This is a genomic window from Kitasatospora sp. NPDC056138 (genome assembly GCF_042264695.1).
Classification (GTDB): Bacteria; Actinomycetota; Actinomycetes; order Streptomycetales; family Streptomycetaceae; genus Kitasatospora.
The window spans coordinates 1-92,425 of record NZ_JBHJVK010000031.1 but is presented as its reverse complement, the minus strand read 5'-3'; the positions used below and the strand labels follow the sequence as shown (position 1 = coordinate 92,425).

General features: G+C 72.2%; 78 protein-coding genes and 1 tRNA gene. 53 read left to right on the top strand and 26 right to left on the bottom strand.

Features of this window, described 5'->3' with window-relative positions:
• Positions 1–89 precede the first annotated feature (89 nt).
• The gene (locus tag ACFC1R_RS20065; RefSeq protein ID WP_375940340.1) at positions 90–917 is read left to right on the top strand and encodes an alpha/beta fold hydrolase; all 828 of its coding nucleotides are present in this window, start codon (positions 90–92) and stop codon (positions 915–917) included.
• 236 nt (positions 918–1,153) lie between these two features.
• On the top strand, positions 1,154–2,452 hold the full coding sequence (locus ACFC1R_RS20060; RefSeq protein WP_375940338.1) for a serine hydrolase domain-containing protein: 1,299 nt from the start codon (positions 1,154–1,156) through the stop codon (positions 2,450–2,452).
• A 165-nt stretch (positions 2,453–2,617) separates the two neighbouring features.
• Here the strand turns inward: ACFC1R_RS20060 and ACFC1R_RS20055 are convergent, their stop codons facing one another.
• The 3 genes from ACFC1R_RS20055 to ACFC1R_RS20045 all read right to left on the bottom strand — a co-directional run bounded on the left by ACFC1R_RS20055 (position 2,618) and on the right by ACFC1R_RS20045 (position 5,872).
• Positions 2,618–4,243, bottom strand: a complete 1,626-nt coding sequence (locus ACFC1R_RS20055; protein ID WP_375940336.1) for a phosphodiester glycosidase family protein — start codon at positions 4,241–4,243, stop codon at positions 2,618–2,620.
• 179 nt (positions 4,244–4,422) lie between these two features.
• A complete protein-coding gene (locus ACFC1R_RS20050) occupies positions 4,423–5,064 on the bottom strand; it encodes a beta-glucanase (protein WP_375940357.1) in 642 nt (213 codons plus the stop codon).
• A gap of 397 nt (positions 5,065–5,461) precedes the next feature.
• Positions 5,462–5,872, bottom strand: a complete 411-nt coding sequence (locus tag ACFC1R_RS20045) for a RidA family protein (protein WP_375940334.1) — start codon at positions 5,870–5,872, stop codon at positions 5,462–5,464.
• A 73-nt stretch (positions 5,873–5,945) separates the two neighbouring features.
• Here ACFC1R_RS20045 and ACFC1R_RS20040 point away from each other — a divergent pair, with 73 nt between their 5' ends.
• On the top strand, positions 5,946–6,848 hold the full coding sequence (locus tag ACFC1R_RS20040) for a LysR family transcriptional regulator (protein ID WP_375940332.1): 903 nt from the start codon (positions 5,946–5,948) through the stop codon (positions 6,846–6,848).
• A 151-nt stretch (positions 6,849–6,999) separates the two neighbouring features.
• Here ACFC1R_RS20040 and ACFC1R_RS20035 read toward each other — a convergent pair whose 3' ends face one another.
• The 3 genes from ACFC1R_RS20035 to ACFC1R_RS20025 all read right to left on the bottom strand — a co-directional run bounded on the left by ACFC1R_RS20035 (position 7,000) and on the right by ACFC1R_RS20025 (position 10,463).
• On the bottom strand, positions 7,000–8,319 hold the full coding sequence (locus tag ACFC1R_RS20035; RefSeq protein WP_375940330.1) for an aspartate aminotransferase family protein: 1,320 nt from the start codon (positions 8,317–8,319) through the stop codon (positions 7,000–7,002).
• 161 nt (positions 8,320–8,480) lie between these two features.
• On the bottom strand, positions 8,481–9,023 hold the full coding sequence (locus ACFC1R_RS20030) for a histidine phosphatase family protein (RefSeq protein ID WP_375940328.1): 543 nt from the start codon (positions 9,021–9,023) through the stop codon (positions 8,481–8,483).
• Between the two features lie 180 nt (positions 9,024–9,203).
• On the bottom strand, positions 9,204–10,463 hold the full coding sequence (locus tag ACFC1R_RS20025; RefSeq protein WP_375940355.1) for an SLC13 family permease: 1,260 nt from the start codon (positions 10,461–10,463) through the stop codon (positions 9,204–9,206).
• Positions 10,464–10,614: 151 nt separating this feature from the next.
• Between ACFC1R_RS20025 and ACFC1R_RS20020 the strand changes: the two genes are divergently transcribed.
• The 6 genes from ACFC1R_RS20020 (at position 10,615) to ACFC1R_RS19995 (ending at position 16,184) form a co-directional block, all read left to right on the top strand.
• Positions 10,615–11,016 carry a hypothetical protein gene (locus ACFC1R_RS20020; protein WP_375940326.1) on the top strand — a complete coding sequence of 134 codons (402 nt, stop codon included), beginning with the start codon at positions 10,615–10,617 and terminating at the stop codon, positions 11,014–11,016.
• Between the two features lie 129 nt (positions 11,017–11,145).
• Positions 11,146–12,990: an ABC transporter ATP-binding protein gene (locus ACFC1R_RS20015; protein ID WP_375940324.1), complete on the top strand. Its 1,845-nt coding sequence runs from the start codon at positions 11,146–11,148 to the stop codon at positions 12,988–12,990.
• Between the two features lie 159 nt (positions 12,991–13,149).
• Complete coding sequence (locus ACFC1R_RS20010; RefSeq protein ID WP_375940322.1) at positions 13,150–13,587, top strand: universal stress protein; 438 nt, start codon at positions 13,150–13,152, stop codon at positions 13,585–13,587.
• A gap of 260 nt (positions 13,588–13,847) precedes the next feature.
• Entirely contained in the window at positions 13,848–14,129 is a 282-nt protein-coding gene (locus ACFC1R_RS20005) for an SHOCT domain-containing protein (RefSeq protein WP_375940320.1), read from the top strand.
• 22 nt (positions 14,130–14,151) lie between these two features.
• Positions 14,152–15,138 (top strand): Acg family FMN-binding oxidoreductase, encoded by a 987-nt coding sequence (locus ACFC1R_RS20000; protein ID WP_375940318.1) that lies wholly within the window; start codon positions 14,152–14,154, stop codon positions 15,136–15,138.
• A 371-nt stretch (positions 15,139–15,509) separates the two neighbouring features.
• Positions 15,510–16,184 (top strand): pyridoxamine 5'-phosphate oxidase family protein, encoded by a 675-nt coding sequence (locus tag ACFC1R_RS19995; protein ID WP_375940317.1) that lies wholly within the window; start codon positions 15,510–15,512, stop codon positions 16,182–16,184.
• Positions 16,185–16,341: 157 nt separating this feature from the next.
• On the opposite strand, the gene ACFC1R_RS19990 is transcribed toward ACFC1R_RS19995, so the two are convergent.
• Positions 16,342–17,838: a hypothetical protein gene (locus ACFC1R_RS19990; RefSeq protein WP_375940315.1), complete on the bottom strand. Its 1,497-nt coding sequence runs from the start codon at positions 17,836–17,838 to the stop codon at positions 16,342–16,344.
• A gap of 113 nt (positions 17,839–17,951) precedes the next feature.
• A complete protein-coding gene (locus ACFC1R_RS19985) occupies positions 17,952–20,249 on the bottom strand; it encodes a glycoside hydrolase domain-containing protein (protein WP_375940313.1) in 2,298 nt (765 codons plus the stop codon).
• Positions 20,250–20,541: 292 nt separating this feature from the next.
• Here ACFC1R_RS19985 and ACFC1R_RS19980 point away from each other — a divergent pair, with 292 nt between their 5' ends.
• Entirely contained in the window at positions 20,542–23,043 is a 2,502-nt protein-coding gene (locus tag ACFC1R_RS19980; protein WP_375940311.1) for a helix-turn-helix domain-containing protein, read from the top strand.
• A 243-nt stretch (positions 23,044–23,286) separates the two neighbouring features.
• Positions 23,287–24,027: an alpha/beta hydrolase gene (locus tag ACFC1R_RS19975; RefSeq protein ID WP_375940309.1), complete on the top strand. Its 741-nt coding sequence runs from the start codon at positions 23,287–23,289 to the stop codon at positions 24,025–24,027.
• 258 nt (positions 24,028–24,285) lie between these two features.
• Here ACFC1R_RS19975 and ACFC1R_RS19970 read toward each other — a convergent pair whose 3' ends face one another.
• Positions 24,286–25,026, bottom strand: a complete 741-nt coding sequence (locus tag ACFC1R_RS19970) for a Clp protease N-terminal domain-containing protein (protein ID WP_375940307.1) — start codon at positions 25,024–25,026, stop codon at positions 24,286–24,288.
• A gap of 473 nt (positions 25,027–25,499) precedes the next feature.
• Here ACFC1R_RS19970 and ACFC1R_RS19965 point away from each other — a divergent pair, with 473 nt between their 5' ends.
• From ACFC1R_RS19965 to ACFC1R_RS19945, 5 genes are read left to right on the top strand one after another with little or no spacing between them, the layout of a single operon-like run.
• The gene (locus ACFC1R_RS19965) at positions 25,500–26,225 is read left to right on the top strand and encodes a hypothetical protein (RefSeq protein ID WP_375940305.1); all 726 of its coding nucleotides are present in this window, start codon (positions 25,500–25,502) and stop codon (positions 26,223–26,225) included.
• On the top strand, positions 26,222–27,052 hold the full coding sequence (locus ACFC1R_RS19960) for a nucleic acid/nucleotide deaminase domain-containing protein (RefSeq protein ID WP_375940303.1): 831 nt from the start codon (positions 26,222–26,224) through the stop codon (positions 27,050–27,052). Before ACFC1R_RS19965 ends, ACFC1R_RS19960 begins: the two co-directional genes overlap by 4 nt.
• A gap of 20 nt (positions 27,053–27,072) precedes the next feature.
• Positions 27,073–27,927: an SUKH-4 family immunity protein gene (locus ACFC1R_RS19955; RefSeq protein ID WP_375940301.1), complete on the top strand. Its 855-nt coding sequence runs from the start codon at positions 27,073–27,075 to the stop codon at positions 27,925–27,927.
• Positions 27,924–29,999: a hypothetical protein gene (locus ACFC1R_RS19950; protein ID WP_375940299.1), complete on the top strand. Its 2,076-nt coding sequence runs from the start codon at positions 27,924–27,926 to the stop codon at positions 29,997–29,999. Before ACFC1R_RS19955 ends, ACFC1R_RS19950 begins: the two co-directional genes overlap by 4 nt.
• Before the next feature lie 39 nt (positions 30,000–30,038).
• Entirely contained in the window at positions 30,039–31,703 is a 1,665-nt protein-coding gene (locus ACFC1R_RS19945; protein WP_375940297.1) for an SUKH-4 family immunity protein, read from the top strand.
• A gap of 1,218 nt (positions 31,704–32,921) precedes the next feature.
• On the opposite strand, the gene ACFC1R_RS19940 is transcribed toward ACFC1R_RS19945, so the two are convergent.
• Positions 32,922–33,009: transfer RNA gene (locus ACFC1R_RS19940), tRNA-Leu, on the bottom strand.
• 739 nt (positions 33,010–33,748) lie between these two features.
• Here ACFC1R_RS19940 and ACFC1R_RS19935 point away from each other — a divergent pair.
• Complete coding sequence (locus ACFC1R_RS19935; protein WP_375940353.1) at positions 33,749–34,489, top strand: ATP-binding protein; 741 nt, start codon at positions 33,749–33,751, stop codon at positions 34,487–34,489.
• Positions 34,490–34,705: 216 nt separating this feature from the next.
• Here the strand turns inward: ACFC1R_RS19935 and idi are convergent, their stop codons facing one another.
• Positions 34,706–35,392, bottom strand: coding sequence for an isopentenyl-diphosphate Delta-isomerase (idi, locus tag ACFC1R_RS19930; RefSeq protein ID WP_375940296.1), 687 nt, complete (start codon positions 35,390–35,392; stop codon positions 34,706–34,708).
• Positions 35,393–36,021: 629 nt separating this feature from the next.
• On the opposite strand from idi, the gene ACFC1R_RS19925 reads away from it, so the two are divergent.
• From ACFC1R_RS19925 to ACFC1R_RS19850, 16 genes are all read left to right on the top strand, one after another.
• Positions 36,022–37,986 (top strand): DUF5941 domain-containing protein, encoded by a 1,965-nt coding sequence (locus tag ACFC1R_RS19925; RefSeq protein WP_375940351.1) that lies wholly within the window; start codon positions 36,022–36,024, stop codon positions 37,984–37,986.
• Complete coding sequence (locus tag ACFC1R_RS19920; protein ID WP_375940294.1) at positions 37,983–38,738, top strand: sugar phosphate nucleotidyltransferase; 756 nt, start codon at positions 37,983–37,985, stop codon at positions 38,736–38,738. Before ACFC1R_RS19925 ends, ACFC1R_RS19920 begins: the two co-directional genes overlap by 4 nt.
• Positions 38,726–39,787, top strand: a complete 1,062-nt coding sequence (locus ACFC1R_RS19915; protein ID WP_375940292.1) for an iron-containing alcohol dehydrogenase family protein — start codon at positions 38,726–38,728, stop codon at positions 39,785–39,787. Before ACFC1R_RS19920 ends, ACFC1R_RS19915 begins: the two co-directional genes overlap by 13 nt.
• A complete protein-coding gene (locus ACFC1R_RS19910) occupies positions 39,765–40,595 on the top strand; it encodes a CDP-alcohol phosphatidyltransferase family protein (RefSeq protein WP_375940290.1) in 831 nt (276 codons plus the stop codon). Before ACFC1R_RS19915 ends, ACFC1R_RS19910 begins: the two co-directional genes overlap by 23 nt.
• Complete coding sequence (locus ACFC1R_RS19905; protein ID WP_375940288.1) at positions 40,592–41,497, top strand: glycosyltransferase family 2 protein; 906 nt, start codon at positions 40,592–40,594, stop codon at positions 41,495–41,497. Before ACFC1R_RS19910 ends, ACFC1R_RS19905 begins: the two co-directional genes overlap by 4 nt.
• 138 nt (positions 41,498–41,635) lie before the next feature.
• Positions 41,636–42,604, top strand: a complete 969-nt coding sequence (locus ACFC1R_RS19900) for an ABC transporter permease (RefSeq protein ID WP_375940286.1) — start codon at positions 41,636–41,638, stop codon at positions 42,602–42,604.
• A 7-nt stretch (positions 42,605–42,611) separates the two neighbouring features.
• The gene (locus ACFC1R_RS19895; protein ID WP_375940349.1) at positions 42,612–43,427 is read left to right on the top strand and encodes an ABC transporter ATP-binding protein; all 816 of its coding nucleotides are present in this window, start codon (positions 42,612–42,614) and stop codon (positions 43,425–43,427) included.
• Between the two features lie 88 nt (positions 43,428–43,515).
• On the top strand, positions 43,516–44,475 hold the full coding sequence (gene hpnC, locus ACFC1R_RS19890; protein ID WP_375940284.1) for a squalene synthase HpnC: 960 nt from the start codon (positions 43,516–43,518) through the stop codon (positions 44,473–44,475).
• Positions 44,476–44,516: 41 nt separating this feature from the next.
• Positions 44,517–45,374 carry a presqualene diphosphate synthase HpnD gene (hpnD, locus tag ACFC1R_RS19885; RefSeq protein ID WP_375940347.1) on the top strand — a complete coding sequence of 286 codons (858 nt, stop codon included), beginning with the start codon at positions 44,517–44,519 and terminating at the stop codon, positions 45,372–45,374.
• A gap of 181 nt (positions 45,375–45,555) precedes the next feature.
• Positions 45,556–46,938, top strand: a complete 1,383-nt coding sequence (gene hpnE / locus ACFC1R_RS19880; protein WP_375940345.1) for a hydroxysqualene dehydroxylase HpnE — start codon at positions 45,556–45,558, stop codon at positions 46,936–46,938.
• Entirely contained in the window at positions 46,935–48,107 is a 1,173-nt protein-coding gene (locus ACFC1R_RS19875; protein ID WP_375940282.1) for a polyprenyl synthetase family protein, read from the top strand. The genes hpnE and ACFC1R_RS19875 overlap by 4 nt, the downstream gene beginning before the upstream one ends.
• A gap of 180 nt (positions 48,108–48,287) precedes the next feature.
• Positions 48,288–50,258: a squalene--hopene cyclase gene (shc, locus tag ACFC1R_RS19870; RefSeq protein ID WP_375940343.1), complete on the top strand. Its 1,971-nt coding sequence runs from the start codon at positions 48,288–48,290 to the stop codon at positions 50,256–50,258.
• Positions 50,259–50,450: 192 nt separating this feature from the next.
• On the top strand, positions 50,451–51,110 hold the full coding sequence (locus ACFC1R_RS19865) for a 1-hydroxy-2-methyl-2-butenyl 4-diphosphate reductase (protein ID WP_375940280.1): 660 nt from the start codon (positions 50,451–50,453) through the stop codon (positions 51,108–51,110).
• Positions 51,111–51,112: 2 nt separating this feature from the next.
• Positions 51,113–52,153, top strand: a complete 1,041-nt coding sequence (gene hpnH, locus ACFC1R_RS19860; RefSeq protein WP_375940278.1) for an adenosyl-hopene transferase HpnH — start codon at positions 51,113–51,115, stop codon at positions 52,151–52,153.
• 4 nt (positions 52,154–52,157) lie between these two features.
• Positions 52,158–54,068: a 1-deoxy-D-xylulose-5-phosphate synthase gene (gene dxs, locus ACFC1R_RS19855; protein ID WP_375940276.1), complete on the top strand. Its 1,911-nt coding sequence runs from the start codon at positions 52,158–52,160 to the stop codon at positions 54,066–54,068.
• Positions 54,058–55,446, top strand: coding sequence for an aspartate aminotransferase family protein (locus tag ACFC1R_RS19850; protein WP_375940274.1), 1,389 nt, complete (start codon positions 54,058–54,060; stop codon positions 55,444–55,446). Before dxs ends, ACFC1R_RS19850 begins: the two co-directional genes overlap by 11 nt.
• Positions 55,447–55,525: 79 nt before the next feature.
• Here ACFC1R_RS19850 and ACFC1R_RS19845 read toward each other — a convergent pair whose 3' ends face one another.
• Positions 55,526–56,011, bottom strand: a complete 486-nt coding sequence (locus ACFC1R_RS19845; protein WP_375940272.1) for a hypothetical protein — start codon at positions 56,009–56,011, stop codon at positions 55,526–55,528.
• Between the two features lie 82 nt (positions 56,012–56,093).
• Complete coding sequence (locus ACFC1R_RS19840) at positions 56,094–56,369, bottom strand: DUF6343 family protein (protein WP_375940270.1); 276 nt, start codon at positions 56,367–56,369, stop codon at positions 56,094–56,096.
• 91 nt (positions 56,370–56,460) lie between these two features.
• Between ACFC1R_RS19840 and ACFC1R_RS19835 the strand changes: the two genes are divergently transcribed.
• The gene (locus ACFC1R_RS19835; protein WP_375940268.1) at positions 56,461–56,652 is read left to right on the top strand and encodes an I78 family peptidase inhibitor; all 192 of its coding nucleotides are present in this window, start codon (positions 56,461–56,463) and stop codon (positions 56,650–56,652) included.
• A 57-nt stretch (positions 56,653–56,709) separates the two neighbouring features.
• On the opposite strand, the gene ACFC1R_RS19830 is transcribed toward ACFC1R_RS19835, so the two are convergent.
• The 4 genes from ACFC1R_RS19830 to fabG all read right to left on the bottom strand — a co-directional run bounded on the left by ACFC1R_RS19830 (position 56,710) and on the right by fabG (position 61,645).
• Positions 56,710–57,363, bottom strand: a complete 654-nt coding sequence (locus tag ACFC1R_RS19830; RefSeq protein ID WP_375940266.1) for a phosphatase PAP2 family protein — start codon at positions 57,361–57,363, stop codon at positions 56,710–56,712.
• Between the two features lie 312 nt (positions 57,364–57,675).
• Positions 57,676–60,447: an NPCBM/NEW2 domain-containing protein gene (locus ACFC1R_RS19825; protein ID WP_375940264.1), complete on the bottom strand. Its 2,772-nt coding sequence runs from the start codon at positions 60,445–60,447 to the stop codon at positions 57,676–57,678.
• A gap of 139 nt (positions 60,448–60,586) precedes the next feature.
• Positions 60,587–60,781 (bottom strand): hypothetical protein, encoded by a 195-nt coding sequence (locus tag ACFC1R_RS19820; RefSeq protein WP_375940262.1) that lies wholly within the window; start codon positions 60,779–60,781, stop codon positions 60,587–60,589.
• Between the two features lie 96 nt (positions 60,782–60,877).
• Entirely contained in the window at positions 60,878–61,645 is a 768-nt protein-coding gene (fabG, locus tag ACFC1R_RS19815) for a 3-oxoacyl-ACP reductase FabG (RefSeq protein WP_375940260.1), read from the bottom strand.
• A 409-nt stretch (positions 61,646–62,054) separates the two neighbouring features.
• Here fabG and ACFC1R_RS19810 point away from each other — a divergent pair, with 409 nt between their 5' ends.
• Positions 62,055–62,951, top strand: coding sequence for a MarR family winged helix-turn-helix transcriptional regulator (locus ACFC1R_RS19810; RefSeq protein ID WP_375940258.1), 897 nt, complete (start codon positions 62,055–62,057; stop codon positions 62,949–62,951).
• Positions 62,952–63,138: 187 nt separating this feature from the next.
• Here the strand turns inward: ACFC1R_RS19810 and ACFC1R_RS19805 are convergent, their stop codons facing one another.
• Positions 63,139–63,993 (bottom strand): aldo/keto reductase, encoded by an 855-nt coding sequence (locus ACFC1R_RS19805; protein WP_375940257.1) that lies wholly within the window; start codon positions 63,991–63,993, stop codon positions 63,139–63,141.
• A 340-nt stretch (positions 63,994–64,333) separates the two neighbouring features.
• Here ACFC1R_RS19805 and ACFC1R_RS19800 point away from each other — a divergent pair, with 340 nt between their 5' ends.
• From ACFC1R_RS19800 to ACFC1R_RS19750, 11 genes are all read left to right on the top strand, one after another.
• Positions 64,334–66,172: an ABC transporter transmembrane domain-containing protein gene (locus ACFC1R_RS19800; RefSeq protein WP_375940255.1), complete on the top strand. Its 1,839-nt coding sequence runs from the start codon at positions 64,334–64,336 to the stop codon at positions 66,170–66,172.
• A complete protein-coding gene (locus tag ACFC1R_RS19795; RefSeq protein ID WP_375940253.1) occupies positions 66,169–67,941 on the top strand; it encodes an ABC transporter ATP-binding protein in 1,773 nt (590 codons plus the stop codon). Before ACFC1R_RS19800 ends, ACFC1R_RS19795 begins: the two co-directional genes overlap by 4 nt.
• Positions 67,942–68,097: 156 nt before the next feature.
• Positions 68,098–68,352 (top strand): LapA family protein, encoded by a 255-nt coding sequence (locus tag ACFC1R_RS19790; protein WP_375940251.1) that lies wholly within the window; start codon positions 68,098–68,100, stop codon positions 68,350–68,352.
• 43 nt (positions 68,353–68,395) lie between these two features.
• A complete protein-coding gene (locus ACFC1R_RS19785) occupies positions 68,396–69,148 on the top strand; it encodes an amino acid ABC transporter ATP-binding protein (RefSeq protein WP_375940249.1) in 753 nt (250 codons plus the stop codon).
• Positions 69,149–69,158: 10 nt separating this feature from the next.
• Positions 69,159–70,046 (top strand): glutamate ABC transporter substrate-binding protein, encoded by an 888-nt coding sequence (locus tag ACFC1R_RS19780; protein ID WP_375940247.1) that lies wholly within the window; start codon positions 69,159–69,161, stop codon positions 70,044–70,046.
• Positions 70,047–70,062: 16 nt separating this feature from the next.
• The gene (locus ACFC1R_RS19775) at positions 70,063–70,707 is read left to right on the top strand and encodes an amino acid ABC transporter permease (RefSeq protein WP_375940245.1); all 645 of its coding nucleotides are present in this window, start codon (positions 70,063–70,065) and stop codon (positions 70,705–70,707) included.
• Positions 70,704–71,570, top strand: a complete 867-nt coding sequence (locus ACFC1R_RS19770) for an amino acid ABC transporter permease (protein WP_375940243.1) — start codon at positions 70,704–70,706, stop codon at positions 71,568–71,570. The genes ACFC1R_RS19775 and ACFC1R_RS19770 overlap by 4 nt, the downstream gene beginning before the upstream one ends.
• Positions 71,571–71,646: 76 nt before the next feature.
• Positions 71,647–72,552 (top strand): LysR family transcriptional regulator, encoded by a 906-nt coding sequence (locus ACFC1R_RS19765; RefSeq protein WP_375940241.1) that lies wholly within the window; start codon positions 71,647–71,649, stop codon positions 72,550–72,552.
• A gap of 121 nt (positions 72,553–72,673) precedes the next feature.
• Positions 72,674–73,237: a cysteine dioxygenase gene (locus ACFC1R_RS19760; RefSeq protein WP_375940239.1), complete on the top strand. Its 564-nt coding sequence runs from the start codon at positions 72,674–72,676 to the stop codon at positions 73,235–73,237.
• A gap of 8 nt (positions 73,238–73,245) precedes the next feature.
• Complete coding sequence (locus tag ACFC1R_RS19755; protein WP_375940237.1) at positions 73,246–74,310, top strand: YeiH family protein; 1,065 nt, start codon at positions 73,246–73,248, stop codon at positions 74,308–74,310.
• Between the two features lie 175 nt (positions 74,311–74,485).
• Positions 74,486–75,178: a spermidine synthase gene (locus ACFC1R_RS19750; protein ID WP_375940235.1), complete on the top strand. Its 693-nt coding sequence runs from the start codon at positions 74,486–74,488 to the stop codon at positions 75,176–75,178.
• 331 nt (positions 75,179–75,509) lie between these two features.
• On the opposite strand, the gene ACFC1R_RS19745 is transcribed toward ACFC1R_RS19750, so the two are convergent.
• Positions 75,510–77,510 carry a hypothetical protein gene (locus ACFC1R_RS19745; protein WP_375940233.1) on the bottom strand — a complete coding sequence of 667 codons (2,001 nt, stop codon included), beginning with the start codon at positions 77,508–77,510 and terminating at the stop codon, positions 75,510–75,512.
• Between the two features lie 219 nt (positions 77,511–77,729).
• Positions 77,730–78,536, bottom strand: coding sequence for a TetR/AcrR family transcriptional regulator (locus ACFC1R_RS19740; protein ID WP_375940231.1), 807 nt, complete (start codon positions 78,534–78,536; stop codon positions 77,730–77,732).
• A gap of 77 nt (positions 78,537–78,613) precedes the next feature.
• Here ACFC1R_RS19740 and ACFC1R_RS19735 point away from each other — a divergent pair, with 77 nt between their 5' ends.
• Both ACFC1R_RS19735 and ACFC1R_RS19730 read left to right on the top strand, forming a co-directional pair.
• Positions 78,614–79,357, top strand: a complete 744-nt coding sequence (locus tag ACFC1R_RS19735) for a molybdopterin-dependent oxidoreductase (protein WP_375940341.1) — start codon at positions 78,614–78,616, stop codon at positions 79,355–79,357.
• On the top strand, positions 79,299–79,961 hold the full coding sequence (locus ACFC1R_RS19730; protein ID WP_375940229.1) for a cytochrome b/b6 domain-containing protein: 663 nt from the start codon (positions 79,299–79,301) through the stop codon (positions 79,959–79,961). The genes ACFC1R_RS19735 and ACFC1R_RS19730 overlap by 59 nt, the downstream gene beginning before the upstream one ends.
• A gap of 237 nt (positions 79,962–80,198) precedes the next feature.
• On the opposite strand, the gene ACFC1R_RS19725 is transcribed toward ACFC1R_RS19730, so the two are convergent.
• Entirely contained in the window at positions 80,199–80,717 is a 519-nt protein-coding gene (locus ACFC1R_RS19725; RefSeq protein WP_375940227.1) for an NUDIX hydrolase, read from the bottom strand.
• A gap of 109 nt (positions 80,718–80,826) precedes the next feature.
• Here ACFC1R_RS19725 and ACFC1R_RS19720 point away from each other — a divergent pair, with 109 nt between their 5' ends.
• Entirely contained in the window at positions 80,827–82,044 is a 1,218-nt protein-coding gene (locus ACFC1R_RS19720) for a serine hydrolase domain-containing protein (RefSeq protein WP_375940225.1), read from the top strand.
• A gap of 168 nt (positions 82,045–82,212) precedes the next feature.
• On the opposite strand, the gene ACFC1R_RS19715 is transcribed toward ACFC1R_RS19720, so the two are convergent.
• Together ACFC1R_RS19715 and ACFC1R_RS19710 are read right to left on the bottom strand one after the other, a co-directional pair.
• Complete coding sequence (locus ACFC1R_RS19715) at positions 82,213–83,190, bottom strand: acetylxylan esterase (protein ID WP_375940223.1); 978 nt, start codon at positions 83,188–83,190, stop codon at positions 82,213–82,215.
• A gap of 117 nt (positions 83,191–83,307) precedes the next feature.
• Complete coding sequence (locus ACFC1R_RS19710) at positions 83,308–83,631, bottom strand: nuclear transport factor 2 family protein (RefSeq protein WP_375940221.1); 324 nt, start codon at positions 83,629–83,631, stop codon at positions 83,308–83,310.
• 177 nt (positions 83,632–83,808) lie between these two features.
• Here ACFC1R_RS19710 and ACFC1R_RS19705 point away from each other — a divergent pair, with 177 nt between their 5' ends.
• Both ACFC1R_RS19705 and ACFC1R_RS19700 read left to right on the top strand, forming a co-directional pair.
• On the top strand, positions 83,809–84,240 hold the full coding sequence (locus ACFC1R_RS19705; protein ID WP_375940219.1) for a DUF6325 family protein: 432 nt from the start codon (positions 83,809–83,811) through the stop codon (positions 84,238–84,240).
• Positions 84,241–84,247: 7 nt separating this feature from the next.
• Entirely contained in the window at positions 84,248–84,442 is a 195-nt protein-coding gene (locus ACFC1R_RS19700; protein ID WP_375940217.1) for an SHOCT domain-containing protein, read from the top strand.
• A 56-nt stretch (positions 84,443–84,498) separates the two neighbouring features.
• Here the strand turns inward: ACFC1R_RS19700 and ACFC1R_RS19695 are convergent, their stop codons facing one another.
• The 3 genes from ACFC1R_RS19695 to ACFC1R_RS19685 form a co-directional block, all read right to left on the bottom strand.
• A complete protein-coding gene (locus tag ACFC1R_RS19695; RefSeq protein ID WP_375940216.1) occupies positions 84,499–84,888 on the bottom strand; it encodes a DUF779 domain-containing protein in 390 nt (129 codons plus the stop codon).
• 1 nt (position 84,889) lies between these two features.
• Positions 84,890–86,413 (bottom strand): aldehyde dehydrogenase family protein, encoded by a 1,524-nt coding sequence (locus ACFC1R_RS19690; RefSeq protein WP_375940214.1) that lies wholly within the window; start codon positions 86,411–86,413, stop codon positions 84,890–84,892.
• 352 nt (positions 86,414–86,765) lie between these two features.
• Entirely contained in the window at positions 86,766–87,743 is a 978-nt protein-coding gene (locus tag ACFC1R_RS19685) for a terpene cyclase (protein WP_375940212.1), read from the bottom strand.
• A gap of 253 nt (positions 87,744–87,996) precedes the next feature.
• On the opposite strand from ACFC1R_RS19685, the gene ACFC1R_RS19680 reads away from it, so the two are divergent.
• Together ACFC1R_RS19680 and ACFC1R_RS19675 are read left to right on the top strand one after the other, a co-directional pair.
• Positions 87,997–89,469, top strand: coding sequence for an AAA family ATPase (locus tag ACFC1R_RS19680; RefSeq protein ID WP_375940210.1), 1,473 nt, complete (start codon positions 87,997–87,999; stop codon positions 89,467–89,469).
• Between the two features lie 1,702 nt (positions 89,470–91,171).
• Complete coding sequence (locus tag ACFC1R_RS19675; RefSeq protein WP_375940208.1) at positions 91,172–92,239, top strand: aldose epimerase family protein; 1,068 nt, start codon at positions 91,172–91,174, stop codon at positions 92,237–92,239.
• The last annotated feature ends 186 nt before the right edge of the window (positions 92,240–92,425 follow it).

Below are 92,425 nucleotides of genomic sequence, written 5' to 3'. Positions count from 1 at the left end.
CACAACATCGGCTAACACATGACAGCCACGCCCAGCACCCCTGGGCGTCCCGATCTTACGAATGATCCGAACAACCCATGAAGAAGGGTATGGAACACATGACGAAGGACGGCACGTCCTCGACCGATTCGAACTGGACCGGCATGGTGCCGGTCGACGACACGGCCCTGGCCGTCACCGACACCGGCGGTCCCGGCATCCCCGTGGTCTACCTCAACGGCCAGTTCGCCACCCAGGGGTACTGGCGGCGGGTCGTCGCCGACCTGGGGACGGGGTGGCGGCACATCACCTACGACGAGCGGGCGCGCGGCACGAAGTCGAAGCGTTCGGCCGACTACTCCTTCGAGGCCGCCGTCCGGGACGTCGATGCCGTCCTCGCGGCCAGGGGCGTGGACCGGGCGCTGCTGGTGGGCTGGTCCTACGGAGCGTTCGTCGGGGCGCACTGGGCCCGCCGGAATCCGGACCGTACCCTGGGCGCGGTCCTGGTCGACGGCGCGTACCCGTACGACTGGCTCGACGAGGCCATGGAGCAGCGGATCCGGAAGCTGTTCCGGCGGATGGGCTGGTTCACGCCGCTGCTGCGCCCGACGGGCCTGACCCCGCGGATGACCGCCGAACAGCAGGCGGACAGCAACATCGAGCTCGGCAGACTCTCCCGCGAGCGCGAGCTGGGCCCCGTGCTGGACGGCATCACCGTCCCGGTGCGGTACGTGGTCGCTTCGGGGGCATCCCTCGGAAGCCGCGGCGACGAACAGGAACGGATACGCACCAGCCTCGCCGCGGTGACCGACCGCAACGCGAACATCCGGATCAGCGCGAAGGTCGCCAGCAACCACGGTGCGATCCTGCGCAAGGACTTCCCTGCCATCGCCGATGCCGTACGCGAGGTCGCCGCCCTCGACCTCCGGGGGTGCTGAAGGCGCGACGGGCGGACCGGCGACAACTGCACGTGCCGGCCCGGCGGTGCTTCCCGGCCGACCCTGAGCGGGTTTCGGCCAGTACCCCGGCGGACGTCGGGGGTGGCTCCGTCCTGCGGGGGAGCCGGGGCCCAGGTGCGCCGGGTAGACAGGAGCTGTCCGGGTGGACGGTCCGCCGCAGCTGAAGCGGCCGGGCCACGGCCGGTCGGTGAACCCGGCCGGGAACGGGAGGGATCATGTCTGGGGCACGGTCAGGAAACGGGCTGCGCCGCGCGGGCCTGCGGGTGGCGATCGGGGTGATGGCGGGAGCCACCGCCGTCGGGGCGGTCGTACCGGCGGCGTTCGCGGCGGCCCCCGCCCCCGCACCGCTGCGGGCGGCGGCGCTGCCCGCAGCACCGGCAACGTCGGGCTGGGACAAGGAACTTCAGGACGCGCTCGACGACACGGTCGCCAACCGGGGCAGCTCCGCCGCGCTGGCCTCGGTCCGGGTGGACGGCCGTACGGCATGGAAGGGCTCGGCGGGGGTCTCCGACCTGGCGAGCGGCGCGCCGGTGGACGCCGACGGCGCCTTCCGGATCGGCAGCGTCACCAAGACCTTCGTCTCGACGGTGGTGCTCCAACTGGTCGCCGAACACAAGGTGCGCCTGGACGACCCGATCGAGCACTACCTCCCCGGGGTGGTCCCGAACGGGCAGCACATCACGGTCCGCCAACTCCTCAACCACACCAGCGGGATCTACAACTACACCGAGGACCCGCAGTTCGAGCTGAAGACCGACGCCGACCTCCAGCAGTGGCTGCGGACCGGCCGCTGGAAGACCTATCGGCCGAGGGAACTGGTGGACATCGCCACCGCCCACGCCCCCGGCTTCGCGCCCGGCACCGAGTGGTCGTACTCCAACACCAACTACGTGCTGGCCGGGATGCTCATCCAGCAGGTCACCGGCCGCAGCTGGGCGGACCAGGTCGAACGCCGGATCATCCGTCCCCTCGGCCTGCGGCACACCTTCATGCCCACCGACTCGGCCGCGATCCCCGGGCCGAACGCGCACGGCTACCTGAAGATGCCGTCCGGGCCGGTGGACATCACCCTGTTCAACCCCTCGGTCGCCTCCTCGGCCGGTGCCGGGATCTCCACCACCGCCGATCTCACCCGGTTCAACGCCGCCCTGCTCGGCGGGCGGCTGCTGCGTCCGGCCGAACTCGTGGAGATGAAGACGACCGTCCCCGCCGGCCCCGGCCTCGACTACGGCCTGGGCCTGATGAAGCTCCAGGGCACCTGTGGCGACCTCTGGGGCCACAACGGCAGTACGCCCGGCTTCCTGACGTTCGTCCTCGGCGATGCGGAAGGCCACCGCCAGGTCGCCCTCTCCCGCAACCCGTACGACCCGGCGTACGCGGGGCCGAGCGCGCAGGCCGTCAACCGCCTGCTGAACTCCGGCGGTTGCGGCACCACGGCGTCCGCAGCCGCCGCCGAAGCCGCCGCGTCCGCCGCAGCGGCTGTGGCGGCGCCGGGCGCGTTCCTGCGGTTCTGATCCCGTCCGGACCGCCGTGAGCCCACTGCCCCGGGCGCGGGGCAGTGGCGGCCGGTGGTCGTGCCCCCGCGCACCGCTCGGCCCTCGGTGCCGTCGGTGCCCTCCGCGCCGCCGATGCCCTCCGCGCCGCCGATGCCTTCCGCGCCGCGGACGCCCTCGGTGCCGTCAGCGCCGCGCGGCCGCCGGCAGGACGAGCACCGCGCTGCCGACCGCGCGCTCGCCGCCCGGGTCGGAGGGGCGGCCGACCAGGCCGGTGCGGGCGGTGTACATGGCCGAGGAACCGCCGCCGTCCAGGTTCATCGCGTCGACCGCGCCGAGGGCGCGCAGCACCTTGGCCTCCTCGTCCAGCGACAGGCCCTGGCTGTAGCCGGGGCGGCGGCCGTCGGCCTGGAGCAGGATGATCCGGCCGTTGCGGTCGGTGCCGATCGCGGTGCGCGGGTTGCGGCGGACGCCCCAGCCGTAGAAGTAGGACGGATCGCCGGGGTGGACCAGGCCGTCCGCGACCGGGCGGATGTCCGGGACGCCCCGGGAGAGGAGCTCGGGGCCCCCGCCGACCGCGGAGTCGTCCGGGCCGAACCGAACCCTCTGCCCCCGGCTGTCCGTCACCGAGGTCTGCACGGTCACGTGCCCTCCCACCGGGAGGCTGTCGGTGAGCCACGCGGCCTCGGTGCCGATCGCCTGCACGCCCGTGTCACCGGCCGGGACGGGCCTGCCGTCGCGCGGGCCGACCGACACCACGGCACCGGCGGGGCCGACGACCGCCTGGGTGCCGGGTCCGGCCGGGGGCGCGGAGCCGTACTCGGGGGTGAGGACGACCATCTCGTCCGCCTTGGTGCAGGTGACGTCCATCAGCGGCGCGGTGCTGGGCCGGTCGCCGGGCTGGCCGCAGTTGGGAATCAGGCCGGGGGTGCGGTTGAGGCCCGCCACGGGGTGGACGCCGCTCGGCAGGCGGAGCCCGACGGCCGTGGTGAGCTCGGCGAACTCGACCCGCCTGCCGCCGTCCCGCAGGATGGCGCTGATCCGGCCGTTGGTCGCCTCGTGCAGCAGCTTCCCGTGTTCGACCACGGTGCCGATCGACTGGCCGGGCGTGCCGGCGGCCGGGTCGATGACGAAGTACCCGCCGTTGACCGCCGCCAACGCACCGCCGGAAAGCGCCAGTTGGGAGGTGGTCCGGCGTCCGGTCTGGCCGGCGCCGTGGGACTCCTCGATCCGGCCCTCGAAACGGCGCGGGTCGATCACCAGCTCGTGCAGGACCCAGGGCCCGTCGGTCTGGGTCCGCTCGCCGCCGGTGAACATGCCGACGCCCTTGAAGCCGAGCGGCTTCAGCTGCCTGGCAGCCGCGTTGGCCGCCTCCTGGTCGCCGAAGCTGCCGATCCGGACCGTGAAGCCCTGCGAGCCCGCCGGGAGGTCCCGGTAGGCCGGGTTCTTCTCCTCGACCACCGACGGCCGGTAGCCCGCCTTCGCCAGCCGGGCCGCGACGGCGGTGGCCCCGGCCCTGGTGCCGAGGACGGACGCCGGGGCGTCGGGATCGGGCGAGGGCGGCAGCTCGCCGGTGGGGATCGCCACGTCCACCGTCCAGTGGTCGCCCGGTGCGACCCGGCCCCGGACGATCGTGGTCAGCGTCACCCCGTCGGCCAGTGCCTGCGTGGTGCGGGTCTCCGGCAGTCCCGCGGACCCCAGCGGCAGGCCGGCCGCCGCCCGGTCGGCCTGCGCCGCGCCCATGGTGAACGGTGCGACGACCGCGAGCAGTCCGGCGAGCGCCGCTGCCCGCGGACGAGTCCGTACGGCCATGTCTTCCCCTCCGATGCCCCTGCCGACGCCGTTCTCACGGCCTGACCGAAGCCTGACAACCCGCCGTTCCGTCCACCACCGCGTGCGGGTGAACGGCGCACCAGCGTTCGGTGTCGGCCGTCCGTACGTCCTGTCCCGCCGGGGATCTGCGTGCCCGTCCGGTCCGGCGCGGGGGACGGCTACCCCCGGGTGACCTGCAGCGAGTGGCAGGTCCAGGAGAGCTCCCGCTGCTGTGGACCGGGACGTGGGTGGTACGTGCCGTCGCTCACCGAGAGGTTCACGATCAGGTACGCCTGCCAGGACGATCCGACACCGCGGCGGTCGGCGAAGACGAGCGTGTCGTCGACGTACCAGAGGACCGAGCTCGCACCGAGCACCACCCGCAGGTCCACGGTGGCCCCGGGGGCCACCGCCCCGGTGGGGTCGGTCCAGTAGCGGTTGCCGTTGCGGACGTGGTTGGAGAGCTCCAGCAGGCCGGGGTTGTCCGGGTGGTACTCGAAGACGTCCACCTCGTTGTCGCCGTTGCGCCAGGTCCAGATCGCGGGCCAGGCGCCCAGGTCGACGGGCAGGGTGACCTGGGCCCAGAGGGTGTCGCCGGTGCGCACCTGGAAGGACTCCGGGCTGCCCTCGGTGGTCAGCAGGTTGCAGTCCCAGAGGCCGTCGGGGCGCGGCGTCGCGGTGAACCGGCCGTCGGGGCAGTACCGGTTGGTCAGGTAGTCCAGCTTGTGGTCGCCGCGGTTGGTCGGGCCCATCCGGGGATAGGCGCTGGAGCGCCCGGCGACCCACTGCTGCGCCGAGCCGAAGTCGGCCTGGAACACCACTTGGTGCGTGGTGAGCCCGGCCTCGTCCGGTCCGGTCTGCCCGACCCGGTCACCCGCGCCGTCCTGTCCGGACCACCGGGACCGCCAACTCCGCCACCATGACTGAACGTTTCGCCAGATTCGCACGGCTGTCACCTTCCGTGTTCGGGGATTCACGGTGGGTGGTGTACCCGGTGGCGGTGCGGTCGATGCGGACTCCGTCGGTCCGGACGGCCGGGCAGGCGCTGCGGCGAAACGGCTGTGACGGGAGGTGGTGAGGTGGAGGGCGGTGCGGCGGCGAGGCGTTGGCCGGGCGGTTGCGCTCCGGTCGGCGCGGGCCACCGGTCCCTCGGTCCGTCGGTGGCCCGGGCCGCCCTGTCGCCGCCTTCCGGCCGGCCTCCGGGCCTCCCGGCGCGGCTCAGCGCCCCGCGCTGCCCGTCTCCCCGGGCGACCGCCGCGCCGTCACCTCGATCTCGATCTTCATCCGTGGATCGGCCAGGCCGCAGACCATCATCGTGGCGGCAGGCCGGATCTCGCCGAAGCAGCGGCGCAGGACCGGCCAGCAGGGCTCGAAGTCCGCGCGGTCGGGCAGCAGGTAGTGGACCCGGACGACGTCGGCGAAGGAGCAGTCGGCCTCGGCCAGCGCCGCGCCGATGGTGCGCAGGCACTGTTCGGCCTGCTCCACCACGTCGTCGGAGATGGTCATGGTGCCGTAGTCGAATCCGGTGGTGCCGGAGACGTGCACCCAGTCCCCGTCCACCACGGCCCTGGCGTAGCCGATCTGCTCCTCGAAGGTCGAACCGCTCAGGATCGCGCGTCGCTCTGTCATGCCGTGAACGCTAGGAGGCTCCGCTGTCATACGTCCAATACTTCGGATCTGCCGATGTGATATCCCTGGCGCTATGGACCGCCCCGAGCTCGCGCTCCACCAGCTGCACGCCTTCGCGGTGCTCGCCGAGGAGCTCCACTTCGGCCGCGCCGCCGCCCGCCTCGGCATCGCGCAGCCACCACTGAGCCAGCAGATCCGGCGGCTGGAGGAACGGGTCGGGCATCCGCTCTTCGCCCGGGGCCCGCGCGGAGTCTCCCTGACCCCGGCCGGCCGGGAGCTGCTGCCGGCGGCGCGCCGCGCACTCGACGAGCTCGCCGCCGGACTGGACGCCGCCCGACGGATCGGCAGCGGTACGGCCGGCCGGCTCCGGGTCGGTTTCGCCGCCTCGCTGGCACTGACCGTGCTGCCCGCGCTGCTGCGCAGCTACCGTGAGCGGTACCCTCAAGTGGACCTGGAGATCCGGGAGATGACCACGGCACCGCAGGTGGTCGCCCTGCATGAAGGGGCGATCGACGTCGGTCTGCTCCGGGAGCCGCCGGCCGACCCCGACCTGGACACGCGGGTGATCCTCTCCGAGGGCTTCGTCGCCGTACTGCCGTCCGGCCATCCGCTGACGGCCCAACGCGCCGTACGCATCGAGCAGTTGGCGAAGGAGCCGTTCGTGCTGCTGCCGCGCGCCATCGGGCCGACGGTCCACGACCGGATCGTCGGCCTCTGCCGGGCGGCGGGATTCGAGCCGGTGATCGCCCAGCGCGCGGTGGAGTGGCAGACGGTCGCCGCCCTGGTGGAGGCGGGCCTCGGCGTCTCGCTCGCGCCCGCGAGCATCCGCCGGATCCGCCTCGGCGGTGTGGCGTACCGCAGGGTCGAACCGGACACCGCACGGACCACGGTGGCGATCGGCTGGCGCCGTGACGACCCGAATCCGCTGCTGCTGCACTTCCTCGAGGTCGCCCACGACTGCTTCGGGACCGGTTGACCCGGCACTGCGCCGCCCGTCTCCGGGCTGCAGGCCACTGCGCCGCCCGTCTCCGGACCGCAGGCCACCGCGCCGCCCGTCTCCGGACCGTCGGCCACCGCGCCACCCGTCTCCGGACCACATCGGCCCGGGTGCGGGAGGCCGGGATCGCCTACCTCGGGTCCGTCCGGTCGGCGCGGTCGGTGCGGTCGGCGCGGTCCACCGTCTCCAGCGCCTCGATCAGCGCGGCAAGCCCCTCCTCGGCCTCGCCGTCGGTCAGCGTGAGCGGCGGCGCCATCCGCAGTGCGTTGCCGTGCAGACCGCCCTTGCCGATCAGCAGACGGTGCTTCCTGGCCTCCTCCAGCACGGTCGCCGCCAGTGCCGGGCTCGGCTGTCCGGTCTCCGGGTCGACCATGTCGACCGCGAACATCAGGCCCTTGCCGCGGACCGCCCCGACGGTCGGGAGCTTCTCGGCCGCCGCGCGCAGGCCCGCGATGAGCCGGCCGCCGATCCGGTGGGCGTTGGCCTGGAGCTCGTGGTCCAGCAGGTAGTCGATGGTGGCGTTGGCGGCCGCCGTCGCCAGCGGGTTCCCGCCGAAGGTGGAGATGCCGTTGGCCGGGAGTCCGTCCATGAGGTCGCCCCGCGCGACCACGCCGCCGATCGCCAGGCCGTTCCCCAGCCCCTTCGCGAAGGTCATGGCGTCCGGCGTCACACCGTGGGCGCCGATGCCCCAGAACGTCTCCCCGGTGCGCCCCCATCCGGTCTGGACCTCGTCCGAGATCAGCAGGATCCCGTGCTCGTCCAGGACCTGCTTGTACTCCCGCAGCAGCCCGTCGGGCACGGCCGTGAACCCGCCGACGCCCTGGATCGGCTCGACCAGCAGACAGGCGACGTCGGTGGCGGTGGCGGTGGCGAGGCAGCTGCGCAGGTCCTCGACACAGAACCGTGCGTACTCCTGGTCCGACAGCTGCGGGAACCGCTCGCGGTCGGTGCCGTGCAGGTAGTGCACGTTCAGTGGGGAGAGCGAGGAGTTCTTCCAGCTCCGGCTCCCGGTGACGGCGGTCGCGGCGTACGAGCGGCCGTGGTAGCTGTTGCGCAGCGCGAGCACCTGGTCGGAGCGGCGGGCGTGGGTGGCCAGCAGCAGGGCCGTCTCGTTCGCCTCCGTACCGGAGTTGGTGAAGAAGACCTTGGCGTCCGGGATGCCGGAGAGCCGCGCGACCTTCTCCGCCAGCTCCACCTGGGAGCGGATCAGGTAGAGCGTGGAGGTGTGGACGACCCCCGTCCTCAGCCGGCGCTCCACCGCTTCGCGCACCTCGGGGATGTCGTACCCGAGCATGTTCGTGAGGATCCCGCCGAAGAAGTCGAGGTAGCTCACCCCGTCGGCGTCCTGAACGCGGCGTCCCCTGCCGCTCACGATCTCCAGGGGGCTGTCGTAGTAGAGCGCCAGCCAGGCCGGCAGGACTGCGCGATGCCGTTCCAACAGTTCCGACATGTCAGCTCTCGCTCTCCTCTCGGGCAGGCGAACCGACCGGTCGCCGAGCCGTGCCGCGATGTTACCTGCATCACACCGCCGATGTTGAGGTCTTTGCGGGAGCCGAGCGTGCGGGAGTCGCCGTGCGGGAGCCGGGCGTGCGGGAGTCGAGCGTGCGGAGGTCAGCCGCGGTGGTGGCGCGGCACGGTGAAGTCCCGCAGCAGGGCCGCCCCCGGCGCCAACCGGGCCCAGGGTGCGTCGAGTTCCAGTACGGCCAGCGCACAGGTGGGGAACTTCTCGCGGACCCGCTCCAGGCTGTCACCGACTGCCGAACCTGCGAGCACCGACGTCAGCTCCTGCACGGCGGGCTGGTGTCCGACCAGCAACACGGTGTGTGCCGCTGCGGGTACTGCGCGCAGCACGTCGGCGAGTTCCCCGGCCTGCGCGCCGTACAGCCGCCCGTCGTACTCCGTGGCGGGCGCGGCCGCCCAGCGCGCCGCGACCAGTTCCCAGGTCTCGCGGGTGCGCCGGGCCGGCGAGCACAGCACCAGATCGGGCAGCAGGCCGAGCGCGCACAGCCGGTCGCCGACCTCGGCCGCGTTGCGGCGGCCGCGCGGCGCCAACGGCCGGTCGCCGTCCGGCACATCGGCGGGCCAGGCGGACTTGCCGTGCCGCAGCACGAGCAGCCGTGGTGGCCCGTGCTCACTCCCACCTCGTCCCGGCATCGGGCCGTACCTCCCGCGTGGACAGTGCCGTACCTTCATCGTCGGTCCGGCAGGGCGTGGATCCGTGCAACCGTCGGTCCGTGGAACAGCGCCGCGCTGCCACCACGGCACCGGGCCGCACCCCCATCCTGGGCCCCGGCCGGCCCGCACGGCCAGGCCCCGGCCCGGGTGCGCGTACGGTCACCCGCCGATCGCGGTGAGCGTCCCCCACAGTGCAACGGTGGCGGCGAGCACGGTGGCCGGCGTGGTGAGCAGCCCGAGGCGGGTGAAGTCGCCGAGGGTCGGGTCGGTGCCGTGGTCGCGCAGCACACGCCGCCAGAGCAGGGTCGCCAGCGAACCGACGTAGGTGAGGTTGGGACCGAGGTTGACCCCGATCAGCGCGGCCAGCACGGGCCCGGCCCCGCCGGGGGCGACGATCGGCAGCAGGGCCAGGATCGCGGGCAGGTTGTTGATCAGATTGGCCAGGACGGCGGCCAGTGCGGCGACGGCCAGCAGTGCGGGCAGGCCGTCCCCGCGCGGCACGAGACGACCGGCTCCGGCGGCCAGGCCGTTGTCGACCACGGCCCTGACCACGATGCCGAGCGCGAGGACGAACAGGCAGAACAGCGGACCGGCCGCGCCGAGGAGTCCGGGCACGGTCGTGCGCCGCTGCCCCAGCGCCCGTACGCCCAGGACCACCGCCCCGGCCAGCGCCGCCCAGGCCGGATTCACCCCGGCGAAGGAGGTCACCGCGAACCCGGCCAGAGTGGCCGTCAGTACCGCGAGGGTGAACACCGGCACCTCGGGGCGGTCGACGGCCTCCGGTGCGGCCGGTGCGGCGACCGCGAGATCGGCGCGGAAGTACCGGCGGAAGACCAGGTACTCGATCCCGATCGCCACCAGCCAGGCCGGGCCCATCAGCGCGGCGAAGCGGGTGAAGGTCAGGCCGCTGGCGGTGAACGCCAGCAGATTGGTGAGGTTCGAGACGGGTAGCAGCAGCGAGGCGGAGTTCGACAGGTGTGCGCAGGCGTACACGTGGGGCCGGGCCCGGACCCCGACCCGCGCGGCGGTGGCGAAGACCACCGGCGTCAGCAGGACGACGGTGGCGTCCAGGCTCAGTACCGCGGTGATCAGCGCGGCGATCAGGAAGACACCGCCCAGCAGGCGGGTCGGCTGCCCGCCGCACAGCCGCGCGACCGCGTCCCCGGCAGCGGTGAACAGCCCTTCGTCGGCGCACAGCTGCGCCAGCACCAGGACGGCGGCCAGGAAGCCGACGACCGGCAGCAGCTCCCGGGTCTGGTTCCAGGCCTCGGCGGGGGAGAGCGCGCCGGTCGCCACCACGACGGCGGCGGCCGGGACCGCGGCAGCGGCCTCGGGCCACCCGCGCGGCCTGGCGACGGCGAAGGTCAGCACTGCCAGCAGCAGCACGACGGAGAGGATCTCGGCGGCGACGGTGCTCAGAACTGCTCCCTGCGGACGGCGGTGGATCCCGTTGATCCTTGCAGAGCGGTCGGAGCTGTCGGTGGGTCACCGGGTCGCGGGGTGACGGCCTGCCATTCCTCGCGCTCCGCCGCCGTTACTTGTGCCCCGCCGTGACGGTTCGCCACTCGCTGTGTCCTGCCCCAAGATTGTGTCAGGATCTGGTCAATCGGGCATTTTGGGGAAAGTCATTAAACCTTCATATTTTCTCCTGTTTCCGGTTGTGTTCGCCCGTGTCGAGGATGAGTATGGATTGAAGGGGAAGGCTTCGAAAGAAGGTTTGATCATGGCATTCCTCGGACAATTCATCTCGTTCGGCCGTGACGGTGGCGGTGGCTACGGCGGTGGCGGCGGATACGGCGGCGGATACGGCGGAGGAGGATACGGCGGAGGATACGGTCGCGGAGACTACGGCGGTTATGGCGGCTACGGCCGTGGAGACGACTGGGGCGGCGACGACTGGGGCCACGGTGGCTACGGTCGCGGAGACTACGGCGGTTATGGCGGCTACGGCCGTGGAGACGGGTGCTGGTGAGTATCCGACTGTGTGAGTGCGGGCCGGGCATTCGTGCCCGGCCTTGCTGTTCCGGGCATCGCTGTTCCGGCGGCGTTCCGGGCGGTGGAGAACAATCGGGCTCGGGGACGAGCGAGAAGACCGTGTGAGATGACGAGGAAACGCACCGTGCGGTCGGTCGTGCGGCGGTTGCTCACCGTCGCCGACACGTCCGATGTGGTTGCCGCCGCGCCACCCGTTCCCCTTCGGGACATCTTCCGGCGTTTCTGGCCGTACACCAGGGGAGGCCGCCGCTGGCTGGCGGTGCTGCTGGCTCTGGTGGTGGCCGGTCCGGTGGTCGAGGCGGCCGAGATCTGGCTGTTCAAAATAGTGATCGACGACATGCTCATTCCGCACGATCTGAGCCTGTTCCCGCCGATCGCCCTTGCCTTCGCGGGATTGACCCTGATCTCCGGTGTGCTGGCCTTCTCCGGCAGAGTGATCTCCACCTGGGTCAGCGAGCGCTTCCTGCTGAGCCTGCGGTCGGACGTGTTCCGGCACATCCAGGGGCTGTCGCTGGGCTTCTTCGAACGCCGTCGGCTCGGCGACGTCCTGTCCCGGGTGACCGGTGACGTCGACGCGGTCGAGACCTTCCTGCTCTCCGGGATCGTCAGCGCCCTCGCCCAGGTGGCACGGCTGGGAATCTACGTCGGCCTGCTGCTCGTGCTGCGCTGGGACCTCACGCTGGTCGCGCTGATCGCCGCGCCGATGTTCTTCTTCACCGCCCGCCGCTTCGCACGGCTGATCAGGGACGCCTCCCGGGAACGCCGGCGGCGCAGCGGATCGATCAGCGCGGTCACCGAGGAGACGCTCGGCAACATCGCGCTGGTCCAGGCGTACAACCGGCAGGACTGGGAGCACGCCCGGTTCCAGCGCGAGAGCGTCGGCCGGTACCACGCGGCGATGGCCTCGACCCGGATCGGAGCGCTGTACGGACCGACCGTCGACTTCATCGAACTGACCGGCGGCATGGTGGTGATGGGCCTCGGAACCTGGGAGCTCGTGCACGGGCGGCTCTCGCTGGGTGGGCTGATGGTCTTTCTCGCACTGCTGAGCAGGCTCTACGGTCCGATCCAGGGCATGTCCGGGCTCGGCAACACGTTCTACTCCGCCTCCGCCTCGGCCGAGCGGATCATCGAACTGCTCGACCAGCGCCCGCAGGTGACCGAGTCCGAGCACCCCCGGACGCTCGGCCGCGCCCGGGGCGGCGTCGAGTTCGACGGTGTCTGCTTCCGCTATCCGGAGGTCGACCGGCCCGCGCTGTCGGGTGTGTCGTTCAAGGTGGCACCGGGGGAGACCCTGGCGCTGGTGGGAGCGAGCGGTGCGGGCAAGTCGACCGCCGCCAAGCTGCTGCTGCGCTTCTACGACCCGGTCGACGGGGCGGTACGGCTCGACGGGCTCGACATCCGTGAACTGACCCTCGCGGAGCTGCGCGAGAACGTCGCGGTGGTCCTCCAGGAGACGCTGGTCTTCCACGGCACCGTCCGGGAGAACATCGCCTACGGACGCCCCGGGGCGAGCGAGGCCGAGATCCGCGCCGCGGCGCGGGCGGCGGACGCCCACGATTTCATCGGCCGACTCCCGGAGGGCTACGACACCGTGGTCGGCCAGCGCGGCCGACTGCTCTCCGGCGGACAGCGCCAGCGGCTCGCCATCGCCCGCGCGATGATCCGGGACGCCCCCGTCCTGGTCCTCGACGAACCCACCACGGGACTGGACGCCGAGTCGTCCCGGCGGATCATGGGTCCGCTGCGTCTGCTGATGGCCGGACGCACGACGATCATCATCTCGCACAACCTGCTGACGGTGCGCGACGCCAACCAGATCGTCCTGCTCGAACACGGACGGGTCGCCGCCCACGGCACCCACCACGAGCTGCTCGCCCGCAGCCCGGCCTACGCCTACCTCAACCGGCTGCACCGCCCACCGGGCGAGTCCGTCGAGATCCTCCCCTGAACCGAGATCCTCCCCTGAACCGCGTCCGAGGAGGGCCGGTGCCCAGCCGCCGGACGGACCGCAGCCGCCGCGCCCCGGGCGGCTCGGCACACCGCTCGCGGATCCGGCGTCGCGAGCGCAGCGTGGAAGGTGCCCCCGAGTGCAGTGAGGTGGTTCAGTGTGGACGCGAACGACTCGGCCCCCCGCATCGTGGTGGGTGTCGACGGATCGCCTTCGTCGGGTGCCGCGTTGCGCTGGGCCGTCCGGCAGGCCGAGTTGATCGGCGGGACCGTGGACGCCGTGGGTGCCTGGGAGCCCCCGGTGGCGTACGGGTGGTCGGCGCCTGTGGTCGACACCAGTCTCGACGAGGAGGCCGCGCGCCGGATGTTCACCACCGAGCTGCGCGAAGTGCTCGGGGACGACTGCCCGGTGAAGCTGAAAGGGCGTCTGGTGCTGGGTCACCCGGCCGCCGTGCTGCTCGAAGCGGCGAACGGTGCCGAGCTCCTGGTGGTGGGCAACCGCGGCCGGGGCGGCTTCGTCCGGGCGATGCTGGGCTCGGTGAGTCAGCAGTGCGCGCTCCACGCGACCTGCCCGGTGGTGATCGTCCGCCCGGACTGAGCGGCCGGGGGCGCGTGCGGCCGGGAGCCCGCCCCGGACGGAGTCCCCGGGCACCGGATCCCCGCACCGAGCCGCCGCACCCGATCCCGCTGTCGTCGCCGTCGCCGTCGCCGTCGCCGTCGCCGTCGCTGCCGCTGGCGCCCCGAATCCGTGCGCACCGGCAGATGGAGCCGAACGGCCCAAGCGCCGCAGACCGGATCGGCCGCACGATGGGTGTGAGGGCATCCGCCTCACCGCGTACAAGCGAGGAGCCCGCGATCATGTACTGGTACGACCATGGAACGAACGGCTGGGGTTTCGGCCTGATGGCCATCAGCATGGTGCTCTTCTGGGCACTGATCGTCCTCGGGATCGTCGCCCTGGTCCGCTACCTCGGCCGGGCGCAGCAGCATCCCACCGCCTGGCCGCAGAGCCGGCCACCCGGCCGGCCCGAGCCGGAGCAGTTGCTCGCCGAGCGCTTCGCCAGGGGCGAGATCGACGCGGACGAGTACCGCCACCGCCTGGAAGTCCTGCGATCCGGATCAGGGCCGACTGCAGGCTGACCCGACCAACCAGGAGACCGCCATGGCCGCCATGTCCCTGGACACCGCCGCACTGGAGAAGCTCGTCGCCGCCGCGGTGGCCGCCCCGTCCATTCACAACACCCAGCCCTGGCACTACCGCCTGCGCTCGGGGACGGGCACCCTCGAAGTCCGTTCCGTGCCCGAACGGTCACTGCCGGCCATCGACCCCGACGGACGGGCCCTGCACATCTCGGTCGGCGCGGCGGTGCTCAACCTCCGCACCGCTGCCCGTCACCTCGGCTGGGCGCCGGAGGTGCGCCTGCTGCCCGACCCGGCCGAGCCCGAACTGCTGGCCACCGTCCGACTGGCGGAGCCGTCCCAGGCGCAGCCGCCGGGCACGGCCGAACTGTACGAGGCGATCCGGCACCGGCACACCGTCCGCACGCCGTTCGGCGGCCCGCCGGTCCCCGCCGAGGTGCGCGGCGAGCTCGTCGAGGCCGCGCACGCGGAGCAGGCGGTGCTCTACTTCCCCGACCGGAAGGAGACGGCGAGGCTGCTCCACCTCACCTCCGAGGCCGAGCGCCGCAGCACCACCGACCCCGTGCGCCGCAGCGAGAGCCGCAACTGGATCCAGGGGCCGGCCGGCGGCCCGTTCGGCATCCCGGCCTCCTCCCTCGGGCCGCAGGACACCTCCGGACGCATGCCGATGCGGGACTACGCCGGCCTCCGGCCCGCCGAGCACCTGCGCCCCGAAACCTTCGAGGCCGAGCCGTGCGTCGCGGTGCTCGCCACCGAGCGCGACCGGCGGGAGGACTGGCTGCGCGCCGGGCTGGCGCTGGAGAACGTGCTGCTGACGGCGACCGTGCACCGGGTCCGGGCCTCCCTGCTGCACCAGGCCATGGAGTGGCCCTACCTGCGCTGGGAGGCCCGCGATCCGCACCTGGGCCCGGAGTACGTCCAGATCCTGATCCGTCTCGGCCACGGGCCGGAGGGTGAGCCGACCCCCCGGCTGCCGCTCTCCGAGGTGCTGGACGTCGACGGCGGCTGACGCGCCCGGCCGCCGGATCGCACGGGTCCCGACGGGTGGGTCCCGCTGGCGGAGCAGAGCGAGGGCCCGGCCCGTGGCGCGCATCGGCTTCCTGGAGAACCCTTGACGTGGAAGGGCGAGGGCACGGCCGTGCCGCCCGCCCGACGTCCGAGGGAGTAGTCGGAAACATGACGGCGTTCACGTGCCGCGGACCGGGCCGGGGCCGGTCACCCACCGCTTCGGGCCCGGCGGGCTCCCGGACGCCTGCGGCGTCGTCGCGGCCGCCCGGACCGGACCGTGCCCCTGGAGGCAGTCGCCGAAGGCTGCCCCCGAGGGGCGCCCTCTTCCGGCATCCGACCGCACCTCACCGCACACCCGAGGGAGAAGCCACCGTGAACGACAACGCCCAGCCCGCCGCCGCACAGCGGCCCGATCCGGGCGCCATCGCGCGGCGCATCGCCGATCGGTGCGCCCAACTCGGCCTGACGGAGGATACGTTGGCGAGGAACGCCGCGATGGCACCCGGCTACCTGCGGCATCTGATCGAGGTGGGGCCCGGCTTCGACCCCGGCGGGTTCGTCCGTGTCGCCGCGGCACTTCACCTGACGTACCGGGAGCTGCTCGAAGGGCGCACCGACGCTCCGCCGGGGCAGACCGGGGCGGCGCCCCGGCCGGTCCTCGTCCATCTCACCGAGCCGGAGTGCTGGGAGAAGCTCGGCACCCACGGCATCGGCCGGATCGCCCTGCCCGTCCGGCCGGGGCCCGCGGTGTTCCCCGTGAACTACACGGTCGACGCCGGAACGGTCGTCTACCGCACGGATCCACAGGGCGGAGCGGCCCCCGGGGCCGGCGCCGAGGTGTCCTTCCAGGCGGACCACATCGACGACCACCTGAGCCAGGGCTGGAGTGTCCTCATCGTCGGTACGGCGCAGCACGTCGACGACCCCGAGACCGTCCAGCGCCTCGCCCAGCTGCCGGGCACGGAACCATGGGCCGGTGGCAGCCGCCCGCTGTGGATCCGGATCCGGCCCGAACAGGTCACCGGCCGCCGCATCGGCACCATGTGAGCCGCCGCCGCCCCCCGCCGCTGTCCCCGCTCCCGCGCGTCCGGGCGCCGCCCCCGCGCGTCCGGCCGCCGCCGGACCGGGGCGGCGCCGAAGGCGGCCTCGCGGCCTCGCCACAGGGCACGGGACCGCGACGGCCGCCTCCGGCGGGCGCTGATCGTCAGGCCATGGACGGCCCGGCCGTGGCGTTCAGCCAGGCCCAGTCGGACCAGGTGCTGAATCCGGTCTGCCACCTGTGGTGGACGCTGGCGGCGCTGGTGCCGAACACCTCGATCCGGCCGTCCTGATCGTTGGCCGCGGTGATCCCGGTGCCGCCGGTGCCGAACGTCTCCGGTGCCGACCAGTCGCCGTTCACGGCCGTCTGCCAGATGTGGGTGGCAGTGCTGCTGTTGATGGCGAACACCTCGACCCGGCCGTCGGCCGAACGGGCGGAGGAGAGCTCGGAGTCGGCCGTGCCGCCGTTGGTGCCGGTCCAGTCCGACCACGTGGTGGGGCCGGTCTGCCAGCGGTGGAACAGGCCGGTGCCGTTGGAGGCGAACACCTCGATCCGGCCGTCGGCGTCGTGATCGACCGTCAGGCCGTGCCCGCCGCCGCCGAAGTTCTCCCACGCCGACCAGCCGCCGTTGACCGCGGTCTGGTACAGGTGGCCGAACGTGGTGTCCGACAGTGCGAACACCTCCAGCCGGCCGTCGGGCGCGTTCTCCATCTGCAGCCTGGAGTCGGCCGGCCCACCGACCCCGGTCCAGCCGGCGAAGGCGCTGTTGGGTGCGGTCTGCCAGGTGTGGAACAGGCCGGCGCCGCTGGAGGCGAACACCTCGATCCGGCCGTCGGCGTTGCTGCCGGCTGCGATGCGGTACCCGCCGCCGCCGAGGCCGGCCCAGGCCGACCAGTCGGCGTTCGGCGCGTTCTGCCACATGTGGTCCAACTCGGCCCCGTTCACCGCGAACACCTCCAGCCGGCCGTCCTGGTTCGGGGCCATCGCCAGCTGGGCGTTGGCCGGTCCGCCCACCTTGACCCAGTCCGACCAGTTGCCGTTGACCGCCGTCTGCCAGGCGTGCCAGACGCCGTCCGGGCCCGCGGCGAACGTCTCCAGCCGGCCGTCCGCGTCGCGGCCGGACACCACGCGGCCGGACGGGTACGGATGCGGCTTGGCGGCACTGTCCTCGATGACGTTGTCGTAACGGCGGGCGCTGTAGGAGCTGTTGGGGTGCCCGTCGAGGTAGGAGTCGTTGATGTTGGCCGTCAGGTGCCGGACCGGCGTCGATCCGAAGCTGTAGTAGGAGAAGCCGCCGTCGGCGTCGAGCCACCGGTCGAAGATGAACACGTGGTCGCTGTAGTTGTCCATGATGTCGCCGGGGCGCAGGTCGCTGCGCGCGATGGCGTACGAGTAGGTGTCCGACAGCGATCCGGTCCAGGCGTTGGCGCCCAGGTGCCAGGCCATCGAGACGTAGCCCGAGCAGTCGCGGCGGTAGTCGAAGTCGCCGCCGGGGCCGGGTGAGTAGGCGGTCTGGTCGTAGGGGCCCGGCTGGTTGTCGACCCAGTACTGGGCCCGGGAGAGGATCTCGCTGCGGGTGATCCGGCCGCCGAGGGCCGAGGCGGCGGACGCGGTGCCGGCGGACGCGAGCCCGGTGCCCGCCAGGGCGAGGAGGAGGGTCACGGCCATCAGCAGAACGCGGGCCGCCTCTCCCGGCGCCCGCCGCAGGGGGCGGGGGCGGGGGCGGGAACGGGGGGACGTTGACATCTCGGTCTCGACTGCTCCTCTCGAACGGGTCACGGGCCGGTCCAGGCGGCGCCGCCGAAGGTGCCGTCGCCGTTCCAGGCGCTCCAGCCGCCGTTGGGCGTGGTCTGCCAGATGTGCGAGATGTTCGCGCCGCCGGGTGCGAGGGCGAACACCTCCATGCGCCCGTCGGCGTTGTGGCTGACGTTCACGGTCGCGGCCGCGCCGCCGAACGAACCGTTCCAGTTGCCCCAGCCGGCCGAGGGTGCGACCTGTTCGCGGACCGCGACGGAGTTGCCGTCGGGGCCGAGGACGAAGACCGCCATGCGGCCGTCGGCTTCGTGGCCGATCACCGGGACGCCGCCGGCCGGTCCGCCGAAGGGCCCGTTGCCGTCGCCGTTCCAGGCGCTCCAGCTGCCGTTGGGCGCGGTCTGCCAGATGTGCGAGATCGAGCCGTGGTCGGGTGCGAGGGCGAACACCTCCATCCGGCCGTCCGCGTTCTGACCGACCGTCAGGCCACTGGCCGCGCCGCCGAACGAGCCGTTCCAGTTGCCCCAGCCGGCCGAGGGTGCGACCTGTTCGCGGACCGCGACGGAGTTGCCGTCGGGGCCGAGGACGAAGACCGCCATGCGGCCGTCGGCTTCGTGGCCGATCACCGGGACGCCGCCGGCCGGTCCGCCGAAGGGCCCGTTGCCGTCGCCGTTCCAGGCGCTCCAGCTGCCGTTGGGCGCGGTCTGCCAGATGTGCGAGATCGAGCCGTGGTCGGGTGCGAGGGCGAACACCTCCATCCGGCCGTCCGCGTTCTGACCGACCGCCAGACCGGACGCGGGCCCGCCGAAGCCGGTGTCCCAGGTGCTCCAGCCGCCGTTGGGCGCGGTCTGCCAGATGTGCAGGACGGTGTTCCTGCCGGCGCCCAGGACGAACAGCTCCAGACGTCCGTCGGGGTCCCTGCCGACGACCGGCAGGCCGCCGACCGGACCGCCGAGCCGCCGCCACCCGCCCCAGCCGCCGGACGGCGCCGACTGCTCGCGGTAGTACAGCCCCTGCTGGTCCGGGGAGACCGCGAAGGCGATCATCGCGCCGTTCGCCTCCCGGCCGACCGCCGGGTTCTGGCGGCCGTCGCCGAAGTCGTCCCAGCCGCCGCCCGGGGCAGCCGACCGGACGTCGAGGTAGTCGGAGTCGATGTTGAGGGTCACACCGCCGTGGGTCTCGTCATGGCCGCCGGCGTACTGGTGGATCCGCTGGTGGTCCGCCCACTCGTTGTCCGGGATTCCCGGATCCGAGGTGCTGGTGCTGCCGCTGCCGGGCCAGGACGCGAAGTCGATGACGTCCGGCATCGCCCCCGGGGTGTAGGTGGCGACGAGGTCGGAGATCGTGCTGCTGACACTGCCGTACACACCCGACAGGTAGCCCCGGGCGTGCAGTTCCGTGGTCCAGGCGGACAGGTAGCCCAGGACCGTGCTCGAGTACGACGGCGAGTACTGCTCGGAGTCCAGGTAGACCGGGGTGCCTGCGGGGAAGCCGAGGGCGGACAGCTGCGCGATCGCGTCGTCGGCGTCGGCGGCGCCCTGGGACGCCGACGGGATCGTGGCGCAGCCGCCGCAGGCGCCGGGGGCCTGGTAGCCGACGTACAGCGGGAAGAAGTGCCAGCCAGCGGCGGCCTGTTGGGCGACCCAGTCGGAGGTCAGGTTCGGCTGGTTGCAGGTGCGGTTGACACCGCCGATGTAGATGCCGATGGCACCGAAGGGCGAGGACCTCATCCAGCTGTCCATGGCGGACGGGCTCGGAGCCTCGCACGGATCGAAGCCCTGGCCGTTGAAGTCGGTGCTGCTCCGCCCAACCGCGGCGGCCCGTACCGCGGAGGCCGCTGCGGGAGCGGTCGGGGCGAGGGCCTTCGGCGGTGTCCGACCGGGCTTCGGCAGGCCGGCGCTGTCGAGGACCGCCTGCACGGCCGGCCGGTCGGTGCCGTAGGTCGCGGTGACGGTGAACGCCGCTGTGGTGACGGTGATTTCGTGGGAGGCGCGGTTCTCCCGGGCGTCGGGCGCCGCGCCGGGACCGGACGGCTGGACCAGGATCGCCTCACTGCGTCCCAGCAGGTGGGACGGGCAGTTCTGGTTGCTGCCGGAGCGGCCCAGGTAGACGGCGTGCCGGTCGAACCGCACGCAGGTGTCCGGCGCCCGGTCCAGGTCGATCACCGGCCAGGACGCCGGGACCCGGAACCTCGCGCCCTGGTACCGGACGGTCTTGCCGTCGCTGCCCGTGGACGCGGTTGCCGGATCGGCCGCCGCGAGGCCGGCGAACAGGAGGACCAGTACGCCCGTCAGCGTTCTGGCCAGTACCCCTGATTTCATGCGGACTTCCTTCGGTCTGGACGTCGCGGGGGGTCGGTACGCCGGGGCAGCCGACCCGTGCGCGGGCCGGGCCACGGGTCGATGCCGTCGGACTGCGGCACCCGGCAGGCGCCCCGGGGTCCGCCGTCGGCTGACGTGCCGTCGAGTGCGGCGGTCGGCACCCATCGTGGTGTTCGTGCCGGTCGGCGGACCAGGCCACGGACCGGCCAAATACGGCCGGGTGCCCCGGTACAGTGATCTGACAGCGATCTGTCACATCCGGCAGGATCGGGTTCGAAGCGGGGGCCTCGAAGTGAGCAGCCAGTTCGGCGCATTGGTCCGTGGGTTACGGCTCAAGGCGGGGCTGACACAGGAGCAGTTGGCCGAGCGGTCCCGGCTGGGGGTGCGCACCATCCACCGGCTGGAGACCGGCAAGCCCACCGACGCCCGGATGGGAACGGTGAAACAGGTCGCCCACGCCCTGGCCGACGCCCTGAAGCGGGACCGTGACGACCTCTGGCAGGAACTGCTGGCCGCGCACCGCGGCAACGGTGGCGCCGCCGACGTCACCGGCACCGCCTCCGCACCCAGCCAGGACGCGTCCGTACCCGCCCCGGAGGCATCCGGGCCCGCCGAGGTCGCCTCCGAGGAGCCCGACCGCCCGACCGTGCCGAGCCCGACCGCGCCGAGCCCGACCGTGCCGAGCCCGGCCGCGCCGGTGCCCGACCCGGTCAGGCCCGGCACGCCGGCTCCCCGGGGCGCCCTGGCCGAGGCCGCCGAGTCACTGGCACACGACGTGTACGGCCGCTGGATACGCGAGGAGGAACAGCGCCGGATCCACGACCCGTTCCCACTGCCCGTGCGGTGGAAGGCGGCGCCCGAGGACCTGCTGGACCACTGGGACAACATCCGCGGTGCTCCCCTGGGAGCCACCTCCGGCCCGCTGTCGCTGGAGGGCGGGCTGGCCGACATCGCGGACGTCTACCGGCGCGTCCCGTCCGGGCGGCTGGTGGTGCTCGGCCGGGCCGGTTCCGGCAAGACCGTCCTGACGATGCGGTTCGTCCTCGACTACCTGGGCACGCGGGCCGGCGGCGATCCCGTGCCGGTCGTCTTCAGCATCGGATCGTGGGACCCGACCGTCACCGCGCTGCGCGACTGGCTCATCGAACGGCTGCTGCGCGACCACCCCGGCCTCGACGCGCGCGCCCCCGGCCGCCTGACCCTGGCCGCCGCACTGGTGGACGCCGGCTGGATCCTCCCGGTGCTCGACGGGTTCGACGAGATCGCCAGAGGACTGCACGGCGCGGCCCTGCAAGAACTCAACGCGATATCCCTGCCGCTCCTGCTGACCAGCCGCACCGAGCAGTTCGCCGAGGCCGTCGCGACCGACGTGCTCAGGAAGGCCGCCGGCATCGACCTGACCGACCTGACCACGGACGACCTGCTCCACTACCTGCCCCGCACCGCGCGCCCGACCGCACCGGGCGAGGGAGCGGGACGAGCCGCGACCGTGTGGGACCCGGTCCTGGACCGGCTGCGCCGGCAGCCGGACAGCCGGTCCTGCGTCAACCTCGCCACGGTGCTGAGCACCCCGCTGATGGTCCTGCTGGCCAGGACCGTCTACAGCGACACCCCGGGGCAGGATTCGGCCGTCCTGCTGGACACCGTCCGCTTCCCGACCCCGGAAGCCCTCGAAGAGCACCTGCTGGCGGGCTTCGTGCCGACCGTCTACCGGCGCCGGACTCCGACCCCGTCGGGCGCCGGCCGTCCGCGCCGCCACCACGCGTGGGACCCGCAACGCGCCCGGCACTACCTGGGCTACCTCGCGGGCCACCTCGACCGGCCCCAGCAGCCCGACCGGCAGGACCTGGCGTGGTGGCAACTGTGCGGCTCGCTGCGGCTGTCCTCGCGCATCCTCGCCGTCGTCCTCGCCTGTTCCCTGGTCACGGCCGCTTCCGACTGGCTCGTCTTCCCGGCCCTGAACATGATCGCCGGTCGCAGCGCCGCGTTCGCGCTGCGCGCCGGCCTGCTGGACGCGCTGCTGTTCGGCCCGGCGGTCGGCCTCGCCGTCGGGCTGGTCTACGGGCTCATGGTCGTGATCGGCGGAGTGGTGTTCGAGCCGTCACGCGTACAGCTGCGACTGCCCGGCCGCGGCCGACGGGCCGGCGCGTCCGCCCGCGGATTCCCCACCTGGTTCTCGGCCGGCCTGCTGGGCGGCTTCGTGGTGGGACTGGGGGCCGGACCCGGGCTCACGGTGGGCGTGGAACTGCTCTCCGGCCACATGACGGTCGCCGCGCCGGTGATCAGGGCAGCGGCCGTCAACTCACTCGTGTTCGGGCTCGTCTTCGGGCTGGCCGCAGGGTTGGTGCTCGGGCTCGTGGCCACCCTGGAGACACCCCTCGACCTCGGCTCCGCCGCCACCCCGGCGGACCTGCTGGCCGTCAACCGCAGCACCGTGATCCGCCAGACCCTGCTCCTGGTGCCGCTGCTCACCCTCGTGATCGCCCTCGGCGGCCGGCTGGTCACAGGACTCTGCCAGGGACTTCTGGGCCCGCTCAGCTGGCCGATGCCCTCCGGGTTCGCGATCGGTGCCGTCGGCGGCCTCGCCGGCGCGTTCTCGTACGCCCTGGCGTTCACCGCCTGGGGCCAGTGGGTGCTCCTCACCCGCCTCTGGCTGCCCCTGACCGGACGGCTCCCCTGGGCGACGGTCGCCTTCCTCGACGACGCCTACCGCCGCGGAGTGCTGCGCCAGGTCGGAGCCGTCTACCAGTTCCGCCATGCGCGGCTCCAGAGCCACCTCAGCCCCGTCCGCTAGGAGGGCCGGCCGTGCGCCCGGATCCGCTGCCGCACCGTCACCGGCAGCGGTGCTGCGGGCGGGGCGGTGTTCCAGCCCGTCGCCTGGCTGTCCCCGCCGCCGGTCGCGCCCGACGCGAGCAGGCCGACCGGTCCCGGGCCCGGGGGCGGTCGCCTGCTTCGGCCGGTTGACCTGGAGTCAGGTCGGCCGGACCACGTTGGTAGCGTGACGTCGTCCGTGGTGTGACGAGTCGGGGGTGTCGCGGTGGCCGCAGGGGTTGTCGTCAGGACGGGGCTCAGCTACGGGGCCAGTGGCAAGCTCATGGACGTCTATCGGCCCGTGGGCGCGTCGGAGCCCGTGCCCGCGGTGCTGCTCTGGCACGGCCGGGGCCCCGACGAACGGGACGTCCTCGCGCCGGTCGCCCGCGCCGCGGCGGAGCTGGGCGTCATCGTCATGGTGCCGGACTGGCGTCCCGACGCTCCGGACGGCGGGCGAACGCACCTGAGGGAGTCGGCCGTCTTCGTACGGCGGAACGTGGCCGACTTCGGGGGGGACCCCGAGCGGGTCGCACTCGCCGGCTGGTCGCTGGGCGGCAAGGCCGCGGTGGCGGTCGCCCTGAATCCCGCCGCGTTCGGCGACTGGAGGCCGCAGGCCGTCGTGGGAATCGCCGGTGCGTACGGATCGGTGGCACCGACCACCGGCACCGTCCCGATCGACGACCTGCGTCCGGGCGGCAGCCCGGTGCAGCCGGTACCGGTGTGGCTGGTGCACGGCACCGCCGATCCGGTGGTGGACGTCGAGCGTTCACGCGAGTTGCGCACGGCTCTGGAGGAACAGGGCTGGCAGGTGCGGCTCGACGAGGTCGCGACCGATCACGCCGGTGTCATCATGACCGAGTTCGTCCCCGAGCACGACCGCTGCCTGCCCAGCACCGCCGACCACGCGGTCGAGGCGGGGGCGCGGACCGCCGACGTGCTGGCCCGCGCCGCTGGAAGCACTCTTTAGGACTCCCCGCAGGACTTCGGTGTTCTGACTGGCCGGAGGCTGCGTGGCGAGTGCAGTGGGCAACTGCCCGTCCGGGGGCCCGGATCCGGACTCGCCGACTACAGCGACCACCGGCTCGACCTGGCGGGCCGTCCGATCGGGTGCCGGAGGCTGACGGTGCTCACCGGCGGCCCGCCCCCGTTCCGGAGTCCCACGGGTTGCTGCGTCCGGTTGTCCTGCGGGCGAACCCTCCCGCAGGGCAACCGGACTGAGGGCCGGTCAGCCCTGCTGGTGAGTGGTGGTGAAGGTCGCCAGGGTGGCGGCGATGTCGGCTTCGGCGGCCGCCTTGTCGATGCCGAGGCCGTTGAGCACGCCGGTGCCGGCCTCCAGCTCCAGCAGGGCGAGCAGGATGTGCTCGGTTCCGACGTAGTTGTGGCCGAGCCGCAGCGCCTCCCGGAAGGTGAGCTCCAGCGCCTTCCGGGCTCCGGCGTCGTACGGGATGAGCTCGGGCAGCTCCTGGACCGCCGGTGGCAGCGCGGCGCCGGCGGCCTGCCGGACGTCCTCCAGGCTCACCCCCTGCGCGAGGATCGCTGCCGCTCCGAGCCCCTCCGGCTCGCTCAGCAGCCCGAGCACCAGATGGGCCGCCCCGATCTCGTCGTTCCCCGCGGCCCGCGCCTCGTTCTGCGCCGCCATGGCCACGTTCCGCGCCCGGGGGGTGAACCGGCCGAACCCCTGGCTGGGGTCGAGCTCCGACGGCTCGCCGGGATCCTTGGGGACGAAGCGCTTCTGGGCCGCCTGCTTGCTGACGCCCATGCTCCTGCCGATGTCGGTCCAGGAGGCGCCCGAGCGCCGGGCCTGGTCCACGAAGTGGCCGATCAGATGGTCGGCCACGTCCCCGAGGTGGTCGGCCGCGATGACGGCGTCGGAGAGCTGGTCGAGCGCGTCGGTGTGAACCTTCTTGATGGCCTCGATCAGGTCGTCGAGGCGGACTGGATTCGTCGAACGCAGTGGATTCGCCATGCGTCAACTCTAGGTTGACGCACATCCAGCGTCAACCATGGGTTGACGATGGATGTGCGCGGGATCGGCTCATCGGCATGCCGGCGGAGGGTCGGGCCTGCTCATCCCCGGTGGACCGGCTGTAGCCGGCCGTACCGCCGGAGGACTTCCGGATCCGCGACCGGTGTCACGGTGAGGCCGTCCGGCATCGGCCGGGGGCGTTCGCGAAGGTGTCGGGGGCGGGGGTGAAGGTGGCTGTCGCCTCGGACGGGACGGTCGGTGGCAGGCAGTCCGTCACCGAGTTGCGTGCCGTGGTGTCGTCTCTCGCGGATGGAGCGGCGTCGCCCCGTCGACAGGACCGCCGGTGCGGGGCTCATGTCGAGCTGTGTGCCGACCCGTGCGTACACCACCCGTGATCAAATGGTTGATGGTATTACTATCAATCTGAAGCCTGATGGGGATTGGCTGACGTAATCAGCCGGGGGCGGGGGAGCATGGCCATCGAGTTACCCGGCGAACTGGTCTGGGTCATGGATCTGCTGGGCCTGAACTGGCCCGAGGTCAACGAGGACAGCGTCCGAGGCTACGCAGGCCACGTCCGTGACTTCGCCACCAACATCGACCGGACGCACCAGGAAGCAAGCGCCACCATCCAGCAGATGGGCGAGCACTACCAAGCGGCTTCCTACGAACAGCTCGTCGAGCGATGGGCGCGGATGTCGTCCGACCACATGGACGAGCTGGTTCAGGTCTGCAACGCCGCCGCCGTCGCGCTCGAGATCGCCGCCGACGTCATCATCGGAGCGAAGGTCGCCGTCATCACCGAACTCGGCATCATGGCCGCCGAGTTCGTTGCGGCACAGGCTGCTGCCGTCGTCACTCTCGGCGCTGCCGAAGCTGCTGAGGCACTACTCGTCGAAGCCACCAAACGCGTCGTCAACGCGCTGCTCCAGAAGCTTGAGGACGAGGTGATCGGCATCCTCGTGGAGAAGGCCGTCACCCCCGTGGAAGAGGCGATGGAACGCGCCCTCGGCGGCATGGTCTTCCGGGCGGCCGAAGGCGGACTCGGAGCTCCCTCCGGTGGAGGCGGCGGTGACGGCTTCCGCATCCATCCTGGAGAACTCGTGCGGCACGCGGCGAGACTCGGTGACCACGCTGAGGAAGTCGCCGCCCATGCAGGCCGGTTCGTCTCGCTGAGCTCAGGGGTGTCGTTCGGTTGACCAGGCGAGTCACCAAGGCCCTTGAGGATGCCGCCAAGCGCCTCGGCAAGAGCATCGGCGAAGACGCCGGCAAGGCCGTCGGCGGCCTGTACCGCCAGGCCGGCCAGGGGACCAAGCAGGTCGCCGCGAACGTTGCCAAGGCCGAGGCCGAGCACGTCAAGAGCCTCTCTTCGATCAAGACGCACGGCCCTGGCGACGGCCTGACGCCGAAGTCCGCATCGAAGAAGCGAAAGGCGACGGGGGACGGGCAGACCGGCCCCGCGAAGCGCCCGAAGAAGCCGGGGAAGTACCCGCTGCCCCCGAGGGATCCGAAGAAGCCGCATGAAAAACGGGACCCGAAACAGACCGCGGAGAAGGTGGACCCGAAGACGCACGACCTGGCCCAGGCCGTCAATCAGCGGCGTCGGGACAAGAAGGACCGCAGCAAGGTGAACTACGCGGCGGTCGAATACCGGGACGAGCACGGCAACACCCAGGTCGAGGTCGGCCACAGCAAGGGCAGGCACTCCGAGCGCGTCGTGGGCGTCCCACTCCTCGAACGCCAGGACAAGCTCGACGAGGCGCGCCGGAAGGCGACCGCCGAGGGGCAGGACCCCGGGCCCGAGCGTCGGATAAAGGTGTTGCGCATGTACTCCGAGCGAGACTACTGCAACCAGCCGATCCCCGACTGCAATAGCTGGACCCAGCACTATTTTCCGGATGCGAAGCGCAGTTACGCCTTCGAATACGATCACTACACGGAGGGCTCGAAGAAGCGCGGGAACATGGCTCTTGAGGACCATCTGCGGTGGGTCCACGGTGACCCGCCGATCAAGCGTCGGAAGTAGGACTGCGGAGGAGCCCGGTCATGACACCAATCCCGCCGGCGAAGTGGGGAGAGCGGCCGGTGCGCCGCTGGAGCCTCGCGGAGCTCACCGACCTGGGACTGCCCTCGCCGGTGCGCGAACAGCTTGCCACGGCCGGTCTGCCGGAGGCGGTCGGCCCGTACTTCGAGGTGACCGACGAGCCTGTGCGGCTCGCCGACTTCGCGCGTGAGTACGGTCTCCCCGAACCTCCGGTGGAGACTGCGGCGTTCTGGCACCTCGGCAGCGACAACGGCTCCGAGATCTGCTGTGACGCCTCGGGGCGGGTCTGGTCGGTGTTCTGTGAAATCAGGCTCCCGAGCCGGTTGGTGAACACATCCGTCGGGGCGTGGCTGGCCACGCTGGCGGAGTTCGTCCAGCTCCGTGACCAGCTGTCATCCGCGCCCATCGGTCCTGAGGCAGTGGCAGCCGTGGACGGTTTCCGAGCCCGTCTCACCGAGATCGACCCCGATGCCATGACCGACCCGGATCACTGGTGGCCGTTGGTCGCCGACGACCTGCGGCTCACCGCTTCGGTTGACGCCGGCGGAGTGTTCGAGTTCCGAACGGACAGCGGCGCGATCCGCCAGGTGACCGGCTACACCGTCCCGGGACAGGGGCACGTGGAACGGCGGTTGTGGCACGAGCTGGAGAGCAACGGCATCGAGCCGGAACAGGTCACCCGCGTTCACACGGATCTGGAACCCTGCATGCTGCCGGGCGGCTACTGCGCGGACTGGCTGGCCGTGACCTTTCCCGAGGCCCAGGTCACCTACAGCTTCGGATACGGTCCCAGCCCGGCCGACCGGGCCAGGGGCGTAAGTGAGTTGATCGCCTTCGTCGAGGAATCCGACCAGTGAGCGGCTTCGGTTCCATCCCCTCCCGACCCGGGTCGTCGCCCCTCGGCGATGCCGACCAGGAGGGCTTTCCCTACGGTCGGGAAGCTGTCGCCAGGGCATTCCGACGCTTCGTCGTAGACCCGTCCACAGCTGCCAATCTCTACCTGACGGGCTCGCCCGGCACCGGTCGTAGCACCACGCTCAACTGGTTCTTCCTCCTCAGCCAATCCGGAGGCGGAGAAGAACCGGGCAGCGGGCCGGAAGTCTTCCATGCCGCGCTCGGTGCGCGAGGGCGAGGGACTGACGACCTTGCGGCGGCTCTCGGCGAGCAACTCGGCTACGAGGTTGCCACCGCCGGGGAACTCCTGTCCGTTCTCGAGGTGGACAGGCGCCCGGTGGTCATCGCTCTCGGGGAGCTTGACGAGGCAGGTCCCGTACCGAGTGTCGAGAACACCGAGCGACTCGTCGAGCAGCTGGTCACCCCACTCGCCTCGATGCCGCACGTCAGGCTCGTCGCAGAGGGGCCCGCCGACCATGCCACCCGACTCGGGCAGTGCCTGGTGATCGACCTGGACCAGCCGCAGTGGACGGCACGGGCCGCCTTCGAACGGTACGTCGCGGCGCTCTGCGCTTTCGTGCCGCCACAGGAGACGCACCCGCTCCACCATGCGGACCGGCGCAGCGACTTCGCTCGTGACGTCGTCCGGACGGCGTTCCCCAACTTCCTGCTCGCGCAGCTGCTCGTACTGGACCACCTGTCCGCGCCAACCGACGTCCTTGACGCAGGGGCGGAGCTGCCCGGTCACCTGACCGGCACGGTCGCGCTCCACCTGCACCGTTGGTCCCGGCAGGTACCGATCGCGGCTGACGCCTTGTACGCCTTGGCCCTCGCCGGGCAGTCAGGTCTGGATCAGCTCTCCTGGTCGGTTGCAACAACCCTGGTGTCAGGCCGTCCGGTGCACCCGGGCGAGCTCGACTCCGTTCTGGAGCACGTTGACGTTCTGGTGAGCACCGAGCCGGTCCATACCAACCCGGGCATGCGTGGTGCGGTGCGCCATCGCCTTCGCCATGTAGCGATCGAGGCGGTACTGCTTGGTGAGCGCTCGGACACGGAGGCCCGGGCCCGCCAGAACTTGGCCTATGCGTTGGCAGGACGGATACCGACCCAGCAGGACACCGACGAAACCGCTCGGCCGAACTGGTCGCAGACAGAACCCGTACTGCTGTCAGCCCTCATCCGACAGGCCACCGCGGCCGGGGTGCTTGCACCGCTTCTCGAGTTCCCCGATCTGTTGCTGGCTGCCGATCTTGCCGAACTCCGCTCGGCGGCAGAGGCCTCTGCCGAACCCGATGCCGTCGCGCTCCGACCGGTGCTGCGACTGCTGAATCCCGGCACCGCCGACCGCGCCGCCCGACTCCAGACTGCAGCCGTTCAGCACGGTCTCACCCGGCTGGCGGCGGCCACCGAGGCTGCGCACACCTCATGGCCGTTCCGAGCGCTCGGTGTTCAACCGGCCAAGCAGGGAGACATCACGGCGGCGGAGAATCGCGGCGTGGAGGCCGAGGTAGTCCTCATGACGGATGGCGTGCTCCAGGTGGGTCAGGCCGCCGGCGAAGTGTCCAGTGTTCGGTGGGTGCTGCGGGGGACGCCGTGCACAGCTGCCCGAGTCGTGGTGACCGACGACGGCCCCGCCGTTCTGGTGGCAGACCGTGACGCGTTGCTGCAGACCCGCGCACTGGACGATGGCCGACTGCTCCGCCCCACCGTGCGGACCGACGAGCCGGCCGAGCTGCTGCACCTCCTGTGCGGCGGGCCGGAGCCGTTGTGCGTCTGCGCGGCCGGCGACAGGCTGTGGATCGTCGGCCTGAACGACGGCTCCACCCTGACGGAGCTCCGGTTGGGCCAGGACGTCACGTCGATTTCGTCTGTTGCCGACAGCGCACCCGGTAGCGCGGTGGACAAGTCGGCGGATGACCTGAAGCAGCTTGATGTCGGCTTCGGCGCGGCCCGAATCAGACTTGCGGTGGATCCCGAGGCGTTGCTGGGTGGGTTCGGGTCCGCCTCCGGGGTGCGCAGCAGCGACCTGCCCTGACCTGCCCGGCACCGCCCGAACGAAGCCTGGAGACCTGCGATGACCTTGCCCTTCACACCGGCCTGGGCCCGTCCGCGGCCCGCCGCCGGGGCTCCCGCCGGGGTCTGGACCGATTGGCCCGGCCCGGTGATCGCCGCTGCGACGGCGCAGTACGAGGGCCGCACGGTATACGGCAGCGTCAGCTCCACCGTGCCGCACAGGCTCCAGGTCGTGGATGCCGCCACCGGCCGCCGATTGGCGCCCCCACTCCTGTGCTCGGGCGACCAGGACGCGTTCGCGCTGGTCGCGACGCCCGGCCGACTCATCGCCGCAGGCACCGACGAACTGGTCGACCCCCTGCTGCCCGCCCGGTACGGCTACCCGGCCGAGGAGCCCCCGGAGGACATCCGGCTGCTGGCCGCTGTGAGCGGCTCGACCGAGGTGCCCGGGCCACTGGTCGTCAGTGTGCAGGCCTTCGACGGGCTCAGGGTGTGGGACGTTGCTACGGGCCGGTGCGTCGTGGAGCTCCCGTCCGCCGAGCGGACCCCGGGCAGTCTGACCGCAGGGATTGCGGCCGACCGGCCGTACGCGGTGGTGAGCCATGGCGGCCGGCTGTGCAGCTACCAGCTGCTGTCGGGGGAGGAGAGTGCGCGCTGGACCGCCCACGCTGACAGTGAAATCCTCCAACTGGCCTGGGCCGAGGAGCTGTTCCCCGCCGGCCGGGACGCGGTCCTGAGCGCCGACCGCGACTCCCGGCTCAGGGCGTGGGACCCGGTCACCGGAGCGCCGCTGACACCGTTCTGGCAACTGCCCGACATTCCACTGCACTTGAGCGCCGCGGCCCTGCCCCGGACCGACGGGGCGCTCCCGGTCATCTCCTGCGCGTACGGCGACGGCGTTCAGCTGCTGCAGGCGGACACCGGCCGGGAACTGCTGAACCTCCGTCTCGACAGCCAGATCAGGACCGCGCACCTGACCCCGGACGGTCTGCTGCTGCTCGGCACCTTCGGCGGCACGGCCGCCCTGCGCCTTGACCCCGAACTGCTGGAGACCGGTGCGCCGCACGCGGCCGAACTCGTCCTGGCTGCGCTGTCCGCGGCAACCGACCGGGATGGGGCGATCTCCCCGGACCAGCAGGGCGATGCGGCCGACAGCGGTCCTTCCCATGCCGACCTCGTGCGGCTGTGGGGCGAGGACCAGGTCGTCCTGCTCGAAGCCGACCAGCTCGAAGGCGTGCCGGCCCCGACCCGGGAAGTGCTGAGAACGATCGGCATGCCCCTCTCGCCCGCGCCCGGTGCGGTCATCGATTCGGACCTGCCGGCCGACGGCCTGGCTCCGCTGCTCCAGGTCGGCGTCGGACCGGAAGACCCTGACGACCCGGATGCCCGGTACGTCCCCGGTGGTCTGGAAGCGCACAGCTGGCTCGGCACCTGGCACGACGACGACCTGGTGCTGAGTCCGGAGGGCACGGTGCAGGCCGTCGGCCCGGACTCCGACTACGAAGAGGCCCTGCTGGTCAACAGCAGTCTGGCCGCATTCGTCGCGTTCTCCCACCGCCTCGGACTGGCCCTCCTGCAGGCGGATCCCGAATGCGGCAGCGAGGAACAGGAGGCGCTCGCAGACCGGCTCGAGGCGCGATTGCGTGCCATCGACCCTGCCGCCTTCGATTCGGGGGCAGCCGGCCACTGGGCCGCGGCGTTGAGTGATTTCGCCTCAGGCATGTAAACGGCTTCACCGCTCGTTCCCCTCGGAGCGGACCGACACGCGTACGCCGGCATCCGGAGCGGAGCGCTCGTGCTCCGCTCCGCGGGGGCTCTCAGGGCAATCGAAGGAACCGTTCTGACGTGGCGTCATCGGTTCGTCCACCAGGCGATCACACTGCTGCCTCCTGCCGTCGCCAGGGTGATCAGCCACGCGGGGAGGCGCTGGATGGTCAAGTGGAGCCCACCACAGCGGAGTTCGAACTGCGGCTTGCTGATGTCCGCGTTCCTGGCCGTGCGCACAGTTGTACCCCCATGGTCTTCGGCAACGTGATTGTGGCTGGGCAGCGAGGCCCGGGGGCAGCCGAGTCCGGCTGCCTCGGCGGTCGCGCACGCGCCCTGAGGTGACAGCCAATCTAACGCTCTGCAATGAAGGCGTCAGGGGACAGGGAGGTGCGATCCTCCAGGAAGATCGAGCCTTCCTGGACATCTTGTCCAACCCGCCATCAGCGAAGTGGGATTGGTGCCCCAGGTCATGCGCACCAAAGGCATGCCGTCGATCACCGACGCTGTCGCGACTCGATTCCCGCGCTCGAGAAAGATCGACGATCCGTCAATGTCCAATGGCATCCGGACGTTTTCCGGAGGACTTGCAGGTGGCGGCAGAGTCGGCGTGCCGTTCCAGTCCCAGGCGATGTGAGTGCGCACGTCACCGACCAACCTCCTGCACCTCGCGAGGAAGTGCCCCCGCGCCCCGCAGACCCCGCCCGCCGTGCTCAGTCGCGAACTGCCCGGGCTGGACGGCACTTCGCTCCGGCACGGGCCCCGACAGGTCCGTACCGGGGCGGCGGGCCAGATATTTACCAGTGGCGAGCCGCGGTTGTTTGCGGTCATCCAGGTCCTCCTGGATGACGTCGAAAGGACTGCTGGCGCTGTTGCCCGGCCGGCTCGCATCCACGACTGGCGTCATGGCGAGCTGACCGGCGACCTGGAAGCGGGGGGAGGACCCGGTTGGGGTCTCGGCGAACATCCGGCACCACTCGCCGGGCTGCACGATGGCCCGGTACGGGCGCTCGCGGAAGGACGGGGTGCGGCGACTGGCTGCCTCGGGAGCGGGCCGGCTCGGACTGCCCGCTCCGGTCCGATCGGGAGCCGCCGGTTCCGTCGGTCATGCCGCTGGTCACGTGGCGGCTGCACCGTGGCCGGAAAGCAGAAGGACCCCAGATCAACTGGGGTCCTTCGTTGGTGTCCGAGGGGGGACTTGAACCCCCACGCCCGATAAAGGGCACTAGCACCTCAAGCTAGCGCGTCTGCCATTCCGCCACCCGGACAGGGTGTGTGCCTCGGGTTCTTGTTCCTGCGCCCCGTGGCGACAGAGAGAACATTACCAGGCTTCCGGAGTGCTTCTCACCTGCATATCTGTCGCCCGGCGATGGGCTGCCGACGCTGTCGGGAGGAATGGGGCAGAAGGTTGCAGGGCGGACAGGTGTGCGGCGCGTGCAAGCGCTGTGGGGGAGGCGGAGGTGCCGGAGCGGTGGAGCGTGGAGTGTGCGGGGTCGGGGACCCGGATGCCGGCGCGGTGGGCGAGCGGTTCGCGGTGCGCTCCCGCGTCGCGCGTCTCGTGCCCGTCACGTCCGGCGGCCGCACCCTGTCCGCAGCCGCACCCTGTCCGTAGCCGTAGCCGTAGCCGTAGCCGTAGCCGTAGCCGTAGCCGTAGCCGCCTCCGCGTTCGCGTTCGGGGCGGTCCAGGGCAGGGGTGCGCAGGGCGGCCGCGACGGAGCAGAAGGAGGGTGCGCCGGTCCAGGGTGGACGGGCAGTCGGGGTGGGGTGAATCTTTCGGCTGCTGTGCGAACACAATCGATGCATGATTCACCGGAAAACATCAGGGTTCGATCAGAAACGGCCCTCAGGGAGTCAGTTGCAGTCCATGACCCGCCGTCGACCTGGGCTTCCCTAGCCTCTGGTGACCAAGGGGGCCTGAGCGGAGCACCCGATTCCCGAGGGCCGGTGGTCCGGGCTGCCGGTGGCGCCTCCCAGCACCTGCGTGAAGGGCAGCTTGACGTGGAGCAGATGAGCGGGGCGGCGGAGCCCGCGACGAGACCTCTGGCGGAGGACTGGCAGGAGGGCGAGCCGGGCCTGCCGGTCGAGGGGGTCTGGCGGTTCTCGGCGGTCGCGCACGAGGCCTCGGTGCCGCAGACGCGGCACGCGGTGCGGGACCGGCTGCTGGCTCAGGGCCTGGCGGCGGAGCGGTACCAGGAGCTGGTCGACGACGTGCTGCTGATCGTCTCCGAGCTGGTGGGCAACGCGGTGACCCACGCCGCCGTGCTCTCCCCGCACCTCACCACCGAGCTGGCGATCGAGGACGGCTGGGTGCGGATCTCGGTGGAGGACGGCCATCCGCACCGGCCCAAGGCCCTGGAGAGCGACCAGGGTCAGCTCGGCGGCCGGGGGCTGCTGCTGGTGAAGAGCGTGACCCTGCAGGCCGGCGGGGTGTGCGACGTCGAGTGCACGGGCGAGGGCGGCAAGGTGATCTGGGCCTCCCTGCCACTGCCCGCCGCGCCAGGAGCCAGGACGGCCGGTCAGTGCGACAGTGAGCACGACGGGGAGGGCGGCGAGGCCGGCGGCGGGGCGGCCGGCGGTGCCGGACCCGCCGGGGCGGCGACGGTCGGCACCCCCGGGTTTCCGGCCGAAGCGGCTCTGAGCACGGACTTCGCACCTCAGCAGCCCGGAGACCGCACCGACCCCGGGGCCACCCCGTGCCCGGCAGTCCTGGACGGGCTGCCGGGCGGCAGTGCGCTGTGGCCGATGTAGGCCCGCGTGAGGAAGGGGCCGCCCGGCAGCCGCCGGTGCTGTGCCGGGCAGCGCGCCGCCGTTGGCGACCGGCGCGCTGCCGGAGTGACAGGGCACCGCCTGGAGCGCCGGAGCACGAGGGGCCGGGGTGGCCGGAAGGCCGGGACGGGCGCAGGGCAACCGGGACGGCCCAGGACACGGAGGGCCGGGACGGCGCAGAGGGTTGGAGCGGGGTGGCTACCAGTCCCGGCCGGCGATCTCCCGGATCCCCGGCAGCGAGGCCTCGAAGACCGTCCGGAACCACACTGAGAACGGCTTCTCGGCCTCCAGCGCCTTCAGCTCCTGCGCGGTGACGAACCGGGTGTCGTCCACCTCGTCGGGGTTCGGCGCGAGCGGCGCGGTGACCAGGCCGACGAAGAGGTGGTTCCACTCGCGCTCGATCAGGCCCGAGGTCTCGTCCGGCAGGTCGTACCGGACGGTGCCGGCCTCGCAGAGCAGGGCGGGCGCGGTGCCGAGCTCCTCGGCGGTGCGGCGCGCGGCGGCCACGAACGGCGGCTCGTCGGGGTACGGGTGGCCGCAGCAGGTGTTGGACCAGACGCCGGGCGAGTGGTACTTGCCCAGGGCCCGGCGCTGGAGCAGCATCCGACCCTGACGGTCGAACAGGAAGACCGAGAACGCGCGGTGCAGACGGCCCGGCTGCTGGTGCGCCGAGAGCTTCTCGGCCGTACCGATGGTCACACCGTCGTCGTCGACGAGTTCCAGCAGGATCTCCGGGGCGGGGGAGCCCGGCGCCGAGGGGCTTGCGGAAGCCGAGGGGCTCGCGGAAGCTGAGGGGGACGAGGGCGAGGTCGAGGCTGACGAGGGCGAGGCTGCCGCGCTCTGGTCCGCGATCTGCGTCTGGCTGGTCGGTCGGCTCTCCGGCATGGGGCCTCTTTCGGCACGGGGGTTGCGTCGGTGGCCCAGTCTGCCGCATGGCCCAGGGGGCCGGATGATCCGACGCACACGGGGGCGTGGAAGGCCCGAATCTCCAGCCAGTCTGTTCGATTTATGATCAACTCCGCCCCGCCCGGTTCACCTTCTGTCTGCCGAGTTGTCAGGTCACGGTCGCGCGGGGGTGGGTGGGCGGCTTGAAGGCAGGGCATGCGGTCCGGAATGATGATCTGAGCGGCCCGGGTGCGTCAGCTGCGGATAAGCGCTGCCTGCTGCCATTTCGAGGGCGAATCACCCGTCCGGTAGCCTCGGTCGGTGCGCCTGGTCCCCGGAATCGTTCCGTCCGGTGCCACCTGCCGCTGCATCTTTGTGTCCCGAAGCCCCCATTCGTCCCACCGCACACCGTTGTGGCCGGACCGCACACCATCGCCAGGGAGTGAGTTCCGCTGTCCACTGTGATCGTGACCGGCCCCGAGCTGCTCGCGCACGGAAGGTCCGCCGGGTCCGGCCGTGGCCGGCACGCCGCGGCGGCCGTCCCCACAGCCACCTCAGCGGTCACCACCGCGTCGCTCGCCGCCGCTCCGACGGCCCCGGCAACGGCGTCCGGAGCCGTCCCGGGCGTCCTGGCCGCGGACCTCGCCGCCATCGGCTTCCGTCGCGTCCTGCGCGCCCACGACGCCGCCGAGCTGGCCGCAGTGGTCGCCTCGGTCGGCCCGGACGAGCGGCTGGCCGTCGTGGACGCCGACTTCGTCGGCCACCGCCACGCGCTCCGGCTCGCGCTGACCGACCCCCGTTTCCCGGCCGCGGCCGTGCCCGGCGCGGTCGTGGCCTGCGGCGCGGAGGCCCGTACCGCCCTCGCCTCGGCCGCCCGGCACCTGAGCGCCGAGCAGCCGCCCCGCACCGAACAGCTTCCCCAGCAGCGCGTCGGCGACCCGTACGACAACGGCTACGGCGCCGCCCCGCACGGCAACGACCCGTACGGCACCGCGCAGTACGGCTGGACCGACCGCCAGGAGGGGGCCGACCGGGACCGCCCGCTGCCCGACCGGCTCGCGGACGCGCTCGCGGAGCGCGGCCTCCCCCTCCAGCGCCCCGAGCTCGGCACGCTGGTGGCGGCCGTGCCCCGCAGCGAGCACGAGCTGCAGGCGGCCCGTGCCGCGGTGGCGCAGGTGGACGAGGAGGCGGTCCGGCTGCGCCGGGCGGTGAAGGCCAGGGACGGCTTCTTCACCACGTTCTTCGTCAGCCCGTACTCGCGCTACATCGCCCGCTGGTGCGCCCGGCGCGGTCTCACCCCGAACCAGGTGACCACGGCGTCGCTCGTCACCGCCCTGATCGCGGCGGGCCTCGCGGCCACCGGGACCCGGGGCGGCTACATAGCCGCCGGTGTGCTGCTGCTCGCGTCCTTCGTGCTGGACTGCACCGACGGGCAGCTCGCCCGCTACTCGCTGCAGTACTCCACCGTGGGCGCCTGGCTGGACGCGACCTTCGACCGCGCCAAGGAGTACGCCTACTACGCGGGCCTGGCCCTGGGCGCGGCCCGGACGGGTGACCACGTCTGGGCACTGTCGCTGGCCGCGATGGCCCTGATGACCTTCCGGCACAGCGTGGACTTCGCCTTCATGGCCGCCGACCAGGAGACCTCGCGGAACCCGGTCACGGCCGGCACCAAGCAGCAGAGCGCCAACGCCAGCCCCACCGCCCAGCTCTCCAGCCGGCTGGACCGGGTCGGCTGGACGGTCTGGGCCCGTCGCATCATCGTTCTGCCGATCGGTGAGCGCTGGGCCCTGATAGCCCTGCTCACGGCCTGCACGACGCCGCGGATCACGCTGTCGGTGCTGCTCGTCGGGTGTGCCCTGGCCTGCTGCTACACCACCGCGGGCCGGGTCCTGCGCTCGATCAACCGCCGCCGTCCGCGCGCCGACCGGGCCGCCCGGGAGGTCGCGATCCTCGCCGACGGCGGTCCGCTGACCGAACTGCTCGCGCCCGTGCTGCGCCCCTTCGCGCGGGTTCTGCCCGGTCTGGCCGTGCCGCTGCTGGCCGCCGTCGCCGCCGCCGGGTTGCCGGTCGCGGTGTACCTGACCGCCGGGACCTGGCAGGCGGTCGGCGTCGCGGCCGGCTACGTGCTGCTGACCTCGCTGGTGCTGGCCCGCAAGCTCACCGGCGCCCTGGACTGGCTCGCCCCCGCGTTCTTCCGGGCCGGCGAGTACCTGGCCGTACTGGCGCTCGCACTGAAGCTTGACATCGGAGCCCTCCCGGCCGCGTTCGGGCTGGTCGCCGCCTTCGCCTACCATCACTACGACACGGTGTACCGCCTCCGCGGCGGCACCGGAGCGCCGGCCAGGTGGCTGGTGCGCGTGACCGGCGGGCAGGAAGGCCGGGCACTGCTCGTCACCCTGGTGGCGGCGCTCGTCTACCACGGCAGCCCCGAGGGGCCGATCGGTCACCAGACCGCCGGGGCGCACGCCCTGCAGGTCGTCCTGGTGGCCCTGGCCGGCCTGCTGGCCCTGGTCGTGGTCGCGGAGAGCATCCACTTCTGGGTCCTCGGCGACGCCACCGCAGAACACGATGAATCAGGAGACACCGCATGATCGGCCTCGTTCTGGCAGCCGGCGCCGGCCGCCGGCTCCGCCCGTACACCGACACCCTGCCCAAGGCGCTGGTGCCGGTCGACGGGGAGCGGACCGTGCTGGACCTCACCCTCGGCAACTTCGCCGAGGTCGGTCTGCGCGAGGCCGCCATCGTGGTGGGCTACCGCAAGGAGGCGGTCTACGACCGCAAGGACGCGTTGGAGCAGAAGTACGGCGTCAAGCTCACCCTGGTCGAGAACGACAAGGCCGAGGAGTGGAACAACGCCTACTCGCTCTGGTGCGCCCGTGACCTGTTCGGCGAGGGCCTGCTGCTCGCCAACGGCGACACCGTGCACCCGGCCGCGGTCCAGCGCACCATGCTGGACGGCAACGACCGGCTGATCAAGCAGGGCGGTGCCCCCGGCATCCTGCTCGCCCTGGACACCGCGAAGAAGCTGGCCGACGAGGAGATGAAGGTCGTCGTCGACCAGGCCACGGGCGTGCAGCGGATCACCAAGCTGATGGACCCGGCCGAGGCGACCGGCGAGTACATCGGCGTCACGATCATCAACCCGTCCGCCAAGGACGCGCTCGCCGACGCCCTCAAGGCGACCTACGAGCGCGACCCGCAGCTGTACTACGAGGACGGCTACCAGGAGATGGTCAACCGCGGCCTGCGCATCGACGTGCAGCCGATCGGAGACGTCGCCTGGGTCGAGGTCGACAACCACGACGACCTCTCCAAGGCGCGGGAGATCGCGTGCCAGTACTGACCCGGCTGCTGCCGTCGCCGGTCTTCGTCGAGATCCGCCCGGGCGCGCTGGACGCGCTCGGCGGCATCCTCGCGGACCAGCGCCTGTCGGCCTCGGGCCGGATAGCGGTGGCGATCAGCAACGGATCGGGCACGGTGCTCCGGGAGCGGCTCGAACCGCTGCTCCCGGACGCCGAGTGGTTCGAGGTCGTCGACGGCAGCCTCGACAGTGCCGTACGGCTCGCGGACGAGATGCGCGCGGGCCACTTCGACGCCGTCGTCGGCCTCGGCGGCGGGAAGATCATCGACGCGGCCAAGTACGCCGCGGCCCGGGTCGGGCTGCCGCTGGTCGCGGTGGCCACCAACCTGGCGCACGACGGCATCTGCTCGCCGGTCTCCACCCTCGACAACGACGCGGGCCGCGGTTCCTACGGGGTGCCCAGCCCGATCGGGATCGTGGTGGACCTGGACGTGATCCGCGAGGCGCCGACGCGCTTCGTCGCGGCCGGCATCGGCGACGTGATCTCCAACATCTCGGCCTGCGCCGACTGGGAGCTCTCGCACGAGGTCACCGGGGAGAAGGTGGACGGCCTCGCGGTCGCGATGGCCCGTTCGGCCGGGGAGAACCTGCTCCGCCACCCGGGCCGGCTGGCCGACCAGGACCTGCTGACGTGCCTCGCGGAGGCCCTGGTACTGTCCGGCATCGCGATGAACATCGCCGGCAGCACCCGCCCGTCCTCGGGCGCCTGCCACGAGATCTCGCACGCCCTGGACGTGCTGTACCCCAAGCGCTCCGCGCAGCACGGCGAGCAGGTCGGCCTCGGCGCCGCCTTCGCCAGCCACCTGCGCGGCGAACGCGAGCTGACCGGCCTGATCGTGGACCGCCTGCGGTGCCACGAGCTGCCGGTGACCGCGGCTCAGATCGGCTTCACCGAGGCGGAGTTCACCGAGGCGGTGCACTACGCTCCGAACACCCGTCCGGGACGTTTCACCATCCTGGAACACCTCGATCTCTCCCCTTCCGACATCAGGGACGCGTACGCCGACTATGTCCATGCCGTCAACAACTGACCGCCCTGCGGTCGATCTCACGGTCCGGCCCTCGATCGAGGAGCTGAGGGCCGTCATCCACCCGGAGGGCATGCTCCAGCGCCGCAGTGCCGAGCACTGGGCCGGCCGCTGGTACATGCGGAAGATCTCCCTGCGGATCACCCGCGTGCTCTCCACCATGACGGCGATCACGCCCAATGGCCTGACCTACCTGATGATGTTCACCGGCGTCCTGGCCGGTGCCGCGCTGGTGCTTCCCGGTATCGCCGGGGCCGTCCTCGGCGCCTTCCTGATCCAGGTCTACCTGCTGCTGGACTGCGTCGACGGCGAGGTCGCCCGCTGGCGCCGGCAGACCTCGCTCACCGGTGTCTACCTCGACCGGGTCGGCCACTACATGTCCGAGGCCGCACTGCTCACCGGTCTCGGCCTGCGCGCCAGCGACCTGCTGCACCGCGAGGGCGGCGCCGCGCACTGGGAGTGGGCCTTCCTCGGCACGCTGGCCGCGCTCGGCGCGATCCTGATCAAGTCGGAGACCGACCTGGTCGACGTGGCCCGCGCCCGCAGCGGGATGACCGCCGTCGAGGACAGCGCCTCGGTGCCCCGCTCCTCGGGTGTGGCCAAGGCCCGCAAGGCGGCGTCCTTCCTCAAGTTCCACCGTCTGGTCGGTGCCGTCGAGGCGTCGCTGTTCATCCTGGCCGCGGGGATCGCCGACGCGGTCCACGGCGGGCTGCTCTTCACCCGCCTCGCGGTCGTGATCCTGGCCGCGATCGCCATGCTGCAGACGGTCCTGCACCTGCTCAGCATCGTCCTCTCCAGCAGGCTGCGATGAGCGCCGCGGCCGGTTCCGGGGCGGAGGGCTTCCGGCTCGGCGCCGTCATCATCACGATGGGCAACCGTCCCGAGGAGCTCAACGCTCTGATCGAGTCGGTGCGCAACCAGGAGGGCCCGGCCGTCGAGCTGGCCGTGGTCGGCAACGGGGCCCCGCTGCCGCCGCTCCCGGCGGACGTACGCGCCGTCGAGCTGCCCGAGAACCTCGGCATCCCCGGCGGGCGCAACGTCGGGATCGAGCTCTTCGGACCGGACGGCCGGGACGTGGACGCCGTCCTCTTCCTGGACGACGACGGCTCGCTCCCGAACAGGGACTCCGCCCGGCTGCTGCGGGAGGCCTTCACCGCCGACCCGAAGCTCGGCATCGTCTCCTTCCGCATCGCCGATCCCGACACCGGTGTCACCCAGCGCCGGCACGTCCCCCGGCTGCGGGCCAGCGACCCGCTGCGCTCCTCGCGGGTGACCACCTTCCTCGGCGGCGCCAGCGCGGTCCGCAGTGCGGTCTTCCCCCAGGCGGGCCAACTGCCCGCCGAGTTCTTCTACGCGCACGAGGAGACCGACCTGGCCTGGCGGGCCCTGGACGCCGGCTGGGAGATCGACTACCGCGCGGACATCGTGCTGCACCACCCCACGACCTCCCCGGCCCGGCACGCCACGTACTTCCACAACGTGGCCCGGAACCGGGTTTGGCTGGCGCGACGGAACCTTCCCGCCCCGTTCGTGCCTCTCTACTTGGGAACCTGGTTGCTGCTCACCCTGGCCCGCCGCCCTTCGGGCGACGCGCTGAAGTCCTGGGTGGGCGGTTTCCGGGCCGGCTGGAGCGAACCCTGCGGTCCGCGACGGCCGATGCGATGGCGTACTGTATGGCGACTGAGCAGGTTGGGCAGACCGCCAATCATCTGATCGCAGAAGCATCTGATCGTATTAGGGCGGCAGTCCCACTGCCGACCGGACAATCCCCCGAGATCCCAGTGGATCCGGCCGGCCCGCCGCCGCTCCCCCCGGTGGCGGGCCCGATATCCGATCCCGCGAAGGACGAATGTGTCAACAGTGAGTGACTTCAGCCTTTCCACACCGAGTGGGGCTGATGCGGGCCTGACCCCGAAGCAGCTCGCGGCCAAGTACGGCCTGGGAGTCAGCGGCAAGCGGCCCAATCTGCCCACCTACGTGCGGCAGCTGTGGGCGCGGCGCCACTTCATCCTTGCCTTCGCCACCGCCCGCCTGGTCGCTCAGTACACGACCGCCAAGCTGGGCCAGGTGTGGCAGGTTCTCACGCCGCTGCTCAACTGCTCGGTGTTCTTCCTGGTCTTCGGTGTGATGATGAAGAGCCGGGACAGCGTCCCGGTCTACCTCGCCTGGCTCTGCGTCGGCGTCTTCGTCTTCCAGTTCTCGCAGAGCGCCGTGCAGGCCGGTACCCGCTCGATCGCCGACAACCTCGGCCTGATCCGGGCGCTGCACTTCCCCCGGGCCTGCATGCCGGTGGCCTTCACCGTGATCCAGCTCCAGCAGCTGCTGATCTCGATGGTCGTCCTGGTCGGCATCGTGCTGGCGAACGGCCAGATGCCGCACATGACCTGGTTCCTGATCATCCCGGCGCTGCTGCTGCAGTGCCTGTTCAACACCGGCCTGGCGATGGTCATGGCCCGTGTCGGGTCCAAGGCCTCGGACATCTCCCAGCTGATGCCGTTCATCCTGCGCACCTGGATGTACATCTCCGGCGTCATGTACAGCATCCAGGGCGCCATCGCGACCTGGCCGCCGCTGGCGAAGACGATCATGGCGCTGAACCCGGCGACCATCTACATGGACCTGATGCGCTACGCGTTCATGCCGGACAGCTTCAGCAAGCACTACTACCACGGTGGCAGGGACGCCTCGGGCCACGCCCTGCCGCAGCACCTGACCCTGCCGCACCACGTGTGGCTCACCGCCGGCGTCTGGGCCGTGGTGGTCTTCGTGGTCGGGTTCGTGTTCTTTTGGAAGGCAGAGGAGGAGTACGGCCGTGGCTGACATCGCGATGAGCAACTTCCGGGAGGCGAGCCAGGAGGCGGCGGCGACCGCTGCCTCCAAGCCCGCTCGGACCCCGACCGTGGTCGTCGACGACGTCCACATCGTCTACAAGGTGCACGGTGCCGGTTCCGGCAAGGGCAGTGCCACCTCCGCGCTGAGCCGGCTGGTCTCGAAGAAGCGCTCGCCCGCCATCCGCGAGGTGCACGCCGTGCGCGGCCTCAGCTTCACCGCGTACAAGGGTGAGGCGGTCGGTCTGATCGGCTCCAACGGCTCCGGCAAGTCCACCATGCTGGCGGCCATCGCGGGTCTGCTGCCCCCGGCCAAGGGTGCGATCTACACCAACGGCCAGCCGTCCCTGCTGGGCGTGAACGCCGCGCTGATGAACGACCTGACCGGTGACCGCAACGTCATCCTCGGTTGCCTGGCCATGGGCATGACGCCGAAGGAGGTCGAGGCCCGGTACCAGGAGATCGTCGACTTCTCGGGCATCAACGAGAAGGGCGACTTCATCTCGCTGCCGATGCGCACGTACTCCTCGGGCATGGCGGCCCGTCTGCGGTTCTCGATCGCGGCGGCCAAGACCCACGACGTGCTGCTCATCGACGAGGCGCTCGCCACCGGTGACCAGAAGTTCCAGAAGCGCAGTGAGGCCCGCATCCGCGAGCTCCGCAAGGAGGCCGGCACGGTCTTCCTGGTCAGCCACAACAACAACGCGATCCGCGACACCTGCGAGCGCACCATCTGGATCGAGAAGGGTGAGCTCGTCATGGACGGCCACACCGACGAGGTCGTGCGCGAGTACGAGAAGCACAACCGGGCCTGAGCAGGGCCGGTACGGCGGGGGCCGGTGCCGGGAGCTCGGGCGCGTGTCCGATATGGGCCGGTGGACCGGACCGGTGTAGAACGGGGGAGTGACGGTAGTGGCGGCTTCAGCTAAATCAGATAACCAGACATATGGCGGCACGCTCGACAAGGCGGACCTGGAGAACTTCCCGGTCGCGCCCTTCTTCCTGCCCGCTGCCTGGCGCACCGACCTGATGGCGGTCTACGGCTTCGCCCGTCTGGTGGACGACGCGGGCGACGGCGACCTGGCCGATCCCGTCAGGGTCGCCGAGCTGCTGGGGGTGCCCGCCGCGCTCTCGACCACCCGTTCGGAGCAGGACGGCGAGGCGGCGTTCCGGCTTGCCCTGCTGGACGGACTCGAACGGGACCTGGACCGCGCCTTCGAGGCCGCGCTCACCCCGGACGCCACCGCACCGCAGCACCCGCTGATGCGCGCGCTCGTCCCGCTGATCGACCGGCACGGACTCACCCCCGAGCCGTTCCGCCGGCTGATCGAGGCCAACCGGGTCGACCAGAGCACCACCCGGTACCCGCGCTACCGCGACCTGCTCGACTACTGCACCCTCTCCGCCGACCCGGTCGGCCGCCTGGTGCTCGCCATCGCGGGCGTCTCCACGCCGGAGCGGATCGCCTACTCCGACGCGATCTGCAGCGCGCTCCAGGTGGTCGAGCACCTCCAGGACGTCGCCGAGGACCTCGGTCGCGGCCGGATCTACCTGCCCACCGAGGACCTCGACCGCTTCGGCGTCACCGAACAGGACCTCGCCCGGCCCACCGCAGGACCCCGGGTGAGGGAGCTGGTGGCCTTCGAGGCGGACCGGGCCCGGACCCTGCTCGATCACGGCGCACCGCTGGTGGGTACGGTTTCCGGGAGGCTCCGACTGCTTCTCGCGGGATTCACCGCAGGCGGGTACGCGGCCCTGGCGGCCATCGAGGCCGCCGGGTACGACGTCCTGGCCCAGCAGCCGAAGCCGGACAAGCGCCGCCTCGCAGCGAAGGCGGCGAGACTCTTCGCGAAGGGAAGGTGAACGCCCGCGTGGCGGCATCACCACTGGCGTCCGCTCAGGTCATGGCGGCGTACCGGTACTGCGAGGCGGTCACCGCCCTGCAGGCCCGCAATTTCAGCTACGGCATCCGGCTCCTTCCGGAGGCCAAGCGGTACGCCATGTCCGCGCTCTACGCGCTCGCCCGCCGGATCGACGACATCGGCGACGGCGACCTGCCGCCCGAGCGCAAGGCCGAGCAGCTCGGACGCACCCGCGGACTGCTCGACGAGATCCGCTCCGGCAGCGTCAGCATGGACGACACCGACCCGATCAAGGTCGCCCTGGCGGACGCCGCCCGGCGGTTCCCGATCCCGCTCGGCGCCCTCGACGAACTGATCGACGGCGTCGAGATGGACCTCAAGGGCGCCGAGTACCAGACCTTCGAGGACCTCAAGGTCTACTGCCGGTGCGTGGCGGGCTCGATCGGCCGGCTCTCGCTCGGCGTGTACGGCTGCGAGGACCCGGAACTGGGTGCCGAGTACGCCGACACCCTGGGCCTGGCCCTCCAGCTCACCAACATCCTGCGCGACCTGCGCGAGGACGCCCTCAACGGCCGCACCTACCTGCCCACCGAGGACCTGGTCAGGTTCGGCTGCGAGCAGGGTTTCGCCCTGCCCAGGCCGCCGATGGGCGCGGACTTCACCGGGCTGGTCGCCTTCGAGGTCGACCGCGCCCAGCGCTGCTTCGAGGACGGCCTGCGGCTGCTGCCGATGCTGGACCGCCGCAGCCGGGCCTCCACCGCCGCCATGGCCGGCATCTACCACCGGCTGCTCGGCCGGATCGCCGCCGATCCCGAGTCGGTGCTGCGCGGCCGCGTTTCGCTGCCGGGCTGGGAGAAGGCATACGTGGCGCTGTCCGGGCTCGCCGGAGGGCGTTCTTGATTCTCTCGGAAGTTATGTCACGCTGTGTCAGCACCTCGTCACGCGGCCGGGTCCGCAGGCTGCCCGGAAACGGATGTTCGATGCCCGTCCCCGGGCATGCGGCGGCCGTCAGCGGGCACGTGGTGTCCATGAGCGATCAGCGGAACGACGGCAGGGGGAGGCGCAGGTGACCGAACGACCGATGTCCGCCCGCCGGCACGCCGTGGTGGTCGGCGGCGGCCTGGCCGGCATCACCGCCGCACTGCGCCTGGCCGAGGCCGGGCAGCAGGTCACCCTGCTGGAGACCAGGCCCCGGCTCGGCGGGCTGGCCTTCTCCTTCAAGCGCGGCGAGCTGACCGTGGACAACGGCCAGCACGTCTTCCTGCGCTGCTGCACCGCCTACCGCGGACTGGTCGACCGGCTGGGCGCGGGCCGACTGGTGGATCTTCAGCCCCGTCTGGACGTCCCGGTGCTCGGCCTCGGTGCCGACGGCCGCCGGACCTTCGGACGGCTGGGCCGGGACGCCCTGCCCGTACCGCTGCACCTCACCCGCAGCCTGGCCGGCTACCCGCACCTCGGCCCCGCCGACCGGCTCCGGGTGGTCCGCGCGGCGCTCGCCCTCCAGCGGCTGGACCTGACCGACCCGGCGCTCGACCGGATCTCGTTCGGCGACTGGCTGCGCCGCCACGGCCAGACCCCGGCGACCCTGGCCGCCCTCTGGGACCTGGTCGGCGTCGCCACCCTGAACGCCACGGCCGACCGGACCTCGCTCGCGCTCGCCGCGATGGTCTTCAAGACCGGTCTGCTCTCCGACCCCGGTGCCTCCGACATCGGGATGGCGGCCGTCCCGCTCGGCGAGATCCACCACGACGCCGCGCTGGCCGAACTGGAACGCCTCGGCGTACGGGTGCTGCTGCGCAGCCGCGCCGCCGAGCTGAAGCCCGCCGCCCAGCACGGCGTCCGGCTGGAGAGCGGCGAACTGCTCACCGCCGACACCGTGGTGCTCGCGGGTGCCCAGGACAGCGCCGCCGCGCTGCTCCCGTCCGGAGCCGTCCCCCGGCAGGAGCGGCTCGCGGAGCTCGGCACCTCGCCGATCCTCAACGTCCACGTGGTCTACGACCGCCGACTGCTGCGCCGTCCGTTCTTCGCGGCGCTCGGCTCGCCGGTGCAGTGGGTCTTCGACCGTACGGCGCACTCCGGCCTGGCCGTGCCGGGCGCCCAGTACCTGGCGCTGTCCCAGTCCGACGCCGGGGACGAGATCGACCTTCCGGTGGCCGAGCTGCGGGCGCGCTACCTGCCCGAGCTGGAGCGGCTGATCCCGGGGGCCCGGCAGGCGAAGGTGCTGGACTTCTTCGTCACCCGTGAACGGACCGCGACCTTCGACCCGGCGCCGGGCACCGCCGCGCTGCGCCCGCAGGCCGCGACGGACATCCCCGGCCTGCTGCTGGCCGGCTCGTGGACCGCGACCGGATGGCCCGCGACCATGGAGGGCGCGGTGCGCAGCGGCCATGCCGCCGCCGACGCCGCGCTGGCCGGGGCCGGGCGGATCCCGGTCGACCGAGGCGACGGGAGGTGGCCCCGATGACCGCGGGCCCCAGCACTACTGACATCGCACCAGGCAGGCCGGCCACAGCGGCCCGGCGTCCGGACGGAGAGGGAACACACGTGGAGGCTCGCGCCGCATCGGCCGCATCGACTGCACCGGTCAGGGAGGCCGCTTCGGTGCCGGAGCTGCTGGCGCGCGGCCGGAGCCTGTGCACCCCGCCGCTGCGCGCCGCGGTCGCGCGGCTGGCCGCGCCGATGGACACCGTGGCGGCGTACCACTTCGGGTGGATCGACCGGGACGGCACGCCGGCGGCGGGGGACGGCGGAAAGGCCGTCCGACCTGCGCTGGCGCTGCTGTCGGCGCAGGCGGTCGGTGCCCCGGCCGAGGTGGGAGTCCCGGGCGGTGTCTCCGTTGAGCTGGTGCACAACTTCTCCCTGCTCCATGATGATCTGATGGACGGTGACGAGACCCGACGGCACCGGGCCACCGCATGGACGGTGTTCGGTCCTGCCCAGGCCATCCTGGTCGGGGACGCGCTCGCCACCCTGGGCACCGAGGTGCTGCTGGACGCCGCGGTCACCGGTGGCGCGAGCGCGGCCGACGCGGCGCGGGCGGTCCGACTGATCACCACCGCCACCCGCGGGCTGATCGACGGCCAGGCCAAGGACGTCGCCTTCGAGTCCCGCGACGCCGTGACGGTCGAGGAGTGCCTCGACATGGAGGGCGGCAAGACCGGCGCCCTGCTGGCCGCCGCCTCCGCGATCGGCGCCGTGCTGGCCGGGGCCGACGACCGTACGTCCGACGCGCTCCAGCGCTACGGCTACCACCTGGGTCTGGCCTTCCAGGCGGTGGACGACCTGCTGGGCATCTGGGGCGCCACCGAGGTGACCGGCAAGCCGCACTGGGGCGATCTGCGTCAGCGCAAGAAGTCGCTGCCGGTCGCCGCCGCGCTGGCCGAGGGCGGCAGCGCCTCGCGCCGGCTGGCCGAGCAGTTGGCCGACCCGAAGGGGCACGGGGAGGAGAGCGAGCAGGTGCTCGCTGCCCGTGCGGCCCTGATCGAGGAGGCGGGTGGCCGCGCCTGGACGCAGGCGGAGGCCCGCCGCCGGCACACGACTGCCCTCGCCGCGCTGGACGAGGTGCCGATGACCGATGCGGTGCGCGAGCACTTCGTCGCACTCGCCGAATTCGTGGTGGTACGAGAGAGGTGACGTCAAGTGACAGCAACCGCGGACGGCCGGCTCGACCCCGAGTACGATCCCGGGCCGGCCGCGGTGGGCGACCGGCCGCCGGGGCCTGAACGGCCGATCGGCGGTCGGGCCGCGGCGGCGGGCCGGCCGGGCAGGTCGTTCGGCCCGGTGCGCTGCGAGGCCGTCGGAGCCGACGGAGCGGTGAACGGGACCAGGCCGGCCGGCCCTCGGGAGGACGGCTGTGCCGGGTCCGCGGGGTCCGCCGGCGAGGCCGCCCCGGCCGAGGCGCTGGCCAGGGCCACCGCCCACCTGCTGTCACTCCAGAGCCCCGAGGGCTGGTGGAAGGGCGACCTGGAGACCAACGTCACCATGGATGCCGAGGACCTCTTACTGCGTCAGTTCCTCGGCATCAGGACCGAGGAGCAGACCGCCGCCTCGGCAGCCTGGATCCGCTCCCAGCAACGTCCGGACGGCACCTGGGCCACCTTCCACGGCGGCCCGCCCGAACTCTCCGCCACGGTCGAGGCGTACGTCGCCCTGAAGCTCGCCGGTGACGACCCCGAGGCCCCGCACATGCGGGCGGCGGCGCAGTACGTACGCGCGCACGGCGGAATCGCCGCCGCCCGCGTCTTCACCCGGATCTGGCTCGCGCTCTTCGGCTGGTGGCCCTGGGAGCGACTGCCCGAACTTCCGCCCGAGCTCATCTTCGCGCCCCGGTGGCTGCCGCTGAACATCTACGCCTTCGGCTGCTGGGCCAGGCAGACGATCGTACCGCTGACCGTGGTGTCGGCCCACCGGCCGGTCCGCCCGGGGCCCTTCCCGCTGGACGAGCTGCACACCGACCCCGCCGACCCGTACCCCCGTCGGCCCCTCGCCCCGGTGACCAGCTGGGACGGTCTCTTCGAGCGGCTCGACCGGGCCCTGCACGTCTACCACCGTTACGCCGTACGGCCGTTGCGCCGCCTCGCGCTGGCCCAGGCGGGCCGTTGGATCGTCGAGCGACAGGAGTCGGACGGCTGCTGGGGCGGGATCCAGCCGCCCGCCGTGTACTCGCTGATCGCGCTGCACCTGCTCGGCTACGACCTGGACCACCCGGTGATGAAGGCCGGACTCGCCTCCTTCGACGGTTTCACCGTGCACACCGAGGACGGCCGGCGCTGGATGGAGGCCTGCCAGTCCCCGGTCTGGGACACCTGTCTGGCCGCCATCGCCCTGCGCGACGCGGGCCTGCCCGCCGACCACCCCGCGCTGCTGTCGGCCGTCGACTGGATGCTCGGCGAGGAGATCACCCGGCGCGGCGACTGGGCCGTCAAGCGGCCCGAGCTCGAACCCGGCGGCTGGGCGTTCGAGTTCCACAACGACAACTACCCCGACATCGACGACACGGCCGAGGTGGTGCTCGCGCTGAGCCGGGTGGCCTTCCCCGACCGGGCGCGGTTGGACGGAGCCGTCCGGCGGGGTGTCGAGTGGAGCCTCGGCATGCAGTCCAGGAACGGCGCATGGGCCGCCTTCGACGTGGACAACACCAGCACGCTGCCCAACAAGCTGCCGTTCTGCGACTTCGGCGAGGTGGTGGACCCGCCCTCGGCGGACGTCACCGCGCACGTGGTCGAGATGCTCGCCGAGGTGGGCCGGGCGGACGACCCGCGCACCCGGCGCGGCATCGCCTGGCTGCTCGCCAACCAGGAGGCGGACGGCTCCTGGTTCGGCCGCTGGGGCACCAACTACATCTACGGGACGGGCTCGGTGGTCCCCGCCCTGGTCGCGGCCGGGCTGCGCACCGCTCACCCGGCCGTCCGGCGGGCCGTGCGCTGGCTGGAGGACCGGCAGAACCCGGACGGCGGCTGGGGCGAGGACATGCGCTCCTACGAGGATCCGGAGCGCTGGGCCGGCCGCGGGGAGTCCACCGCCTCGCAGACCGCCTGGGCGCTGATGGCGCTGCTCGCCGCCGGGGAAGGGCCGGACGGGGCGCGCAGCGAGGCGGTCGAACGGGGTGTGCGCTGGCTGGTGGACACCCAGCTGCCGGAGGGCACCTGGGACGAGCCGCACTTCACCGGCACCGGTTTCCCCTGGGACTTCTCGATCAACTACCACCTGTACCGGCTGGTCTTCCCGGTCACGGCGCTCGGCCGGTACCTGCACGGCGGTCCGGTGCCCGGCGGCCACCGGTGAGGACGAGTCCGGTGGCGGAGGCGGCCGATGGCCCTCAGGATCGGGCCCAACGGCCGCAGTCGCACGGCGGCCCGACGATCGGAGGACGCGGATGAGGGCGGGTGCCTGCGCTTTCGCAGCGTGCGGGGAGCCGGGTGAGGCGCGTTCGGGGCGTCCCCGGACGGCTGTCCGGCCGATGGTGTGGGGCGGGCCATGACGGGCGGAGCGCTGCTGGTGGTGTGTGCGCTGGGCCCCGAGGTGTGGGCGCTGCGCGGTGGCGACTGGAGCGGGGCGGCGGACGGGCCGCCGGCGCTGGTCAGGACCGGCGTCGGGCGGAGCCGGGCCAGACGGGTGGTCGGCGAGCTGCTCGCCAGGGACGGGTACGGCGCCCTGGTGGTGGCCGGCTTCGGGGCCGCCGTCGGTCCCGGCGTGCGGCCCACCGACGTGATCGTCGCCGACGCCGTCCGCGACGCCGAGGGCAACCACTACCCGCTGGACTCCGCCAAGCAGCTCGCCCGTGCCCTGCAGGCCCGCGGCCTGACCACGCACACCGGGCTGCACCACACCGCCGACCACGTGGTGCGGGGTGTCGAGCGGCGTGCGCTGAACTCCCGGGGCGCCCTCGCGGTGGACATGGAGGCGGCGGCCGTCCTCGCCGCCCGCGCGCAGCTGCGCCCCGGGCTGCCCGCCGCCGTCCTGCGGGTGGTGGTGGACACCCCCGACCACGAACTGATCCGACCTGGCACCCTGCCGGCCGGGCTGCGCGCCTGGCGGACCCTGCGCGCCGCCGTACCGGCCCTCACCGCCTGGCACCGCCAGGCCGTTGCCGCACTCGAATCCCTGCCCTCGACGCTCCCTCAGGAGGCGAGCTAGTCATGGCCATGCCGCTGCGCCAGTCCGTCCGCATCAGCACCTATCTCCTGCAGCAGAAGCTGAGGCGCCGGGCCAAGTTCCCGCTGATCGTGGAGCTGGAGCCGCTCTTCGCCTGCAACCTCGCCTGTGAGGGCTGCGGGAAGATCCAGCACCCGGCCGGGGTGCTCAAGCAGCGGATGCCGGTGGCGCAGGCGGTCGGGGCGGTGCTGGAGGCCGGTGCGCCGATGGTGTCCATCGCGGGCGGCGAGCCGCTGATGCACCCGCAGATCGACGAGATCGTCCGGCAGCTGGTCGCCCGCCGCAAGTACGTCTTCCTGTGCACCAACGCACTGCTGCTGCGCAAGAAGCTGGACCGGTTCAAGCCCTCGCCGTACTTCACCTTCACCGTGCACATCGACGGGCTGCGCGAGCGGCACGACGCCTCGGTGGCCAAGGAGGGCACCTTCGACGAGGCGGTGGAGGCGATCAAGGAGGCCAAGCGGCGCGGCTTCCGGGTCACCACCAACAGCACCTTCTTCAACACCGACACCCCGCAGACCGTGATCGAGGTGCTGGACTACCTCAACGACGAGCTGCACGTCGACGAGATGATGATCTCCCCGGCGTACGCCTACGAGAAGGCACCCGACCAGGAGCACTTCCTCGGCGTCGAGCAGACCAGGGAGCTGTTCCGCAAGGCGTTCGCCGGCGGCAACCGGCGGCGCTGGAGGCTCAACCACAGTCCGCTCTTCCTCGACTTCCTGGAAGGGCGGATCGACTTCGACTGCACCGCCTGGGGCATCCCCAACTACTCGCTCCTCGGCTGGCAGCGGCCCTGCTACCTAATGGCCGACGGGTACGTCCCCACCTACCGCGAGCTGATCGAGAAGACCGACTGGGACTCCTACGGCCGGGGCAGGGACCCGCGCTGCGAGAACTGCATGGCGCACTGCGGCTACGAGCCCACCGCCGTCCTCGCCACCATGGGCTCGCTCAAGGAGTCGCTGCGCGCCGCCCGGGAGACCCTCGGCTCCTCCGAGCCGTCCCGCTCCGGCACCAGGTGACACCGTGTCGCTGCTGAGCGGGATCAGGGAGCCGGCCGACCTCAGACGCCTGGAGGCGGCCGAACTCCCGCTGCTGGCCGAGGAGATCAGGGACTTCCTGATCGACGCCGTCACCAGGACCGGCGGTCACCTGGGCCCCAACCTCGGCGTGGTCGAACTCACCATCGCACTGCACCGGGTCTTCGACTCGCCCTACGACCGGATCCTCTGGGACACCGGTCACCAGACCTACGTGCACAAGCTGCTCACCGGCCGGCAGGACTTCTCCAGGCTGCGGGCCAGGGACGGTCTCTCCGGCTACCCCTCGCGCGCCGAGTCCGAGCACGACCTGATCGAGAACTCGCACGCCTCCACCGCGCTCGGCTACGCCGACGGCCTGGCCAAGGCCGACCAGCTGCTCGGCCGCACCGACCGCAGGACCGTCGCCGTGATCGGCGACGGCGCGCTCACCGGCGGCCTCGCCTGGGAAGCCCTCAACAACATCGCCGAGGCCCAGGACCGACCACTGGTGATCGTGGTCAACGACAACGAGCGCTCCTACGCCCGGACCGTCGGCGGCCTCGCCCACCACCTCGCCACGCTGCGCACCACCCAGGGGTACGAGCGGTTCCTGGCACTCGGCAAGGAGGCACTGCAGCGGACCCCGCTGGTCGGGCAGCCGATCTTCGACGCGCTGCACGGCGCCAAGAAGGGCTTCAAGGACGCGTTCGCGCCGCAGGGGCTCTTCGAGGACCTCGGACTGAAGTACCTCGGGCCGATCGACGGGCACGACATCGGCGCCGTCGAGCAGGCGCTGCGGCAGGCCAGGCACTTCGCCGGCCCGGTGATCGTGCACTGCCTCACCGTCAAGGGGCGCGGCTACCGGCCGGCCGAACTCGACGAGGCGGACCGGTTCCACGCCGTCAACCCCATCGACCCGTACACCTGCCTGCCGGTCTCGCCCTCGGCCGGGGTCTCCTGGACCTCCGTCTTCGGCGCGGAACTGCTCGCCCTCGGCGCCGAGCGGCCCGAGCTGGTCGCGATCACGGCGGCGATGCTCCAGCCGGTCGGACTGGCCAGGTTCGCGCAGGCGTACCCCGAGCGGACCTTCGACGTCGGTATCGCCGAGCAGCACGCGGTGGCCAGCGCCGCCGGGCTCGCCACCGGCGGGCTGCACCCGGTGGTCGCGGTGTACGCCACCTTCCTGAACCGGGCCTTCGACCAGGTGCTGATGGACGTCGCACTGCACCGGCTCGGCGTCACCTTCGTGCTGGACCGTGCGGGGGTCACCGGCAACGACGGTGCCTCGCACAACGGCATGTGGGACATGTCCGTGCTGCAGGTCGTCCCCGGTCTGCGGCTCGCCGCGCCGCGCGACGCCGCGCAGCTGCGGGCCCAGCTGCGCGAGGCCGTCGAGGTCGGGGACGCGCCGACCGTGCTGCGCTTCCCCAAGGGCGAGCTCGGCCCCGCGGTCCCGGCCGTGGAGCGGATCGGCGGGGTGGACGTGCTGGACCGTACCGCCGCAGAGCCGCAGATCCTGCTGGTCTCCGTCGGTGCGATGGCCCCGGCCTGCCTGGACGCCGCCGCACTGCTGCTCGCCGAGGGCTTCACCGCCACCGTGGTGGACCCGCGCTGGGTCAAGCCGGTGGACCCGGCCCTGCTCGAACTCGCCGCCGCGCACCGGCTGGTGGTCACCGTCGAGGACAACGGCCGGGCCGGCGGGGTGGGTTCGGCGGTCGCCCAGGCGCTGCGCGACGCCGGAGTGGACACCCCGCTGCGCGACCTGGGCATCCCGCAGGAGTTCCTGACCCACGCCGGGCGCGGCGAGCTCCTGGAGGAGATCGGCCTCAGCGGCACCGGGGTGGCCGCGCAGACCGCCGTCTTCGCCAAGCAACTGCTGCCGACCCGAGGAGCGAACGAGCACCATGCCGGCTGACCCCCTCGACCTCGCCGCGCTGATCGCCGAACGCGGTGGTGAGCGCTACGAGCTGCACGCCCGCTACCTCAACCCGCAGCTGCCCAGGATGCTGCACACGCTCGGCTTCGACCGCTACTACGAGCGCGCCGAGGGCCCGTACTTCTACGACGCCGAGGGCAACGAGTACCTCGACATGCTGGCCGGGTTCGGCATCTTCGCGCTCGGCCGCCACCACCCCGTGGTCCGCGCGGCCGTGCAGCAGGTGATGGACCTGGACCTGCCCGACCTCACCCGCTTCGACTGTCCGCCGCTGCCCGGACTGCTGGCCGAGCGACTGCTCTCGCACACGCCGGAGTTGGATCGGGTGTTCTTCGGGAACAGCGGGACGGAGGCGGTGGAGACCGCGCTCAAGTTCGCCCGCTGCGCGACCGGCCGGCCCCGGGTGCTGTACTGCGACCACGCCTTCCACGGCCTGACCGCGGGATCGCTCTCGGTCAACGGCGAGAGCGGGTTCCGCCGGGGGTTCGACCCGCTGCTGCCGGACACCGCGATCCCGCTCGGCGATCTCGGCGCGCTGGCACGGGAGTTGCGCAAGGGCGACGTCGCGGCACTGATCGTGGAACCGATCCAGGGCAAGGGGGTGCACGCCACTCCGCCCGGCTGGCTGCTCGCCGCCCAGCAACTGCTGCACGAGCACCGGGCGTTGCTGATCTGCGACGAGGTGCAGACCGGGATCGGCCGGACCGGCTCCTTCTTCGCGTACCAGGAGGAGGAGGGCGTCCGGCCCGACCTGGTCTGCGCCGCCAAGGCGCTCTCCGGCGGGTACGTTCCGATCGGGGCGACGCTGGGGAAGGGCTGGATCTTCGAGAAGGTGTACTCCTCGATGGACCGGGTGCTGGTGCACTCCGCCAGCTTCGGCTCCAACGGGCAGGCGATGGCCGCCGCGCTGGCCACCCTCCATGTGCTGCGGGAGGAGGAGGTGGTCGAGAACTCCCGCCGGGTCGGTGAGCTGTTCCGGACCAGACTGGCGGAGTTGGTCGACCGCTACGAGCTGCTGGCCGAGGTGCGGGGCCGGGGGCTGATGATCGGCATCGAGTTCGGGCGGCCCAGGTCGTTGAAGCTGCGCACCGGATGGACCGCGCTGCAGGCGGCCCGCAAGGGGCTGTTCGCGCAGATGGTGGTGGTGCCGCTGCTGCACCGGCACCGGATTCTCACCCAGGTGTCCGGTGACCATCTGGAGGTGATCAAGCTGATTCCGCCGCTGATCATCACCGAGCGGGAGGTGGACCGTTTCGTCGATGCGTTCACCGAGGTGATGGACGACGCCCACCGGGGCAGCGGTCTGATGTGGGACTTCGGCCGCACCCTGGTCAAGCAGGCGGTCGGCGGCCGGTAGCGGCCTGCCACCGCCGCGCACCCGGTGCGCGCAGACCCGTACTGTTCGGCAGCGCCCACCGGGGCGCTGCCGAGGAACGTCAGCGGGAGCCGCCGCCCGGGCAGATCGTGGTCTGGAGGGCGGTGAGGATCTTCTCCGCCTTGTCGGCGCCGAAGCCGTCCGGGTGCTTGGGCGAGGTGAAGCGCTGGTTGGTCAGGTCGATCAGCTTCGCCCTGTCCTTGGGGAAGTTGTAGATCGACTGGCACTGATCCCGGGCCCGGTCGACGGTCTTGTCGGGCTGTCCGGACACGATGTCCGGGTCGATCGCGTCCAGGGCCGCGACGAGCTTGGCCACACCCGAGGCGTCCGGCTTGGGCGGCAGGCCCGCACTGCTGGGCGGAGCGGGCTTGGCCGGCGCGGCCGAGCCGGACGGCTCCGGCTGCGCGGCCGAGGCGCCGGCGGCCGGGGCCGACGCGGAGGCCGCGCCGGACGCCGAGGGTGCGGCGGTGCTGGAGCCGCTGCTGCTGCAGCCGGTCAGCGCGATGGCTGCGACGGCGAGGGCGGGTGCCAGGGATCGGAAGCGCATCGCGCCAGGATGGCATGTGCGCGGCGGCCGCGTCCGAGGTTGTGACGATCTTGTGACCTGCCGTGCCAGGGCTGAGGGTCCGTCACAGCTCCGTCCGGCGGCGGCGGATCACCACCCAGAGGTCGATCGCCGCGAGCAGCGTCAGGACACCGCAGCAGACCGCGAAGAAGGTCAGCGTGCCGCTGCTGGGAGCGGCTTCGACGGGGGTCCGGGCTGCCCACACCGCGAAGGCGGCGGTGAGCAGCGCGAAGAACGGGGTGAAGGTGACGGACAGCAGGAAGCGCAGTTTGAGGTCGCTCCGGGCGGTGGCCGGTTCGGTGCCGCTGCGCCACTGCCGTGGGGTCTTCGCCGGACGCATTCCTGATCGCCTCCGCCCCGCCCGGCCAAAGTGGCCGGTCTAGGATTCCAGCGTACGTCCGTGGACCGTGGCGACGGTGGGGGGAACGGCAGTGGACGAGCGAGGCGAGTACGAGGAGTACCTGGGCCTGCCGGTGGCGGAGGCCGGGCGGCTGGCGGACGACCGGGGCTGGCGGATCGTCCGGGTGCTGGAGCCCGGGGAGATGATCACCTTGGAGTACCGGGAGGGCAGGCTCAACCTCGCCGCCCGGGACGGCGTGGTCGAACGCTGCTGGGAGGGCTGAGGGCTCGGCCCGCCCTCCGCGCCCAGGCGGTGGCGGTCGGCGACTGCCGGAGCGGAGCTACCGCGTGCCGCGCCAGAGGTCGGTGATCCGTTGGTCCGCCACCGCGATCAGGGGCTCGAACAGGGGCATCGCGAGCAGGACCAGCGCGCCAGCGGCCCAGCCGGCCAGCACGTCCGAGAACCAGTGGGTGCCCAGGTAGACGGTGGTCAGCCCGATCGAGACGGCGGTGAACGAGGCCAGCAGGGTGCCAGTGCGCCGCCAGCGCTCGGCGAGGTAGGCGAGCACGCCCCAGGTCACCACGGCGTTGGCGGTGTGCCCGGAGGGGAAGATGGTGCCGCCGGAGAAGAGTTCCGGTGAGCCCAGGTAGTGCGCGTAGTGCGGGCCGAGCCGGCCCGTCACGATCTTCACACCGCCGACCGTGATGTTGAGGAGCAGCAGCGCCACCCCCATCGCCAGCAGCGGACGCACCGTGCGGTGCCGGAAGCAGCGCCAGCCCAGCCAGGCGCAGGCGGCGATCGCGGAGGGCCCGCGCTGCCCGGCGATGATCCAGACGTTCAGCAGCGGCTGGACCTCGGGCCAGCGCTTGTAGGGTCTGAGTTGCTTGAGCGCCCAGTCGAGGTCGACGAGCTTGGTGTCCAGCACCACGGCGACCACGACCAGCAGGTAGGCGAGGCCGGTCAGGCCGAAGACGATCGCATGGCGGCGGCTCATCGGTGGCCACCCTGCCTCGGCGGATTCCCCGTCCACGGCGGGGTCGGTCCGGTGGCCGGACGGTTCGATATGAGCTTGCACGGCTTCGACATTACCCGCTCCACCTGGGCACTCTTGCCCAGCGCCAGCGGCCGCCACCCCGTAGTGACCAATCACTCCCGGCGCGCTCCCGTGCGCCCTCGGGGAGGGTTTGGACACGGCCGAACGCCCGCCTCCGCAGGGTGGGGGGCCTGCGGAGACGGGCGCCTTGGCCGCTGCCGGAGCCGGCAGGGCGTTCGGTGCTGCGGTCCGGACCAGGGGTTGACCAGCAGGTCAGGCGCAGTGGAACTTGGCAGCCGCCCAGTCGCCGTGGTCGCCGGTGCTGCTGCCCGCCGCGTCGACCCTGAGGTGGACCTGGTCGCTGGCGCCCAGCGGCACGGCGACCGGGAGGGCGGCCGACCGCCCGGTGAGAACCGGTGACGTCCACAGGGTGCGTCCGTCGGCCACCACCGAGAATGTCACCGAACCGTAGCCATCGATCTCGTCGTCGATCCCGACCACGGCGTCGAAGGACGAGCAGCGTCCACCGGTGACGATCTCGATGTCGGAGGCGGCGTGCACGCCGATCCCCTTCGGGTGGACGGTGCCGTCCAGGGTGATCGGGTGGCCGTCGGCGGGGCCGGTCTCGCCGTTGCTGCGGTCCCGCTCGGCCGGCCCCCAGCCGTTGACCGCGCTCGCCCAGGGCAGATCGCTCGCCCAGGCGTCACCGCTCGGTCCCGCCTGGCTGCCCACCGCGCTCGCACCGTCCAGGACCAGCCCGAAGCCGGCCGAGGTGGTGAGCGAGGCGGTCTTCACCCGGACCACGCCGCCGCGGTCGGCCGGGTCGTACCACCAACCCTGGGCGGCCCGGTCGAACGCGGCCTCGTCGGCCAGCTTCGGCAGTGCCCGCCCGCCGAGCGAGACCCGGGTCGGTGCGGTGCCGCTGTGCACCGTGAACAGGTACGGCCGGGTGGTCTGCTTCCCCGCGAAGTCGCCGCTGCTCGCCGAGACGTCGATCCGGACCTGGCCCGACCCGGTCGTCGGGGCGGTCACCCGGGCGGTCTGGGTGGCGTACTCGCCCTCACGGTGCCGGCGGGTGACCCCGTCGTCCTCGTAGAGGCTGAAGCTGCTGCGCCCCTGCGGGTAGACGTCCCAGGCGAGCGGGGAGTCGGCGGTGCGGTCCCGGTAGGAGCTGATGCCCGGCCACATCGGTATCGTGGCACCGGCCTTGACGAACAGCGGCAGGGTGTCGAGCGGCGCGCTGTACCCGTTGACGGTGGTCGGGCCCTGGTAGGTGCGGCCGGTCCAGTAGTCGACCCAGGTGCCCTTGGGCAGGTAGATGCCGTCCCGCACCGAGGTGTCGGAATAGACCGGGGCGACCAGGAAGTCCTGTCCGCTGAGGAATTCGTACTTGACCGCGTCGGTGGCCGTCACCGGGTCGTCCGGGTACTCCAGCGCCAGCGGCCGCACGGGTCCGACGCCGGTCCGGGTGGCCTCCGCCGCGTAGCTGTACATGTACGGCAGCAGCGACTCCTTGAGCTTCAGGTACTTGCGGTTGATGGAGGTGTAGGGCTCGCCGGAGCGGTACGGCTGCTTGTCGCTGGGCGCCCAGCCGTCCATCGACATGATGGCGGGCAGGAAGGACTTCCACTGCAGGTCGCGGGTGTAGGTCTGCGGGCTGCCACCGAAGATGCCGTCCACGTCGCCCGTGTTGTACGCCATGCCGGACATGGTGGATCCGGCGTAGGTCGGGATCTGCCAGCGGATGTAGTCCCAGCTGCCGGACTGGTCACCGCTCCACTGGACCCCGCAGCGCTGCGCGCCGGACCAGCTCTCGGGTGCCCAGGTGAAGCCGCGGGCGTCGCTGTTGTCCTCGATGCCCTGGTAGGCGGCCTTGCAGCCGTCGAGGGCGAACTTGTAGCCGTCGCCGACCCAGGCGACGTCCAGCTTGGCCACCCGCTGGCCGGCCCGGACCTGGTCGGCGAGCTGGCCGAGGCCGTTCTCGGTCCACAGGCCGAGCTGCATCTTGTGCTGCTGGAGACCCTGGGCGGTCTGCGCCAGGTTCTCGTAGCCGCAGCCGTAGCCGTCGTTGACCAGCATCCAGCCGTTGGGCATGTCGTTCTTCGCGTAGTCGTCGGCGATCTTCAGCGCGTCCAGGGTGTGCCGCTCGCCCCGGTTGGCGTTGTGCAGGTAGCAGTCCGAGTCGCCCATCTCCAGGCCGTAGACGGGCGGCAGGAAGGGCTTTCCGGTCAGCGAGGTGTACTGGCCGATCACGTCCTTGAGGCCGGTCCCGGCGAAGTAGTAGGCGTCGAAGCGCAGTTCCTGCTCGGTGGTGGTGACCGGGTCGTCGAAGGCGTAGGTGCCCGGGGCGTAGGTGTTGCGGTAGACGCCGTAGCCGGCCGAAGAGAGGTAGAACGGAACGGAGTTGGGGTGGCCGCCCTCGTTCCAGTTGTAGTCCACGCCGACCTGGACGGTCTTGCCCCGGTGGGAGAAGGAGCCGTTCTGCTCGCCGGCGCCGAAGTACTGCTCGCTCGCACCCCTGGCCAGGGTCTGGGTGGTGGCCTTGCCGTCCCAGGAGATCGGCTTGGTCTCCTCCCAGACCTTCGACCCGTCGGAGCGGTAGAGCGCGAAGCGCAGCGCCGCCTTGTAGGCCCGCAGGGTGACCTTTCCGGTGGACAGTTCGTAACGGTCGCCCGCGTCACGCCACTTGGTGGCGGGCGGGGCGCCCTGGGGGAGGACGACGTCCGAGCCGACCGGGTCGGTGAAGGGGCCGCCGGGTGAGAGCTCGATCCGGAAGACCTGGTCGGAGACGAAGCTGACCCGTGCCTTGGCGCCGCCCGCCGCGAAGGTGTAGACGGCGCCCTTCGCGGTGAACCCGGTGACGGCGCCGGCCGAGCCCGCTGCGACGGCGGGAGCCGACCCGCCGGCGCCGGTGGCCGTGCCGGTGCTCGTGCCGGCGGCGAGGGCAGGGGTGGCGGCGGTGCCGCCGAGGGAGAGGACGGCCGCAAGGGCCAGGACGACGGGACGGGCCCGTCGGGGCCGGGAGTGTTGCAAAGTTCTGCGCATATGAGCTCCTCATCATGCAAGAACGAACACTGATGAGCAGGTATAGCGCAAAGTGTTGTACTTGGCCACACCCCCGGACTGGCTGGAAACGCACTCAGGCCCCCGCGTTGAGGCGGGGGCCTGAGTGGGGTTCGGGTGCTCAGGGCATCAGGCGTTCGACCGCGGCGGCGCCGTACTTCTCCAGGTCCTGCCGGGCCTTCTCGATGAGCTCCGGGGTGGGGGTCCGGCCCGAGGCCATGACCAGGTCCTCCGGGTCCACCGGGTGCTCGGCACCGGTGTGGAGGAGGCGGTCCGGCGTCGGGCGGAAATCGCTGTCGGTGGGCTCGTTCGTCATCTGGTGCCTCCCGGGGATTGCGGGTTTCTGATCCCCGAGTCTCCTCCCACCGGGCCTCTCCCGCATCGCGAGCGGGTGGGGCCCGGTGGGAAGCGGTCAGTCGAGCGGGCCACCCGCGACGTAGATGACCTGGCCGGAGACGAAACCGGCGGCTTCGCCGGCCAGGAAGGAGATGGTGTTGGCGATGTCCTCGGGGACGCCGACCCGGTTGACCGGGATCTGGGAGGCGGCGGCCTGCTTGAACGCCTCGAACTCCATGCCGACCCGGGCGGCCGTGGCGGCCGTCATGTCGGTCGCGATGAAGCCGGGGGCGACCGCGTTGGCGGTGATGCCGAACTTGCCGAGCTCGATCGCCAGGGTCTTGGTGAAGCCCTGCAGGCCGGCCTTGGCCGCCGAGTAGTTGGCCTGGCCGCGGTTGCCCTGGGCCGAGGAGGAGGAGAGGTTGACGATCCGGCCGAATCCGGCGTCCACCATGTGCTTCTGGCAGGCCCGGGTCATCAGGAAGGCGCCCTTGAGGTGGACGTTCATCACGGTGTCCCAGTCCGACTCGGACATCTTGAACAGCAGGTTGTCACGGAGCACCCCGGCGTTGTTGACCAGCACCACCGGCGCGCCGAGCTCGGCGGCGATCAGCGCCACGGCCGCCTCCACCTGCTCGGCGTCCGAGACGTCCGCCCCGACGGCCAGTGCGGTGCCGCCCGCAGCGAGGATCCGGTCGACGGTGTCCTTGCCCGCGTCGGCCTCCAGGTCCACCACGGCCACCGCGTACCCGTCGGCGGCCAGGCGCTCTGCGGTCGCGGCACCGATGCCGCGGGCCGCACCGGTGACGACCGCGACCCGGCGGGTGCTGTTCTGCTCGGTCATGCTCGTACTCGTCTCTCTCGGTGGGGTGACGGACACGGCCGCTGCCGAGAGCGGCCCTTGCCCGGAAGAGTGGTGCGGAGGGCGCTGCGGCGCACACCCTACCGGCGGGTAGCCCTCCGGACCAGAGTGCAGAGTCGCAGGTGACGGAGGGTGAGGTCATACGGTGAAGATCAATCACTCAAACCGGTAGTTGTGACCACGACATGCTGCGGAAATATGCCAACTTCGACGAACAAGCGTCTACTCTTGGCCCCTGCCTGCCAGCGCGGGCCTACCGTTTGTATAGTGTGCGCCAGCAGCCACCGGCTGCACGGCTGGCGCGCCTACCCTCACAGCGGGACGCTCACTCGCCGTTACTGCCCCGCCCGGGTGTCCCACACACACCGGGTGTGACATCGGGACGGATTTCATGGTGCTGGGGGAGATCCCGACGACCCGTGTGACCGCGCGACTTCAGCAGTCGCCCGGCCACCTCATCCGCGTGGCCCAGCAGGTGCACACCCGCCTGTGGTCCGAGTACGTCGGTTCCGAGCTCACGGCTCCGCAGTTCGCGGTGCTGCTCGTGCTGGCACTCGAACCGGGAGCCGACCAGCGCACGGTCGGTGAGCGGGCCTCGCTCGACAAGGCCACGATGGCCGAAATGGTCGCCCGCCTGGTGCGGCGCGGCCTGGTGCTGCGCCGACGCGACCCGGCCGACGGCCGCCGCAAGCTGCTCGCGCTCTCGCAGAGCGGTGCGCAGGCGGTGCGCGAGGCCACCGGCGGAGTGGTTCGCGTCCAGCGGACGCTCTTCGAACCGCTCAGCCCCGAGGAGCAGATCGAGATCGTCCGGGTGATGGCGAAGATAGCCCGTCTGGAGCCGGCCGCCGTGGCGGTCATGACGGACGCCCGGCCGATGCTGGACGCCCAGCGGGCGATCGGTTACCTGATCCGGGTCAGCCAGCAGGTGCACACCAAGCTCTGGTCGGACAAGGTCGGCTCCGAGCTGACGGCTCCTCAGTACGCGGTGCTGGACGCGTTGGAGGCCGAGCCGGGCGCCGACCAGCGCACGGTCGGCGAGCTGGCCTCGCTGGACAAGGCGACCATGGCCGAGATGGTCAGCCGGCTGGTCCGGCGCGGTCTGGTGCTCCGCCGCCGCGACCCCTCGGACGGGCGGCGCAACCTGCTCTCGCTCTCGCCGGCCGGGCAGGACCTGCTGCACCGTTCGGCGGCCGCGGTGCGGGAGGTGCAGGAACTCCTGCTCTCCCCGCTGGAGCCGCACGAGCACGAGCCCGCCCTGGCGCTGATCGCGAAGGCCGGCAGGCTGTAACGATTCGCCAGGACATCGGTGGCAGTAACGATTCGGTGGCAGTAACGATTTGCCACCCGTGCCGAACAGTTCGAACAGCGCAGCGCGCGCGAGCACGACGACGTGACGAGCGGCCGGTCGTCCCGAAGCCGGGGCAGTGACCGGCCGTTCGTCTTCCGTCATCGCCGTCGGCCCTCGGCCGGGGACGTCAGTTCCAGTCGAACTCCTGCGGATCCGGGCCGAGGCGCTTGCCCGTCGCCACGCCGGCGATCGCGGTCAGGTCGTCGGCGTCCAGCTCGAAGCCGGTGACGTCGATGTTCTCCTTGATCCGCGACGGGGTGACCGACTTCGGGATCGCGATGACGCCGCTCTGCAGGTGCCAGCGCAGCACCACCTGGGCCACCGTGCGGCCGTGCTTCTCGGCGATCCGCACCAGGGCGGGCTCGGTGAGCAGGTCCTTGCCCTGGCCCAGCGGGCTCCAGGCCTCGGTCGCGATGCCGTGCTCGGCGTGGTACGCGCGCAGCTCCAGCTGCGGGAAGTGCGGGTGCAGCTCCACCTGGTTGAGCACCGGGACGACGGAGCTCTCCTGGCGCAGCGCGTCCAGCTGCCGGGGACCGAAGTTGGAGACGCCGACCGCCTTGACCCGGCCCTCGGCGGACAGCTTCTCGAACGCCTTCCAGATGTTGAGGAAGCTGCCGTGCATCGGGCGCGGCCAGTGGATCAGGTACAGGTCGAGGTAGTCGAGGCCGAGCTTGGCCAGCGACTCGTCGAAGGCGCGCAGCACGGCGTCCTGGCCCTGCTGGCCGGACCAGTCCCTGGTGCCCGAGTTCCACAGCTTGGTGGTGATGAACAGCTCCTCGCGCGGCACACCGGCCGCCGCGATCGCCTGACCGGTGCCGGCCTCGTTCTCGTAGATGGCGGCGGTGTCGATGCTGCGGTAGCCGGCCTCGATGGCGGTGCGGACGGCGGTCGCCGCCTCGGCGTCCGGCACCTGCCAGACGCCGAAGCCGAGCTGCGGGATCCGGACGCCGTTGTTCAGGGTGACGCTGGGGATGGTGCTCACTGGAAGGTGTGCCCTCCGGTCTGTCCAATAGTGCCGTTGGGGAGCAACCCCGGATTGGGCCGCGATGTTCCCGTTTTTCCAAGAATTGACCAAAATTGATGAACCAGGAGCCCAAGTGACGCTCCGTATCCCCACGACTGAGGGCTCGGGCCGGAAAACCTGTTGCGTACGTCACAGTGCGCCCGGCACGCTCGGTGCCCATGACGTCCTGATGACCAGCACCCCGCCGTCACCTCGTCCCGCCCTGGCCCGCGCACCGCGCCGGGCGGCCCCGCCGCGCCCAGGACCTGGGCCGCGTGCCCGAGCACCCTGCCCGTACCACCCCCCGTAACGGAGCGTCATGTCGCTCAAGTCCCTACCGATGCCGGACCCCGGCGTCCCCGATCTGAGTTCACCGCCCGCCTTCCTGCGCTGGATGCGGCGCAGCCAGCGGCGCGGGCAACTGCTCGCCACCTGCTGGGGAGTCCTGGAGCTCGCCTGTCAGGCGGCGCTGCCGCTGACGCTCGGCCTGGGCATCCAGGCCGCCGTGGGCGGCGACACCGCCGGGATCTGGCGGGCCGGCGCCCTCGCCCTCCTCCTCGCCGCACTGCAGTCCCTCGGCGGCGTCCTGCTGCACCGGCAGGCGGTGTGGAACTGGATCACCGCCGCCTCCCAGCTGCGCCAGCTGGTCGCCCGCCAGGCCTCCCGGCTCGGCGCCGGGCTGTCCCGGCGGATCGCCACCGGCGAGATCGTCGCGGTCAGCAACAGCGACGTGGAACGGATCGGCTGGTACGTCGAACTGACCGCCCGGGTGCGGGCCGCCGTCGTGGTCTGGCTCGGGCTCAGCGTGGTCGTCCTGTCCCGCAGACCGCTGCTCGGCCTCGCCGTCCTGCTCGGTGTGCCGGTCCTGGCGGCCTCGGTCTGGCCGCTGCTCGCGCCCCTGGAGCGCCGCTACGGTAAGCAGCGCGCCCTCGCGGGCAGGGCCACCGAGCTGGCCGCCGACACCGTCGCCGGCCTGCGGGTGCTGCGCGGGATCGGCGGCGAGGAGCTGTTCCTGGAGCGCTACCGCGTGGCCTCGCAGCAGGTCCGCGGCGCCGCCGTGCGCACCGCCCGGATCTGGTCGCTGATGCAGGCCCAACAGGTGTTGCTCCCGGGCCTGTTCGTGGTCGCCACCACCTGGTACGGGGCCGAGCTGGTGGTCCGGGGCCGGATCGGCGTCGGTGAACTGGTCGCGGTCTACGGGGCGATGGCCTTCCTGGCCTCCCCGCTGCGGATCCTCGGCGAGGCCGCACACGCCTGGAGCGTCGCCCGGGTCTCCGCGGAGCGGGCGACCCAGGTGCTCGCGCTGACCCGGACGGCCGGCGAGGAGGCCTTCACTGCCGCCCTCACCCGCCCCGAGCGCGCCGACCTGCACGACCCGGTCACCGGGCTGACCGCCCGCGCCGGCCGGATCACCGCAGTGGTCTGCGGCGATCCGGACGTCGCGGGGCACCTGGCCGGGCGGCTCGGCGGGCACCTGCCGCTGGCCGAGGATGAGCGGCCCGAGCCTTCCGTGCGGCTCGGCGGCACGCCGCTGGACGAGGTGCCGCTGGACGAGGTGCGGGCGGCCGTCCTGGTCCACGACAAGGAACCGGTGCTGCTCTCCGGCACCCTGGCCGAGCTGTTCGAGGTCCCCGCCTCCGGGCGCGTCACCGCGGCGCGGGCGCTCACCGCCGTCCGTGCCGAGGACGTGCTGGACGCCCTGGTCGACGGCTCGCCCGAGTGCGGGGGAGACCCGATGCGGGCCCGGATCACCGAGCGCGGGCGCTCGCTCTCCGGCGGGCAGCGCCAACGCCTCGCCCTGGCCCGCTCGTTGGTGGCGGACCCGGCGGTGCTGGTACTGGACGAGCCGACCAGCGCGGTGGACGCCCACACCGAGTCCAGGATCGCCGCCGGGCTGCGCGAACTGCGCGACGGGCGCACCACCGTGCTGTTCGCGACCAGTCCGCTGCTGCTGGACCGGGCGGACACCGTCCTGCTGGTCCACCAGGGCCGGGTCGCCGCCACCGGCTCGCACCGCGAACTCCTGCGCGGCTGCCCGCAGTACCGGGCCGTGGTCACCCGTGACACCGCCCCGGCGCCGTCGGGGCGGAGCGCGCCCGAGGCCGCGCAGGCGGCCGATCCGGCTGCGGCGCGGACCCACTCCGAGGAGAAGGTATGAAGCCCCCCGTCGTCCGGCAGCACGGACCGGCCGCCATGCTGCCCGTCGCCTCACCGGCCACCGTCCGTTCCTACATCCGGCTGCTGGCCCGGCGGCACCGCTCCGGCTTCGCCACGGTGATCGGCCTGCACGCCGTCGCCACCCTCGCCGGCCTGGTCGGTCCGTGGGTGCTGGGCTCGCTGGTGCAGGAGCTCAGCACGGGCACGACCGAAGGCCGGATCCTCGCCGGGATCGGCTGGTACCTGCTCGCGCTTCTCGTGCAGTCCGCGTTCATCGGCTGGTCCCGGCTGCGCGGCAGCGTGCTCGGCGAGGAGGTGCTGGCCGACCTGCGGGAGGACTTCCTGGTGCGCTCGGTCGCCCTGCCGCCCGGCGTACTGGAACGGGCGGGCACCGGCGACCTGGTCTCCCGGGGCACCACCGACATCGACCGGCTCGCCAAGTCGGTCCGCGAGGCGGTGCCCGAACTGGCCGTCGCCCTGGTCTCGGTGGCGCTGGTGCTCGGCGCCCTGCTGCTCACCTCACCGTTGCTCGCGGTCACCGCGATCATCGGGATGCCGCTGCTGCTGGCCACCTCCCGCTGGTACTTTCGCCGCGCTCCGCAGTCCTACCGCTGTGAGTCGGCCGGGTACGCGGCGGTGAACACCGTGCTTGCCGAGACGGTGGACGCCGGCCGTACGGTCGAGGCGCTGCGCCTGGGCGCGGAGCGGATCGAGCTGACGGACCGCCGGATCGGCGAGTGGCTGGACTGGGAGCGCTACACCCTGTGGCTGCGCACCATGTGGTTCCCGAGCGTGGACGCCACCTACGCGCTGGCGCTCCTGGCCACCCTCACCTTGGGCGGGGTCTACGCCGTGCAGGGCTGGATCGGCATCGGCCAGCTGACCGCCGGGGTGCTCTACGCCCAGGCGCTGACCAACCCGGTCGACCTGATCCTGCGCTGGTACGACGAACTCCAGGTCGGCCAGGCCTCGTTGGCCCGGCTGGTCGGGGTCCGTGAGGTGGTGGACCCGGAGACGGACGAGCACGTGCATCCGGCCGGCCGCCAGGTCTCGGCGGCCGGGGTCCGGTTCGGCTACCGCGAGGGGGCCGACGTGCTGCACGGCATCAGCCTGGAGGTGACGCCCGGCAGCCGGGTCGCGCTGGTCGGGCCGTCCGGCGCGGGGAAGTCGACGCTGGGACGTCTGCTCGCGGGGATCTACGCTCCGGGCCGGGGGAGTGTGACCCTCGGCGGTGCGTCGTTGGCCAGGATGCCCGCCGAGCGGATCCGGGCCCAGGTCGCACTGGTCAACCAGGAGCACCACGTGTTCGTCGGCACGCTGCGGGACAACCTGCGGCTGGCCCGCGCCCAGGCGGACGACGCCGAGTTGCACGCCGCGCTGGCGGCGGTGGACGCGCAGGGCTGGGTGGCCGCGCTGCCGGAGGGCCTGGACACCGAGGTCGGCTCCGGCGGGACGGGGCTGACGCCGCCGCAGGCCCAGCAGTTGGCGCTGGCCCGGCTGGTCCTGGCCGACCCGCACACCCTGGTGCTGGACGAGGCCACCTCGCTGCTGGACCCGCGCGCGGCGCGGCACCTGGAGCGTTCGCTCTCCCGGGTGCTGGAGGGCCGTACGGTGATCGCCATCGCCCACCGGCTGCACACGGCGCACGACGCGGATGTGATCGCGGTGGTCGAGCAGGGACGGATCAGCGAGTACGGCAGCCACCCCGAGCTGGTGGCCGCGGGCGGGCCGTACGCGGCGCTCTGGCGCTCCTGGCGGGACGAGGGGTGATGCCGGCGGGCCCGCCCGGACGTCGGCGGGTCCCGCGTCCCGGGCCCGGTCGGCCCGGGGCGCGCTGCACCCGGCTGGGTGTACGGGGTGGGCCAGCCGGGGTAGCGCGGGCGGCGTGCGCTGCGGTGCGGTGCGGTCGCGGCGCAGACTGCCTCTGTGGCCAAGACTTCAGGCGGTTCCCCGTCCTCCGGCGGCAAGGGCAGGGGCGAGATCGCGGGTATCCCGACCAGGGTGATCGCGATCGGCGTGATCGTGATCCTGGCGATCTGGTTCCTGTTCGCCAACCTGGAGAAGGTGAGGATCCAGTTCTGGGTGTTCACCGTGACCGCCCCGCTCTGGATCGCCCTGCTGGCGACCCTGGTCGCCGGTGGCGCCCTCGGCTGGCTGGCCAAGGGGCGACGCGACAAGTGACCCTCCCCCAGGCAGGCCTCGGCGCCGGGAGGGTTCCCGCACCGTGAGCACCGCAGGTTTCACCCCGCTGATCGAGCTGGCCGGTGTCAACAAGCACTACGGCAGGCTGCACGTCCTGCAGGACATCCACCTCACCGTCGGACGCGGTGAGGTGGTCGTGGTGATCGGCCCGTCCGGCTCCGGGAAGTCGACGCTCTGCCGGGCGATCAACCGGCTGGAGCCGGTGGAGTCCGGCACCATCACCATCGACGGTGTCCCGCTGCCCGAGGAGGGCAAGGGCCTGGCCAGGCTGCGGGCCGAGGTCGGGATGGTCTTCCAGTCCTTCAACCTCTTCGCCCACAAGACCGTGCTGGAGAACGTGACGCTGGCCCAGCTGAAGGTCCGCAAGCGGACCAGGTCCGAGGCCGACCGGAAGGCCCGTGACCTGCTGGAGCGGGTCGGTCTGGCCGCGCAGGCGGACAAGTACCCGGCGCAGCTCTCCGGCGGTCAGCAGCAGCGGGTGGCGATCGCCAGGGCGTTGGCGATGGACCCGAAGGCGCTGCTGTTCGACGAGCCCACCTCGGCCCTCGACCCCGAGATGATCAACGAGGTGCTCGACGTGATGCGGGGCCTGGCGCGCGAGGGGATGACGATGGTGGTCGTCACCCACGAGATGGGCTTCGCGCGGGCCTCCGCCAACCGGGTCGTCTTCATGGCCGACGGCCGGATCCTGGAGGACCGTACGCCGGAGGAGTTCTTCAGCGCGCCGAACACCGAACGGGCGAGGGACTTCCTCTCCAAGATCCTGAAGCACTGAGGGGCGCCGGGTGAAGCGTCCTCCGCTGCTCATCGTCCTCCTCGTGCTGCTCACCGCGTGCGGCAGGCCCGGCACCCCGCCGCCGAAGGGCCCCCAGGCGAGTGCGCTTCCCACCTACCAGGTGCAGAACGCGTCGGAGATCCAGGGCTCGCCCACCCTCGACCGGGCGCGGGCCCGGGGGAGGCTGGTGATCGGGGTCAAGGAGGACCAGCCCTACCTGGGCCAGAAGAACCCCGCCACCGGGCAATACTCCGGCTTCGACATCGAGATCGCCAGGATGGTCGCCGCCGATCTCGGCTTCGGCCCCGACCGGATCGAGTTCAAGACCATCGCCTCGGCGAACCGCGAGACCTCGCTGCAGAACGGCCAGATCGACTTCTACGTCGGCACCTACACCATCAACGACAACCGCAAGAAGCTGGTCGGCTTCGCCGGGCCGTACTTCATCGCCGGGCAGGGCCTGCTGGTCCGCAAGAACGACAACAGCATCCACGGGCCGCAGGACCTGGCGGGCAAGAAGGTCTGCTCGGCCGCCGGTTCGACGCCGTACCAGCGGATCCAGCGGGACTACCCCGAGGCGCACCTGATCGGGTACGACACCTACTCCGCCTGTGTCGACAACCTGATCACCGGCCAGGTCGACGCGGTGACCACCGACAACGCCATCCTGCAGGGGTACGCCGCCAAGGCCCCGGACGAGTTGAAGATCGCCGGGCAGCCGTTCTCCACCGAGCCGTACGGCATCGGCACCCCGAAGGAGGACCGGGTGCTCCGGCTGGCCATCGACGACGCGCTCGCGCGGCACGAGCGGAACGGCGACTGGAAGCGGGCGTACGACGCCACGCTCGGGCTGTCCGGGGTGCCCGCGCCGACGCCGCCGCCGATCGACCGGTACTGAGGAGGGCCGGACCGGTATGAAAGTCCTGACCGACAATCTCCCGACCTACTGGCACGGTTTCCTCGGCACGCTCGAACTCACCGTGATCAGCGGTGTGCTGGCGTTGCTGCTGGGCGTGCTGATGGCCGGCTTCCGGGTCTCGCCGGTGCGGCCGCTGCGGGCGTTCGGCACCGGCTGGGTGACCGTGCTGCGCAACACCCCGCTGACGCTGCTGTTCTTCGTGGTGGTGCTGGGGCTGCCGAGGTTCGACATCGTGCTGCCGTTCTTCACCTTCGCCGTGCTGGCGCTCGGCTGCTACACCTCGGCCTTCGTCTGCGAGGCGCTGCGCTCGGGCATCAACACCGTTCCTGCCGGGCAGGGGGAGGCGGCCCGCAGCCTGGGGATGTCCTTCGGCCAGACGCTGGGCGTGGTGGTGATGCCGCAGGCGTACCGCTCGGTGGTGGCACCGATCGGCAGCGTGATGATCGCGCTGGCGAAGAACAGCGCGATCGCGGGTTCGTTCAGCGTGACCGAACTGCTCGGGACCTACCGCACCCTCAACGAGCTCGGCTACAGCATCATCTGGACGTTCCTCTGGATCGCGGTCGGCTATCTGGTCATCACCCTGGCGATCAGCGCCCTCTTCAACATCCTCGAAGGACGGGTGGCGACTTCGCGATGACCACCGGCTCCGCGCTCTACGACGTCCCCGGCCCCAGGGCACTCGCCCGGCACCGGCTCTACGGCGGTGTCGCGCTGCTGCTGATCGCCGCGCTGATCGGCTGGGTGGTGTACATGCTGTTCCACACCCACCAGTTCACGTACCAGAAGTGGAGACCCTTCGAGTACCGGGGAGTCCAGGACCTGCTGCTGCGCGGCCTCGGCAACACCCTGACCGCCTTCGCCTGGACGGTCGTCCTCGCGCTGCCGTTCGGCGCGCTGTTCGCCGCCGGGCGGCTCTCCGACCACCGGGCGGTGCGCTGGTTCTCCACGCTGGTGGTCGAGTTCTTCCGGGCCATGCCGCTGCTGGTGATGATCTTCTTCATCTTCGTCGCCATGAAGGTGCAGCCGCTCTGGGCGCTGGTCGCCGGACTGACCCTCTACAACGGGTCGGTCCTCGCCGAGGTCTTCCGCGCGGGCGTGCTCGCCGTGCCCGGGGGGCAGCGCGAGGCGGCCTTCGCACTCGGGATGCGCAAGACCCAGGTGATGACGTTCGTCCTGGTGCCGCAGGCCAACCGGGCCATGCTGCCGACCATCATCAGCCAGCTGGTGGTGGCGCTCAAGGACACCTCGCTCGGCTTCCTGATCACCTTCGAGGAGTTCCTGCACGCCGGGAAGCTGATCGCCACCAACCTCGACTACGACCTCCCGTTCATCCCGGTCGTGATGGTCATCACGCCCGTCTACATCGGCATGTGTCTGCTGCTCTCCTGGTCGGCCCGGTGGGTCGAGCGGCGCAGCCGACGCAGCCCCAAGGCCAGGGGCGGCGCCCCGATCGCCGAGGCGGGAGTGGTGATGGGACTGCCGCCGGAGGCCCAGCAGTAGCCCCGGGGCGGTCGGACATCAAAGCGAAGGCTGGGGTATTGCCGAAGCGCATCCAAAATTTGCTTATGATTCAGAGGTGTTCGACTCACGGCACATCAAGACCTTCCACGAGGTCGTCAGCACCGGCTCCTACTCCGCCGCCGCCCGCGCCCTCGGCTACACCCAACCCGCCATCACCCAGCAGATGAAGGCGCTGGAGCGCGACGTCGGTGTCCCGCTGTTCACCCGCGCCGGGCGCGGGCTGCGGCTCACCGAGGCCGGCGAGGCCCTCTCCCGGCATGCCCGGACCATCCTCGCCAGCATGGACGCCGCCCAGCAGCAGCTCGGCGCACTCGCCCGGCTGCGCGCCGGACGCGTCCGGGTCTGCGCCTTCCCGAGCGCCAACGCGACCCTGATTCCCGAGGCGATGGCCCGGCTGCTCACCGAGCACCCTGGCGTCCGGGTGGAGCTGCTGGAGGCCGAGCCGCCCGAGTCCGTCCAGCGCCTGCTGCGCGGCGAGTGCGACATCGCGCTCTCCTTCAGCTACCCGGGATCGCGTGCCGAGACCCCGCCCGAGCTGGTCGAAGTCCCGTTGATGGAGGACCAGCTGACCCTGCTGCTGCCGGTCGGCCACCAGCTCGCCAGGCGGCACGCCGTACGGCTGGCCGACCTCGGCGGCGAGCGGTGGATCGCCGGGTGCCCACGCTGCCGGGCCAACCTGCTCCAGGTCTGCGCCGACGAGGGCTTCGCCCCCGACGTGGTCTTCACCACCGACGACAACCTGGCCGTGCAGAGCCTGGTCGCCGCCGGGGTCGGGATAGCCCTGATGCCCGCGCTCGTCCTCTCCTTCATGTGCCACCGCAAGGTCACCGGCCGCCTGGTCGAACCGCACCTGCGCCGCAAGGTCTCCGCGTACCTGCTGCGCGAACACCAGCGGATCCCGGCCACCGCCCTGGTGCTGGACGAGCTGCGCAGGGCGGGGGCCTCGCGGGTCGGCTGCTGACGTAGCGGAGGGACCGTGTCGGGTCGGGTGGTCCGGTCGGGTCGACCCATAAGCGGATGTTGGCATATCGTCAACGAACTGTCGTTGGACGTGATGGCCGGATCGGGCCGAGGCTCCAGGTATGACAACTTCCGCCACCGTAACCGCCGACCGGTGTACGGAGCGCATGCACCGCCTGATCGGTGCACTGCGCGAGGTCGTCGACCGCGGCCTCCCCCCGGACCTGACCGCCTACCTGGTCGGCGAGCAGCTCGCCCCCCACCTCGGCGCCGCCGACCTGCTCACCGCGGACCAGCAGGTCGGCGACCCCGACCGCTACCGCCAGCACCTGATCCACGCCGAGACCGACGGCAGTTTCTCGCTGGTCGCCCTGGTCTGGCTGCCCGGCCAGCACACCTCCATCCACGACCACGTCTCCTGGTGCGCCACCGGCGTCCACCGGGGCGTGGAGAGCGAACGGCGCTTCCGGCTGGTCTCCGACGGCCGGGCCGGCCGACTGGTCGCCACCGAGGACGTCACCAACCCGGTCGGCGCGGTCTGCGGATTCGCCCCGCCCGGCGACATCCACCGGGTGCAGAACTGCGGCACGGACACCGCCATCTCCCTGCACGTCTACGGCGCGGACATCTCACGGCTCGGCAGCAGCGTCCGCCGGGTCTACCGCCTGCCCGCAGACGAGCGGTGAGCGGACCTGTGGCACTGACCCTCCGTACCGTCGTACGTCCCACCGCACAACCCGCCTCCGGGCCGGCGTTCCGGCGCAACGGCCCGGGGCTGGGACTCGCAGCGCTCGGCGTGGCCGCCGCCTGGGCCGTGCACTCGCTGGTCCCCGCGATCCCCCGACTGACCGCCGCCGTGGTGCTCGGCGTGGCCGTCGCGCACATCCCCTGGCTGCGCCCGCTGGTCAGGGGCGCAGCCAGAGCAGGACTCTCGCTCGCCGGGAAACGGCTGATGCGGGTCGGGATCGTCCTGCTCGGCCTCAAGCTCAGCCTCGGTGACGTCCTCGGCCTCGGCTGGGCCACCGTCGCCATGGTGCTCGCCGTGGTCACCGCGACCTTCTTCGGCACGCTCTGGCTCGGCCGGCGGCTCGGACTGCGCGGCGACCAGCCGCTGCTGATCGCCACCGGCTACTCGATCTGCGGCGCCTCGGCGATCGGTGCCGTCAGCCAGGTCGCGGAGAGCGACGAGGAGGACGTCGCCACCTCGGTGGCACTGGTCACCCTCTGCGGAACCCTCGCGATCGCCGTACTCCCGCTGCTGCAGCAGCCGTTGGGGCTCGGGGGAGTCGAGTTCGGGCGCTGGGTCGGCGCGAGCGTGCACGACGTCGGGCAGGTGGTCGCCACCGCGCAGACCGGTGGGGCGGACGCGCTGCGCGAAGCCGTACTGGTCAAGCTGATGCGAGTGGTGCTGCTGGCCCCGCTGACGGCCGGAGTCGCCCTGGCCGTCGTCCGGCGTCGGCGCTCGGGCCGCACGGAGGACGCCCCGAGCGGTGCCAAGCGGCCGCCGCTGGTCCCGCTGTTCGTGCTCGGCTTCCTCGCGATGATCGTGCTGCGCACGGTGGTGACCGTTCCGGCGGAGGTGCTGACGCTGGCTCAGAACGGGCAGGAACTGCTGCTCGCGGCGGCCCTGTTCGGCCTCGGCAGCGCCGTCCACCTGCCCACTCTGGCGCGGACCGGTGGACGGGTCGCGGCACTCGGGCTGGCCTCCTGGGTGGTGGTCGCGGGCGTTTCGTACGCCGGCGTGCTGCTCACCACCTGAGCGGTGCTTCGGTGACCGCCCGGGCGGCGGCTTCGGTGGGTGATCGTCCGGGCGGTGCCTGCGGCGGGTGATGGCCTGGGTGGTGCCTTCGGCGGGGTGTCGGCGCTCCGCGGGTCGGGCGCGCGGCTGGCGTAGAGTTGCCCGATACCGCCGATCACGCACGATGAGGACCACGATGTCTGTACTGCCCGACCGGGACGGACTGGACGCTCCCGTCACACTCGACCGGCGTGAGGGCCCGTACGGCGAGGTGGTGCTGCGGCAGCGTGGCGGGCACTTCGAGATCATCGCCAACGGCTGCTTCCTGATGGACACCGCCGACGGGCGCTCCGAGCGACTGCTGATCCAGGCGGCTCTGGACCAACTCGGTTCCGTAGAGCGTCCGTCGGTGCTGATCGGTGGTCTGGGAGTGGGTTTCTCGCTGGCGTACGCCGCCGCCGAGCCCCGCTGGGGCCGGATCACCGTGGCCGAGCGGGAGGGCGCGATCATCGACTGGCACCGCTCCGGCCCGCTGGCCGGGTTCTCCGAACACGCGCTGGAGAACGACTCCCGGGTGGCGGTGCTCCACACCGACCTGGTCGAGTACCTGCGCGCCGACGGTGAGCGGTACGACGCGCTCTGCCTGGACATCGACAACGGCCCGGACTGGACGGTCACCGACTCCAACCTCGGCCTCTACGGCCCCGCCGGACTGGCCGCCGCGCAGCGCCGGTTGACCCCCGGCGGGGTGCTGGCGGTGTGGAGCGCACAGCCGTCCGCCGTCTTCGAGGAGGCGCTGCGGACGGCCGGTTTCGCCGATGTGCGCACGCTGGAGATCCCGGTGCTGCGCGGTGTCCCCGACGTGGTCCACCTGGCCCGCCGCGCCTGAGGCGACTCGGCAACCTGCCCGGCGCTTCGCTCCGTTGCCGTCGGCTGCCGTGGGCCTGCCGTTGCGGGACCGTCGCTGGTTGTCCCTGGTCGCTGTCTGCGCTGCCCGCTGCCCGCGTGGCAGTCGGCGCTGCCGAAACTGTCTGCTGCGCGTACGGAAGCGGCCGGACGACCCGGTCATGGGTGGCCCGTGTTCGTTGTCGGCGCCCCCCGCGGCCGGGGGGGCTGTGGGCGCTCCCAAACCTGTCTGCGGCGCTTCGCGAGGGGGCCGCACGACCCGGTCATGGGTCGTCCGGCCGTCTCCGTCGGCTGTCGGGCCTGTCGGCTCCGGTTCAGCCGAAGGGGTTGTTAGTCGCAGGCTCCGGGGCGGCCGGAGCTGCCGCCTGGGCTGCGGGCGGGGCGCTGGGCGCGGCGAACGGGTTGAAGTCCGGCGGCGGGACGTTGACCGGGGTGCCCTTGGTCGGCTCGTCCTGCTCCTCGGCGGTGGCCGGTGCGTTGTCGGCCGGTGCCGGGGGCGCGAAGGGGTTGAAGTCCGCCGGGGGGACCGTGACCGGGGTGCCCTTCGACTTGGCCGGGGCCGGGATCGTCGGAGGGACTGACGGCGGCGGGGGAGCCGTGAAGGACTGGGCCTGGGCCGGCGCGGCAGCGGGCGACGATCCGGTGGTCACCGTGCCGAACGGGTCGGCGGGCTGGTTGTTCATCACCGTGCCGAACGGGTCCGCGGTCGGGGCCGGTTGCGGGGCGGGCGCGGCCGCCGGGGCGGGAACGGCCGGTGCGGCGGCGTTGGTCGACGGTGCCGCGGCTGCGAAGGGGTTGAAGTCTGCGGGCGGGACCGTGACCGGGGTGCCCTTGCGGGGTTCGGCAGCGTCGGTGGCAGCCGTGGCCGCGGGGGCCGGGGGCGCGAAGGGGTTGAAGTCTGCGGGCGGGACCGCGACCGGGGTGCCCTTGCGGGGTTCGGGCACAGATGTGTCGGCTGCAGCTGCGGGCGCGGGCGCCGGGGGCGCGAAGGGGTTGAAGTCTGCGGGCGGGACCGCGACCGGGGTGCCCTTCGGCGCGGCCGGCTGCTCGGCGGCCGGTGCAGGCGGGGTGGCAGGCGCGGCCGGGGGAAGCGGCGGCACCGACGGGACTGCGGGAACGTCGGCCGGCTGCGGCTGCGGCTGCGGCTGCGGCTGGGACGGGGTGGCGGGGTACGAGTCCGCAACGGGAGCGGGAGCAGGAGCAGCGGAAGGAGCAGGCTGGGCCTGGAGGTGAGCCGGGGCCTGGGCGGGGATGGCGGGCTGGGGAGCGTACACGCCGTCCCAGCCGAGCTGAACACTCTTCAGGACCTCGGCGAAGGAGCCCATGTACAGCTCCCAGTCCTCCGGCTGCGCGACGGAGAGCTGGATGACCAGGACGGAAGCGCCGTCCGGAAGCGGTACGAACGCCTGGGCCACCGAGCTTGAAGTCCAGTACGGCTGACCGTCGTTGGACAGTGCGGCCGGGATCGGGGAGGTCCGCTCCTCGACCAGGACGGCGGCCGGCCCGGCGGGCAGCAGGACCGTCCACACCTCGGCCAGCGGGCGGGTGTCCGCGAGCTGGGTGGCGAGCTCGGAGATCTGACCCGGACGGTGCGTCAGCGAGATCACCAGGGAGGCATGGCTCGGCCGCCCCGACACGCGCAGTGCGGAGACCCCGGCGAACAGCGTCCCCGCACTGCTCGACGGCTTGCCCAGTGCGGCCGTCAGCACGGCCCACTCCTTGCGGGCGCGGACGTCGCTGCCTGCGAAGAGCTCCTCGGCGACCTCGGCGAGCTGCGCGATTCGGGTTGCGGCGGCACCCCGGGCGGTGAGTGCGTGGAAGACCGAGGGCAGCACCAGCCGCACCTCGACGCCCGTACCGGTGGACAGCTCCTCCGGAGCCGTGGTGGGCCGGTCGGCGGCCAGCTCGGCGAGGGCGGCGGGGAACGCCGGGCGCAGCTTGTCCTCGGTACGCTCCACGCCGACCGGCAGCTGGAACTGCTCCGCGTCCACGCCGTGGGCCGAGCCGAAGACGCCGCGGACGGCTCCGCCGCCGAAACGGGTGAGCAGCTCGGTGGCCACGGTGGCCTCCGGCGCGATCGGGCGGGCGGTGCTGCCCTCGACGACGGTGCCCAGGCCACGGACCGTCAGAGTGCCCGGACCGCTGGGGCTCAGACGCAGCCCGAAGAGGGCGGAGGCCGAGGGGTGGGCGTCCCGGCGGAAGCCGGTCAGCGAGGCGATCGGGTAGTGGGTCGCGCGCCCGTCGAGCAGTGCCGCGGCCAACACGTCGAGCGTGGCTCCGATCTGCTCCGCGGCCGCGAAATTGTCCTGAGTCATGGTGCTGAGCCCCCCTCGCCCGAAAGCCGAAATTCCGTCCACTTTCTATCAGAAACCTCGGACACTCCGGGACCGGGCGGGGTGTGGGTGGTGTGGTGGCCGCCGTGGTGGCCGCCGTGGTGGCCGCTGTGGTGGGTGGTGTGGTGGGTGGGGGTTCGGGGTGGGGACCGGGGTCGGTGCGGGCGGTGGGACCGGGCGGGCGGGTGCGCCGGGGCCGGCTCAGGAGGCGGCGAGGCGGGTGAGTTGGGGGGCGAGGTTGGGGACGGTGAGGAGGTCGGCCAGTTCGCGGACGAGCCGGCCGGTGGGGCCCTCGGGGCGTTCGGCGGCGAAGAAGCCGGCGAGTTCGAGGGCGAGGGCGGGTTCCCGGGCCGCGGTCAGCGTCAGCGCGGCCACGAACTCCTGGACCAGTTGGAGCTGGAGTTCCTCACGCGGTACCGACCGGTCGGCCAGCCAGTCGAGGGAGGTGATCTCCGCGTTGGCGATCCAGGCCCGTACGGTGCGCCGCAGGCCGGCGCTGGGCTCGGCGACTGCCAGGTGCAGCAGGATCTGGTCGTGCGCCGCTCGCCTGACCTCGTCGATGACCGCCGTCGTCCCGGGGCTGGCGGCCACCGAACCGCCGCGCAGCAGGGCCGAGAAGCCGGGGCCGTGGCTGTCCACGAAGTCCAGGTAGCGGCCCATCACCCGGTACAGCCGCTCGGAGAGCGGGCCCTGTGCGTGCTCCTCGAAGCGGCCGGCCAGCTCCTGCCCGGCCCGCCGCAGCGACTCCTCGTAGAGCGCCTGCTTGCCGGGGAAGTAGTGGTACACCAGCGGTCGCGAGGCGCCGGCCGCCGCGGCGATGTCGTCGATGGACACGTCCTCGGGCGGGTACTTGCTGAAGAGGTCCAGGGCGACCGTGATCAGCTGTTCCCGGCGCTCGTCCACGCTGAGCCTGCGCCGTGGCGCACGCTCGGCGCGCGGGGTCGTGGCCGTGCTGTGCTCGTCCTCGGCGCGGTGGTCCGCCACCGCCGGTGTACGGGAGGAAGCCATGCCCGCCACCCTATCCGGGCCGGAAGATGACGAAACCCTGACGTCCGGGCCCCGCCCCTGGGAAGAACGGCGCCGACCTGCTCGAATGGCGGCATGACAGTGATGGGAGCCAGGTCGTGAGAGCGGGCGGCGAGGGGCCTCCGGTCGGCCGCAGGGTGGTGCTCGGCATGCTCGGGCTGGGAGCGGCCGGGGTGGCGGCCGGACCGTACCTGCAGCGTGCGGTCGAGGCCGTGGCCAGCAAGGACCCGACCGGGCTGAGCGGTCTACTGCCGGGCGGCGGCGGATTCAGGTACTACTCGGTGACGGGCTCGGTCCCGAACCGGACGGCCGCCGACTACACCCTGACCGTGGGGGGCCTGGTCGAGAAGCCGGTCACCTACACGCTGGCCGACCTGCAGGCGATGCGGCAGCACCGGATCGTGCGCGACGTGCAGTGCGTCACCGGCTGGCGGGTGCCGGGCACCCCGTTCGAGGGAGTCCTGCTCGCGGACCTGCTGCAGGCGGCGGGGGTGAAACCGGAGGCGACCGCGGTCGGCTTCGGCTGCTTCGACGGCAGTTACACCGAGAGCCTGACGCTCGACCAGGCCCGCCGGGACGACGTCCTGGTGGCCCTGCGGATGCAGGACCAGCCGCTCGCGCACGAGCACGGCGGGCCGGTCCGGCTGTACGTCGCGCCGATGTACTTCTACAAGTCGGCGAAGTGGCTCGACTCGATCACCCTCACCTCCACCGTCCAACCCGGCTACTGGGAGCACTTCGGATATGACGTCGACGCCTGGGTCGGACGCTCCAACGGGCGGGACGACGCCCCGACCGGGTGAGCGCGGCCCGCTCCTGCGGTTCACCGGGGCCGAGCGCTGGGTGCACTGGACGAGTTCCGCGCTGATGCTGGTCTGCCTGGCCACCGCGGGCTGTCTCTACTTCCCGCCGCTCGCCGAACTGGTCGGCCGCCGCAGGCTGGTGGTGACGGTGCACGAGTGGTGCGGGCTGGCGCTGCCGGTGCCGCTGCTGCTGGGGCTCGGCTCCCGGGCGCTGCGGGCCGACCTCTCCCGGCTGAACCGGTTCGCCCCCTACGACCGGGAGTGGCTGAGAGCCGTGCGCCGCCGCTCGTTCCGGCGTCCGGCCGGCAAGTTCAACGCCGGGCAGAAGCTGTACGCGGCGTGGACGGCCGGGGCGGTCCTGGTGATGCTGGGCACCGGCCTGCTGATGTGGTTCACCCGACTGGCGCCGCTGGTGTGGCGCACCGGGGCCACCTTCGTGCACGACTGGCTCGCGGTGGCCGTCGCGGTCGCGGTCGCGGGTCACCTGTACCAGTCGGCCAGGGATCCGGAGGCCCGGCGCGGTATGCGCACCGGCCGGGTCGACGAGGGCTGGGCCGCCCGGGAGCACCCGTACTGGGACGGTGCGGACCGGGTGGACCGCTAGCCGCGCGACGTACGGGGCACCGTTGCGCGCCGCACGTCGGGGGCCCGCCCGGGCCCCTGCGGACCGGGACCCGTCCGGCCGGTCCTGCGCGACGGCGGCGCTCCGGGGCGCAGGGGGGACCGCGCGAGTCCGAGCACACCGCCGTCGGGCCGGGTCCGGTGGGCGCGTGGCGCCCCGGACCGGGCCCGGTGGGCGCGGTTCCCCGCGCCCCGGCGGGATCGACCGGAGGCGCCCCGGCTAGGCCGAGCGGTGCTCCAGGTAGCGCCGGTACGCCTCCCGTCCGTCCGGGACGAAGTCCCACTCGCCCCCGTCGAGCCGCTGTGCCAGCTCCTCCTCGGTGAGCCATCCGTGCCAGGCGACCTCCTCGACCTGCGGGGAGACCGGGCCGTCCCAGCGGGCCTCGTACATGTCGCACCACCAGGAGAGCAGTGGTTCCGCCTCGAACAGGAACTTGAACAGCGGTACCGGCCGGATGCCGCTGACCCCCAGCTCCTCCTCCGCCTCCCGTACGGCGGCACCGGCGTAGGTCTCGCCGGCGCCGACCACGCCGCCGACGAAGCAGTCGTAGGCGCCGGGGGCGAACAGCTTGGTGTCGGTCCTGCGGTGGGTGAAGATCCGGCCCTGTGGGTCACGGACGAGGATGAAGACGCAACGGTGTGTCAACCCCTTGCGGTAGACCTCTGCGCGGGGGGCGGTTCCGATCACGTGGTCCTGTGCGTCCACCACGTCCAGCAGCTCTTCGGCGGGGTTCGTCATGGCGCTCACGGTAGCGAGGCCGGAGGGGCCACCTGACACCGGCCCGGCGCGGGTGCGACGGTCCGACTATCGTTCGAAAGGGAGACGTACGAGCAAGAAGGTGGCGCGCGTGGTCGAGATCTGGGGTGAGGCGGCGGAGGGCTTCGAGCCGGTCCGGGAGGCGTTCGCGCGGAACTTCCGTGACCACGGTGAGCTCGGCGCGGCCTTCGCGCTCTACGCCGACGGTCGCAAGGTGGTGGACCTGTGGGGCGGCGACGCCCGTCCCGAGGTCGGTGGACGGCCGGCTCCCGCCGTGGCCTGGACGGCCGACACCGCGCAGGTGCTGCGCTCGGTCACCAAGGGGCTGACGGCGGCCACCGCGCTCCACCTGGTCCAGCAGGGGCAGCTCGACCTGGACGCACCGGTCGCCTCGTACTGGCCGGAGTTCAAGGCCGAGGGCAAGGACCGGGTGCCCGTGCGTTGGCTGCTCTCGCACCAGGCCGGGCTGCCTGCCCTCGACGTCCCGCTGCGGGTCGAGGACGTGATCGCCTGGGAGCCCGCCGCGGCCGCCGTCGCCGCCCAGGCCCCCGCCTGGGAACCGGGCACCGCGCACGGCTACCACCCCTACACGTTCGGCTGGCTGATCGGCGAGGTGGTGCGGCGGGCGAGCGGACGTTCGGTCGGCCGGTACTTCGCCGAGGAGATCGCCCGTCCGCTCGGCCTGGACCTGTGGATCGGACTCCCGTCCGCCGCCGCGCCCCGGGTCGGGCGGCTGGTGGACCTGCCCGCCCCTCAGGCGGCCCAGAGCGGCCCGTCCGGTCTCAGGCTGCGGCCCAAGCAGTCCGTGGTGGACGCCTACCGGGACCGGCACTCGCTCACCGCCCGGGCCTTCGCCTCGGTGCGCCCGGCCGTGGACCTCAACGACCCGGCGGTGCAGGCGGTCGAGATCCCCGGCGCGGGCGGGATCGGCACCGCCCGGTCGGTGGCCCGGTTCTACGCGGCGCTGATCGGTGCGGCGGACCGGCACGGCACGCCCGGCCGGCTGCTCCCGGCCGTGCTCGGCCCGGAGCTGCTGGACGAGGCGATGGGGCCGGCCGTCAGTGGCCCGGACCAGGTGCTGGTCGTCAACACCACCTTCGGCCTGGGTTTCTTCCGGCACGGCCCCACCTCGCCGATGTCCTCCCCGGCGGCGTTCGGCCACCCGGGGCGCGGCGGCTCGCTGGGCTTCGCCGACCCCGACCTCGGGATCGGCTTCGGCTACGTCACCAACGGGATGCAGCCCGGGGTCACCGGCGACATCCGGTCACGGACGCTGATCGCGGCCGTCCGCAGGTGCCTGACGGTCTGACCGCCAGAGGCGCGGTGAGCCGTACGCTCGAAGGATCGCGCACACCGGCGGCCGGTCGCGCACGCCGGGAATCGGGTGCGCAAGCCGGGAATCGGGTGCGCAAGCCGGCGGTCCGGTGCGCAAGCCGGCGGTCGGGCGGCGCCGCACGCCCCTGGGCCCGGCGGTGCGTCAGGACTTGGGGCCGAGCCCGTGGTCGCGCAGCCACTCCAGCTGGCGGCGGGCCTGCGAGCCGTAGCCGCCCCCGTGGTCGGCGAACTCCCAGACCTCGATGTCCTTCTCGCCGCCGTAGCGGTTGTAGGAGGCGAAGACGGTGGACGGCGGGCAGACCGGGTCCATCAGACCGACGCTGAACAGGGCCGGGGCGGTGGCCCGTCGGGCCAGGTGGACGCCGTCGAAGTAGGAGAGGGTGCGGAAGGTCTGCTCGACCTTCTCCCGGCTGTGCAGGCGCAGATAGGCGGCGATCTCCGGGTACGGTCCGGTCCCGGAGATCTCCACCGCGCGCCGGAAGTGCTGCAGGAACGGCACGTTGGCCATGGCCCCGGCCACCAGGCCGCCGGCGAGTGCGGCGGTGGCGAGCGCCAGGCCGCCGCCCTGGCTGTCCCCGGAGACCACCACCCGGTCCGCGTCCACGAGGTCGAGACCGCGCACCGCGTCCACGGCCCGGACGGCGTCGGCGAACAGGCGCCGGTAGTAGTAGTTCTCGGGCGCGTCGATGCCCTTGGTCATGAATCCGGCGTACCACTGCGAGGCCGGTCCCTCGTGCTGGTCCGGGGTGTCGTGCCCCTGGCCCCGGGTGTCCATCACGAAGTACGCGTAGCCGGCCGACGGGTAGAGCAGTCGCTCGGTGGGGAGGCCGCGGCCGGTGCTGTAGCCGAGGTACTGGATCACGGTCGGCAGCGGTCCGGTGGCCCCGCGCGGGGTGAGCAGCCAGCCGGCCACCGGCTCGCCGCGCCAGCCGGGGAACCGCACGTCGTACACGTCCACCGTGGTGAGCAGCGAGTCGGTGACGGGCGTCAGCCGCACCTCGCCGCCGGCGGCGCGGGCCTCGGCCAGCGTCTCGGCCCAGAAGGCGTCGAGGTCGGCGGGTTCGGTCACGGCCGGGCGGTAGGTCACCAGGTCCTGGTACGGCAGGTCGGTCAGCGGCACGGTGGTCTCCTCGGTCGGGAACGCGGCAGTCTGGGATCGTGTACTGGCGCGCTCAACGTCCGTGTGTGACCGGATTGTTCCGGGGCCGCCGACGGCGGTGGCCGGGCCGGCCGGGGATCAGGCCTGGCCGGTCTCGAAGCGGCTGATCCTCCCGTCGCTGACGACGAACTTCCAGGCGGTGCGCATCTCGCCCCAGGTCTCGTTGGTGAAGTTGGCGATCAGCGCGCGGCCGCCGTCCGACTCGGTCTGGATCTCCATGTGGCCGCGCGAGGAGAAGATCTCGCGGTCGACCCAGGGCAGCAGGTCGCGGTCCGAACCGTCGTCGGACATCGTCGCGTCGTCGGCCAGCAGCGCGAGGAAGCCCTTCCGGTCGTTGGCGTTGATCGCGACGACGGCGGCGCGGACGGTCGGGTCGGACAGTTTGGCGACGGCGATGGTCATCTGACGACTCCTCGGATTCCGGGACGGGGTGGATGGGCAGCACTGTCGCACACTGTGGTGTGCTGCGCACTCTTCGTGGCGGGTGTCGTGCGGGTGCGGCAGATGCTTCCGGTGAATCGGCGCGGCGGTGTGCTTAGATCCCGGTATCGGGCGATTCCGACCGGAAGGGAGCCTCGGATGGGGCCGGCCGAACTGCTCGTCCTGACGTTCCCGCAGGCGACCATCACCGTCGAGGCGGCGTCGGCACTGTGCAAGCTGCGGACCGGTGGTGACATCCGGGTGATCGACTCACTGGTCGTCACCCGGCACCCCGACGGCGAGGCCACCTACGGGGAACTCGCCGACTTCGAGCACCTCAGGGACATCGTCGGGGACGGCGGCAGCCACGCGCTGCCACTGATCGGTCCCGAGGACGCCCAGGAGGCCGCCGAGCTGCTGGAACCCGGCACGGTGGCGCTGCTGGTGCTGATCGAGCACGTCTGGGCGCAGGCCGCGGCGGACGCGCTGCGCAGCGTCGGCGGCCGGATCGCCTCGGGCGTGCGGATCCCGCCGGAGAACATCGAGGAGGCCGTACGCGCTGCCAAGGCCCGCGCCGCGGCCGGGAAGTGAGGACGTCGTGGCGCGTGCGCTGGATCCGGTCACCTCGGTCCGTGCGGTGGGTGCCGCCCGGCCTTCGGGGGCTCCGCTGATGCGCGGGCTGGCGGCCGGCGGCCTGGCCTGGCGCCTGCGCGAGCTCGGCGGCCTGGCGGAACGGGGGCTGCTCACCCCGGAGGAGTTCACCGCCGCGAAGGCCCGGCTGCTCGGGCGGTGACGTCGACCCCTTCGGCCGGCGCTCCTCGGTGCCCGGCGGGACTCGTCCCACGGGCCTCAGCGGTTCAGGGCGGCGGACTCCTCGTCGGTGAGCAGGCGGGAGCGGGTCAGGAAGCGCAGGCCGGTGGGCGACTCCAGGGAGAAGCCGCTGCCCCGCCCCGGCACCACGTCGATGGTGAGGTGGGTGTGGGACCAGTAGGCGTACTGGCTCCTGGCCATCCAGACCGGGATCGGGTCGAGCCCGGCCACCTCCAGCTCGCCGAGCAGCCGGTCGGTCTCCGGCGAGACGAGCAGCTCCCCGGCCGGGTAGCACATCGGGGCGGAGCCGTCGCAGCAGCCGCCGGACTGGTGGAACATCAGCGGCCCGTGCTCGCCGCCGAGCCGCCGCAGCAGCTCGGCGGCGCGCGGGGTGACGGCCACCTGGGAGGGACGCGTCGGGGGCTGCATCCTAGAAGAACCCCTGCGCCCGCCCGCTGTAGCTGACCAGCAGGTTCTTGGTCTGCTGGTAGTGCTCCAGCAGCGCCTTGTGGTTCTCCCGGCCGATGCCGGAGTTCTTGTAGCCGCCGAACGCCGCGTGTGCCGGGTAGTGGTGGTAGCAGTTGGTCCACACCCGTCCGGCCTGGATGGCGCGCCCCGCCCGGTAGGCCGTCGAGCCGTCGCGGCTCCAGACGCCCGCCCCGAGCCCGTACAGGGTGTCGTTGGCGATGCCGATGCCGTCCTCGAAGTCCTCGAAGCGGGTGACCGCGACGACCGGGCCGAAGATCTCCTCCTGGAAGATCCGCATGTCGTTGGTGCCCTCGAAGACGGTCGGCGCGACGTAGAAGCCGCCGGACAGTTCGCCGCCGAGGTCCACCCGCTCGCCGCCGGCCAGCACCTTGGCGCCCTCGGCCTGGCCGATGTCGATGTAGGAGAGGATCTTCTCCAGCTGGTCGTTGCCGGCCTGGGCGCCGACCATGGTCTCGGTGTCCAGCGGGTTGCCCTGGCGCATCGCGCGGACCCGGTCCAGTCCGTCGGCGAGGAAGGTGTCGTAGATCGAGGACTGGATCAGCGCCCGGCTCGGGCAGGTGCACACCTCGCCCTGGTTGAGGGCGAACATGGCGAAGCCCTCGAGTGCCTTGTCGTAGAAGTCGTCCCGGCGGTCGGCGACGTCGGCGAAGAAGAGGTTCGGGCTCTTGCCGCCGAGCTCCAGGCTGACCGGGATCAGGTTGCCGCTGGCGTACTGCATGATCAGCCGGCCGGTGGTGGTCTCGCCGGTGAAGGAGATCTTCCGGATCCGGGGGCTGGCGGCCAGCGGTTTGCCCGCCTCGACGCCGAAGCCGTTCACCACGTTGATCACGCCCGGCGGGACCAGGTCGGCGATCAGCTCCATCAGCAGCATGATCGAGGCCGGGGTCTGCTCGGCGGGCTTGAGCACCACCGTGTTGCCCGCCGCCAGGGCCGGGGCCAGCTTCCAGACCGCCATCAGCAGCGGGAAGTTCCACGGGATGATCTGGCCGACCACGCCCAGCGGCTCGTGGAAGTGGTACGCCACGGTGTCCTCGTCGATCTGCGAGAGGCCGCCCTCCTGGGCGCGCAGCGCACCGGCGAAGTACCGCAGGTGGTCGACGGCCAGCGGCAGGTCGGCGGCCAGGGTCTCGCGGACCGGCTTGCCGTTCTCCCAGCTCTCCGCGACCGCCAGCTCCTCCAGGTGCTGTTCCATCCGGTCGGCGATCCGCAGCAGCAGCCCGGCCCGGTCGGCCGGGGCGGTGCGGCCCCAGGCGGGCGCGGCGGCGTGTGCGGCGTCGAGGGCCGCCTCGATGTCCTCGGCGGTGCCCCGGGCTATCTCGGTGAAGGGCCGGCCGGTCACCGGTGTGGGGTTCTCGAAGTACCGGCCGCGGACGGGCGGCGTCCAGGTGCCGCCGATCCAGTGTTCGTAGCGGGGGTGGTAGCCGACGATGCTGCCGGGCCGGCCGGGGGGCTGGTAGACGGTCATATCGGTGGTGCTCCTCGCTGCGTCGGGGCGCCGTTCCCGGGTTGGCGGAACGGCGCACGGGCCCGCTGCGCGGGCCCGGCGGACGGGGTCGGGAACGTGCTCGGAGACGGGTCGTCGGGGTGGGTGTCCCCGCGCTGCACCCTAGCTGTGCCCGCCTTGGGCCGCCACGGTGCGCACTTGATCAATCAGGGGGCGTGCAGCGGAAGTTGTGCGCCCATGGCGATGGTGACCGGTGGCAGCGATCGCGGTGGCGGTGGCGAGGGTGGGCGCGGGGAGCGTGCGGGACGCCGCTGCGCCCCCGGGGCCGGTGCCCGTGCGGCGGCCCGCGCCCCGGGGGCCGGCGGGCTGCCGGTCAGCCGTGGTGGTAGCGGCGGGTGCGGGACTCCCAGCGCAGGTAGCCGGCCAGCCACAGTGCCATGCCGTCGGCGTACCGTTGTGCGGCCAGCTGCTGGGCCGGGTCCAGGGCCATCCAGTGGCAGAGCTCGGGGAGTTGGTCCCGCAGCTCGCAGAACCGGTCGGCCATCCGCTGGGCCTCGTCCCAGACCACGGCGCAGGCCTCCTCGGCGGAGCAGCAGCGGTCCCGTTGGACGATCATCACCAGGTTGGCGACGTCGCCGCGCTGGGCCTCCTGCGCGTACGAGCGCACGTCGTTGGTGAACGACGGTATGTCGGCCGCGAGTTGGCGAAGCTGCCGGAGCAGCGGGTGGTGCAGGACGTGCTGCGGCACCTCGAAGCGGCCGAGCCGCTCGATCATGTCGAAGATGGTCTCCATCGCGGCGGTTCCGCGTCTGAGCGTCAGGTAGCCCTCCCGGTCCGGGGGCTGCCCGATGTTCCGGCTGGCGGCCTCGGCCGGGTGGCAGGCGAAGTAGAACTCCCAGTTGTAGGCGGCCCGTGCGGTCCAGCGGGGTGACATGCCGCGGGTGCTGCGCCGCCAGAGGTCGGCGAAGGCGCGTTCGGCGGGTGAGGTTCCGGCCGGGCGGGCACCGTGCACGATCGCGGTGAGGCGCTCGCAGACCAGGGCCACCTGGTCGGGCCGGCGGCCGAGCGGGCCGTCGAGCTGGTCGTCGAACAGGAAGTAGAACCCCATCAGGTCGGCGGCCAGCGCCAGGTCCTCGACGGAGCTCTCGGGGTAGACCAGGGAGGCGAGTTCCGTGATGTCCCAACCGGTGTACGTGGACCCGCTGACGACGGCGGCGAGCTCGCGGTGGCGTTGGAGCCATTCGAGGTGGCGGTCGGTGGCCTGGGTCTGGTGGGGGTTGCGACGGTGGAGGAACGGAAGTTCAAGTGAGGTGTCGTCGGACATCGGACTCCCGGTGCTGCTGGGGATCATTGGTGCTGTCTGTGCTGCCGGCTCTGCGGAACTCCTGCACGGTAAAGATCGAATGGCGAAGATCAATTGCCATTTCCGGGCGGAACAGTAGTCGATCTGATCATCAGGTGTTAGAGATAACAGGGCATTTGCCCTCGGCACCGGGTTCGAACCCCGTAAGTACACCGCAGCCTGCGGGAATGGCGCACACTTGGAGGTTTGCGGGGATAGTCTCGGCAGCGGACAGAGAACCCGGTGAGGCGGAGGGGCAACGGTGGCCGAACAGCACAGCGGACCGACGGGCGAGGGCGGGCAGGACGTGGGTGCCCGGCCGGTCGGTACGGAAGCGAACGGTGCTGCGGCGGGCCCGGCGCTGCACGAGCGCGAGGCCGAACTCCGCTCCGCGGAACAGGCGTTGGACCGGCTCTGCCGCAGGTTCGCGGCCGGCGGCACCGAGATCGGCGAGGTGCTGGTCTTCTCCGCTCCGGCGGGTGGCGGCAAGACCACCATCCTCGACCAGGTCCGCCGGCTGGCCGGACTGCGCGAGGCCTGCACGGTGCTCTCCGGCCGCGGCGGCCAGCGCCAGACGAAGGAACCCTTCCACGTCCTGCGGCAGTTGCTGTTGCCCGTGCTGGGCACGCTCGACAAGGAGAAGGGCGAGCTGGCCGAGGTCTTCGGCGCCTGGCACGGCATCGTCGGTCCCGCCATCGGCCTGGTCCCGCCCTCCGGCGAGGTCGAGCGCCTCGACCCGCAGGGCGTGCAGGACGGCCTGGACTACCTGCTCTCCCAACTCGCTCCCCGCCGCGCACCGTTGGTGATGGTGGTGGACGACCTGCACTGGGCCGACCAGGAGTCGCTCGGCTGGCTGGCCTCCTTCGCGGCCCGCACCCGCCACCTGCCGGTGCTGCTGGTCTTCGCCTACCGCGACGAGTTCCAGGACGAGGCCCAGGCGCTCCAGCAGCAGATCGAGGACCAGGCCAGCCGCCGCCACGAACTGCGGCCGCTCAACCCCGCGTCCGTCGCCGAACTGGTCCGTGCCGCCCTCGGCGAGGAGGCCGAGGACGCGTTCTGCCGCCAGGTCTGGGCCGTCACCGCGGGCAACCCGTACGACACCACCGCCCTGCTGCGCGAGGTCCGCGACCAGTGCCTCGACCCGATCGAGCAGAACAGCCCGCAGCTGCGCGACCTGGCCGCCGCCGCCAAGGGCATGACCCTCCAGCACTGGCTGGCCAAGCTCGGCCCGAGCACCCTGAGGTTCGCCTGGGCCGCAGCCCTGCTGGGCACCGACATCAAGCAGAGCCTCGCCGCCAGCATCTCGGCCCAGGGCACCGCCGAGGCCGAGGACTCCGTCCGCCAGCTGCGCAAGCACCGGATCCTCACCAGCACCCCCAACGGCCGCCTGGAGTTCGTCCACCCGCTGATCGCCACCTCCATCTACCAGTCCATGCCCCCCGGTACCAAGACCGGCATGCACGGCATCGCCGCCAGCATCAGAACAACGGCGGCACCCTGCTGGAGGCCTCCCGCCACCTGCTGGAGACCCACCCCGAGGGCGACGACGGCATGGTCCGCAAGCTGCGCGCCGCTGCCGCCGAGCACCTGGCGATCGGCGCGCCCGAGGCAGCCCAGCGCTGCCTGGCCCGCGCGCTCAGCGAGCCGCCGGACGAGGACGACCGGGCCGAGCTGCTCTACGAGGCCGGCTGCGCCGCCCTGCTCACCGACCCGATCGCCACCGTCAACCAGCTGAAGCTGGCCCTCTCGCTGGAACCCGGCCTCAGCCCCGACCTGCGGGTGGACGCCACCTTCCGGCTCTCCGAGGTGCTGGCGCACGCCGGCGAGCTGGTCGAGGCGGCCGCCGTCTGCCGGCGGGAGGCCGAGCGCACCGAGCCCGGCGCCGGCAAACTCAGGCTTCAGGCCGTGTACTTCATGTGGGTGGCCTTCCAGCGCGACGAGGAGGACGGCCAGGACCGCTCGCGGCGGCTGCACGAGCTCGCCACCAGCCTGACCGGCACCACCACTCCCGAGCGGGTGGTCCGCGCGATGCAGGCCTGGGACTTCACCCTGCGCGGCAAGTCCGTGACCGAGGCGATCGAGCTGGCCGACCAGGCCCTGGAGAACGGCCGGCTGCCCAGGGAGATCGGCTGGACCAACACCACCTGGGGCTTCGAGCTGCCCGCGCTGATCGGCCTGACCTACTGCTACTCCGACCAACTCGCCCGCGCCGAGAAGCTGTTCTCGGAGGCCGTGCTGGGCTTCGAACTGGCCGGCTGGAGCGGTGCGCACAAGGGCTTCGGGTACTTCCTGATGGGGCTCACCAGGTTCCGGCGCGGCTTCCTGGTCGAGGCCGAGGACTACCTGCGCCAGGGCCTGCGGCTCTCCGAGCGGATCGCCCCGGACATCCCGCTGCAGTGGGACGTGGTCGGCGTGCTGGCCGACACCCTGCTCGCCCGCGGCCGCACCGAGGAGGCCTGGGAGCTGGCACAGAAGTACCGCTTCGCACCGCCCTACCACCCCACCGCGATGGTGCTGCCCGACGCGCCCACCCTCTACGGCAAGCTCCTGCTGGCCAGGGGCGAGCACGCCGCCGCGGCCGCCGTCTTCGAAGAGGTCGGCGAGCAGCTCACCCGGCGCGGCTGGCGCAACACCGTCTGGGCGCCCTGGGTCGGTCACCTCGCGCTGGCGCTCTTCCCCACCCAGCCCGGCCGGGCCCGTGAGCTGGCAGCCGAAGCCGTCGCCCGGGCCGAGGAGTTCGGCTCGGCGTCCGCGATCGGCACTGCCCTGCGGATGCAGGCCGAACTCTGGGACGGCCGGCGCGCCGTCGCCCTGCTGGAGCAGGCGGTCCGCTGGCTCTCGCAGTCCCCGGCCGGGTACGAACTCGCTTACGCGCAGGTCGATCTGGGCGCCGCACTGCGCAGGGTCGGGCAGCTCGCCGACGCCGCCGAGTACCTGTACCAGGGCATGGAGCTGGCCCAGACCTGCGGTGCCGACGGTCTGGTCGACCGGGCCCGCACCGAACTGGCAACCTCGGTGCTGCGCCCCAACCGCCTGCGCACCCTGACCAAGGAGGGCCTGAGCGAGCCCGAGTGGGACGTCGCCAGGCTGGCCGTCCAGGGTGTCCCGCCGCAGCGGATCGCCGAGCAGCTCGACCTCCCGCTCAGCCTGGTGCACCGGCGGCTGGCCGCCGTCCACCGCAAGGCCGGCAGCGGTCCCGAGGGCCTGGCGGAGGCGCTCGGCCTGTCCGAGGAGCAGCCGCCGACCGAGAACGGCTGACCGGCCGTCGGCCGGGTGGGCGGCTCCCGGAGCAGGAGCCGCCCACCCGGCGCGGTTTTCGGACGCGGAGGGTCGCAGCCGGTACCGCCGCAGCCGGCGGGGCTAATCTGGCACCGGACGCGAGAAGATCTCGAACCAGAGGTGGCCGTCGGGCCGGCGGCCGCAGGGAGGAGCGATCCATGACCGGGTCGGCCGGGACCACCGAGGTCAGCCGGGCACACTTCGCCACCGGCGGCGCAGGAGCCGCGATCGAACGCTGGACGCTGCGCAACGGCCCGATCGAGGCGAGCGTGCTCACCCTGGGCGCGACCCTGCACACCCTCACCGCCCCCGACCGCACCGGTGCCGTCGCGCAGATCCTGCTCAGCACGGACGACCTCGGTGCGATCCTCGGACCGGCCCGCCACTACGGCACCGTCGTCGGCCGTTACGCCAACCGCATCGCCGACAGCCGGATCACCGTCGACGGCGTGGAGCACCAGCTCGCCGCCACCGGCGGCGGTGTGACCCTGCACGGCGGCCCCGACGGTTTCGCCCACCGGATCTGGGCCGCCGAAGAGGCGCCCGGCGGTGTCCGCCTGCGCCTGCACAGCCCCGACGGTGACCAGGGCTTCCCCGGCGCCATGGACGTCCAGGTCACCTACACCCTGGCCGAGGACAGCCTCACCATCGACTACCGGGCCACCACCAACCGCCCCACCGTCGTCAACCTCACCAACCACGCGTACGTCAACCTGGGTGGTGAGGGCAGCGGCGACGTCCTCGGCCACCTGCTCACCCTGGACGCCGACGAGTACACCCCGGTCGACGAACGCCTGATCCCGTACGGGCCGTTCGAGCCGGTCGCCCGGACGCCGTTCGACTTCACGACCGCCCGCCCGATCGGCAAGGGCATCCACGACAGCCACGCCCAGCTGCTCGGTGGCGGCTACGACCACGACTGGGTGCTCAGGCCCCGCTCCGGTGACGGCACGCCCACCCGCGCGGCCTTCCTGGAGGACCCGGTCAGCGGCCGCACCCTGGAGGTGCTCACCACCGAACCGGGCATCCAGGTCTACACCGCCAACACCTTCCACGGTGCGGTCACCGGCGCGAGCGGCGTCGCGTACGGGCCGTACGCGGGCGTCGCGCTGGAGACCCAGCACCACCCGGACTCCCCGCACCAGCCCTCGTACCCGTCCACCGAGCTGCGCCCCGGCGAGGAGTTCCGCTCGACCACGGTGCTGCGGCTCGGCGTCGCCCGGTAGCGGCCGGCGCTCCCGGCGGGCGGGCCCCGAGCAGGTGCCGGCCGGGTCTGCCGGGGCATTCGTACCGCCAGCTCAGCGCCGTAGTATTGGCTGAATGGAGAGCTCGGACCCCGGTGTGCACAAGGCCCTCGCGGTGCCCGCGCGGCGGGCGCTGCTGGCGGCGCTGACGGATGCGGCCGAGCCACT

What these genes read in the sequence shown, in the direction of transcription:
- ACFC1R_RS20065 (WP_375940340.1), top strand. Translation starts at nt 90, where the DNA reads ATGGAACACATGACGAAGGACGGCACGTCCTCGACCGATTCGAACTGG.
- ACFC1R_RS20060 (WP_375940338.1), top strand. Translation starts at nt 1,154, where the DNA reads ATGTCTGGGGCACGGTCAGGAAACGGGCTGCGCCGCGCGGGCCTGCGG.
- ACFC1R_RS20055 (WP_375940336.1), bottom strand. Translation starts at nt 4,243, where the DNA reads ATGGCCGTACGGACTCGTCCGCGGGCAGCGGCGCTCGCCGGACTGCTC.
- ACFC1R_RS20045 (WP_375940334.1), bottom strand. Translation starts at nt 5,872, where the DNA reads ATGACAGAGCGACGCGCGATCCTGAGCGGTTCGACCTTCGAGGAGCAG.
- ACFC1R_RS20040 (WP_375940332.1), top strand. Translation starts at nt 5,946, where the DNA reads ATGGACCGCCCCGAGCTCGCGCTCCACCAGCTGCACGCCTTCGCGGTG.
- ACFC1R_RS20035 (WP_375940330.1), bottom strand. Translation starts at nt 8,319, where the DNA reads ATGTCGGAACTGTTGGAACGGCATCGCGCAGTCCTGCCGGCCTGGCTG.
- ACFC1R_RS20030 (WP_375940328.1), bottom strand. Translation starts at nt 9,023, where the DNA reads ATGCCGGGACGAGGTGGGAGTGAGCACGGGCCACCACGGCTGCTCGTG.
- ACFC1R_RS20015 (WP_375940324.1), top strand. Translation starts at nt 11,146, where the DNA reads ATGACGAGGAAACGCACCGTGCGGTCGGTCGTGCGGCGGTTGCTCACC.
- ACFC1R_RS20005 (WP_375940320.1), top strand. Translation starts at nt 13,848, where the DNA reads ATGTACTGGTACGACCATGGAACGAACGGCTGGGGTTTCGGCCTGATG.
- ACFC1R_RS20000 (WP_375940318.1), top strand. Translation starts at nt 14,152, where the DNA reads ATGGCCGCCATGTCCCTGGACACCGCCGCACTGGAGAAGCTCGTCGCC.
- ACFC1R_RS19985 (WP_375940313.1), bottom strand. Translation starts at nt 20,249, where the DNA reads ATGAAATCAGGGGTACTGGCCAGAACGCTGACGGGCGTACTGGTCCTC.
- ACFC1R_RS19970 (WP_375940307.1), bottom strand. Translation starts at nt 25,026, where the DNA reads ATGGCGAATCCACTGCGTTCGACGAATCCAGTCCGCCTCGACGACCTG.
- ACFC1R_RS19965 (WP_375940305.1), top strand. Translation starts at nt 25,500, where the DNA reads ATGGCCATCGAGTTACCCGGCGAACTGGTCTGGGTCATGGATCTGCTG.
- ACFC1R_RS19955 (WP_375940301.1), top strand. Translation starts at nt 27,073, where the DNA reads ATGACACCAATCCCGCCGGCGAAGTGGGGAGAGCGGCCGGTGCGCCGC.
- ACFC1R_RS19945 (WP_375940297.1), top strand. Translation starts at nt 30,039, where the DNA reads ATGACCTTGCCCTTCACACCGGCCTGGGCCCGTCCGCGGCCCGCCGCC.
- ACFC1R_RS19935 (WP_375940353.1), top strand. Translation starts at nt 33,749, where the DNA reads ATGAGCGGGGCGGCGGAGCCCGCGACGAGACCTCTGGCGGAGGACTGG.
- idi (WP_375940296.1), bottom strand. Translation starts at nt 35,392, where the DNA reads ATGCCGGAGAGCCGACCGACCAGCCAGACGCAGATCGCGGACCAGAGC.
- ACFC1R_RS19920 (WP_375940294.1), top strand. Translation starts at nt 37,983, where the DNA reads ATGATCGGCCTCGTTCTGGCAGCCGGCGCCGGCCGCCGGCTCCGCCCG.
- ACFC1R_RS19910 (WP_375940290.1), top strand. Translation starts at nt 39,765, where the DNA reads ATGTCCATGCCGTCAACAACTGACCGCCCTGCGGTCGATCTCACGGTC.
- ACFC1R_RS19905 (WP_375940288.1), top strand. Translation starts at nt 40,592, where the DNA reads ATGAGCGCCGCGGCCGGTTCCGGGGCGGAGGGCTTCCGGCTCGGCGCC.
- ACFC1R_RS19895 (WP_375940349.1), top strand. Translation starts at nt 42,612, where the DNA reads ATGAGCAACTTCCGGGAGGCGAGCCAGGAGGCGGCGGCGACCGCTGCC.
- hpnD (WP_375940347.1), top strand. Translation starts at nt 44,517, where the DNA reads ATGGCGGCGTACCGGTACTGCGAGGCGGTCACCGCCCTGCAGGCCCGC.
- hpnE (WP_375940345.1), top strand. Translation starts at nt 45,556, where the DNA reads ATGTCCGCCCGCCGGCACGCCGTGGTGGTCGGCGGCGGCCTGGCCGGC.
- ACFC1R_RS19875 (WP_375940282.1), top strand. Translation starts at nt 46,935, where the DNA reads ATGACCGCGGGCCCCAGCACTACTGACATCGCACCAGGCAGGCCGGCC.
- ACFC1R_RS19865 (WP_375940280.1), top strand. Translation starts at nt 50,451, where the DNA reads ATGACGGGCGGAGCGCTGCTGGTGGTGTGTGCGCTGGGCCCCGAGGTG.
- hpnH (WP_375940278.1), top strand. Translation starts at nt 51,113, where the DNA reads ATGGCCATGCCGCTGCGCCAGTCCGTCCGCATCAGCACCTATCTCCTG.
- ACFC1R_RS19850 (WP_375940274.1), top strand. Translation starts at nt 54,058, where the DNA reads ATGCCGGCTGACCCCCTCGACCTCGCCGCGCTGATCGCCGAACGCGGT.
- ACFC1R_RS19845 (WP_375940272.1), bottom strand. Translation starts at nt 56,011, where the DNA reads ATGCGCTTCCGATCCCTGGCACCCGCCCTCGCCGTCGCAGCCATCGCG.
- ACFC1R_RS19840 (WP_375940270.1), bottom strand. Translation starts at nt 56,369, where the DNA reads ATGCGTCCGGCGAAGACCCCACGGCAGTGGCGCAGCGGCACCGAACCG.
- ACFC1R_RS19830 (WP_375940266.1), bottom strand. Translation starts at nt 57,363, where the DNA reads ATGAGCCGCCGCCATGCGATCGTCTTCGGCCTGACCGGCCTCGCCTAC.
- ACFC1R_RS19825 (WP_375940264.1), bottom strand. Translation starts at nt 60,447, where the DNA reads ATGCGCAGAACTTTGCAACACTCCCGGCCCCGACGGGCCCGTCCCGTC.
- ACFC1R_RS19820 (WP_375940262.1), bottom strand. Translation starts at nt 60,781, where the DNA reads ATGACGAACGAGCCCACCGACAGCGATTTCCGCCCGACGCCGGACCGC.
- fabG (WP_375940260.1), bottom strand. Translation starts at nt 61,645, where the DNA reads ATGACCGAGCAGAACAGCACCCGCCGGGTCGCGGTCGTCACCGGTGCG.
- ACFC1R_RS19810 (WP_375940258.1), top strand. Translation starts at nt 62,055, where the DNA reads ATGGTGCTGGGGGAGATCCCGACGACCCGTGTGACCGCGCGACTTCAG.
- ACFC1R_RS19800 (WP_375940255.1), top strand. Translation starts at nt 64,334, where the DNA reads ATGTCGCTCAAGTCCCTACCGATGCCGGACCCCGGCGTCCCCGATCTG.
- ACFC1R_RS19795 (WP_375940253.1), top strand. Translation starts at nt 66,169, where the DNA reads ATGAAGCCCCCCGTCGTCCGGCAGCACGGACCGGCCGCCATGCTGCCC.
- ACFC1R_RS19775 (WP_375940245.1), top strand. Translation starts at nt 70,063, where the DNA reads ATGAAAGTCCTGACCGACAATCTCCCGACCTACTGGCACGGTTTCCTC.
- ACFC1R_RS19770 (WP_375940243.1), top strand. Translation starts at nt 70,704, where the DNA reads ATGACCACCGGCTCCGCGCTCTACGACGTCCCCGGCCCCAGGGCACTC.
- ACFC1R_RS19760 (WP_375940239.1), top strand. Translation starts at nt 72,674, where the DNA reads ATGACAACTTCCGCCACCGTAACCGCCGACCGGTGTACGGAGCGCATG.
- ACFC1R_RS19750 (WP_375940235.1), top strand. Translation starts at nt 74,486, where the DNA reads ATGTCTGTACTGCCCGACCGGGACGGACTGGACGCTCCCGTCACACTC.
- ACFC1R_RS19745 (WP_375940233.1), bottom strand. Translation starts at nt 77,510, where the DNA reads ATGACTCAGGACAATTTCGCGGCCGCGGAGCAGATCGGAGCCACGCTC.
- ACFC1R_RS19740 (WP_375940231.1), bottom strand. Translation starts at nt 78,536, where the DNA reads ATGGCTTCCTCCCGTACACCGGCGGTGGCGGACCACCGCGCCGAGGAC.
- ACFC1R_RS19730 (WP_375940229.1), top strand. Translation starts at nt 79,299, where the DNA reads ATGACGTCGACGCCTGGGTCGGACGCTCCAACGGGCGGGACGACGCCC.
- ACFC1R_RS19725 (WP_375940227.1), bottom strand. Translation starts at nt 80,717, where the DNA reads ATGACGAACCCCGCCGAAGAGCTGCTGGACGTGGTGGACGCACAGGAC.
- ACFC1R_RS19710 (WP_375940221.1), bottom strand. Translation starts at nt 83,631, where the DNA reads ATGACCATCGCCGTCGCCAAACTGTCCGACCCGACCGTCCGCGCCGCC.
- ACFC1R_RS19705 (WP_375940219.1), top strand. Translation starts at nt 83,809, where the DNA reads ATGGGGCCGGCCGAACTGCTCGTCCTGACGTTCCCGCAGGCGACCATC.
- ACFC1R_RS19695 (WP_375940216.1), bottom strand. Translation starts at nt 84,888, where the DNA reads ATGCAGCCCCCGACGCGTCCCTCCCAGGTGGCCGTCACCCCGCGCGCC.
- ACFC1R_RS19690 (WP_375940214.1), bottom strand. Translation starts at nt 86,413, where the DNA reads ATGACCGTCTACCAGCCCCCCGGCCGGCCCGGCAGCATCGTCGGCTAC.
- ACFC1R_RS19685 (WP_375940212.1), bottom strand. Translation starts at nt 87,743, where the DNA reads ATGATCCCCAGCAGCACCGGGAGTCCGATGTCCGACGACACCTCACTT.
- ACFC1R_RS19675 (WP_375940208.1), top strand. Translation starts at nt 91,172, where the DNA reads ATGACCGGGTCGGCCGGGACCACCGAGGTCAGCCGGGCACACTTCGCC.